The organism is Leptolyngbya sp. BC1307 (assembly GCF_002286735.1).
Lineage (GTDB): Bacteria > Cyanobacteriota > Cyanobacteriia > Phormidesmidales > Phormidesmidaceae > Phormidesmis.
Window position 1 is genome coordinate 1 of sequence record NZ_NRTA01000015.1, and the last position, 98,905, is coordinate 98,905.

Annotated in this window: 88 protein-coding genes; 42 read left to right on the forward strand and 46 right to left on the reverse strand. The window is 53.7% G+C overall.

Annotated features, from left to right (window positions below; translation table 11 throughout):
* Window positions 1–361 precede the first annotated feature (361 nt).
* Entirely contained in the window at window positions 362–715 is a 354-nt protein-coding gene (locus tag CKL79_RS10500) for a cupin domain-containing protein (protein WP_121969539.1), read from the forward strand.
* Window positions 716–760: 45 nt separating this feature from the next.
* Complete coding sequence (locus tag CKL79_RS10505; RefSeq protein ID WP_121969540.1) at window positions 761–1,933, forward strand: hypothetical protein; 1,173 nt, start codon at window positions 761–763, stop codon at window positions 1,931–1,933.
* 77 nt (window positions 1,934–2,010) lie between these two features.
* Here the strand turns inward: CKL79_RS10505 and CKL79_RS10510 are convergent, their stop codons facing one another.
* Complete coding sequence (locus CKL79_RS10510) at window positions 2,011–2,544, reverse strand: toll/interleukin-1 receptor domain-containing protein (protein WP_121969541.1); 534 nt, start codon at window positions 2,542–2,544, stop codon at window positions 2,011–2,013.
* A gap of 14 nt (window positions 2,545–2,558) precedes the next feature.
* Here CKL79_RS10510 and CKL79_RS10515 point away from each other — a divergent pair, with 14 nt between their 5' ends.
* The gene (locus tag CKL79_RS10515; protein WP_121969542.1) at window positions 2,559–3,341 is read left to right on the forward strand and encodes an N-formylglutamate amidohydrolase; all 783 of its coding nucleotides are present in this window, start codon (window positions 2,559–2,561) and stop codon (window positions 3,339–3,341) included.
* An 8-nt stretch (window positions 3,342–3,349) separates the two neighbouring features.
* Here CKL79_RS10515 and CKL79_RS10520 read toward each other — a convergent pair whose 3' ends face one another.
* The 4 genes from CKL79_RS10520 to CKL79_RS10535 form a co-directional block, all read right to left on the reverse strand.
* Entirely contained in the window at window positions 3,350–3,895 is a 546-nt protein-coding gene (locus tag CKL79_RS10520) for a hypothetical protein (protein ID WP_205879053.1), read from the reverse strand.
* Window positions 3,896–4,295: 400 nt separating this feature from the next.
* Entirely contained in the window at window positions 4,296–5,516 is a 1,221-nt protein-coding gene (locus CKL79_RS10525) for a type II secretion system F family protein (RefSeq protein ID WP_121969544.1), read from the reverse strand.
* A gap of 190 nt (window positions 5,517–5,706) precedes the next feature.
* A complete protein-coding gene (locus CKL79_RS10530; protein ID WP_121969545.1) occupies window positions 5,707–6,825 on the reverse strand; it encodes a type IV pilus twitching motility protein PilT in 1,119 nt (372 codons plus the stop codon).
* A gap of 129 nt (window positions 6,826–6,954) precedes the next feature.
* Complete coding sequence (locus CKL79_RS10535; RefSeq protein WP_121969546.1) at window positions 6,955–8,964, reverse strand: GspE/PulE family protein; 2,010 nt, start codon at window positions 8,962–8,964, stop codon at window positions 6,955–6,957.
* A 345-nt stretch (window positions 8,965–9,309) separates the two neighbouring features.
* Here CKL79_RS10535 and grpE point away from each other — a divergent pair, with 345 nt between their 5' ends.
* The 5 genes from grpE to rsgA all read left to right on the forward strand — a co-directional run bounded on the left by grpE (window position 9,310) and on the right by rsgA (window position 14,998).
* Window positions 9,310–10,017: a nucleotide exchange factor GrpE gene (gene grpE / locus CKL79_RS10540; protein ID WP_346427058.1), complete on the forward strand. Its 708-nt coding sequence runs from the start codon at window positions 9,310–9,312 to the stop codon at window positions 10,015–10,017.
* 187 nt (window positions 10,018–10,204) lie between these two features.
* Window positions 10,205–12,220, forward strand: a complete 2,016-nt coding sequence (gene dnaK, locus CKL79_RS10545) for a molecular chaperone DnaK (protein WP_121969547.1) — start codon at window positions 10,205–10,207, stop codon at window positions 12,218–12,220.
* Window positions 12,221–12,460: 240 nt separating this feature from the next.
* Window positions 12,461–13,591, forward strand: coding sequence for a molecular chaperone DnaJ (gene dnaJ, locus CKL79_RS10550; protein WP_121969548.1), 1,131 nt, complete (start codon window positions 12,461–12,463; stop codon window positions 13,589–13,591).
* Complete coding sequence (locus tag CKL79_RS10555; protein WP_121969549.1) at window positions 13,584–13,829, forward strand: sulfurtransferase TusA family protein; 246 nt, start codon at window positions 13,584–13,586, stop codon at window positions 13,827–13,829. The genes dnaJ and CKL79_RS10555 overlap by 8 nt, the downstream gene beginning before the upstream one ends.
* Window positions 13,826–14,998, forward strand: a complete 1,173-nt coding sequence (rsgA, locus tag CKL79_RS10560) for a small ribosomal subunit biogenesis GTPase RsgA (protein ID WP_121969550.1) — start codon at window positions 13,826–13,828, stop codon at window positions 14,996–14,998. The genes CKL79_RS10555 and rsgA overlap by 4 nt, the downstream gene beginning before the upstream one ends.
* A 3-nt stretch (window positions 14,999–15,001) precedes the next feature.
* Here the strand turns inward: rsgA and CKL79_RS10565 are convergent, their stop codons facing one another.
* Together CKL79_RS10565 and cysS are read right to left on the reverse strand one after the other, a co-directional pair.
* Window positions 15,002–15,391, reverse strand: a complete 390-nt coding sequence (locus tag CKL79_RS10565) for a RidA family protein (RefSeq protein ID WP_121969551.1) — start codon at window positions 15,389–15,391, stop codon at window positions 15,002–15,004.
* A 17-nt stretch (window positions 15,392–15,408) separates the two neighbouring features.
* Window positions 15,409–16,857 (reverse strand): cysteine--tRNA ligase, encoded by a 1,449-nt coding sequence (gene cysS, locus CKL79_RS10570; RefSeq protein ID WP_121969552.1) that lies wholly within the window; start codon window positions 16,855–16,857, stop codon window positions 15,409–15,411.
* A 218-nt stretch (window positions 16,858–17,075) separates the two neighbouring features.
* Between cysS and CKL79_RS10575 the strand changes: the two genes are divergently transcribed.
* Both CKL79_RS10575 and CKL79_RS10580 read left to right on the forward strand, forming a co-directional pair.
* On the forward strand, window positions 17,076–18,254 hold the full coding sequence (locus CKL79_RS10575) for a GTP-binding protein (protein WP_121969553.1): 1,179 nt from the start codon (window positions 17,076–17,078) through the stop codon (window positions 18,252–18,254).
* A 128-nt stretch (window positions 18,255–18,382) separates the two neighbouring features.
* Window positions 18,383–19,159, forward strand: coding sequence for an HAD family hydrolase (locus CKL79_RS10580; protein ID WP_121969554.1), 777 nt, complete (start codon window positions 18,383–18,385; stop codon window positions 19,157–19,159).
* Between the two features lie 15 nt (window positions 19,160–19,174).
* On the opposite strand, the gene mreD is transcribed toward CKL79_RS10580, so the two are convergent.
* From mreD to CKL79_RS10595, 3 genes are all read right to left on the reverse strand, one after another.
* Window positions 19,175–19,735, reverse strand: coding sequence for a rod shape-determining protein MreD (mreD, locus tag CKL79_RS10585; RefSeq protein WP_121969555.1), 561 nt, complete (start codon window positions 19,733–19,735; stop codon window positions 19,175–19,177).
* A gap of 81 nt (window positions 19,736–19,816) precedes the next feature.
* Window positions 19,817–20,611, reverse strand: a complete 795-nt coding sequence (gene mreC, locus CKL79_RS10590) for a rod shape-determining protein MreC (protein ID WP_121969556.1) — start codon at window positions 20,609–20,611, stop codon at window positions 19,817–19,819.
* A 172-nt stretch (window positions 20,612–20,783) separates the two neighbouring features.
* Window positions 20,784–21,791: a rod shape-determining protein gene (locus CKL79_RS10595; protein ID WP_121969557.1), complete on the reverse strand. Its 1,008-nt coding sequence runs from the start codon at window positions 21,789–21,791 to the stop codon at window positions 20,784–20,786.
* Window positions 21,792–22,121: 330 nt separating this feature from the next.
* Between CKL79_RS10595 and CKL79_RS10600 the strand changes: the two genes are divergently transcribed.
* Entirely contained in the window at window positions 22,122–22,481 is a 360-nt protein-coding gene (locus tag CKL79_RS10600) for a single-stranded DNA-binding protein (RefSeq protein WP_121969558.1), read from the forward strand.
* 40 nt (window positions 22,482–22,521) lie between these two features.
* Here CKL79_RS10600 and mfd read toward each other — a convergent pair whose 3' ends face one another.
* On the reverse strand, window positions 22,522–26,064 hold the full coding sequence (gene mfd / locus CKL79_RS10605) for a transcription-repair coupling factor (protein WP_121969559.1): 3,543 nt from the start codon (window positions 26,062–26,064) through the stop codon (window positions 22,522–22,524).
* Window positions 26,065–26,171: 107 nt separating this feature from the next.
* Complete coding sequence (locus CKL79_RS10610; protein ID WP_121969560.1) at window positions 26,172–27,758, reverse strand: glucose-6-phosphate isomerase; 1,587 nt, start codon at window positions 27,756–27,758, stop codon at window positions 26,172–26,174.
* Between the two features lie 243 nt (window positions 27,759–28,001).
* Here CKL79_RS10610 and ccsB point away from each other — a divergent pair, with 243 nt between their 5' ends.
* Entirely contained in the window at window positions 28,002–29,012 is a 1,011-nt protein-coding gene (gene ccsB, locus CKL79_RS10615) for a c-type cytochrome biogenesis protein CcsB (RefSeq protein ID WP_121969614.1), read from the forward strand.
* Window positions 29,013–29,032: 20 nt separating this feature from the next.
* On the opposite strand, the gene CKL79_RS10620 is transcribed toward ccsB, so the two are convergent.
* Window positions 29,033–29,692, reverse strand: a complete 660-nt coding sequence (locus CKL79_RS10620; protein WP_121969561.1) for an SDR family oxidoreductase — start codon at window positions 29,690–29,692, stop codon at window positions 29,033–29,035.
* Between the two features lie 375 nt (window positions 29,693–30,067).
* Between CKL79_RS10620 and CKL79_RS10625 the strand changes: the two genes are divergently transcribed.
* Window positions 30,068–30,775 (forward strand): DUF1997 domain-containing protein, encoded by a 708-nt coding sequence (locus tag CKL79_RS10625; protein WP_121969562.1) that lies wholly within the window; start codon window positions 30,068–30,070, stop codon window positions 30,773–30,775.
* 62 nt (window positions 30,776–30,837) lie between these two features.
* Here CKL79_RS10625 and pip read toward each other — a convergent pair whose 3' ends face one another.
* Window positions 30,838–31,785, reverse strand: a complete 948-nt coding sequence (pip, locus tag CKL79_RS10630; RefSeq protein ID WP_121969563.1) for a prolyl aminopeptidase — start codon at window positions 31,783–31,785, stop codon at window positions 30,838–30,840.
* 445 nt (window positions 31,786–32,230) lie between these two features.
* On the opposite strand from pip, the gene glgX reads away from it, so the two are divergent.
* Both glgX and CKL79_RS10640 read left to right on the forward strand, forming a co-directional pair.
* Window positions 32,231–34,414 (forward strand): glycogen debranching protein GlgX, encoded by a 2,184-nt coding sequence (glgX, locus tag CKL79_RS10635; protein WP_121969564.1) that lies wholly within the window; start codon window positions 32,231–32,233, stop codon window positions 34,412–34,414.
* A 71-nt stretch (window positions 34,415–34,485) separates the two neighbouring features.
* Window positions 34,486–34,848 (forward strand): MGMT family protein, encoded by a 363-nt coding sequence (locus CKL79_RS10640; RefSeq protein ID WP_121969565.1) that lies wholly within the window; start codon window positions 34,486–34,488, stop codon window positions 34,846–34,848.
* A 77-nt stretch (window positions 34,849–34,925) separates the two neighbouring features.
* Here CKL79_RS10640 and CKL79_RS10645 read toward each other — a convergent pair whose 3' ends face one another.
* The 5 genes from CKL79_RS10645 to carA form a co-directional block, all read right to left on the reverse strand.
* Window positions 34,926–35,192: a DUF1816 domain-containing protein gene (locus tag CKL79_RS10645; RefSeq protein ID WP_121969566.1), complete on the reverse strand. Its 267-nt coding sequence runs from the start codon at window positions 35,190–35,192 to the stop codon at window positions 34,926–34,928.
* Between the two features lie 336 nt (window positions 35,193–35,528).
* Window positions 35,529–36,635, reverse strand: coding sequence for a 23S rRNA (guanosine(2251)-2'-O)-methyltransferase RlmB (gene rlmB, locus CKL79_RS10650; protein ID WP_240518794.1), 1,107 nt, complete (start codon window positions 36,633–36,635; stop codon window positions 35,529–35,531).
* A 191-nt stretch (window positions 36,636–36,826) separates the two neighbouring features.
* Window positions 36,827–37,330 (reverse strand): ribonuclease III domain-containing protein, encoded by a 504-nt coding sequence (locus tag CKL79_RS10655; protein ID WP_240518795.1) that lies wholly within the window; start codon window positions 37,328–37,330, stop codon window positions 36,827–36,829.
* Between the two features lie 164 nt (window positions 37,331–37,494).
* Complete coding sequence (locus CKL79_RS10660; protein ID WP_121969567.1) at window positions 37,495–37,863, reverse strand: STAS domain-containing protein; 369 nt, start codon at window positions 37,861–37,863, stop codon at window positions 37,495–37,497.
* 162 nt (window positions 37,864–38,025) lie between these two features.
* Complete coding sequence (carA, locus tag CKL79_RS10665; protein ID WP_121969568.1) at window positions 38,026–39,240, reverse strand: glutamine-hydrolyzing carbamoyl-phosphate synthase small subunit; 1,215 nt, start codon at window positions 39,238–39,240, stop codon at window positions 38,026–38,028.
* 244 nt (window positions 39,241–39,484) lie between these two features.
* Between carA and CKL79_RS10670 the strand changes: the two genes are divergently transcribed.
* Window positions 39,485–40,288, forward strand: coding sequence for a retropepsin-like aspartic protease (locus CKL79_RS10670; RefSeq protein WP_170944030.1), 804 nt, complete (start codon window positions 39,485–39,487; stop codon window positions 40,286–40,288).
* A 54-nt stretch (window positions 40,289–40,342) separates the two neighbouring features.
* On the opposite strand, the gene CKL79_RS10675 is transcribed toward CKL79_RS10670, so the two are convergent.
* Together CKL79_RS10675 and argJ are read right to left on the reverse strand one after the other, a co-directional pair.
* Window positions 40,343–41,470 (reverse strand): hypothetical protein, encoded by a 1,128-nt coding sequence (locus tag CKL79_RS10675; RefSeq protein WP_121969570.1) that lies wholly within the window; start codon window positions 41,468–41,470, stop codon window positions 40,343–40,345.
* Window positions 41,471–41,588: 118 nt separating this feature from the next.
* Complete coding sequence (gene argJ, locus CKL79_RS10680) at window positions 41,589–42,923, reverse strand: bifunctional ornithine acetyltransferase/N-acetylglutamate synthase (protein ID WP_121969571.1); 1,335 nt, start codon at window positions 42,921–42,923, stop codon at window positions 41,589–41,591.
* 253 nt (window positions 42,924–43,176) lie between these two features.
* On the opposite strand from argJ, the gene lnt reads away from it, so the two are divergent.
* Window positions 43,177–44,700 (forward strand): apolipoprotein N-acyltransferase, encoded by a 1,524-nt coding sequence (gene lnt / locus CKL79_RS10685; protein WP_121969617.1) that lies wholly within the window; start codon window positions 43,177–43,179, stop codon window positions 44,698–44,700.
* Here the strand turns inward: lnt and CKL79_RS10690 are convergent.
* Both CKL79_RS10690 and CKL79_RS10695 read right to left on the reverse strand, forming a co-directional pair.
* Window positions 44,644–46,662, reverse strand: coding sequence for an EAL domain-containing protein (locus CKL79_RS10690; protein WP_121969572.1), 2,019 nt, complete (start codon window positions 46,660–46,662; stop codon window positions 44,644–44,646). The genes lnt and CKL79_RS10690 overlap by 57 nt on opposite strands.
* A 335-nt stretch (window positions 46,663–46,997) precedes the next feature.
* Window positions 46,998–48,101, reverse strand: a complete 1,104-nt coding sequence (locus CKL79_RS10695) for an alpha/beta fold hydrolase (protein ID WP_121969573.1) — start codon at window positions 48,099–48,101, stop codon at window positions 46,998–47,000.
* Window positions 48,102–48,340: 239 nt separating this feature from the next.
* Between CKL79_RS10695 and CKL79_RS10700 the strand changes: the two genes are divergently transcribed.
* Window positions 48,341–49,000, forward strand: coding sequence for a cyclase family protein (locus CKL79_RS10700; protein WP_121969574.1), 660 nt, complete (start codon window positions 48,341–48,343; stop codon window positions 48,998–49,000).
* A 74-nt stretch (window positions 49,001–49,074) separates the two neighbouring features.
* On the opposite strand, the gene CKL79_RS10705 is transcribed toward CKL79_RS10700, so the two are convergent.
* Together CKL79_RS10705 and CKL79_RS10710 are read right to left on the reverse strand one after the other, a co-directional pair.
* Window positions 49,075–50,535 (reverse strand): YdiU family protein, encoded by a 1,461-nt coding sequence (locus CKL79_RS10705; RefSeq protein ID WP_121969575.1) that lies wholly within the window; start codon window positions 50,533–50,535, stop codon window positions 49,075–49,077.
* Window positions 50,536–50,572: 37 nt separating this feature from the next.
* The gene (locus CKL79_RS10710; protein ID WP_121969576.1) at window positions 50,573–52,909 is read right to left on the reverse strand and encodes a bifunctional (p)ppGpp synthetase/guanosine-3',5'-bis(diphosphate) 3'-pyrophosphohydrolase; all 2,337 of its coding nucleotides are present in this window, start codon (window positions 52,907–52,909) and stop codon (window positions 50,573–50,575) included.
* A 346-nt stretch (window positions 52,910–53,255) separates the two neighbouring features.
* Here CKL79_RS10710 and patD point away from each other — a divergent pair, with 346 nt between their 5' ends.
* From patD to hetR, 9 genes are all read left to right on the forward strand, one after another.
* Complete coding sequence (patD, locus tag CKL79_RS10715) at window positions 53,256–53,717, forward strand: heterocyst frequency control protein PatD (RefSeq protein ID WP_121969577.1); 462 nt, start codon at window positions 53,256–53,258, stop codon at window positions 53,715–53,717.
* 84 nt (window positions 53,718–53,801) lie between these two features.
* A complete protein-coding gene (locus CKL79_RS10720; RefSeq protein ID WP_121969578.1) occupies window positions 53,802–54,401 on the forward strand; it encodes a zf-TFIIB domain-containing protein in 600 nt (199 codons plus the stop codon).
* A 47-nt stretch (window positions 54,402–54,448) separates the two neighbouring features.
* The gene (locus CKL79_RS10725; protein WP_121969579.1) at window positions 54,449–56,128 is read left to right on the forward strand and encodes an ABC transporter ATP-binding protein; all 1,680 of its coding nucleotides are present in this window, start codon (window positions 54,449–54,451) and stop codon (window positions 56,126–56,128) included.
* Window positions 56,129–56,275: 147 nt separating this feature from the next.
* Complete coding sequence (gene ftsH, locus CKL79_RS10730; RefSeq protein WP_121969580.1) at window positions 56,276–58,174, forward strand: ATP-dependent zinc metalloprotease FtsH; 1,899 nt, start codon at window positions 56,276–56,278, stop codon at window positions 58,172–58,174.
* Between the two features lie 275 nt (window positions 58,175–58,449).
* On the forward strand, window positions 58,450–59,157 hold the full coding sequence (locus CKL79_RS10735) for a YdcF family protein (RefSeq protein ID WP_121969618.1): 708 nt from the start codon (window positions 58,450–58,452) through the stop codon (window positions 59,155–59,157).
* Between the two features lie 31 nt (window positions 59,158–59,188).
* On the forward strand, window positions 59,189–59,923 hold the full coding sequence (locus CKL79_RS10740; protein WP_121969581.1) for a Mo-dependent nitrogenase C-terminal domain-containing protein: 735 nt from the start codon (window positions 59,189–59,191) through the stop codon (window positions 59,921–59,923).
* Window positions 59,924–59,993: 70 nt separating this feature from the next.
* Complete coding sequence (locus CKL79_RS10745) at window positions 59,994–61,859, forward strand: FAD-dependent oxidoreductase (protein ID WP_205879054.1); 1,866 nt, start codon at window positions 59,994–59,996, stop codon at window positions 61,857–61,859.
* 86 nt (window positions 61,860–61,945) lie between these two features.
* Window positions 61,946–62,212 carry a hypothetical protein gene (locus tag CKL79_RS10750; protein ID WP_121969583.1) on the forward strand — a complete coding sequence of 89 codons (267 nt, stop codon included), beginning with the start codon at window positions 61,946–61,948 and terminating at the stop codon, window positions 62,210–62,212.
* Between the two features lie 271 nt (window positions 62,213–62,483).
* Window positions 62,484–63,407: a heterocyst differentiation control protein gene (gene hetR, locus CKL79_RS10755; protein ID WP_121969584.1), complete on the forward strand. Its 924-nt coding sequence runs from the start codon at window positions 62,484–62,486 to the stop codon at window positions 63,405–63,407.
* A gap of 196 nt (window positions 63,408–63,603) precedes the next feature.
* On the opposite strand, the gene CKL79_RS10760 is transcribed toward hetR, so the two are convergent.
* Window positions 63,604–65,238, reverse strand: a complete 1,635-nt coding sequence (locus CKL79_RS10760; protein ID WP_121969585.1) for a hypothetical protein — start codon at window positions 65,236–65,238, stop codon at window positions 63,604–63,606.
* Window positions 65,239–65,531: 293 nt separating this feature from the next.
* Window positions 65,532–66,605: a polysaccharide pyruvyl transferase CsaB gene (gene csaB, locus CKL79_RS10765; protein ID WP_121969586.1), complete on the reverse strand. Its 1,074-nt coding sequence runs from the start codon at window positions 66,603–66,605 to the stop codon at window positions 65,532–65,534.
* A 115-nt stretch (window positions 66,606–66,720) separates the two neighbouring features.
* On the opposite strand from csaB, the gene CKL79_RS10770 reads away from it, so the two are divergent.
* Window positions 66,721–67,050, forward strand: a complete 330-nt coding sequence (locus CKL79_RS10770) for a DUF2499 domain-containing protein (RefSeq protein WP_121969587.1) — start codon at window positions 66,721–66,723, stop codon at window positions 67,048–67,050.
* Window positions 67,047–67,349, forward strand: a complete 303-nt coding sequence (locus tag CKL79_RS10775) for a DUF3593 domain-containing protein (RefSeq protein WP_121969588.1) — start codon at window positions 67,047–67,049, stop codon at window positions 67,347–67,349. Before CKL79_RS10770 ends, CKL79_RS10775 begins: the two co-directional genes overlap by 4 nt.
* A 5-nt stretch (window positions 67,350–67,354) precedes the next feature.
* Here CKL79_RS10775 and CKL79_RS10780 read toward each other — a convergent pair whose 3' ends face one another.
* Entirely contained in the window at window positions 67,355–67,744 is a 390-nt protein-coding gene (locus tag CKL79_RS10780) for a VOC family protein (protein ID WP_121969589.1), read from the reverse strand.
* Window positions 67,745–67,917: 173 nt separating this feature from the next.
* Between CKL79_RS10780 and CKL79_RS10785 the strand changes: the two genes are divergently transcribed.
* Window positions 67,918–69,009 carry a class I fructose-bisphosphate aldolase gene (locus CKL79_RS10785; RefSeq protein ID WP_121969590.1) on the forward strand — a complete coding sequence of 364 codons (1,092 nt, stop codon included), beginning with the start codon at window positions 67,918–67,920 and terminating at the stop codon, window positions 69,007–69,009.
* A gap of 69 nt (window positions 69,010–69,078) precedes the next feature.
* Here CKL79_RS10785 and CKL79_RS10790 read toward each other — a convergent pair whose 3' ends face one another.
* Entirely contained in the window at window positions 69,079–70,179 is a 1,101-nt protein-coding gene (locus CKL79_RS10790) for a calcium/sodium antiporter (RefSeq protein ID WP_121969591.1), read from the reverse strand.
* 114 nt (window positions 70,180–70,293) lie between these two features.
* On the opposite strand from CKL79_RS10790, the gene CKL79_RS10795 reads away from it, so the two are divergent.
* Complete coding sequence (locus tag CKL79_RS10795) at window positions 70,294–70,998, forward strand: Npun_F5749 family FMN-dependent PPOX-type flavoprotein (RefSeq protein WP_121969592.1); 705 nt, start codon at window positions 70,294–70,296, stop codon at window positions 70,996–70,998.
* A 103-nt stretch (window positions 70,999–71,101) separates the two neighbouring features.
* Here CKL79_RS10795 and cysE read toward each other — a convergent pair whose 3' ends face one another.
* The 3 genes from cysE to CKL79_RS10810 all read right to left on the reverse strand — a co-directional run bounded on the left by cysE (window position 71,102) and on the right by CKL79_RS10810 (window position 74,178).
* The gene (gene cysE, locus CKL79_RS10800; RefSeq protein WP_121969593.1) at window positions 71,102–71,905 is read right to left on the reverse strand and encodes a serine O-acetyltransferase; all 804 of its coding nucleotides are present in this window, start codon (window positions 71,903–71,905) and stop codon (window positions 71,102–71,104) included.
* A gap of 141 nt (window positions 71,906–72,046) precedes the next feature.
* The gene (locus CKL79_RS10805) at window positions 72,047–72,571 is read right to left on the reverse strand and encodes a hypothetical protein (RefSeq protein ID WP_121969594.1); all 525 of its coding nucleotides are present in this window, start codon (window positions 72,569–72,571) and stop codon (window positions 72,047–72,049) included.
* A 53-nt stretch (window positions 72,572–72,624) separates the two neighbouring features.
* The gene (locus CKL79_RS10810; RefSeq protein WP_121969595.1) at window positions 72,625–74,178 is read right to left on the reverse strand and encodes a site-2 protease family protein; all 1,554 of its coding nucleotides are present in this window, start codon (window positions 74,176–74,178) and stop codon (window positions 72,625–72,627) included.
* A 262-nt stretch (window positions 74,179–74,440) separates the two neighbouring features.
* On the opposite strand from CKL79_RS10810, the gene CKL79_RS10815 reads away from it, so the two are divergent.
* From CKL79_RS10815 to CKL79_RS10850, 8 genes are all read left to right on the forward strand, one after another.
* On the forward strand, window positions 74,441–75,889 hold the full coding sequence (locus tag CKL79_RS10815) for a pentapeptide repeat-containing protein (protein ID WP_121969596.1): 1,449 nt from the start codon (window positions 74,441–74,443) through the stop codon (window positions 75,887–75,889).
* Between the two features lie 259 nt (window positions 75,890–76,148).
* Window positions 76,149–77,924 (forward strand): hormogonium polysaccharide biosynthesis protein HpsL, encoded by a 1,776-nt coding sequence (hpsL, locus tag CKL79_RS10820; RefSeq protein WP_205879055.1) that lies wholly within the window; start codon window positions 76,149–76,151, stop codon window positions 77,922–77,924.
* 68 nt (window positions 77,925–77,992) lie between these two features.
* Window positions 77,993–78,976, forward strand: a complete 984-nt coding sequence (gene hpsN, locus CKL79_RS10825) for a hormogonium polysaccharide biosynthesis glycosyltransferase HpsN (protein WP_121969597.1) — start codon at window positions 77,993–77,995, stop codon at window positions 78,974–78,976.
* 39 nt (window positions 78,977–79,015) lie between these two features.
* On the forward strand, window positions 79,016–80,194 hold the full coding sequence (gene hpsO, locus CKL79_RS10830; protein WP_121969598.1) for a hormogonium polysaccharide biosynthesis glycosyltransferase HpsO: 1,179 nt from the start codon (window positions 79,016–79,018) through the stop codon (window positions 80,192–80,194).
* A 712-nt stretch (window positions 80,195–80,906) separates the two neighbouring features.
* Window positions 80,907–81,356: a reprolysin-like metallopeptidase gene (locus CKL79_RS23860; RefSeq protein WP_240518796.1), complete on the forward strand. Its 450-nt coding sequence runs from the start codon at window positions 80,907–80,909 to the stop codon at window positions 81,354–81,356.
* 48 nt (window positions 81,357–81,404) lie between these two features.
* Window positions 81,405–82,010, forward strand: coding sequence for a hypothetical protein (locus CKL79_RS10840; RefSeq protein WP_121969600.1), 606 nt, complete (start codon window positions 81,405–81,407; stop codon window positions 82,008–82,010).
* A gap of 33 nt (window positions 82,011–82,043) precedes the next feature.
* Window positions 82,044–83,249 (forward strand): hormogonium polysaccharide biosynthesis glycosyltransferase HpsP, encoded by a 1,206-nt coding sequence (hpsP, locus tag CKL79_RS10845; RefSeq protein ID WP_121969619.1) that lies wholly within the window; start codon window positions 82,044–82,046, stop codon window positions 83,247–83,249.
* A 102-nt stretch (window positions 83,250–83,351) separates the two neighbouring features.
* Window positions 83,352–84,053 carry a uracil-DNA glycosylase gene (locus tag CKL79_RS10850; protein ID WP_121969601.1) on the forward strand — a complete coding sequence of 234 codons (702 nt, stop codon included), beginning with the start codon at window positions 83,352–83,354 and terminating at the stop codon, window positions 84,051–84,053.
* A gap of 30 nt (window positions 84,054–84,083) precedes the next feature.
* Here CKL79_RS10850 and CKL79_RS23865 read toward each other — a convergent pair whose 3' ends face one another.
* From CKL79_RS23865 to tyrS, 6 genes are all read right to left on the reverse strand, one after another.
* Window positions 84,084–84,353, reverse strand: coding sequence for a nucleotidyltransferase domain-containing protein (locus CKL79_RS23865; RefSeq protein WP_346427059.1), 270 nt, complete (start codon window positions 84,351–84,353; stop codon window positions 84,084–84,086).
* 214 nt (window positions 84,354–84,567) lie between these two features.
* Entirely contained in the window at window positions 84,568–84,903 is a 336-nt protein-coding gene (locus tag CKL79_RS10860; protein WP_121969602.1) for a XisI protein, read from the reverse strand.
* Window positions 84,891–85,307 carry an element excision factor XisH family protein gene (locus CKL79_RS10865; RefSeq protein ID WP_121969603.1) on the reverse strand — a complete coding sequence of 139 codons (417 nt, stop codon included), beginning with the start codon at window positions 85,305–85,307 and terminating at the stop codon, window positions 84,891–84,893. The genes CKL79_RS10860 and CKL79_RS10865 overlap by 13 nt, the downstream gene beginning before the upstream one ends.
* 53 nt (window positions 85,308–85,360) lie before the next feature.
* Window positions 85,361–86,035, reverse strand: a complete 675-nt coding sequence (locus CKL79_RS10870) for a hypothetical protein (protein WP_205879056.1) — start codon at window positions 86,033–86,035, stop codon at window positions 85,361–85,363.
* Window positions 86,032–86,748, reverse strand: coding sequence for an orotidine-5'-phosphate decarboxylase (gene pyrF, locus CKL79_RS10875; RefSeq protein WP_121969604.1), 717 nt, complete (start codon window positions 86,746–86,748; stop codon window positions 86,032–86,034). The genes CKL79_RS10870 and pyrF overlap by 4 nt, the downstream gene beginning before the upstream one ends.
* Before the next feature lie 4 nt (window positions 86,749–86,752).
* Entirely contained in the window at window positions 86,753–87,961 is a 1,209-nt protein-coding gene (tyrS, locus tag CKL79_RS10880) for a tyrosine--tRNA ligase (RefSeq protein ID WP_170944034.1), read from the reverse strand.
* Window positions 87,962–88,585: 624 nt separating this feature from the next.
* On the opposite strand from tyrS, the gene CKL79_RS10885 reads away from it, so the two are divergent.
* Complete coding sequence (locus CKL79_RS10885) at window positions 88,586–90,463, forward strand: penicillin-binding protein 1A (protein WP_205879057.1); 1,878 nt, start codon at window positions 88,586–88,588, stop codon at window positions 90,461–90,463.
* A 22-nt stretch (window positions 90,464–90,485) separates the two neighbouring features.
* On the opposite strand, the gene CKL79_RS10890 is transcribed toward CKL79_RS10885, so the two are convergent.
* Together CKL79_RS10890 and CKL79_RS10895 are read right to left on the reverse strand one after the other, a co-directional pair.
* Window positions 90,486–90,806: a DUF1825 family protein gene (locus CKL79_RS10890; protein WP_121969623.1), complete on the reverse strand. Its 321-nt coding sequence runs from the start codon at window positions 90,804–90,806 to the stop codon at window positions 90,486–90,488.
* Window positions 90,807–90,993: 187 nt separating this feature from the next.
* The gene (locus CKL79_RS10895; protein WP_121969605.1) at window positions 90,994–91,911 is read right to left on the reverse strand and encodes a tetratricopeptide repeat protein; all 918 of its coding nucleotides are present in this window, start codon (window positions 91,909–91,911) and stop codon (window positions 90,994–90,996) included.
* Window positions 91,912–91,999: 88 nt separating this feature from the next.
* On the opposite strand from CKL79_RS10895, the gene CKL79_RS10900 reads away from it, so the two are divergent.
* Window positions 92,000–92,410 (forward strand): SHOCT domain-containing protein, encoded by a 411-nt coding sequence (locus tag CKL79_RS10900; protein ID WP_121969624.1) that lies wholly within the window; start codon window positions 92,000–92,002, stop codon window positions 92,408–92,410.
* Between the two features lie 26 nt (window positions 92,411–92,436).
* Window positions 92,437–92,958: a helix-hairpin-helix domain-containing protein gene (locus CKL79_RS10905; protein WP_121969606.1), complete on the forward strand. Its 522-nt coding sequence runs from the start codon at window positions 92,437–92,439 to the stop codon at window positions 92,956–92,958.
* A 32-nt stretch (window positions 92,959–92,990) separates the two neighbouring features.
* Here the strand turns inward: CKL79_RS10905 and lepB are convergent, their stop codons facing one another.
* The 6 genes from lepB to yidD form a co-directional block, all read right to left on the reverse strand.
* Complete coding sequence (gene lepB, locus CKL79_RS10910; RefSeq protein ID WP_121969607.1) at window positions 92,991–93,620, reverse strand: signal peptidase I; 630 nt, start codon at window positions 93,618–93,620, stop codon at window positions 92,991–92,993.
* Window positions 93,621–93,656: 36 nt separating this feature from the next.
* Window positions 93,657–94,697, reverse strand: coding sequence for a tRNA epoxyqueuosine(34) reductase QueG (gene queG, locus CKL79_RS10915; RefSeq protein ID WP_121969608.1), 1,041 nt, complete (start codon window positions 94,695–94,697; stop codon window positions 93,657–93,659).
* Between the two features lie 20 nt (window positions 94,698–94,717).
* A complete protein-coding gene (locus CKL79_RS10920) occupies window positions 94,718–95,257 on the reverse strand; it encodes a GNAT family N-acetyltransferase (protein WP_121969609.1) in 540 nt (179 codons plus the stop codon).
* Between the two features lie 75 nt (window positions 95,258–95,332).
* On the reverse strand, window positions 95,333–97,060 hold the full coding sequence (locus CKL79_RS10925; protein ID WP_121969610.1) for a dynamin family protein: 1,728 nt from the start codon (window positions 97,058–97,060) through the stop codon (window positions 95,333–95,335).
* A 30-nt stretch (window positions 97,061–97,090) separates the two neighbouring features.
* Window positions 97,091–98,431, reverse strand: coding sequence for a PhoH family protein (locus CKL79_RS10930; protein ID WP_121969611.1), 1,341 nt, complete (start codon window positions 98,429–98,431; stop codon window positions 97,091–97,093).
* A 37-nt stretch (window positions 98,432–98,468) separates the two neighbouring features.
* Window positions 98,469–98,702 carry a membrane protein insertion efficiency factor YidD gene (gene yidD / locus CKL79_RS10935; protein WP_121969612.1) on the reverse strand — a complete coding sequence of 78 codons (234 nt, stop codon included), beginning with the start codon at window positions 98,700–98,702 and terminating at the stop codon, window positions 98,469–98,471.
* Window positions 98,703–98,905 lie beyond the last annotated feature (203 nt).

Sequence of the window (98,905 nt, forward strand, 5' to 3'; positions counted from 1 at the left end):
AACTGCCTTGCGTCATCGAGGTAAGCCTCATGCCACAACTCCACAATAGCCTGCTGCCAGGCGATTGAATAGGCATTCCTCATAATGAGAATTGCTGTAGTTATTAAGACAGCAGACTGCACTATCTCCCTTCCGATTGAGAGAGTTATCTCCTGTGAAGGAAGAAGAGTGATAGGCGATCGCGGTAGTCTCATAGATGAATAGCGAAATAAATCAGCCAGCGTGATTCGGTAGCTTTGCCTACTAGCGCGGAGCCCTTTGAGGCTTTTCGTATGCGGTTGCTCTCATCCGCCAGGTGATAGGTATCAGGTCTGGAACGTTATTTGAGAGCCCCCTATAGACGACGATTAACCAGGAAACTATGAGTACACAGCCTATGCAAGCCGATAAAGTAACTGTCAACGCCAGCCAAGCCAATACTGGCAAGTTGGGTCAAAAGCTACTGATCAGCGGCGACCTGATCGCCCTGCGCCTCTGGGACGAGCAGCCTGGCGATGGTGAGGACAAGTCCGTTCATACCTGCGACTACGAAACCGTTGGCTACGTTATTGAAGGCCGCGCAGAGCTAACCCTAGCGAAAAAGACTATTGTTTTAGAGCCGGGTGTCTCCTGGGTAGTGCCACAAGGCGCTGAGCATTCTTATCGCATTCTAGAGCCCTTTCGCGCTGTAGAAGCGACCCATCCCCCCGCTAGAGGCTACCGCGACGGCAAGTAGACTCTTCTCTCGCCTACGGCCCCATTGTCTCTTCAGAGGAACCTTATGACACTGCTATCAAGAACAGAACTACAGTCGCTTTTAACTGGCCAAAAGCCGCCTTGTGTCTCTATTTACCTACCGACTCACAAAGCAGGCAGAGAGATTCGGCAAGACCCTATCCGTCTAAAAAATCAGCTGACTCGGGCTGAAGAACTTTTAGGCCAAGCGGGTATTAATTCGACAAAAAGCCAGCAATTGCTCAAATCTGCCGCTGCTCTGTTAGAAGACCAAGACTTTTGGCAGCACCAAGAAAATGGTCTGGCCCTGTTTATCACATCAGAACAGCTGCGCTATTACCGCGTGCCGTTGGAGCTAGAAACGATGACGGTAGTGAGTGACCAGTTTCAGGTGAAGCCGTTGCTACCGCTAGTTACCGATGATGGACAATTTTATGTGCTTGCGGCTAGTCAGAACAAGGTAGCGCTATATCACGCGACTCGCGACAGTGTGCAAGCCGTAGATTTGGGTGATACGCCTCTAAGTGAGGCGGTGGCTCTGCGTTATGACGACCCAGAAGAGTCTTTACAGGGGCACAGCAGCAATCGCGGCGGTGGTCAAAGAACGTTTCACGGACAGGGCGGCGGCAAGGATTCCGAGAATTCCGATATTCTCAGGTTCTTTCACCTCGTGAGTGACGGTGTTGAAGACGTACTGGCCGGGCAGAATGTGCCGCTAGTGTTTATGGGTGTAGACTTTCTATTCCCGATTTACAAAGAGGCCAATAAGTACCCTCATCTGTTGGATGAGGCGATCGCCTTTCAGCCCGACCAGCTCAGCCCCAAAGAAATCCGCGATCACGCGCTGAAAGCCGTAGAACCATATTTCACCGCCAGTCGCAAAGCCGTTGTCGAACAATACGGCAGCTTGAAAAACAATAGTCAGGCGACTGCTGACTTAGAGACTATCCTAACGGCTGCTCACGATGGTCAGGTAGACACACTTCTCATTGCCACAGACGCTCAGCGGTGGGGCAGTTTTGATGCCAAAGCACGCAAAGCAACTCTCTACGACGGGAAGACGGTTGAGAGTCAAGACCTAATTAATATGGCCACTGTTTTGGCCCTGTTTACTGACGCTAAGGTATACGTGATAGACCGCGATGAAGTGCCCGAAAAGGCTGACGCTGCTGCGACGTTGCGCTACCCCATTTTGGCCCCTGAGCTAGTCGGCGCGTAGGCCAAGGCAAGACGCTCTAAGCAAAGCAACTTAGACATACACGAGGACACTACTTCAAAAGCAGGTAGTGTCCTTTGTTATCGAGGATAGTGTTGATTGGTCTGAGTGGCGCTGTTACCATCACCAACGACAATCTGACTATTATGGGCACTGCCGCCGATAGAGATGTGGCGATCGCCCCTACCTGCCATCTGGCCCAGCTCTACAGACGACGGCTTGTCCGACCCGATCTGATGCAAATCTCGCACCAGCGACATCAGCCCCAGCGTATAGTCAGATTCGGCAGTGAGATCGTGATAGTGCAAACGGCTCAGCTCTTCTGGAATAGCGGACTCTGCTACCCGCAGCGGCAGTACTGGTTTCTCAACCATTTGAGCCATTTCCCACTCCCACGCCACGTACTGGGAATCGGCTGCACTTGGTGTAAGCAGCACTAGCACCGCGTCAACCTGTCTGATAGCTGCCCTTAGCTGTTCTTTCCAGGCTTGCCCGCCCTGCATATTTTCAATATCTTGCCAGACCGTAAATCCGCTACGGTTCAATTCGGTGCGCAGCCGGGCAGCGGCATTAGCACCGTCAGCGCGGGCGTAAGATAGAAATACCTGAGTCATGAGAACCCCTGCTTTTGCCAACCGACTTGTTTACCTTACTCACCCCGCCAGGGCAGGTGCTGCCAATTGTAGCCAATTTGCCTCACAGCGGCCTACAGCTACCCCCGGATATTGCCAGGCAGTTCATTCCTGAGCAGCTGCGCCGCCTGCCTAACTCTGACTGGCATCTACAGCAACTCTATAGTTTTTTACCCAGCTTGGGTATCACCGTTTTGCAGGCTAACTACAGCCGGTACGTCGTCGATCTAAACCGGGCACTAAAGCCACCTTTGTTCGGCTCTTTTTGGTCGGCGGTCGTGCCAGAGCAGACAGCGTTCAAGCAGCCTATCTACGTGCAGAAGCCTACTCCATCAGAAGTGCGATCGCGCATCGACCAGTTCTACCAGCCCTACCACCATCAGCTAACAGCCCTGCTCAACGAAAAAGTCGCCCAGTTCGGCAAAGTCTACCTGCTAGATCTACACAGCTTTATGGGGCTGATTACCGATGATGTTTGTCTAGGCAATGCCAATGGCGAAAGCTGCTCAGCCGCTCTGATTGACCAGGCCGCTGATAGCTTCGCTCAGCAGACGTATCAGGTCGTCAAAAACAAAGTCTTTACCGGTGGCTTTATTACCCGGCACTACGGTCAGCAGCCCAACGTCGAGGCGTTACAGATTGAGATTCGTTATCCCACCTATCTACCCGACGATCAGTTAGAGGTTGATAATATCCCGCAGTGGCAAGGGCCAAAGTTTGAACAGGCGCAGACTAAGCTCAAGCAGGTATTGGAGGCGATCGCTCTCATCTGCCGCTGAAACGCCTGCTAAGAAAAAATCTGCGAAAGCGATCGCCCCTCAATCCACCCCCCAATCAGTCCGCTCAGTCCCCAACCCGTCATCCACCCCAGCGGCAGAGCCTCAATCGCTCCCGAAAGCTCCGGGCCCAGCGGCAATACCGTATGAGTTACAACCACAGCCGTTATCAAGCTGACTACAATAGCGATCGCCCCCGTCCAAATCCACTGCTTATACGGCGCAGTGCGTCTAGTCAGCGTCAGACATTGAATGCTGCTACGAATCGCGCCTGCCAATAGAAACGCAGTAAGCAGTGTCGACAAGACAGTCACATCGTCCACCCAATTATTATTTGCCAGGTAGCTTGAGTCTAGATAGGCCCCTAGCAGCATCGCAAATAAGAACAAAACGGTAAATGCCAAGTAGCCGCCAACAACGGTTGCCAGTAGCCACTGCCAGGCCTTAGTCACATATCGCCGCAAGACTACCCACTGACCAATGCTTAGCCACAGCGGGCACAGAGCGGGCATAGCAACCGAGGCAGTCAGTAGCGCCACGCCGTCGCCGCTGCCCACTGAATGACGAACCTCTGACCCAAGGGCTGAGTCATGATCATAAGCATCAGGGGTGAGGCAAAAGTCTAACAAGCAATTGTCGCCAGATCTGGCAACTTAAAAAGCATAGAGCAAAAAACCGAATGTGCTTTTTAATGCAGCCACTTTTAGGCAATCACTCTGAGGCAAAAAACGTCAACCCTATGCACTGCTACTTTTTAGCATGATTGTGATAAATCCCTGAGAAACAATTGACACACTGAAGAAAATGGTTGGACGCCAATTTTCATTTTCAGCAGTCGCCGCTTACCCAAAAAAATGGCTGTTGCCGGTGTTGGGTGCGAACCCATGCCAGCAACAGCCCTTCCATCTGACTAGACCCGTTCAGCGTGAGTAAAACGCAGCCTTACGAGTACTGACGCTAGCCCAAGTGATCCATCACTGAGAACATCGGCAGGTACATCGCCACCAGAATTGAACCCACCATCCCGCCTAGCACCACGATCATAATCGGCTCCATAATGCTGGTGAGTGCCTTCACCGCCTGCTCTACTTCGTCCTCATAAAAATCTGCTACCTTCATCAGCATCTGGTCGAGTTCACCCGTTTCTTCACCGATGCTGATCATCTGAATCGCCATCACCGGAAACACGCCATGCTCTTGCAAGGCAATGCTGATCATCCCACCCGACTGAATCTCTGTTTGAGCCGAGTTGATAGCATTTGCAATCACCTGATTGCCCGACGTATCGCGAACAATTTCCAGCGCTGTCAAAATCGGCACCCCCGAACGCGACAGCGAACCAAAGGTACGGCAAAATCTGGCCGTTGCCGACTTCTGTGCTAAGTCACCAAATAGCGGCATTTTCAAGAAAAAGCCATCCATCGTCACCCGACCCACAGGCGTCTTGTAATACTGCTTATAGACAAATACCAGTACGGCGATAACAGCAACCAGTCCTAAGCTGAGATACCAGGTACGCAGCATCTTACTAATAGCCATGAGCGCCTGGGTAAACAGCGGCAGCGGTGCGCCCAAATCATCAAAAATATCAGCAAAAATCGGCAGCAAAAACACCGTCATGCCGATAAAAATGGTGGTTGCTAAAAAGCCTACCGTCACTGGGTAAGCCATTGCTGACTTGATCTGGTTCTGTAACCGGTTGAGGTCTTCGAGCAGCTTTGCCAGCCGGTTTAATACTTCATCTAGTACACCGCCTACTTCACCCGCTTGCACCATACTCACGTACAGATTGTCAAAGCACTTAGGATGCTTCCGCATAGAGTCAGATAGGCTAGTACCCTGCTGCACGTCGGCGTTGATGCCCATTAGGGCGGCCTTGAGCCGGGCGTTCGGGCACTGATCGGCCAAAATGCTAATGCCGCGTACCAGCGCCACCCCCGAGGAGACTAGCGCTGCAAACTGACGCGAAAAGACCGCTTTATCCTTGACGGTGACACTCGTCATTGAGGTTTTGATATCAGCCATACTGAAGCTGAAGCCCACACTCTCTTTAATATCTTGAATGTGCATCCCCTTCTGTGACATCAGGTTACGCGCATCAGAGGGTGAAGCTGCTTCTACTTTCTGGCGAATAGCTTTACCAGTATTATTCCGGCCAATGGCAACGTAGGTAGGCATGGGGTTTCTCTCTTTTTTAGTGGCTGAAGTGTGAGTGGCTGAAAGGTTCTAAAAGGCGCAAAGTAGTTACACGCCTCACAATCGAAAGGCTATAGCGTCTGCCAAAGCAGAAGTCCGATTGGTTGTGGCTTCGACTACGCTCAGCCAGAGAAAGATTCTGGTTGCCGGACTTATGCTAAACACTGCAAAATTACTGACGAGCGCCTGCTTTAGCCCCGGCCTTGGCAGCCCCTGGTTTATCGCCAATTAGCCGCTGTAGTTCTTCAGGGCGAGAAGTTTTAGCCATCGCCGAGTCGAAACTAATTACGTTCTTTCTATAGAGGTCAGCCAGCGCCATTTCCAAAGTTTGCATAGACAGCCTTCCTCCTGTTTGAATTGCGCCGTAAATCTGAGCGGTTTTACCCTCGCGGATCATATTCGAGATGCCCGGTGTCACCACCATAATTTCTTGCGCCATCACTCGGCCAAATTCACCGGGTTTAGGATTAGCTTTAGAGACTAGAGTTTGGCTCAATACTGCAACAAGTGAGTTAGAAAGCTGGACTCTAATCTGCTGATGTTGGTTGGGCGGGAAAACGTCTACAATTCTGTCTACGGTCTGCGCCGCTGAGCTGGTGTGCAAAGTGCCAAATACGAGGTGACCGGTCTCTGCTGCCGAAATTGCTAGCGAAATGGTTTCTAGGTCACGCATCTCACCAACTAGAATAACGTCCGGGTCTTCTCGCAGCGCGCCTCTCAACGCATTGGAGAAACTTTTGGTGTCTTCTCCTACCTGCCGCTGGTGAATCAGGCTTTTGATGGGCTCATACACAAATTCAATCGGATCTTCTACCGTCAAGATGTGCTCTGCCCGGGTCAAGTTGATGTTGTTGATCATCGAAGCCAGCGTGGTTGTCTTCCCCGATCCCGTAGGGCCAGTCACCAGCACTAGCCCTCTAGGTTTCTCTGAGAGTTCGGTGACAATTGGCGGTAAGCACAGCACATCCATGCTAGGAATTTTAGAGCTTAGCGCTCGCAAACAAGCCGCATAGGTGCCGCGATCTTTATACACGTTCACCCTAAATCGAGCTAATCCGCGTACCCCGTAAGAGCAATCTAGCTCCCAGGTTTGCTCTAAGATTTTTCGCTGCGAGTTGTTCAACATGCTAAAGATTAGCCGCTGGCACTGATCTGCCGACATCGCTGGGTGGTCGGTAGCCGTCAGATGACCGCTCACTCGAATATAAGGCGGGAGGCCGGTAGATAAGTGCAGGTCGGAGCCACCGCGCTCAATGACTTCTTCCATCAAGTCTTCGATCATTAATTCCATGAGATGTTTCCTCTAGTGAGTCGTTGTTGGGTTGTTGTTGAGTGAGCGTGTTGGCTGTTGCTGAAGGAAAAAGCTGGTGAAAGCTTTTGCAGTGTGAGATTAGCGACTTTGGGACACGGCGATCGCCCGCTAGTCCTTATAGCGCGGTGTCAAACAGTAAGGGCAATCCATCCATTCGTGATGTAGCTCAGCAGTGCACTGTGTGCAGGAGAGTACGCTTTTGCGCTTAGCCTTTAGCTCAGCTTCTAACCCTTTGTCGGTAAAGGTTACTCGCTCTACCTCTTCTAAGGTGGTATGGCCCTCCTTAACTAGATTTAAGCTGTAGGCCAGCAGCGTATGCATACCCTCTTCCACCGCTGCTTCTTTGATTTGCTCAGTGGGTGCACCCTCTGAAATCAGCTGCTGCAATCGCTCAGTCACGCGCATAACTTCATACACACCGACCCGTCCCTTGTAGCCGTTGCCCTGACACTTACCGCAAAGCTGACCTGACTCTCTCATTTGGGCAGTTTGGTCACTAGGTACCTGGTTGGCCTTATATAGCGTCATCTCAAAGTCGCCAGAGGCCGTCATGCCAAATCGAGCTAGCTCTTCTGAAGTCGGCTGGTACTCGACTCGACACTCAGGGCACACCCGGCGCACCAGACGCTGAGCTAGCACCCCAATCAAAGAGCTAGACACCTGAAAGGACTCAACGCCCATCTCTCCTAATCGAGAAACCGCACCGGCTGCGTCGTTAGTGTGCAGCGTCGTCAATACCAGGTGCCCTGTTAAAGCGGCCTCAATTGCTGTTTTTGCCGTCTCAGGGTCACGAGTTTCACCCACCAGGATCACATCTGGATCTTGTCGCAAAAAGGCCCTCAAGATAGAGGCAAAGTTCATCCCCTTCTCGCGAATTACCTGCACCTGAGTGATGCCCGGCAGCGCATATTCAATCGGGTCTTCAGCCGTACTGATGTTCACCCCCGGATCGTTACGCTCTGAGAGGACAGAGTACAGCGTGGTGGTTTTACCTGAGCCGGTCGGTCCGGTTACCAGGATCAAGCCAAACGGCTTTTTGGCCATCTCCTGAACGATGTGTAGCGTTTCACTATCGGTGATGAGTTTGTCTAGCCCTAGCTGAGTTGCTGAGTTATCCAAGATGCGCAGCACGACTTTCTCGCCGTAGCGACTGGGTAAAGTACTCACCCGGAAATCGACCTTGCGATTTTGAAAGACTCGGCGAATTCTGCCGTCTTGGGGCATACGGCGCTCGGCGATGTCTAATTCAGAGATGATTTTGAAGCGTGCCGTTACCGCTGGAATGATCTTCTTAGGCAGCGGCGGGAAAGCCTCCTGCAAGACGCCGTCTTTGCGAAAGCGAATGCGTAGCGACTCTTCTTGGGGCTCCACATGGATATCTGAGACATCTTCCTGCAGGGCTTTCACTAAGATCTTGTTGACCAGGGCGATCACTGGGGCCGCGTCCGCATCTTGTAAAGCTGCATCGAGGTCAGCGTCCTCTTCAGCGACAGCCTCTAGGCTGTTGCCATCGAGTTCTAGGTCGTTTAGGTCAGTTCTGACATCGACCGATTTTTCAAGGTCGCGCTTTTTTTCTCTGGCAACTTGTTCGTCCAGGTACTTGGCCATCAGGCGCTGATAGTCATCTACTGTGATCACCATGCGCCGCAGCTTGATGGCTTTTGGCCTGAGAATGCGGTTTAGATCATCTTGCGCCTCTAGATTTTCCGGATCGACCATCGCTACCAATACTGCCTGGTCTTCGGCTTCGCCCGTTTGTGAGAGGGGAATTAAGCGATGACGACGGCAGATATCTACCGGAATGAGATTGCCAATTAAATTGGTAACTTGAGCATCTGATATGTTTTCTATTTCGGGGTCGAGAGACTCAACACCGTAGATAATTTTGAGTTCAAAAAGCTGCTGCTTTTTATACTGACGCAGTAGCTCTGGCGATAGCTGCTGCCCGGCTATCGTCTCCAAAACATCGGTGAGCGCGCGGCCTGATTTACGGCTTTCAACCAGGGCTTGCTGCATCTGACTGCCGTCTACAAAGCCTGCTCGAATCAGCTGATTGCTAAAGGGCGAAAAGCTCTTTTGTAAGACGAGGGCCTTTCGCGTGGATGAGGAGTTTGTCATGGTCGATGCGAAAAAATCTCACACCAGTGTGCCCACAAAGCCCAAACCAATACCCGGCCTCATCCTCAATTCGTAACTGCGCAGCTAGCGTCTTCGGCTTGAGCTGTGGCTATGTAGCGTTGGCAGGCGATCGCGCTGGGAGGAAAACCCACTACGGAAAACCGCTCCTCAATTGCTGCTTCAGACCCTAATATAGACAGGGTAAATAGGCTCAGCTAGTATTTGTCTAGCCCACACCTGTCTGAAGTCTGATGCTTTAGTGCTTTAGATGGGAGGGGACGCATGCCAGTCACTGACGCTGAGCTGCTGGGAGCGAAGAGTTTGAGTGGAGAGTTTGACAAAATGATGGACGCAGATACAAACGATAACCAGCCGGGCACGAACCCAGACCCGGAGAATATTGAGGAGCTTCGCGCGGAGGATGCCTCAACTGAAATTGACTTTGATAAAGCCTTTGAGACAGATGCCCAAGGACAGACAGGTGAAGCCTCAGGGCAGCAGTCGGAGGATATTTCGGCAGAAGATGCGTTTGCGGCTGAAGCCAGTGCCCAAGAGGAGCTGCAGCGTCAGGTCAGCGAACTAAAAGCTCAGCTAGAAGATCGCACCGGGCAGTTTACCCGGCTGACTGCCGATTTTGATAACTTTCGCAAGCGCACCGCTAAAGAACGGGAAGAGCTAGAGGTCAAAGTCAAGTGCAATACCATTAGCGCCATGCTAGAGGTGGTGGACAATTTTGAGCGGGCCCGGTCGCAAATCAAGCCTCAAACTGAGGGCGAAATGGCCATTCATAAGAGCTATCAGGGGGTTTATAAGCAGCTAGTCGATGCCTTTAAGAAGCTAGGCGTATCGCCTATGCGCTCGGAGGGGCAAGAGTTTGACCCGAATTTGCATGAGGCGGTCATGCGTGAGCCGACCGATCAGCATCCGGAAGGCACTGTTATTGATGAGTTCGTCCGTGGGTATGTTTTAGGAGAGCGTGTCTTACGTCATGCCATGGTCAAAGTGGCCACGCCGCTAGATCCTTCTGCTGAACCCAGCGATCCTTCATCCTAGGTCTATGACTTGGCGATCGCAAATCCAGGTTCAGTGCTGACTAGAGTTAGTCATGAAGGCTGTCGCGGCGTAGCGCAATGACTTGAGGTGACGGCATTTTGCCTCTCTGCAGCGGCTCCAAGCGGCTGTCAGGAGACAGTTTGACGTGCTCGCAAGCGTCCTTCATTTAGCATCGTCCGAACGAACTATGGGAAAAGTGATCGGCATCGACCTGGGAACGACAAATAGTTGCGTAGCTGTGCTCGAAGGCGGCAAGCCGGTGGTGATTCCCAATACAGAGGGTGGCCGCACCACGCCTAGCATTGTCGGTTTTGCTAAAGGCGGCGAGCGGCTAGTGGGTCAGTTGGCTAAACGGCAGGCCGTCACCAACGCTGAGAACACGGTACACAGTATCAAGCGGTTTATCGGTCGGCGGTGGGACGATACTGCAACTGAGCAGTCGCGCGTTCCCTACAAATGCACTCGTGGGAAGGACGATACGGTCGATGTGGTCATCCGCACTAAAAGCTTCACACCTCAAGAAATTTCAGCCATGACGCTGCAAAAGCTGAAGCGTGACGCCGAGGCTTATTTAAGTGAACCGGTGTCTCAAGCTGTGATCACCGTCCCGGCTTATTTTACCGATGCGCAGCGGCAGGCGACTAAAGATGCGGGTGCAATTGCTGGCTTAGAAGTGCTCAGAATTATCAATGAGCCAACGGCAGCAGCGCTCTCTTACGGCATGGACAAGCAGGATCAAGACCAGACTATTCTGGTATTTGACCTCGGTGGCGGCACGTTTGACGTTTCGATTTTGCAGCTAGGAGACGGCGTCTTTGAAGTCAAGGCGACCTCTGGCAATAACCATCTGGGAGGAGATGATTTCGACAATTGCATTGTTGCCTGGATGACAGCAGCCTTTGAGCAGCAAGAAGGGGTAGATATTACCAGCGATCGGATGGCGCTTCAGCGGATTCGGGAGGCGGCTGAGAAGGCCAAAGTTGAGCTTTCGACGATGACTAAAACATCGATTAATCTGCCGTTTATTGCTGCTGATGAGACGGGACCTAAGCATTTGGAAATGGACCTGACGCGATCGCAGTTTGAAGAGCTAGCGGTTACCCTGATCCAAAACACCCTAGATCCGGTTAAGCAAGCGCTCAAAGACGCCGAACTCACGGTCACCGATATTGACCGCATTTTGCTAGTCGGCGGTTCGACCCGGATTCCTGCTGTGCAGACGGCCATCACGAATTTTTTTGAAGGCAAAACCCCAGATCGTTCGGTTAACCCAGACGAAGCTGTCGCCCTCGGAGCCTCTATTCAGGCAGGCGTGCTCGGCGGCGAAATCAAAGACTTGCTTTTGCTCGATGTGACGCCGCTCTCGCTAGGCATCGAAACGCTAGGTGAAGTCTTTACAAAGATTATTGAGCGCAATACGACGATCCCCACCAGCAAGAGTCAGACGTTCTCAACGGCAGCTGATGGCCAGACGGTTGTAGAAGTCCATGCGCTACAGGGCGAAAGAGCGATGGCTCGCGATAATAAAACCCTGGGGCGGTTTGAACTCACCGGCATTCCCCCCGCTGCTAGAGGCATTCCACAAATCGAAGTTTCTTTTGAAATTAACGCCGACGGCATTTTACAGGTATCGGCTAAAGATCGGGGAACCCATCGCGAACAAAGTATAGAAATCACCAATCGGGGCAGCTTGACCTCTGCTGAGATCGCTCAGATGCGGGAAGAAGCCGAAGCCTATGCTGGTGAAGATGAAAACCAAAAAGTTTTGGCGGAGCTACAAAACCAGGCTGATTCACTGTTTTACAGCTATGAGTCGGCGCTGCGAGATAGCGCCAGCAGTCTATCGGTAGAGCTAAAAGCCCAAGCTGAAGCTGAAGCCAAGGCACTTAGGAAAGCAGTTGCTGATAAGGCTATTCGGCCAACTGATCTGGCCCAGAAGTTAGAGGCTTTGCAGCAAACCGTCTTTAATATTGGCGCTGGCCTTTACCGTCACGCTAATGGCGAAGATAGCAACTCGCCTATGAGCAGCGAGCCTGCTCGTTCAGCGACTGTCGAATCTGACGAGGTAGCGGCAAACAATAGCCAGGCAGCCCCAGCCATACCTGTGCCGGTATCCCCTATGGCTACCAAGTCTCGTCGCGCCGCCGATGATGAGTTTGATATTGACAGCACGGTTGCGGCTGATTACGAAGCCATTGAATGAAGCCATTGAATGAAGCCATTGAATAAAGGTCGATAGACCATCAATGGTAAGACTGTAAGACTACTTATCGCCGTGCTGACGGCTATCGAAATGAGCCGTCAGCGACGCCGTGTCATGAAAGTAGGAAGTTGAAAGCATAAAGTGGTTGACAAGCCCCCCTATGCATCAGGAGGTTTGCTATACAATGGTCCAATGCGTGTTGATTTGTGACCTGCTAGTTCTCTTTCTGATTGACGTTTTATGGCCCGTGATTACTACGAGACCCTGGGTGTCTCGCGCAATGCCGAGCAAGATGAAATTAAGCGTGCTTACCGCAAGTTAGCCCGTAAGTATCACCCTGATGTCAATAAAGACGAAGGCGCTGAAGAGACCTTCAAGGGCGTCAGCCGGGCTTATGAAGTGCTCTCAGAGCCGGAAATGAGGGCCCGCTATGATCGGTTTGGCGAAGCTGGCGTAGGTGGCGCGGCGGCGGCGGCGGGCGGCGGCTTTCAAGATTTTCAGGATATGGGCGGCTTTGCCGATATCTTTGAGAGCTTTTTCAATGGGTTCTCGGGGCAGCCCGGGCAGCAGCGTCGCCAGGGGCCAATGCGCGGCGATGATCTAAGGCTTAACCTCAAACTCGACTTTAAAGAAGCTGTGTTTGGCGGCGAAAAAGAAATAAGAATCAGCCACTTAGAGACCTGTACGACCTGTTCTGGCTCTGGTGCGAAGCCAGGCACGCGGCCACGTACCTGCTCTACCTGTAATGGGGCCGGTCAGGTGAGACGGGCTACGCGGACGCCTTTTGGCATTTTTAACCAGGTTTCGGCCTGCCCGACCTGCAATGGCAGCGGCGAAGTCGTGGAAGATCGCTGTGAAACCTGCGGCGGCAGCGGTCAAAAGCAGACGGCGAAAAAGCTCAAAATCACGGTTCCTGCCGGGGTTGAAAACGGCACTCGGCTGAGGGTTTCTGGGGAAGGCGATGCCGGTAAGCGGAACGGCCCGGCTGGAGATCTTTACGTCTATTTAATGGTCAATGAGGATGCGAAGTTCAAACGGGACGGTATCAATATCCTTTCTGACCTGAATGTGAGCTATCTGCAGGCGATTTTGGGCTGTGAGCTAGATGTAGAAACGGTTGACGGTAAAGTCGCGATGCAGGTTCCGGCGGGAACTCAGCCCAATACGGTGCTGGCGCTAGAGGGTCGCGGGGTGCCTCGCCTGGGTAATCCAGTCAGCAGGGGCAAACACCTGATTACGGTGAAAGTAGAGATTCCGACTCGGCTAAAGGCAGATGAACGAGATCTGCTGAATAAGCTAGCAGAGGTTCGCGGGGACTCTGTGGGAAAGAATAGGAAAGAGGGGTTCCTGGGGGGACTGTTTAATGGATAGTGCGCTGTCTATTGAGCAGCTAGACCTGAGAGGAACGCCTTGTCCGCTAAATTTTGTGCGGACGAAGCTGAAGCTAGAGCAGATGGCCCCAGGTTCGCTGCTGGAAGTGTGGCTGGACCCAGGAGAGCCGATTGAGCAGGTGCCCGATAGCCTGAAGATGGACGGCTATGGGGTTGAGGCGATCAATGACTGCAGCGAATATTTTGCGGTGCGGGTACGCCGACCGGCAAACCCATGAGCCTGGCTGCTCGCGACCAGCTTTCTCAGCCGCTACCTACGGACGGGCTATGGATAGGAACGGTCACCGCTATTCAGGCTAATTACTATTCAGTGCAGCTAGATGATTCGCTGGCGCTGGCGGCTGTGGCTGAGCAGCGATCGCTCGATTTGCCTTGCCAGCCTGCTTTGCTGTGCATTCGTCGGGGCCTTTTAAAGAAGCTAAATCAGCAGATCATGGTGGGCGATCGCGTTGCCGTAGAAGAACCTGATTGGCAGGGCATGCGAGGGGCGATTACGACCGTCTATCCGCGCCAGACCGCTCTAGATCGACCACCGATTGCCAATGTGGATCAGATTTTGTTGGTATTTGCGATCGCAGAACCGGCCCTCGATGCGCATCAGCTCAGCCGGTTTTTGGTTAAGGCCGAATCGACCGGGCTTGCAATTACGCTGTGCCTGAATAAGCGAGACTTGGTCACAGATGACATCGCCGGCCACTGGCAGCAGCGACTAGTCGGTTGGGGCTATCAGCCGCTGATGGTGAGTATTCGCAAAGACACTGAGCTACAGGCTGATTTGATAGCCGAACTGCAAGACAAAATTACGGTGGTTGCCGGGCCGTCAGGCGTTGGTAAATCTAGCCTGACTAATCGCCTTGTGCCTCAGCAAGGGCTGCGGGTGAGCGCGGTCTCAGGTAGGCTAGGGCGAGGTCGTCACACTACGCGCCATGTGGAGCTATTTGAGCTGCCTATGGGCGGCTTTTTAGCAGATACGCCCGGGTTCAATCAGCCAGATATTGCCAGTACGCCCGAAGCGCTGGGCGATTACTTCCCAGAGATTCGGCAGCGGCGGGCAGTTGCGGCCTGTCAGTTTAGTAACTGTCTGCATCGCGATGAGCCAGGCTGTGTCGTGCGCGGCGATTGGGAGCGATACGAATACTACCTAACGCTGTTAGAGGAAGTAACGATGCAGCAGCATCAGGTTTTTCAGCAGCGGGATGCGGAAGCGACTGAAAAGACCAGAATGGGAGAAGATGGCAAAGCCGTACAAGAGCCCCGGCTAGCGGCAAAAAAATATCGGCGAACCTCTCGCAAAACTCGCAATCAGGCTTTTCAGGAGCTTTGTGTGGATCTATCGGCAGTCGAAGATCTAGAAGATTTGGAAGACCTGGAAGATATCGGTAGATAAGCGCTAACTGCCGCAGTAGACGATGAGATCGATCTCAACATCACCAAACCCAGCTAGCGCCGTGACGCCAACGGTCGTTCGCCCCGGGTGGCGGCCTGCTGTAAAGTAGCTGGCGTAGATCTGATTGACTGCTTCGTAGTAGCGAAAGTCGGTCACAAAAATTCGTGACATCACGACTTTTTCAAAGCTGGTATCTGCATGGGCTAAGACCATTTGTAAATTGGCCATGACGCGCTCAGTTTGCGCTTCAATGCTGCCTTTGACCACTTGCCCGCTGTCGGGGTCTTCGGCGAGCTGACCGGTTACAAACAGAAAATCGCCGGCACGAACGGCGTGAGAGTAAGGGGCAACCGGCGGCAGCTTGCCCTCAGGAAGGTTGATAAATTCCAGCATATGTCGGGTGTTGTGAACTAGCGATGCCAGGTGGTGACGCCGCCCGGCTTGTCGATCAGCGTAATGCCTTGGGCGCTGAGCTGATCTCGGATGCGGTCAGATTCGGCATAGTTTTTAGCTTTTTTGGCGGCGGCGCGCTCGTCTATTAGGGCTTGTATATCGCTGTCGCTAATACCGCCGCCGCTATCTGAGCTGTCTGTCCCAGCTGCTTGAGCTTCCAGCCCTAAGACTTGGGCTAGCTGCACCAAGGTATACCAGCGCTGCTGAAGCAGAGAAGATTCACTGTCGGGGCTGCCTTCGTGAACGATGAGATTGCCCTGACGCTGGAGTTCTTTAGCAAGACCAAATAAGACGGCGATCGCCCCTGGCGTATTAAAGTCATCGTCCATTGACGCTTGAAATTGCTGTAGCGCCTCTTGATCTAATGCTATCTCTGTGTCTGCCCAGTTGAGTGAGCTGCCATATGAAGGCCCAAAGTTGAGTGCCTCATTCAGGGTGGCCCAGCCGTTTTTGGCTGAGGCGATCGCCCCTGCCGTAAAATCTAGCGGCATCCGATACTGAGACTGCAAAACGAACATCCGAACGGCCATTGGATCAGGGCCATCGGGTGAATCAAGCAGGCTGCGGATGGTGGTGAAGTTGCCCAGCGACTTAGACATCTTGGTACCGCCTACATTCACCATGCCATTGTGCATCCAGTAGGTAGCTAGGGGCTGACCGGTGGCGGCTTCGGATTGGGCAATTTCATTTTCGTGATGGGGAAACTGCAGGTCGGCCCCGCCTACGTGGATGTCGATAGTTTCACCGAGGCGATCGCGCACCATCGCCGAGCACTCAATATGCCAGCCCGGACGCCCCGATCCCCAAGGCGACTCCCAGGCAGGCTCGTCCGGTTTCGCGGCTTTCCACAGCGCAAAGTCAAATGGGTCATGTTTGATCTGCTGATCTTCACTGACGCGGCCACTGGCCCCGGCCTGCATATCCTCTAACTTGCGGCCTGACAGCTTGCCATAGCCCTCAAACTTGCGTACCGAGTAATACACATCGCCCTGCGCTGAGTAGGCATAGCCTTTTTGCTCAAGCTCATAAATTAGCCGTTTGATGCCATCAATCGTGTGTGTGGCATAGGTGTACTCATCGGCCTCTAGAATATTCAGCCGCGCCATATCTTCAAAGTAAGCAGCTGTGTAGGCTTTGGCGACTGCCTCCATTGAGGATTTTTCCTGGCGAGCGCGATTGAGAATTTTGTCGTCAATATCGGTAAAATTTTGTACGTAGCGCACCTCATAGCCGCGCCAGGTAAGGTAGCGGCGCACCGTGTCCCACACGATATACGAGCGGGCATGACCCAAATGGCAGTAGTCATAAACCGTCACCCCACAGCAGTACATTTTCACCTGATTAGGCGACAGGGGAGCAAAAGCTTCCTTCTGGCGAGAAAGCGTGTTGTAAATGGCTACGCTCATGAGAATTCGGTAAAAATTTGGGTGCTCAAAGCAGCCGCCTTGAGCCTTCTCATAGTAAGTTGAAACCTGGCTGACCGGCTAACTTTTACGGCTGCTTTTTGAGTCCGCTGTGCTATGAATTCTTTTAATTGACGTAAACTTAAACCCGCAACTCCTAACAGATGCGAGATAATTGAACTCTAAAGTCATTCACACCTGCCCATCATCAGTAGATTTCTATGACTGCTACGACGCCCGCTCCTAATCAGTCAGCGCTTCAGGCAATGGACGCTTCTAAGCATGGCCTGCCTGTGACTATCATCACCGGCTTTTTGGGCAGTGGAAAAACCACCCTGCTCAATCATATTCTGACCAATCAGGAAGGGCTGAAGACAGCAGTGCTGGTGAACGAGTTTGGAGAAATAGGGATTGACAATGAGCTGCTAATCACCACTGGCGATGACAACATGGTGGAGCTGAGCAACGGCTGCATCTGCTGCACTATCAACAACGACCTGCTAGAGGCGGTATACAAGGTTTTAGAGCGTTCAGATAAAATTGACTATCTGGTTGTTGAGACCACCGGATTGGCCGATCCTCTGCCGGTAGCGCTAACTTTTCTAGGCACTGAGCTGCGTGATCTAACCCGCCTGGATTCGATTGTGACCGTAGTCGATGCTGAAAACTACAGCCTGGATTTGTTTAACTCTCAGGCGGCCTATAACCAGATTGCCTACGGCGACATCATTTTGCTGAACAAAATGGATGTGGTCGATGAGGCCGATGCTGACCTACTGGAAGTGAAGCTGCGCGACATCAAGCAAGATGCTCGGATCCTGCGGACCGATCACTCCCAAGTGCCACTGCCGCTGATTCTCAGTGTGGGCCTGTTTGAGTCAGATAAGTACTTTGGCGAAGCGGCAAATACCGTCGAAGGCCACGATCACGCTGCGCATGGGCACGAGGACCATCAGCACGAAGGTCACGATCACTCAGCCCATGAGCATGACAGTGACCACGACGAGCACGCTAACTGCGATCACGGTCATGGTCACTGCGAGCATGACCACGACCACAGCGCTCATTCTCACCTGGATATAGATGGCTTCACCTCAGTGTCTTTTGATCGGGTGCAGCCGCTAGCAATTCGTAAGTTTCAGAACTTTTTGGACAATCAGCTCCCGGCGTCAGTTTTTAGGGCAAAGGGTATCCTGTGGTTTGATGAAAGCCCGAAACGCCATGTCTTTCATCTGAGCGGTAAGCGGTTTTCGCTGGAAGATGAAGAGTGGAACGGTCGTCCTCAGAAGAATCAGCTTGTGCTCATTGGCCAAAATTTGGATGAAAAAGTCCTGCGCGAACAGATTGAAAGCTGCTTTTGTCTTGAATCGGCTGATCGGGGTAAGGGATTTGGCCGGTAAGCGCTGATATTCTCTGGCATTAGTTAATCTGATTGAATTGCAGAAAAACAATCCCCTATTTCAATGAATGGCCTGTTAAGGTAAAGAAGCGTTAAGCTTCTGCAGTAAAAGTTGCCGTTTGCACTACTATGTCTGCCTGTAATTCTTTCCTCTGTGCCGTTCCTTCCAACCTCAGGCATTCTATTGCTAGGCCAGTGGTGTTCTGCGATTTTGACGGTCCGATTGTCGATGTCTCAGAGCGCTACTACCAGACCTATCGCATGGGGCTGGTGGCTATTGAGCAGCAGCATCGGCTCGGCTCGGCTCTTCAGCCTTTGAGCAAGGCGCAGTTCTGGCAGATGAAGCAAAACCGGATCGCTGATATTGAGATTGCGATGAAGTCAGGGCTATCAGCTGCGCTGTTTGATCCTTTTATGCAGCAGGTAGAAAGGATTGTTAACCATCCTAGTCTGCTGCGGTGGGATCGGATACAGCCGACTGCTCAAGCTGCGCTCAAATACTTCAGGCAGTCTGGCGTACGCCTGGTTTTAGTCACGCTGCGTCATCCGAGACAGGTTCAGGAGTTCTTGCAGGCTCAGGGCTTGACGCACTTAGTCGATGAGGTCTATGGTGCTTGCGATGTGAGAGCCGCTCACGCTAACCGGGTGGCGCAAAAGTATGAGCTGCTGGCCGAGGCGATCGCTCAGCAGCAGACCCAGGGCCACCTCACTCAAAACAGCTGGATGGTGGGTGATACAGAAGCTGATGTTTTAGCCGGTCAGTCGGCTGGGCTATCGACAGCAGCGATCGCCTGCGGTGTGCGCAGCGCTAGCTATTTGCAGCAGCTGGAGCCCACAGAACTCTACAGCTGCTTACTCACTGCGGCCCGTGGCGTTGTCAAGGCAGCCATACCTCAGGCAGCATAAGATATAAGACCGCGCTCAATCTTTGAGTCTGTATTTTTCCCACCAGCGCTTGAGCGGGTAGTAGAGTGCAGGTGCCCAAAGGCTGCTGAGAATAGCAGAGCTGAGGGCGACGCGCTGATGGTATTGCCAGATGGAGCCGAGGCTGTTATGCGTCTGCTCGCCAAATAGATGCTGCGCAGTCAGCTGAAGCGCCATACAGGTCTCAGTGATGACAGCTAGACCAAAGACCACTAGCACGACTGAAATCAGATCTTCTGGCAAAAATCGACGCTGCTGCAGGCGAGCTGTTAAAACCCCAGCAATGGTGAGCCCTAGCGCGTGAGTTGGGAAAGGCGCAGTCAGGCCATCTTGCAAAAGGCCCAGAGTAATGCCAGCGATCGCCCCATCTAAAGGCGTGCGGCTAATGCTCCAAACCACGACCCAAATCAGCAGCCAGTTTGGCCCAACGCCCAAGATATCCATACCCGGCAAACGGGTCGGTAAGATCAGCAGACAGAAAAACACTGAGCCGATAGTGACTACCCAGTTCCACAGCTGCTTGCGAGGCCCTGAGCGCCGGGATCGATAGGAAGTCATAGCGTAGGGCCAACGGGGGTATGACCAGAAAAAATACTTAGAGAAGAGGTCTAGAGGAAAGCGATCTAGATAAAAAGATACTTAGGGATTGTCTTCAGTGACAATTTCAGCAGGGGCTGCGTCTACATCTAGTTTGGGTGTGTAGGGATGAATTGTCACCCATTCCAGATTGCTGACCGGTACCGAAAGCTGAATAACGGCCTCTGGCGCTGGACTGGTCCCTAGATCAATCGAAGCAATTCGCCCAATAGGAATACCCTGCGGATACAAGCGGCTAAAAGCGGAAGTGACAATCACATCGCCGGGCTTAACGTCTGGAATCTTCTCAAAAAACTGCATGGTTGCCTGGCTACCGGCTCCCCCCCGAACATAGCCAGTCGAGCGGCTGCGGCTCACCTTTGCCCCAATCTGACTGGTCGGGTCGCTCAGCAGCAGCACCCTGGAAGTGTGTAGGGTAACCGTTGTCACTCGCCCGACTAATCCGCCTGGGCCAGTGGCGATATCGCCAACTTTGACATCGTCTTGGGTGCCTTTATTCAGCGTAATCTGCTGCCACCAGTGGTCGGCGCTACGCCCAATAACGGCTGCTAGCGATGTCGTGTCTAGCTCGCTGCCCTTTTCGTAATCAATCAGCTCGCGCAGCTTTTGATTTTGGTTTTCTAGCTCTACAACGCGCTGCTGCAGGTCGAGCACATAGGCGTTTTCTAATTTTTTAGCGGTGGAAGGCCCACCTGGAAAAGGCCGCGCTATGAGCTGATAGGTTTCGTAGATAAACGTGCCGTTGGTTTGCCGAATACCCCAAGCAGTCCCCACAGCCAGGCAGATAAGTCCGGCTTTGAGGGCGTTTTTCTCCCACCATCGTCTTAAAGTAAACATTGAAGCCAATATATCAACTAATCTCTGAGCGCACTTAAGCGAGTATGCCAGTTAGCCCATCTCAAACAGCCAGGCTGAGCCGGTCGATTCGATGTCATACGAGCATTCTTGAGAGAGAAGGGGCGATACCACCCCGCCTATTTTCTACAGGCCCACCCTACTGAGCGCAATGCTACAGATCACGCGATCTGGCACTGAATACTCGCTCCATCTGGCTGAAGTTTTCGAGCACGCGCCCTGTCCCTAAGACCACACAGCTAAGCGGGTCAGCGGCCACATGCACGACGATTCCGGTCTCGTGTGAAATTAGGGTGTCAAGGCCCTTGAGCAAAGCGCCACCGCCCGCCAGCATAATTCCCCGATCAATAATATCAGCGGCGAGTTCAGGGGGCGTATTTTCTAACGTGCGCTTGACGGCTTCGACAATTACCGATAGCGGCTCGGCCATGCTTTCGCGGATTTCCGGGCTCTTGACGGTGACGGTTCTCGGCAGGCCAGAGAGCATATGGACGCCGCGCACTTCTAACGAAATTTCATCATCATCAGGGCTCGGGTAGGCAGAGCTGATTTTGACTTTGATTTCTTCAGCAGTGCGATCGCCAATCTCTAGATTGTTCACCTTTTTCATGTACTGCTTGATCGCGTCGGTGAGTTCATCGCCTGCTACCCGTACCGACTCGCTGATGACAGTCCCCTGCAAACTCAGCACGGCAACTTCGGTGGTCCCGCCGCCAATATCGACGATCATATTGCCAGTCGGCTCATCGACGGGCAGGCCCGCGCCGATTGCCGCTGCGACCGGTTCGTCAATCAGATAAACCATGCGGGCTCCGGCCTGTAGTGCCGCGTCCATGACTGCCCGGCGCTCGACGCCTGTGACCCCGCTGGGAATACCAATCACGACACGAGGCGACACTAGCGCTTTGTTTTCGTGTACCCGGCGGATGAAGTGTTTGAGCATCACTTCAGCGATGTCAAAGTCGGCAATTACCCCATCTCTCAGCGGGCGAATGGCTCGAATGTTGCCAGGGGTACGGCCTAGCATCCGCTTTGCCTCTTCTCCGACTGCCAAGGGCTTGCCATCGGTTTCATCTATGGCGACCACGGAGGGCTCTTGCAAAACAATTCCCCGACCGGAAACGTAGACCAGGGTATTGGCTGTGCCCAGGTCGATACCCATGTCACGGGAGAGGGATAAGCGATTGAAGAAAGCCACAGGCTAAGGGTTCCTAAGAGATATCGGTTAAAACTTATACGTTTGACGATTCGAATGAATTTTATTACGTTTCATATCAAGCCGTCTAGTTAATTTTGATCGGCGCTGCGCTCTCAGTCAGCGATCGCATTTAATAAACTGGCAGGAATAAACTGTCAAGAATAAACTGGCAGGATTCAGCTTTCTGCCCAGTGAGCGCCTATGAGGATTACGCTGCTCCCAATTGTACAGAGGTGGGGGACAATTAATATAGGTGAATCAGACACTAAGTTAAGTTTAGGAATTTGAATTGTTATGAGCGTGAATGTAGTCACTTTGGTCGGACGGGTTGGACGAGATCCTGAGGTTCGGTATTTTGAATCGGGCAATGTGCTGGCAAAGTGCGGTCTGGCGGTTAACCGGCGATCGCGCAACAACGATCAGCCGGACTGGTTCAACCTGGAAATTTGGGGCAAAACAGCAGAAATTGCCGCCAACTACGTGCGTAAAGGCAGCTTGATTGGCGTAACCGGCTCTCTCAAACTCGACAGCTGGCAGGACCGCAGCACGGGCGCACTGCGAACTAGCCCAGTAATTCGGGTGGCGCAGCTAGACCTACTGGGATCAAAGCGGGACAACGAATCGCCGATGGGGGACAACGACGACGAGTTTTAGAGGTGGCTTCGCGTGAGTTCTTAAATTAGAGGACACCGCATCAGAGAACACTGCCTGAGAGCGCTGGCTCTTTTAGGGCACTTTGCATCTGTCCGAGCCAGTCGATCAGATTTTCGACCTGTTTGTCTGGCTTAAGCACGCCTAATCCTCGGACGGTGACTTTGCCAGGGGCGTAGACGAAGCGCGATCGCAAATGATCAGGCAGCTTCTCTTGCAGCAGAGTCCAGGCCGGTTTTTCCATGGGCGTTTCCATGATGACGTGCTGTGCGCCTTCTGGTTTGATCCGGGAAAAGCCCAGTGGCTTGGCAATTTGCTTGAGTTCTAGCACCTTAACGAGCTGCCCGACCGCCGGGGGCAAAGAGCCGTAGCGGTCGTTGAGATCGGCGACGACTTCCATCAGCGATCGCTTCGTTTCAGCGGCAACCAGGTCGCGATAGGTACTCATTTTTTGGTCGAGATCAACGATATATTCAGCCGGGATGAAGGCGGTCACTTTGAGGTCTACCTGCGTTTCATCCACTTGAGGAATCTCCTGCCCGCGAATTTCGGCAATTGATTCTTCCAGCATGTCCATATAGAGATCAAAGCCAATGGTTTCCATTTGGCCAGACTGCTGCGCGCCGAGCAGATTGCCAATACCGCGAATCTCCATATCTCGCATCGCTAGCTGATAGCCCGATCCCAGCTGGGTAAATTCTTGGATGGCCCGCAGTCGTTTGCGGGCTTTGTCCGAAAGCTGGTTTTGCTTGGGGAAAAGCAGCCAGGCATGGGCCTGAATGCCCGACCTGCCAACTCGCCCGCGCAGCTGATAGAGCTGCGAAAGACCAAAGCGGTGAGCATCTTCAATAATGATGGTGTTGACTCTAGGAATATCCAACCCCGATTCAATAATGGTAGTGCAGACCATCAGGTCGGCGTTGCCGCTGCTAAACGTCAGCATGGTAGCTTCGAGTTCGCCTTCGGGCATTTGGCCATGGGCGATCGCCAGCCTGATCCCCGGCACCGCTTCCCGAATGCGCCCGGCTACTTCTTCAATGCCGTCAACCCGAGGCACCACGTAAAAAATTTGCCCGCCCCGGTCTAGCTCCTGGCGGATGGCTGCTCGCACTTTTTCAGGGTCATAGGGCGAGAGGTGAGTTTTGATTGGGCGGCGAGACGGCGGCGGTGTCGTGATCAGGCTCATCTCGCGAACGCCAGAAAGAGCCATGTATAAGGTTCGAGGAATGGGCGTGGCGCTGAGCGTGAGCACGTCTACCTGCGCTTTCATTGCTTTGATTTTTTCTTTTTGGTTGACGCCAAAGCGCTGCTCTTCATCTACCACGAGCAGCCCCAAGTCTTTGAACTTAACGGTTTTACCTAAGAGCTGATGCGTACCTACGACGACATCGAGTTCGCCGGAGATCAGCCGCAGCAAAATGTCTTTGCGTTCGCTGGCGCTGCGAAAGCGGTTGAGCAGTCCGATCTGAATTGGGTAGGGGGCAAAGCGTTCTTTAAGCGTGTGATAGTGCTGCTGAGTCAGGATGGTGGTGGGCGCGAGCAGTGCGACCTGCTTTCCGGCGATGACTGCTTTAAAAATGGCGCGCAGGGCCACTTCAGTTTTGCCAAAGCCGACATCGCCGCAGACCAGGCGATCCATTGGGCGATCGCTCTCCATATCTCGCTTCACGTCCTGCGTGGCCTTGAGCTGATCCGGCGTCGGGTTATAGGGAAAAGAGTCTTCTAGTTCCTGTTGCCAGGGCATATCTTCTGGATAGGTAAAGCCCTGCATCTGGGCGCGCTTGGCGTAGAGCTTGAGCAGATCGACCGCCACTTTTTGAATGGCTTTGCGAGCTTTGCCTTTGGTCTTCTCCCAGGTTTTGCCCGTCATTTTGTTGAGCTGAGGCCGCTGGTCTACCGCCGTGCGATAGCGAGAGAGCGCCGCCATCTGATCGACCGCCACCCTTAGCAAACCGTCGGCGTATTGAATCACCAAATATTCGCGGGTCTCGTTATCGACCGTCAGGCTGTCGAGCCGGAGAAACTGCCCGATGCCGTGATTGCGATGAACGACGTAGTCTTTGGGCCGTAGCTTATTAGGATCGACCTGCTTAGAGGCGGCGCGGCGGCGTTTGCGAACGTAGCTGGGTGTGGCTAACGTGTGCTGACCAAAAAATTCGCGGTCTGTAACCACGACGATGCGGAAGGTCGGTAGGATGAAGCCTTCGAGTTCGGCCAGGCCCGAATATTTCACCGCTACCGGAACCCGCTGATTCTGAAGCTTGTCAATCGCAGGATAGTCTTTGGGGTTGGGAATGAACTGGGCGGGGCAGTCGTGCTCTTGCAGCAGAGCAACCGAGCGGGAGGGCTGGGCAGAGATTAGCCAGGGGGAAAATTTGCGATCGCGCTCTGCCCGCAGCAAATTAGCCAGCTTGCCAAACTGATGAGGAATCGTCGGGATCGGTCGGCTCGCCAGGTTGAGGCCAACGCCCTCTTCGGCAATTTCTGAGAGTTCCACCCGCTGAAACAGGCTGAGTTCTTCGAGGGCGGCGGCAAACGGCCTATGAATTTTGGGCAGTCCGGCAGCAGGCAGCTTGATATCGTCACTCGCTCTGAGCGCAGCTTGGGTTTCTGCCCAGCGATCTTCGACGGTTTCTAGCCAGCGGTCGGCGTGAGCCTGGCACTGCTCGGGCTCATCGAGGGCAATTAGCGTATTTTCGGGCAGATAGTCAAGCAGCGAAGCAGGCTGGTCAAAGGCTAGGCCCATAAACCGCCGGATGCCTTCTACTTGGGCGTTGGTATCAAAGCTTTCTTGATCTTCGACAGGCAGCAGATCTTCTAATAGTCCTTTCTTTGCCAGGATTTCTGAAATAATCGGGCTGTAGTCAGTGGTCGTGAGCAGTAGGGTGTCGATGCGGTCGAGCGATCGCTGATTGGCCGGATCAAATTCTCTCAGGCGCTCTAGCTCATCGCCAAATAGCTCCAGTCTGACCGGCAGCTCTGCCGCCACCGGAAAAACGTCCACAATGTCGCCGCGTTGACTCCATTGCCCCTCGGTTTCCACCGTAGCTACCTTCTCATAGCCCAGCTTAGCCAGGCTCAGGGCCAACTCCTTTAGATTCAGATCCATGCCCTGATTAATTTCCAGGCAGTAGGGGCGAAAGATCTCTACCGGCGGCAGGTGCGGCTGCAGCGCCCGTTCAGTGGCGACAATGGCCATCGCCCCCAAATGCTTAGATCCCGGCGGCAAATGGTCAGCCTGAGCCTTGCCGTTAATCAGGTCAGATAAAACCTGAAGCTGTCCCCAAATCAGCTCTGACTCGGGATTAAAGGCATCGTATGGGGAGGATTCGGAAGTGGGGTAAAACGCCACCGTCGCCCAGCCCATTGCCTCTAGCTGAGCGGCCCAGCGACCGGCTTCTTCTAGCGTGGCAGCGATCGCCAGCAAAGGCCGCTGCTGAGACTGTGCTAAAGCGGAGGCGACCAGTCCCTTCGGCAATCTCGGTACGCCGCTGAGCTGCAAAACCTGCTGCTGCGCTAGCTTGGTGACCAGTTCTTTGCCCAGGGCTGTGCGTGCGATCGCACGAGTAATCGAAGAAAACGCCATGAAAGTTTTTTAAAGCGCGAAACGGCCCAAAACAATAGGCATCCATTGTAAAGTCATCCCCTCTAAAAGGCATCGCCCTTTTTGAATGGGCAATCCGCACTTCCCGCCTAGCGAGCCGAAACCTTCAACGACGCTGGTTGACTGGGATCGCCCTGAATCTTGACCATGCGACCGTTAGCGTCAAGATGACGCACAATTTTGTAGATATTTTCAGCTTTGCCTGAATCGCCAATCTTGTCGGCAATTTCAGCTAGAGACAGGGGCGCTTCGGCGCTGCTCAGTAAGTCTTTGACCTGATTTTGCAGGTCGAGCACGTCAGCCGCCGCTTTTTTGCCGGCTTCTACCCCCGGCTGATGGTAGGCGTTGATATTGACCAAAAAGGCATAGAGACCGACAGCTCGCTCATAGAGGGCAATTAGCGCACCTACCATGCGAGGGGTCACCTCAGGAACGGTGATCGTAATGGAGTCCCGGTGATTTTCATAAAGCGCCCGGCGGGTGCCTTGCAGCAGTCCAGAAAGATAGTCGCCTGAGGTTACATCAGGCTCTACCTCGACTGAAGTCCCCTCACGGTCTTGCAGCACCTCGATCAGCGTGGCAAAGAAGTTGGGCACGCCCTCTCTCAGCTGCTGAACGTAAGCGTGCTGGTCAGTAGAGCCTTTATTGCCATAGACAGCAATGCCCTGATAAACCGTATTGCCCTCCAGATCAGTTTCCTTGCCGAGTGACTCCATCACCAGCTGCTGCAAGTAGCGACTAAAGAGTAAAAGACTGTCTTTGTAAGGCAAAACAACCATGTCTTTTTCGCCTTTGCCTTTACCCGCAAAGTACCAAGAAAGGGCTAAGAGCGCCGCCGGATTTGTCTGCAGGTCAGCCATGCGGGTGGCGTCATCCATTTCTTTAGCGCCGTCTAGCATGGCCTGGATATCGATGCCCTGTAGTGCGGCGGGCAGCAGGCCCACTGCCGATAGCTCAGAAGTGCGTCCCCCGACCCAGTCATGCATTGGGAAGCTTGCCAGCCAGCCTTCTGAAGACGCGATTTTATCTAGCTTGCTGCCTTCACCCGTGACGGCCACTGCCTGCTTCGCAAAATCGAGCCCAGCTTTTTCAAAGGCTGCTTTACTCTCAACCATGCCGTTACGGGTTTCGGGGGTGCCGCCAGATTTAGAGATGATCAGGACGAGAGTGCTTTTGAGGCGATCGCCAATCTCAGCAAAAGTGTGATCGATCCCCACCGGATCGGTGTTGTCAATAAAGTGAATGTCAATGTCTGGTTGAGCATCGGTTAGCGCTTTAGAGACAAACTGAGGCCCAAGCGCTGAGCCGCCAATGCCCACCGAGAGAATGTCGGTAAAGCGGCTTTCTCCCGGTGGTGTAATTTCTCCAGTCCGTACTTTTTGGGCAAATTCTTTGACGGCACTGAGCGTTTCGGTGATGTCTTTTTTGAGCGCTTCAGAAGGAGCCAGATCAGGGTTGCGCAGCCAGTAGTGGCCGACCATACGGTTTTCGTCAGGGTTGGCGATCGCCCCCCCTTCCAATTCCGCCATCGCCTCAAACGCATGCTCAAACCGGGGGGTGAGCTGTTCGACAAACGCCTCGTCAAAGCTCATCCGACTGACATCGACATAGATGCCCAGTCCCTCGTGGTAGTAGAGCCAGTCTTGATAGCGCTGCCAGAGTGCCGCCTCGTCCATGATGATTCTCTCAGTGATGGGTTTCTGTGAATTTGTATATCTGTACTTATGTATATCTGTACTTATAGGTGCAATCCGACTTAGCAGCCGTTGTCTAAGCTACGGCCACTGATCGGTCAGGGGGAAATTAACATTCATTCAGTTCTATCACCCTTCGCATCTCCTATCGGTAAGATATAGAAAGGGATCAGTGCCTGAGATTAAGAAAGACTGAAATAATTGCCGCTTATGGATATCGCCAATCTGAATCTTGCAAATCTAGAAAGCTGGTTAGATAACACTGCTTTTGCCGTTCTGTTTGTCACTATGCTGGCCTACTGGGGCGGTCTGACATTCTCAGAAGTCAAGCTGCTGCCGGTAATTGGCGGAGCTGGCATGGCAATTGGCAACCTCTGTCTAGCGGCTTTGCTCACCGCCCGTTGGATAGAAGGCGGCTACTTTCCGCTCAGTAATCTGTACGAGTCTCTATTTTTTATTGCCTGGGGCATTACCGCGATGCACTTTGTCGCTGAGCGTATGAGCGGCAGCCGCTGGGTGGGAGCGGTGACTTCTCCGGTGGCCATGGGCATCACTGCCTTCGCCGCCCTGACCTTGCCCGCCACGATGCAGGTTTCTGAGCCGCTAGTGCCCGCGCTCAAATCTAACTGGCTGATGATGCATGTAAGTGTGATGCTGCTCAGCTATTCGGCGCTGATGGTGGGGGCGCTGATTGCGATCGCCTTCCTGATCATCACCCGAGGGCAGTCTGTCGAACTAAAAGGTAGCTCTATTGGAACAGGCGGCTTTCGGGATAGAAAGTACGCCTTAAAGCGAGCCGATTCTGTTTTGGTAGAGAAAGGGCTATCTACCGAGCCGTTGAGCCTCTCTAGTGGCGGTACCGCCGTGCTCGAAAGAACTCAGCCTGCTGTGACGACCGCCCTCTCTCCCCAGCGGTTGACCCTGGCCGACACGTTAGACAATATTAGCTATCGCATGATTGGCTTAGGTTTTCCACTATTGACTATCGGCATCATTGCAGGCGCGGTTTGGGCCAACGAAGCCTGGGGATCTTACTGGAGTTGGGATCCTAAAGAAACCTGGGCACTGATTACCTGGCTAGTGTTCGCCGCCTATCTGCATGCTCGTATTACCAAAGGATGGCAGGGGAGAAGACCCGCTATCTTAGCCGCCTCAGGATTTGTCGTGGTCTGGATTTGCTATCTGGGCGTCAATCTTTTGGGTAAAGGGCTTCACAGCTACGGCTGGTTCTTCTAGGCAGAAAATCGACCCATTCTCTAGCCGACGTTGGCAAATAGGGTGGCCAGCGGCTGTGAGGCTGCGCTCTCGCTTGTGACAATTTCTACCACTTTATTTTTGGCGGCGGGCTGACTTAAAGCCTCCACGCAGACCTGCGCTACCTTCTGCCGGGGAATGTTCCCTTCAAACAGCGTATCTGCTGACGACATGACAATGGCCTGGTCATTATCTTCCTCTCTCAGGCCGCCCGGACGGACAATGGTGTAAGGAATGCCGCTGTTCTTCAGGTAGTCTTCGGCCTGCTGTTTCCAATAGAGCACGCCCCAAAACAGATTGAGCGGGTGAAAGATCTTAGAGACACACAGCGAAGAAACCATGACAAACTGATCGATATCAGCAATCTTGGCCGCATCAATCAGGTTCTTAGTGCCTTCGTAGTCAACTTTATAAGGCCCAGTCGGATCCAGGCTAGGCGCAGCACCTGTCGCGCTGATCAAAAACTGAACATCCGTCAACGCACCGCCGAGGCTACCCGGCTCTAGCACGTCGCCCACAACAGTCTCTATATCCGCCGGTAGCTCGGCAGCGGCCTTAGCCGGATCCCGAACTAGCGCCCTGACTGTAATGCCCTGTTCAATTAGCTGCCTGACAATTTTTTGACCCGTCTTACCGGTTGCTCCTGCGACCAATGCTCTCATGTGCTATTTATCCTTTGCTGCAAAGCTGAGGGCAGTATAGAGGGTTCCTTGTCGTGATGAGCCCCTTCTCTGTGCGTATCCTTTAAGTATGTCCGCCAGGCATCTGTTTGGGCATATCCGTAAATCAGCGAATGTCGCGATCGCTCGGCAATAGATATTGTGAGTCTGAGGTATATTTTGTGCCTGTCAAGTCTGCTTTGTACGGACAAAATTAAAGCTTCTGTATGCCATAACGTTTCTATCACTAGGCTTTATTCCTAGCTAGAAAGACTGGCGATCTAGCTCAAGCGTGAACAGACAGGTTGAGCGTGGCCTGAGCTACAGTTTGTTGACCCGTCCCAAAAATAGACTGAAACCATCTTCTGACTTGCCCTTATGCAAATTCCTTCTAGCCCATCTTCCTCCCCGCTAGGCTCCCAATTTCTTAAGGCGGGTGCTAGTCTGATTGAAGGTCAAAAAACTTCACACGCAGAATTTTCTTCGAAAGAGACATTGCACTTTCAAGGCAACTATATCGGCCACATGGAGATGTATGCGGATGCGGCGAGCGTTGCCAAGTATCTAGATGCTCACCAGGAGTGGTTTCATCGCTGCGCTAAGCCAATGACCGTAGAGTCTATTGGAAACAATGGCTATGGTCTAACGGTGGGCAAGTTTAAGAGTTTGAACCACGAGGTAGAGCCCAAGATCGGTTTGCACCTGCTGCCTCAAGATGAAGGCGTCTATCGCATCGAGACCATTCCTGTCCCTGGCTACGATCCGGTCGGCTACGATGTCGACTTTCGCGCTTCGATGTCGCTGTGCGAAAGCGCTGCAGAAGACCTTGAGGATTTACCGCCGGATCTACAGATCGATAAGACCACTCATATCGAATGGGAGCTAAACCTCTCTACCTGGGTAGAACTGCCGCGATTTGTTCAGGTCCTGCCCGATAACCTGGTCAAAGCCTCAGGTGATAAGCTGCTCAACCAAATTGTTCGCCAGGTCTCTAAACGACTGACCAGAAAGGTGCAGCAAGAATTTCACGCGGCCCTGAGCTTGCCGGTTCCCTGTGAGAATAAGCGTCGCTTCTGGCAGCGCTAGGGTCACCGCTTTAGAAACACAGCTTTATAAGCACAGCTTTAGAAAGGCAGCTTTCAGCAAAGCTAGAGGTCTGCGAATCGATCAGTAGCGGCTAGAAGGGCACTGGTGATTTCGGGCTCGGTAGCTGAGTGACCTGCTGCAGCGACTATTGTTAATTCAGCTTCGGGCCAAGCGCGGTGCAGTTCCCAGGCTGAGGCCATCGGACAAACCACGTCATATCGCCCTTGCACGATGACGGCTGGAATTTGACGGATGCGGTCTATGTTTTTGAGCAGCTGATCTGCTTCTGTGAAAAAGCCGCCGTTAACAAAGTAGTGACATTCAATCCGAGCGAAGGCTTCGGCAAAGCGATCTCTGCCAAAGCGCTCAATCAGGTCAGTATCGGGGATTAATTTGCTGGTGCTCGCTTCCCAAATCGACCAGGCGCTGGCGGCGCTCTGACGAATCTGAGCATCGTCACTGGTCAGACGCTTGTAGTAAGCCGCGACCAGGTCATCGCGTTCAGCCGGGGGAATAGGGGCCAAATAGCCTTCCCACGCATCCGGAAAGATGTAGCTTGCGCCAGACTGGTAGAACCAGCGAATTTCCTTGGCACGCAGCATGAAAATGCCTCGCAGGATCAGCGCGTAGCAGCGATCTGGATGGGTTTGGGCGTAGGCCAAAGCCAGGGTGCTGCCCCAGCTGCCACCAAAGACGGTCCATTGGGGAATAGAGAGATGCGATCGCAGCCGTTCAATATCGGCAACCAGATCCCATGTTGTGTTTTCAGTCAGCTCTGCGTGGGGTGTGCTGCGCCCGCAGCCCCGCTGGTCAAACAAAATAATGCGCCACCGGGCCGGGTCAAAAAACTGGCGATAGAGAGAAATGATGCCGCCACCGGGGCCGCCGTGTAAGAAGACAACGGGCTTACCGGCTGGGTTGCCCGCTTCTTCGTAGTACAGCGTATGCAGGGTTGAAACCGATAGCGTACCTTGGCGATAGGGTTGAATGGGGGGATATAGCTGGGGCATGGTAAGAGACGATGACTGCTGCCATTGTGACAGGAGATCTGACCCTTTAGCCTCTCTTTAGCCTGTAGATAGGCTGCTGCCGAGCTTTTCGGATCTGACGAAATATATTTAGGGTACGATCACCCTATTCGAGCCGTTGCTCGGATTGCGCTTTTCGCAGACGTTGCTGGCGAGACCGCTTTAAGATCACCCTCCACTTGCCTGTTTTAGGGTCGCGCAGTGAGATAAAAGGGTTCGGTTTGAGCGGACGACGGCTGGCTTTGGGCATATCATGCACCCGGGAATACATTCTATTAGGGTACTCGGTATAGATTGACACCAGTGTGACGGCGGCGGTTAGCGGCTAGTGATAGGCATCACCATAGTCAATTGCGCTGAGGCTGGCTTTCAGCTCACTACAAATTTTGGTACGGTTGCACTAAGGATACGAACGGTTTTGGGGTCTATGACAGTAGAAGTTTGGCCAGGGCGATCGCACCCACTTGGCGCAACCTGGGAGCGAGAGGGGACTAATTTTGCGCTGTTTTCTGAAAACGCGACTGGGGTCATCCTATGTCTGTTTGATTCCACTGGCGGCGAGACCCAGGTGCGTTTACCCCAGGTAACCAACTACGTCTGGCATGGGTTTTTACCCGGCATCGGGCCAGGTCAGCACTATGGCTTCCGGGTAGAAGGGCCTTATCAGCCGGAGGCAGGTCATCGGTTTAACGCGAACAAGCTGCTGATCGATCCGTACGCTAAAGCGATTACGGGTGATATTCGCTTCGGGCCGGAGCTATTCAGCTTTCCGATGGATCACTTTGGCGATCGCGAACGGGATCTAGCCTTTTCGACTGCCGATAGCGCGGCCTCAATGCCTAAGTCAGTGGTCATTGATCCTAGCTTTGACTGGCAAGATGACGTTCATCCCGATATCCCCTGGGATCAAACCATCATCTATGAGGTTCACGTTCGCGGCTTTACTCAGCAGCAGCCGAAGATTCCGGTAGAACTGCGGGGTACATACGCAGGGATGGCGCATCCGGAGGCGATCGCCCATCTCAAAAAACTGGGGATTACGGCTGTAGAGCTGCTGCCGGTTCATCACTATGACGTTCATCCAGGGCATTTGGTGACCACCGGGCTGCACAACTATTGGGGGTACGATTCTCTAGGTTATTTTTCGCCCCATGCTGGCTATAGCTCAGATGGCTGCCACGGTCAGCAGGTGCGCGAGTTCAAAGAAATGGTGAAAGCGCTGCATCAGGCAGGCATTGAAGTCATTCTAGATGTGGTCTATAACCACACTGGCGAAGGCAATCACCTTGGCCCGACATTTTCCCTTAGAGGGACAGACAATGCCGCCTACTACCGCCTGGTCGAAACCGCGCCCCGCTATTATATGGACTTCACAGGCTGCGGCAATTCGCTCAATGTGCGTCACCCTCAGGTGCTCAAGCTGATTATGGATAGTCTGCGCTATTGGGTGCAGGAGATGCACGTAGACGGCTTCCGGTTTGACCTGGCTTCGGCGCTGGCCCGCGAGCTGTACGAAGTGGACCGGCTTTCGGCCTTTTTCGACATCATCCATCAAGATCCGGTGCTATCGACGACCAAACTCATCGCTGAACCTTGGGATCTCGGTGAGGGCGGCTATCAGGTCGGCAATTTCCCGCTGCTATGGTCTGAGTGGAATGGTAAATATCGAGATACTATTCGCGACTTTTGGCGAGGTGAGCACTATAGCTTGGGAGACTTTGCGTCTCGCTTCACCGGCAGCTCTGACCTCTACCAAAATGACGGTCGTCTGCCCCATGCCAGTATCAACTTCATTACCGCTCACGATGGCTTTACCATCAACGACTTGGTGAGCTACAACGAAAAGCACAACGAAGCCAACGGCGAGGGCAACCGCGATGGCGAGAGCTACAACCGCTCCTGGAACTGTGGCGCAGAAGGGCAGAGTGACGATCCCCAGATTTTGGCGCTGAGGGCCCAGCAGCGTCGCAATTTGCTGACTACTCTGATGCTCTCTCAAGGGGTACCTATGCTCTTAGGCGGCGATGAGATGGGCCGCACAACTCAGGGCAATAACAACACCTATTGTCAGGATAGTGAGCTGTCCTGGTTTCAGTGGAACCTTCAGCCCGACGACCAGGCGCTACTGACCTTTACTCGCCAGCTCATTGCTTTTCGCCGGGCTCACCCCGTCTTTAGCCGCCATCACTGGTTTTTTGGCCGTGAAATTCACGGGTCTGGCGTGGTCGATATTGGCTGGTTTCATATCGACGGGAGTGCCATTGACAATGACGAATGGCATAATAACGCTACCAAAGCCATCAGCATTTTTGTCAATGGGGCGGAGATCCCCAATGTAGACAGCCGGGGGCAGCGCATTTTTGACGATAGCTTCTTACTGTTTTTCAATCCTTCGGCTGAGCCATTGCCGTTTAGTGTGCCTACTTCGATTGAGAACCAGCAGTGGCAGACTTTGATAGATACTAAAGAGCCCAGTGGTTTTGTTGAAAAGGGAAAGATTTACTGCCGGGAGCATACGGTGACGGTAGCGGCGCGATCGCTGATGGTGCTAAGCTGCGCCCACTGCTTCAGCATGGCTGCTATCAACGATCCCACTTATCACGCTGAGTAAAAGCAGTCCGACTAAGCGCCGTTCAGCCGCGCCACACGATCACGCTTCATAATCAGCGCCCTACAAGAACAATGTCTTGCTATCCCAATATCTATCAAGTGGTCAAACAGATTCCTTATGGGAAAGTGGCTACCTATGGTCAGGTAGCCGACTTAGCAGGGCTGATGGGTAAGCCCAGAGTAGTTGGCTATGCCCTTTACCAGGTAACCGCCGACAGCGACATTCCCTGGCATAGAGTCATCAACGCCAAAGGAGAAGTTTCCCGCTCTTCACTAAGAGACGGTACTGACGATCTACAACAGCTATTGCTAGAAGCAGAAGGGATCGCGTTTAAGAAAGGAAAAGTAGACCTGAAGCAGTACAGATGGCAACCCGATTTCGCGCAAATCGACCAACTGATTGAGGGTCACGTAACTAAGTCAGCTCAAAACTGATAGCTGAAGACCGCAACTACCTGATCAAGAAGCCGCTTGTCTGCCGGTCTGTACAATCTGGAACTTAGCCTGGTCTCTTAGACGGGCATCATCACTGAAGACTGCATCGCTGTCTCTAGTTCGATAGTCAGCTCGTCGGGTTCTGAGCTGTGCTGCAGGCTAGTTTGAATTTGCTGCGCCCCTTCCTGCTGCAGGTCTTCAATATAGCCAGGCTGGGCTTGAATCGCTTCTGTCTCGCTATCAAATGGTCCGAAATAATAAATGCAATGGGGTTCTGCCGTAGTGATTTTGACCCACCAAGGCGTAGAGAACAGACCGAACAAGTTACCAAAAAAGTTTTTCATCACAGTAATAGGGGATGTCTTTACAGATGGACGGATGCGGCTAGCCAAACGAATATGACCTGCGGATGGCTAGAGGAAACCTTTTATATCTGACTGTCAGAGGAGCCTGTAGCCCCTCTATAGAAACTTTAGCTATGCCCTTAGCTGCACAAGGAAGAGGTGAAAATTTGGATGGCTGCTAGGCAAACCGCTGGGGAAGCAGTGATACAGCTTGGCGTGCAGCCACACTTCCTGGATAAACAGATTGTTCAAGAACTTTATCTTAGAGCAAATGCCTAGCTATGAATGTTTGAGCATAACAATTTTGAAGAGAAACCATATTCAGCACTTGCATCTTTATACTTCGTTACCTGAAGAACTAGCAATCGTTAAAGCCGGCAATTTTTTTACCCAGGCTTGGCGATAGATCTCGTAGAGAGCCATGCCAGTCGCCACAGATGCATTGAGGCTAGGCGTTTTGCCCCGTAGCTCAATCGCTACCAGCGAATCACAAAGATTTTGTACCGATAGGCTCAGACCGGCTCCCTCAGCCCCTACCACCAAGACAACAGGGGCGGAAAAGTCAGCGGTGTGAATCGGCTGCGCGGCTTCGGCAGCTAAGCCGTAAATCCAGAACTCACTCTTTTTCAGGTATTCTAACGATCGCCCTAGATTCACAACTCTAGCAATAGGAATATTCTCCAAAGCGCCAGCGGCCACTTTAGAAACAGTAGAGGTGACCCCCACTGCTCGCCGCTGCGGGATCACGATCCCCTGAGCGCCAATGGCCTCTGCTGAGCGAATAATCGCGCCTAAATTATGCGGATCGGTAATGCCATCAGCGGCAACAATCACCGGGCGGCGAGCCGCTGCTTTGGCCTGTTCCACCAGTATCTCTAGCTCGACATATTCGTAAGCTGCTACCTGAGCCACAATGCCTTGATGGCTGGCTCCCTGTGTCATCTGAGACAGGCGCAGGCTGTCAACTTCATCAATCACCGCCCCGTTAGCCTTGGCTTCTACAATCAAGGGGCGAAAGCGGGAATCGTAGCGGAGCTTGGCATTAATCCAGAGGCGATTGAGCGATCGCTTAGCGGCGATCGCCGCTTCTACTGAATGACGGCCATAGATCAGGTCTGGTTTAAGATCTTCTAGGGCAGTATCGCCATCTTCAATATCGTCGCGACGGCGGTCTCTAAAATTTTCGCCAGAGGCGCGGTCAGATCTGGGCTTGCCAAACGACTTACCGGGCTTAGCGGGAACTCTCCCTTTGGCTAGCTGCGGGCGGTCCGACTGCTTAGGTCTGCTGCTGCCAGTAGACTTTCCAGTAGACTTTGATTTAATTCTTGGCTTTGACCCAGCGTTAGAACTGGCGCTGGTACGAGGTTTAGGGCCTGATTTTCGGTGGCGAGAAGGTTTCGAAGATGGTGCTGAAAAATCGGATGGATGCTCTGGGCCGCTCACGCGCAATTCCTCTGATAGTTCCTGGTCTGACAATTCCTTTGGAGCTGAATACTCTTACAACCAGTGTAGGCGGACTGATACCTGATGGGTATGACGTTTAAGTCACAATAAAACATCTAATGTTGGGAGATCTATAACCTGCTGCAGAGATAAACTGGCAGACCTTAAGTACCTCCAGGTCAGAAAGGGGCCTATATTTCCAACCGATTCAGCAAATTGAGCAGGCGAGGCTGATCGTTGAGATAGAGAAAACCGACTAAAGCCTCAAAACCAGTGGCTTTTTGATACTCTTTGGCTCCTACTCGGCGATGGCGGCCAGAGGTCGCATTTCGCCCGCGCCGCAAAATTTCTTTCTCTGCGTCGCTTAAGTAGGGGATAAGGACATCTGCGTACTCTGCCTGCTGTTCGGCTTTAACCTCAGCGACGACCTGCTGGTGGTAGTGGCGGATGCGCTTAGCGGGAATCAGGAGGCGCGATCGCACATACAGCTCAAAAACGGCATCGCCTATGTAAGCCAGAGAGATGGGTGCAATCGAACCTGTCCGAGCAGCCGAAAGCTCATCCCCTAGCGGCGTGTTAATCAACTGAGTGAAACTGTCTTGCCCGCTCTCTTGAGCGGGATCAGCCGCTAACTCTTTGTCTGGTGGTGACGGCGGAACATTGGCTGATGAATGATTGGACGGCAGCTGTACCACAGTGGATTTTGCCAGAAACAGCAGACAGCCGCCTTGCCCATGGCCGCTGAGCCCCAACGCTAAAAGCGAGTGCCTGAGCGTTGACGACGATACTTACGGCAGTAGAGCAGCAGAGGGCCATGAAAAAGTCTTCAGGCAAAGGGATCTCTAATGTAGAGAAACCGCTAAAGCTTTTTCAAGTTTTCGATGGCGGCATCTACATTGGGCTGCAAAGATAAAAACTGCTCTAATCGAACCAGCTTAACCGTTTGCGTCACCCGAGGATTGCTGACCACTTGGAGGCTACCGCTCTCGCCTTTGGCCTTTTTAACCAAGCGAACCAGTGCGCCCAGGCCAGAACTGTCAACAAAGTCAATTGTGGACAAATCTAGGATGATATGAGCTGGGCCATCTTCAATGTACTTATTGATAACCTTCAGAAAAGTTGGCTCTGAAAAAGCATCTAAAAGCCCGGTGAGGCGAAAAATTTGACATTTTCCCCTAACTTCGCGGGTGCCTCTAAGACTAACTGTTAGGGTGAGCGACTCAGCGATGGGAGGACCTCCTGATGTGCCTAGCGTTGAACGACAATATGACGCTTAAGTATAGGTCAAGATACTATCGACTGCAAGATAGAATTTAGTCTTGCGGTATATCCCTCTCAAGACATGGCTATTATGCCCGCCACTGGGGCATTCTCTTGCAGACAAAATAAATCATTGCGTCGTTTTTGCGGATGCTTGCCGCTCGCGCATGGCCTTTACAAAGTTGGCAAACAGGTAGTCAGCATCGTGGGGGCCAGGACTCGCTTCGGGGTGATATTGCACAGAGAAGACGGGCAACTGACGGTGGCGGATGCCTGCGACCGTCCGATCATTGAGATTGAGATGGGTGATCTCGACCTGTGTTTCGTCAATAGAGTCGGCATCGAGCGCAAACCCATGATTTTGACTGGTAATTTCAATCTGCTCGGTGAGACCGCAGGGCTGGTTGAGTCCGCGATGGCCAAACTTAAGCTTGAAGGTTTCAGCGCCTAGAGATAGCCCCAAGATCTGATGACCCATACAGATGCCAAAGGTGGGTAGCTGACTTTCGACTAGCGCGCGGGTGAGCTGAGGCGCATTGGTGACAGCGGCTGGATCGCCTGGGCCATTGGATAGAAATATACCGTCGGGCCGGTAGCTCAATATCTCTTCTGCTGATGTGTCAGCGGGAACGACGGTCACATGACAACCATAGCTAGCCAGGCGTCTTAAGATGTTGCGCTTGATGCCAAAATCAACGGCAACGACCTTTAAAGGTCGCTCTTCAGTGCTAGTAGCGGGAGGCTCTAGGACTACGCCAGGACTGCCGGGATCGGCTATAGGCTGGCTCTCAGCGCTGAAAGCCCAGCCCTGACCTGTGGCCTCGCGCCATTCATAGATCTCCTGAGTGGTGACTTCTCTGACTAAGTTCAGCCCTTCCATCGAAGGGAGGGTTTGTAGCTGACGCAGCAGTTCTTCTGGGTCAAGCACTTCACTGGAGATAGCGCCATTCATTGCCCCGGCGCTGCGCAATTGGCGGGTGAGGGCGCGCGTATCGATGCCGTAGATGCCTGGGATAGAATGCGCTTTGAGATAATCGCTGAGCGATTGAGTTGATCGCCAGCTGCTGGGGCGATCGCAGATATTTTTGGCGATCGCTCCGCGTACAAAGGGCCGAGCTGATTCTTCGTCTTCAGGATTGACGCCGGTATTGCCCAGCTCTGGATAGGTGAACGTGACAATTTGACCGCAGTAACTAGGGTCTGTCAGCACTTCCTGGTAGCCGGTCATTCCTGTATTGAAGACAACCTCACCCATCGTGGTACCCGCCGCTCCAAATGACCAACCTCGATAGATAGAACCATCTTCTAAAATGAGCAAAGCAGGCTGAGCAGCGGGATTAAACATAAGTTAGCTAAAAGTGAACGCCAAGCTGAAAATACTGAGTCTGTCAGAGGTTTGACTAAAGATCTATCAGAGTCTGACCAAAAGATCCGTATTAAGACGAGAGTCAGACAGAAAATAGTCAGGGAAATTTAGAGATAGATCAGGTGAAACATCAATCATGGGCCCGTCTCAATCCGCCTATCGCTTCATATTATTGCCTAGTTTTGTCGGATTGGTATGCTGTTCTTGTGCTTCTGCTCCCAAGATGACCCGTATAGCAGAAGAATCGACCGATCCGTCCAGCAGCCTCTCGCCTGTAGCTTCTACCTCAGTGGCTGTGCCGCCATCTCCCTCGGCTGCTACGCCCGCACCGGCTTACAGAGAGGGGATCAACCTCGCCTCTAGTGCCTACCACTTGAGTCAGACGGCGATTTCGCCGGATGATTGGACCTTGATTGCTGGCCGATGGCAGCAGGCGGCTAATCAGATGAAGCAAGTGGGCGCAGGTGATGAAAATTATGAGGTAGCCCAGCAAAAAATAGCAGAATATGCTCGTAACGCTGCGCAAGCCAACGCGGTGGTAGCAAACCTGCAGGCATCGGTCTATGCGCCGCTAGCGCCGCTGCCGCCTGAGGCGATCGCTCCCACCAGGCCAAAAGTTGCCATTGCGGTCACTGGCGCGCCTCCTAGCGCTCAACGAGTGCGAGTGCCCATTGTTCGTCGGCTCTACGGCACGCCCGTTGTGCGAGTCACCTTCAATGGTGTAAAAACCTACGAAATGATCCTAGATACCGGCGCTAGCCGTACCCTAATTACTCGCCAGATGGCTAATGATCTAGGCATTGTGGCGACCGAGAGCATGATTGCCGCAACTGCCAGCGAATCGGCAGTGACCTTTGAAATAGGGCAAATGCGCTCAATATCGCTGGGCGCAATTACGCTTGCTGATGCGCGAGTCAGTATTGGCGACTCAGTGAGTATTGGCCTGCTGGGCAACGATTTTTTGAGTGGGTATGACGTGACGATTCGCGATCGCGAAAATACCGTCGAGCTAGTTGAGGCTAATTAAATGAGCCGCGCTTATCATCCAACGCTATAGCTGTCAAAACTGGTTTATACCGCTTTACTTAGCTATAGATGCCGACTCTACAGCAGGAAAATATATAGCAGGGCGGGGGGCAGCAGATGTTCTCAGCCCCGCTACCAAAGGAGAGTACAGATAGCCAGCACTATAGTACAGATTGGCTTTAGGCGTTGGCTTAGCTAAATTGCCATCAAACAGAACTGTCTCAGGCAACCCCTGCTGCAGCGTCTGTAGGCTTACGGCTGCTGGCGAAGGGTTTAGTGCAGCCTGAAGGTCAGCAAGCAACACAGACTCCTGAAGCGATAAAGACCGGGTTAGGTCAGCTAGAGCCCGGTCTGTAACGGTTTCGGCAGTCGTTAGACCAGCTGTTGTGCCAGTAGGGTCTGCTGCTGTTCCTGACAGCCGCTGTAAGTCGAGCAGAATAGCAGTGCCAATTGAGTCCTCTTCGGTCTCACTTGTCTCCATATCAAGGTCTGGCTGAGTCACCTTTGCTGGGGCTACGACTGGCAGAGGGTTTGGTGTCATCAGCGCTGGTGCAGAAGCCTCGGCTGATTCTTCTAGAGCAGCAGTAGAGAGAGGGGGCTGAGCGATTACTGCATCGGCTGTTTTAGGGGGCAGCATCGGTAGGCCATCGGCGGAGCGGGCTGGCGACTCTGCGGCGGTATTGCGCTCGGTCTGTGTGTCTGCCTGAGATGGGACCCTCAACGGTGGGGGGGCTGATGCCGCCAGTACAGTGCGAGCCGCCAATGAATCAACTAGTGGGGGCGAGGCTGGCACTGGGCTTCCTGTTGCCGGAATTGAGTTCGACGCGACCGAATTAGCAGTCTGCTTAACCTGGGACTGATCAAAAGGTGGCGAAGCGGGCAGGTAGACCTGTGAGCTGGTGGGGGCGTAGCGAGCAGGCGTGCGGGCGCTGGCAACATTGTTGAGGAGAACCGGGCGTTTGCTAACCGTCTCTGATGTTACAGTCTGCTCAAAATCTGGCTCTGTCGCGTCGCTAGTGGGTAAACTTGCCTCTGCTCTGGCCGAAACGTAAGCGCTTTCACCCGGCTCATCAGCAGGCGCTTCAAAACTCCACTCTGGAACGCGATCGCTCTGACCGCAGCCAGTCAGCCCAGCGAAAATAGCAGCCAGTGAAGTGACGAAGGCAGCGGTGACTTTACGCATTAGCTTTTGACTCTTCGATATATATAGGTAACAATGACGACTTTTTGCCTGCAAAAGTTTCGCGAGATTGCAAGGGTAATGGCCTCTCCTAATGGCCGCTCTGCTTTTGGCTAATTGGTCAGGTTGTGTATTCAGCGTTTATTTTTACGTAGTCATAGCTGAGATCGCAGCCCCAGGCTAGACCTTTACCAGGCCCAGCGCCCACGTTGACAGCGATTTGTACTGGATGAGCAAGGGCTTCTATGCTCTGAGTCTGGTGCATGAGGGACTCTTCGGCTGACAGAGGTGCGCTCTTATCTAGACGGGTAATCAGCACCTGGGACATGGCCTGAGTACTGCGCTCTGCTTGCTGTTTGAGATAGGCACTGGCAGCTGCTCGATCAAAAGGCTGAGGGGCTCCGTCAGTCATCAGCGTAAAGTCGCCTAGACTGATGTTGAGTTCGGCCTGGTCAAAGGGGATGCCCGCTCGTCCGGCAGCGCCCGCAATGCGGCCCCAGTTAGGATCGCGGCCAAAAATGGCGGATTTAACCAGGGAGGAGCCAGCCACGGTGCGGGCAATTTGACTGGCAGCGCGATCGCTCATCGCCCCCGTCACGGCTACTTCAATCAGGCAAGTGGCACCCTCCCCATCCCGGGTAATAGATTTGGCTAGATAGATACAAACCTCGGTCAGCATGGCTTCTAGCTTGTCAGCTTCGGGGCCAGGGGCGGTAATCGCTGGGGTGCGCGACTCACCGTTAGTCAGGGCGAGCAGACAGTCGTTAGTGCTGGTATCGCCATCGACAGTGATTTGATTAAAGCTTTTTGCGGTGGCGCGGCGCACCATATCTTGCCAGAGCTGTGAAGAGACGGCTGCATCGCAGGTGACAAAGCTCAGCATCGTTGCCATGTTGGGGTGAATCATGCCCGATCCTTTGGCAATGCCGCCAATGCGGACGGGGCGATCGCCGATCTGAGTTTCAAGCGCAATTGACTTGGTGATCAAATCGGTGGTGACAATGGCTCTAGCTGCTGCCGCCGATCCGGTGGGTGAGAGAGCCGCTACCGCATCTGGAATGCCAGCCTTTAGAATATCTAGCTTGAGGGGCTGACCAATTACACCGGTAGAGGCGAGCAATATTTGATCGGGAGAAATTTGCAGAGCGGCAGCGGCGGCGGCGGCGCTGGCTAAGGCGTCTTGCTTGCCCTGTTCGCCAGTACAGGCATTGGCTTGACCGGCATTGCAGAGAATGGCGCGAGCCGCCGGTTTGGCCTCTAATAGATCTTGGCAGTAATCGACGCAGGCGGCGCGTACCTGGCTCATAGTGAAGACTCCAGCAGCGATCGCCTCACAGTCTGACACGATCAGCGCGACATCAGGAGCCCCGGATGGCTTTAGTCCGGCGACAATACCAGCGGCGCGAAAGCCCTTAGGCGCAGTTACGCCTCCTTCAATTACCTGCCAGTCTGCCATGGGTTTCCTTGCTTTTTAAGATAAGGGGGAGTGAATTGGCAATGTGCGATCGCCATCACCTGGATCAAACTACCTTGTGAAGAGGGATTATATCAATAACTATGAAGGTGTTAAGTAGAGAGATGCTGACTTGAAGGGCTTACTGTCGAATTCGCGGTCAGATCTGCCGCTATCAAAAGCAGTTACTAAAGAAACTACGGGTTTGCTCAGTCAGCGCAGGTTAATCCTCAGTTTACTGGGCGGCGGCTTCCTTATGGGCGTAGCGCCGGTCAACGCTTGGCCGCTAGCCTGGGTCGCTATGGTGCCTTTATGGAGCGTGTTGCACAGGCCGCAGCAAACCGTTCGCAGTGTTTTAGTAGGCGCAGCGCTGTGGGGAGTGGCCTATCACGGGACAGCGCTCTCCTGGATCACTGGCCTGCATCCGCTGACCTGGATGGGAATGTCTTGGCTGGAAAGCATGGCGATCATGCTGTTTGCCTGGCTATTTATCACTCTCTGGGGCGCGGCTATCGGTATTACCTGGGTAGCGCTGATGCGCGGATTAATGCGATGGCAGGGGCTCAAAGGTGGCAATCGGGTCCTGGTCGGGACAGCGCTGTGGTGCGCAGTGGAATGGATCTGGAGTCAGGGGCCGCTGTACTGGACTTCTTTAAGCTACACTCAGAGCCCTTATAACCTAGTCGGATTGCAGCTAGGTCAGCTATCGGGGCCGATTACCGTCACAGCGGCCATCGTCGCTGTCAATGGCCTACTGGCTGAAGCTTGGTACGGGTGGCGCATTCGTTTACTGGCTCGCCAGTCTTTAGGCCAGTATTCGGGCCGGTATTTTGGTAGTGCGCTCGCCTTGTTCGTCGCCGTTCACTTACTAGGGCTCGGGCTCTACAGCAGACCTCTGGCAGACCGCCCCGCTGAGGCGCTAGTCGTTGGCTTAATTCAAGGGAATATTCCCACTGATCAAAAGCTAACGGCCAAAGGCATTCAGACCTCAAGGCAGGTTTACCTTGACGGGTATGAAGCGCTAGCCGCTGAGGGCGTCGATCTGGTCTTGACCCCTGAGGGAGCCATTCCTCAGGTGTGGAACCCGTTTCTGCAAAACCGTGATCTGCTACAGCGGGCAGTCGTGAAAAACGGGGTGCCGCTAGTTCTGGGCACCTTTGCTCGTCAGAACCCGGCGGAGAACCAGGGAGCGCTGACCCAAAGCCTACTGACTCTGACACCTGCAGGCGAAGTCGTTGGCCGCTATAACAAAGTCAAGCTAGTGCCGTTAGGGGAATACATTCCGCTAGAAAGCATCATCGGCATGCTGGTGAGCAGACTATCGCCTTATGGTGACAGCCTGGTTCCTGGCAAATTTGACCAGCTTCTAGAGACACCCTTTGGCCCGATAGCAGCGGGCATCTGCTACGAGTCGGCCTTTGCTGACCTGTTTCGTCAGCAGGTGCATAGAGGCGGTCAGGCCATTTTCACCGCTTCTAATAATGACCCCTATTCCCCCCGGCAGATGATTCAGCACCACGCGCAAGACGTGATGCGAGCTATTGAAACTGACCGCTGGGAAGCGCGAGTGACCAATACTGGCATCTCTGGCATCGTCGATCCGCGCGGGCGATCGCACTGGCTCTCAGCGCCCAATGAATATGTTACTCACCTGGATACCCTTTACCTCAGGCAAACCCAAACCCCCTACGTTCGCTGGGGCGACTGGCTGACGCCACTGCTGCTAGGAATCGCCTGCATCCGGTACGGACAGGAGATGGTCAATAGCGATCGCCGGTAGCGCTTCCGACAGCCACGGTCCCTGACCTAGACGACAGCCTAACGCTATCAGGGTCTGCATTTGCGTCTCTGTCTCGACCCCTTCAGCAATGACCGTCATGTTGGCACTGCGGCCCAAACAAACAATCGTTTTCACCATACTGCTGCTTTGACCGAGATCCAGCTCTTTGACAAACTCTCGGTCAATCTTGAGCGTATCAACCGCTAGCTGATGAAGCCGACTGAGGGAGGAATTTCCCCGCGCGAAATCATTCACGCAGAGACCAACGCTCAAGGCTTTTAGCTGCTGCAAAACCGCCGTAGTAATCGGGTCGCTGTTAACTAGAACCGATTCATTAAACTCTAGTTGGAAGGCCGAGGCCGATAGCTGAGCTGCCCTCAAACTGTCCTGCCAGTGAGAGACCATCTGGGGAGATGTCATCTCCAACACAGAAAGAGAAAGATGCACTCTCAAATTAGACCCGGCTGGTAGCTGTCGCCATTGTTTCAACTGCTGGCAAGCGGTGTGTATGACCTGCTCGCACAGCGGGCGGACGATGCCGATTTCTTCAGCTGCCGCCATAAACTCTTCGGCTTCTAAACAGCCTTGAGTGGGGTGATGCCAGCACAAGCGAACGGCAAGCCCCGATATCTGCCGGGTCCCCATATCAAAAATGGGCTGATAGTACAGATGGAACTGATGGCTCAGCAAAGCCTGCCGCAAATCATTCTCTAGTGTCACCCGATCTTTTGCTCGCCCTGGCATCGTCGGATTAAATAGGGCGTACGACTGGCCGCCGAGTGGCCCTTCATCTTGAATAATGATCGGTGAGCTGAGCGCGTCAGCGGGCTGCTGGTTTTGAAACGCCCGGCGGCTAAGCCGCTGTTTGGTTCGTTTTTTAGCCTGATACATAGCGGTATCGGCATCTCTAAGCGCTGCTTCGGGCTGATAGTAGCCACTGTGGCTAAAGGTAATGCCAATGCTAGCGCTGATAAAGACTTTTTGCCCTTCAATCAGGAAAGGCTGCTGGAGCTGCTCTTGCAATCGTTTTACAGCTGTGATGGCGTGCGCTTCATTCGGAATATCGTCTAGAAGTACCGCAAACTCATCGCCGCCCAGCCGAGCGACCAGATCTCTTCTACGCAGTATCTTCTTAATCTGAGCGGCGACCTGCTTCAGCAGCTGATCGCCGACGCCGTGTCCTAGAACGTCATTAACTGGCTTGAAGTTATCTAGATCAATAAACCAGACCGCATAGAGGTGATCAGGCTGGCGGTGGGCTAGCTGAATGGCTTGATAGAGCCGCTCAAGAAAATAACTGCGATTAGGGAGGCCAGTTAGCGGGTCGTGCAGAGAACTGTGGCGCAAGGCTGCCTCTCGCTTGAGCAGCTTTGTCTGATTCTTGAGCAGGAGATGCAGAGCCGAAGTGAGCACAGACGTACGCGCTTTGACTCGCTGCTCCAAGCGCTCGTTGGAGAGTTTGAGCTGATGGGCATGACGGGCAAGCTCCATCTGCGCCATGATCTGGCGGCTCAGCACCTGAAGCGTACTCAGCTGATGCACTGTGAGCTGGCGAGGCTGATAGTCAACGACGCACAGAGACCCAAGGTGATGGCCATCGGGCGTGGCTAGCGGGGCCCCGGCATAAAAGCGAATGTAGGGGGGGCCAGTCACCAGCGGATTTTGACAAAACCGAGGATCTTGCTGCGCGTCTTCTACAATCATTACCCCCATCTGCTGGATGGTATGAGCGCAAAAGGCTACACTGCGGGGCGTTTCATTAACGTCGGCCCCAACTTTCGCCTTAAACCACTGGCGATTAGCATCTATGAGACTGACAAAAGCGGCTGGCGTACCGCACACATGAGCCGCGAGCGCAGCAATGTCATCGTAGGCAGGCTCTGCCGACGTATCTAAAATATTGTAGTCTTGGAGCTTTGCAAGACGGAGGGTTTCTTTAGCCGGCCAAGAAGCTACTCTCATAGGTTAGCTATTGAAGCTGATCACATCATAGATGAACGGGTTAAAACTGTCTTGATTGACTAATAAAGGGCAGTCACCCTGGCGTGGTTGAGGTCTCAACGTGCTCCAAGGATAGTGGGCTTTGTGAATGACAAGTCATCAGGTTGCACTGGGTCAATACTTTCCTGATTTTATTTGTGCTTTTACTCTCAGTTGAAAGACTGATGCGGCTACCTATGCTGGTATCGCCAAGAATAAACCAGTCTTGCTTCTTTTTTGTATTAAAAGACACGGATGTAGGCAAAAGTTGAGCTTAAATCAAAAATGCTGCTGGCCACGGCTGTATGATACCTGAATCAGTCATGGGCTTGCTGAGATTCGATGTCTGGATTCACGAACTGATTAGCTGTGCTGGCGCGATCGCACCAATCAAGCACCCGGTTCCACGCCCACCAGCGGTCGGGATCTTGAATTTGCCGTTGGCAAGCGGCGCTGCTGACATAGCCTACGTGGCCACCCTGCTCGGTTAGTCTCAGATCGATCACTGGATTAGCGGCGCAGGTAGTCCGAATCTCTTTGACTAGGGCAGGGTCAAAGAGCGGGTCATCTGCGGCATAGAGAATTAAGGTTGGCTTATTAATCTGAGGTAGTAGGGAAAGCCCATTGGTGAGGGTATAGTACTCCTCCACAGAGCTAAGGCCCAACCGGGGAACCACTATCTCTTGGTCAAAACTGCGAATGCCATGGACGCGCTGAATAGCGTCTGGGTCAAAAGCATTGGGATGGTCTTGGTAGATCTGCTGTAGCAGGGCTTTGAGGTTGCGGGTGATGGCTTTTTCGAGGTATTTGCCGACGGGGGCATTGACTAGATAGTTGAGCGATCGCAGCGAATCCAGTGCTGGGCAAATCACCGCGCAGCCACCGATATCATCATCTTCTAAACCCAAATCAGCTCCCCATTCTTCAATCGTTTGAGCCGCCTTGATACCCCACAGCGCCAGCAGCCCGCCCAGCGAAAAGGCTGTGAACCAGATCGGAGCTGGACAGCCCATCTGCTTAGCAGCAGCGGCAATACGGACAAAGTCTTCGCCTTCATATAGCCCATCAGAGGTCAGGGTAGGCGAGAGTGTAGCCGTTTTACCGTGAGCCCGCCAGTCGAAAATGACCACTGCGTAGCCTCGGGCATAGGCTTTGCAGGCCATCAGCCTGAGAAACCACTGGTCTTCTAGACTGCCAGTGATGCCATAGGTGCCCACAATAGTGCCGATAGGATTTTCAGGAATGGCAACCAGCCCAAAGATGGGAACGCCCTGCGCGCCTGTAAAAATTTTCTCCTGGTAGACCGGCTCGGGTTCAGCGATGGTACGTTGCCAGTTGGCACCGGCGCGGAGCCCGGCATAGAGGGTCATTGCCAGGCCATTGCTCAGCAGCCAGGGGGCACGGTAGGGAGTTGAATTCATGCAGGCAGATTTCATTGTGAGTTGCAACGATCTTAGCCGGTAGCCAGAATTTCACAGTGCCCTTTTGCTCGAAAGCAACCTGCGAGAATTCGGCGCAGACGTTCTAAGGTCTGTTAATTTTGAAGCGTTTGCGGTAGCCGATGGCAATTTGATCATCGGTCAAAATCTGATATCTTCTGAGCTATTGGCTGAGAAGACGTTGAGCGCAATTTGCCCAAAACTTCACGCCTAAAGAATTTATGAAAAAGCTGATTGATCTGAGCCACACCATAGAAGATGGCATGATCACCTACAAGGGTGTTCCTGCGCCGCTGATCTGCGATTTTCTCACCCGAGAAGCCTCGAAAGCTTACTACGCTGAAGGTACGACCTTTCACATCGGCAAGATCGAGATGGCGGCAAATACCGGCACCTATATAGATTCGCCGTTTCATCGCTATGCGGATGGGAAGGATTTGTCTGAGCTAGGCTTAGAGGCGCTAGCAGATCTCGACGGTATTTTATTCCATGCCGAACCGGGCCAAACCAACATCGGCCCTCAGCTATTTGCCAACGCCGATGTTAAAGGTAAAGCTGTCTTAGTTCATACCGGTTGGGACAAGCATTGGCGAACCGATCAGTACTTTGAAGACCATCCGCACCTGAGCGAATCTGCCGCTGCTTGGCTAAAGGAAGCGGGCGCTACGTTAGTCGGCATTGATTCTTACAACATAGACGGGACGAAAACAGGCGATCGCCCTGCCCACTCTATCTTGCTAGGGGCTGACATCCCCATCGTTGAGCACATGTGTCGCTTGCAGGACGTGCCCGACAGCGGCTTCAAGTTCAACGCTGTGCCTGTGAAGGTAAAAAAGTTCGGTACGTTTCCCGTTCGAGCGTATGCCGTTGTCTCTACGTAGGCTGAAAACGACCTTCGATTCCTAATCAAGGATGGCTGAACCGTATTTTTGTAGGTACCTCGCAGGGGCATTGCCTACTGCGCCATCATAGGATTCTGAATCTTTTTCAGCAGGTCATAGCAAGGTTGCCAATTGTCTGTGGTGGTGATGGGTTCCCAGACGGCTTCAATTTGCGATCGCAAAAGCACCGTCATCGGGTTGGTAGCGCGCAGGCAGGTTTGGACATCGGCCATTTTTTCGGAGGGGAGCTGGCTGAGGCAGGTTTGGTAGAGCGATCGCCACCCCTTTAAAAGCTCAGCCGCCACCGGATCTGACTTTTCGACGGCAGAGGTGAGAATGCTATCAGGTTCGGTTTGCCACTGCGGGGTAAATTGCTGGGTGAGGGCGGTAAAAAAGTCGTGGTAGCCGACGTGGGTTTCTTCTAGCAGATGGATGGTCTGTAGAAGGAGATCGCGCTGCAGATCGGCAGGCAAGGTGGCGGCAAGTTCAGAAGGGATGCCGAGTTTTTTGAGAGTGCGATCGCAAAACACCTCGGCATACTTCGGCTGATACTGGGCTAGCCCTGCCTCCATGCCAGCGCTATCGACGATGCCTTTGAGCGCGATCGCCAGCTTTTCTAAATTCCAGTAGCAGGCGGCTGGCTGATTGCCATAGCTATAGAGACCCGAATAGTCAAAGTAGGCCGCTGTAAACTTTGGATCGTATTCGTCCATAAAGGCAAACGGGCCATAGTCAAAGCTTTCGCCGGTAATCGACATATTGTCGGTATTGAGTACCGCGTGGCAAAAGCCAACGCTCATCCACTGGGCAACCAGCGTTGCTAACCGCTCAGCAAGCTCGGCAAACCAGAGGGCATAGCGCTCTTGATCAGACTTTACCGACAGCAGATGAGGGTAATACACCTCAATCACATGGTTTAGCAGCTTGCGAATCAGATCGGGCTGCTTCAGGTATTGCAGCCGCTCAAAGGTGCCAAAGCGGATGTGAGAATGGCTAAAGCGCACCATCACTGCCGAGCGCGTGGGGGAGGGCTCATCGCCTCGATGGAGAGATTCTCCCGTTTCAATCAGGCTGAGCGTGCGTGAGGTGTTGACGCCTAATGCGTGTAAAGCCTCAGAAGCGAGCACTTCGCGCACACCGCCTTTTAAAGTCAGTCGCCCGTCGCCGCCGCGAGAATAGGGCGTGGGGCCAGAGCCCTTAGTGCCAAAGTCATAAAGTTTGCCATCATGACGACCTCGCACCTGGCCGTATAAAAAGCCACGTCCGTCGCCTAGAAAAGGATTGTAGCTGCGGAACTGGTAGCCGTGGTAGCGGAGAGCGAGGAAGGTATCGTGATCTTTGAACTGGCCAAAGGCTTCGATGAAGTCGCGATCGCTCACCTGCTCGGGCAATAAACCCAACTGCTGCAAAACATCGCCATTGCGAAACCGCAGAATGTGCTGAGGAAACGTCGCTGGCGTGACCGCATCAAAATAGTCATCCCCTAACGCTAATAAGGGCGACTCATAGGGCAAAGTTAAAAAAGGATTGGGCATTTTCTAGAAATATCTGGACAGGGACGGAAAGCAGCGTTTATCCAAATCGACTGTCCGCAGCAGTTATCCGCTTAAGATTTAAGACATCAGACATCTTACGAATTTGGGCAAAGGTCTTATTCAGGTGGTCATGGTCAAGAATATCAATACCCAAATCAATTTCAGCAATCTGATTGGGGTGAGTCTTGACGCCAGCATTATTCACGTTAATTTTGAGATCTGAGAGGCGAGTCAAAATATCTTTTAGCACCCCTACCCGGTCAATCACTTCTACTCTCAGCTGAACCGGATAGGTCTCTGCCTGACCCTTGGCCGTGTCAGGCTCATTCCACCGCAGCGGAATTAGCCGTTCTCCCGGAATGTTTTCTACATTGGTACATTCTTGCAAGTGCACAGCAATCCCTCTACCGCCCGTAGAAACAACGCCCAAAATTGATTCGCCTGGCAGCGGATGACAGCAGCCAGCAATGTAGTGCAATAGCCCCTCTAACCCAGCAATTGGCGCGTGATCGTACTTTTGCTTGCGGTTAGAGATCGCCTTGCTAGCAGGCAGCTCATCTTCTAGCGTGGCAGCTTCTGGCTGAATCGGCTGGGTTTCTTTGACCGCCTCTTGCAGCCGGTTAACCACGGCATTGAGCGTGACCTCGCCGTAGCCTAGCCCGGCTAGTAGGTCATTGACCGAAGCATAATTGCAGCGCTCAGCAGTCGCCTGAGCTGGGGCAGACTTGAGCAGCGCGTCAAGCCCGCCTTTACCCATGACTTTTTCAAGCATTTCGTGACCGCGCACCCTGTTTTCGTCGTGGTGAAAGTTTTTATACCACTGGCGAATGCGGTTGCGAGCGCCCGTACTGACGACAAAATTGAGCCAGTCAAGGCTGGGATGGCTGTTTTTCTGAGTGATGATTTCAACGATGTCGCCGTTGTGCAGCTCGGTATTTAGCGGTACGATTCGACCGCTAACCTTAGCGCCCGCGCAGCGGTTGCCCACCTCGGTATGGATACGATAGGCAAAGTCTACGGGCGTTGCGCTCCGGCTAAGCGGAATCACATCGCCTCGGGGAGTAAAAGCATAAACCTCTTCGTCAAAGAGATTGTTTTTGACGCCAGAGAGGTATTCTTGAGCGTCTTTGAGTTCGTTTTGCCAGTCTAAGAGCTGCCGTAGCCAGGTAAATTTTTCGTCGTTGCCGCTGATGGCGGTGTGGCTGTTGCCCACCTCCTTATATTTCCAGTGAGCGGCGATGCCATATTCAGCGATGTGATGCATCTCAACGGTACGAATCTGCACTTCGATGGGACGACCGTGGGGGCCCATGATCACGGTATGCAAAGACTGATAGCGGTTGGGTTTGGGCAAGCCGATGTAGTCTTTAAAGCGGCCAGGAATCGGGCGAAACAGATCGTGAACGACAGCTAAGGCGCGATAGCACTCATCTTTGGTATTGACAATCAACCGAATGGCGGCGATGTCATAAATGTCGCTAAATTCTTTTTGCTGCCGCTGCATTTTGCGATAAATGCTGTAGAGGTGCTTCGGGCGGCTGCTGACATCTTCACAGCGGATGCCTAATTCGCTGATGCCCGCCTGTAATGTGGAGCCTACTTGCTCTAGCCGGACCTCGCGGTCAGTACGCTTTTCGACGATTAGCTGCTTAAGTTGGCTGTAGGCTTCGGGTTCGAGGTGTTTGAAACAGAGATCTTCTAGCTCCCACTTAAACCGACCGATACCCAGACGGTTAGCCAAAGGTGCAAAAATCTCCAGAGTTTCGCGGGCAATGCGGATCTGTTTGTTGGCTGGTAAATGCTCTAATGTGCGCATGTTGTGCAGCCGGTCGGCGAGCTTAACGACAATCACGCGGATATCTTTAGCCATGGCCAAAAACATGCGACGAAAGTTTTCGGCCTGCTGCTCGGTTTTGCTATCAAAGTTAAATTTGGAAAGCTTGGTAACGCCTTCTACCAGATGGCGCACCTCCTGGCCAAAGACCGCTTCGATCTCATCGGCGGTAACTGCCGTATCTTCGACCACATCGTGCAAAAACCCAGCGGCGATCATGGCGCCATCTCCCCCCAGACTGCGCAGTAGGCCCGCAACTGCGACCGGATGGGCAATGTAGGGGTCGCCCGAAGCCCGCTTTTGGCCCTTATGGAGCTGATAGGCAAATTCAAAAGCCCGACAGACTAGCTGGTTGCCATCGATAGGTAGCTCTGCGGTAAGTGCGTCGTCGTCTGCTGTATCCGCTGGCGCTTCTGCTGTGTCCGCTGGCGCTTCTGCTGCCTCAGGTACATCAGCTCTTGTCTGCTGCTCTATCAGGCAGGAGGACAGCCAGTCGGGTAGCGAACAATCTTGAGGAAGGGCAAGGGCTGTTGCGGTCATGGCTGGCAATCTCTTATCAGGCGAAGGTGTACTCAGAAGGATAAAGAAAAACTATATAGGGATCAGATCAATCAAGGTTAGATAACATTAAATGAAGCAAAAATTAAAATACGCTCAGATAAAAATAAGACTGAAAATACAAAGCTGCTCTCCCGGTGTGGTCAGGAGAAGGATAAAGGTGACTATAGAGATCTGAACACCGAGTTTCGGTGGTAAGTGGCTGAGCCGTTAAAGCAACTGCTTAGACTCATCTGCAACCCATCGTTTTGCAGGTGCCCAAAGGCTTTAGTAGTACGCTTGAAGAAGCGGTGATATCCCTTGGGAGATATAAAAGTGCTATTGAGCAATGATAAACAAAACTGACCCTTTTCGAGAAGATGTTGAGGAGATTGGTCAGAAAATTGAGCTTTTGGGAGACTTCGAGTCGATGCCGTCAGCACCTTCAGTCAGCCATGTATGTGACCAGGTGAAAGCGCTGGTACGTTTGCTGAGTGAGCTATCGGTTAGCTTAGCCGCTGATCCACTGGATGCCCATGCCATTCAGCAGCAGCAGTTTCAGTTGCAAAGACAGTTTCAGGACATACTAGCGACCGTTGCCAGCGCTGACATCGACCCGGCGGTAGAGCAGCAGCTACGCCCCCATCAGACTGAGGCGCACAGGCGGTTGCGCCTGCTGGGGATCGAGGCGATGCGACTGCGCACAGCCAAACAGCCAGCTACTTTAGAACGGCAGCGATCGCAGCTCCAAATCCATCTGAGCGAGCTACAAAAATTCGTGCAGGCTATGGCTGATCAAGTTTGTACCTGACGCTCTGCACTTAAATCGGTGGCCAATAACGGCTGAGACGAGTTTATAGTAGGCTGCAAAAGATGCATTTGATTTTTTGAGTGCATGCTGTCAGCAATCCTGATTCGGGAGGCTTTTGTGCGCTGCCCCAAAGAAACGACATCTGAACTGGTCGCCGAGCAGTTGACTGCAGATCTACCCGTGAAGCGCTGTCCTAGCTGCAAAGGGAACTGGGTCGCCGCTCACGATTATCAGCACTGGCAGTCGCTCCATGCCGGTTTAGAAGTGATCCCCGATAAAGTTTTGCCGCTTACCTTAGAGAGCGATTTTGAACCGGCTCTTTTAGATAGTAAGGCTGGCCTCTGCCCGGAATGTGGCACTTACATGAAGCGATCGCGTCTGACGCTTAAACAGGCCGCTTTCTACATTGAGCGCTGCCCGCTGTGTGAGGGTTTCTGGTGCGACCAGGGCGAATGGCAGGTGCTCGAAGCGCTGGGCTTACATGTGCAAATTCCGATTGTGTTCAAGCCTGACTGGCAAGCGCAGGTGAGAGCGCTCGAACAAACAGAACGTCAGCGCCTGGTGATGATTGACAAACTTGGCCCCGAGCTAGCAGGTCGGGTATTTGAGCTAGCTGATGTACTCAAAGGCCATCCTCAAGGTGACATCGGCGTGGCCTATTTGATGCGAAAATTTGAGAAGTAAAGGCACCGCAGCGCCGCTATCCTGCTGACTCCGAGCGACTATTTAATATGGCCGATTTCCCCCTTCCCCCAGATAGCACGTCAGTTGCCTCATCTTCTCCGTCGCTCTTTGCGGTAGAAAATTTTCGGGTGTCTTATCCGGGTCACTCGGCCTGGGCGGTGGACGGCGTGTCTCTATCTCTGCAGCCGGGTGAAAGGCTGGGATTGGTAGGAGAGTCGGGCTGCGGCAAAAGCACCTTAGGAAGAGCGGCGATGCGACTGCTGCCCCCAACGACTCGGATTGAAGGGCAGGCTACCTTTGCGGGGCGCTCAATCTTGGAGTTTTCGCCTGCAGAGCTGCGGCACTTTCGCGGCGAGGCAGTTTCGCTGGTGTTTCAAGACCCGATGACCCGGCTAGATCCGCTGATGACGATTGGGGATCACTGTGTAGAGACGCTGCTAGCGCATCAGCCTGAGCTAAGTAAAAAGGCGGCTAAAGAAAGAGCGATCGCCACTTTGGCCTCCGTCCAGATCCCGGCCAGCCGCTGGCATCAATATCCGCACGAATTCAGCGGTGGTATGCGACAGCGAGTAGCGATCGCCTTAGCGCTAGTGCTTGACCCGAAGCTAATTGTCGCTGATGAACCGACAACGAGCCTGGATGTGACCGTCTCAGCGCAGATTTTAGAGCAGCTGACCGAGCTTTGCGCAGCGCGGAATATGGGCCTGATTTTGATCTCTCACGATCTGGCTTTGGTGGGGGAGTATTGCGATCGCATTGCCGTCATGTATCAGGGTCGCCTCGTTGAAGTTGGGCCGACTCAATCGGTGTTTTACAATCCGCAAGCTGACTACACGCGATCGCTGCTCCAGTCGGCTCATCAGCTCCAGTCAGCGGGCGCACAAAATTCGGCTACTTCGTTTAGCAATGAAGCCCCGCCCATTCTAAGCCTGCGAAATTTGACTAAGCACTACACCCTTGAGCAGGGCCTGCTCGGTCGCCTGCTGCGACAAGACCCGCCCGAGCCGATTAAGGCAGTAGATGGCATTTCGCTAGATCTTTACCCCGGTGAAATATTGGGCTTAGTGGGAGAGTCGGGCTGTGGTAAGAGCACGCTCTCACGGACGCTGCTGCGAATTGTCGAGCCGACCGCCGGGGAGATTACCTTTCAAGGCATTGACTTTACCCGTCTGTCACGAAAGGATCTGCAGGCCAGGCGGCGCGATGTTCAAATGATCTTTCAAGATCCTAACGCTTGCCTCAATCCGATGATGACGCTGGGCCGGGGCATTGCCGATCCGCTGCTGATCCACAAGCTGGCTACCCCTGCTGAGGCGGAAAAACAGGTTGTTGCCATGCTGGAACGGGTGGGGTTAACGCCTGTAGACGACTACTATCACCGATATCCGGGGGATATTTCGGGCGGACAGCAGCAGCGGGTGGCGATCGCCCGTGCCCTGATCACTCATCCGAAGCTAGTGATCTGCGATGAGCCGGTCAGTATGCTCGATGCCAGCGTGCAGGCCCAGGTTTTAGAGCTGATGCTTGATCTCAAAGATGAGCTGGACTTGACCTATCTATTCATTACGCATGACTTGTGGGTAGCGAAATATCTGTGCGATCGCATCGCGGTAATGAGCGACGGCAAGATTGTCGAGACTGGCCCCACTGAGCAAATTTTTAGAGCCCCGGCCCACCCTTACACCAAAACTCTCTTGCAGGCTGCGCCGTTGCTGGCTAAGGCTTAAACATTGACAACATTGACCGAGCGATCCCAGGCAAGCGCTCTTGTTACGGAAATCACCCCATCGGACAGATCATTCCTGCCGACTGCCCTTGTTACGATACGGGTAACGAAAACGTAACAATACCTATCAGTCAGATAGGGTAACGCTATGCCAATTAAGGACAAAAAGCCGCAGCAGCGCCGCATCGCCAACTGGGTGTTTCTGGCAATTAGTGCGGTTCTGGTTCTCAGCACTTTTCTGCCGCCTGCCTTCGGTCAAGAGACTGACAAAGTGCCTTACAGCACCTTTATTAGCCAGGTCAAAGACCAGCAGGTCACCAGCGCCACTGTTGGCGAAAAAAACATCCGCTATCAGCTAGAAGCTGGTGGCGCTGTCTATGAGACCGCGCCCGTCTTCGATCTAAATTTGCCAACGCTGCTGCAGGACAACGACGTAGAATTTTCAGCGACGCCAGCTTCTGGCAACGCCTGGTTTGGGAGTCTGCTGAGCTGGGTGATCCCACCGCTGATCTTTGTGGGTGTGTGGCGCTTGTTCCTCGCTAGAGGCCAGGGCGGTGGCCAGGGCGGCGTCTTTTCGATTGGGAAAAGCCGCGCCAAGGTGTATGTAGAAGACGAAGACACCAAGACGACCTTTACCGATGTTGCTGGCGTTGACGAAGCTAAGACCGAACTGGTCGAAATCGTTGACTTCTTGCAAAATTCCACGCGATTTACTGATCTGGGGGCGCGCATTCCTAAAGGGGTGCTGCTGGTTGGCCCACCGGGAACAGGTAAAACGCTGCTAGCTAAGGCCGTAGCCGGAGAGGCGGGCGTTCCCTTCTTTAGTATTTCAGGCTCCGAATTTATTGAGATGTTCGTCGGCGTGGGATCGTCTCGCGTGCGTGACCTGTTTGATCAGGCCAAAAAGCAAGCGCCCTGCATCATCTTTATTGACGAGCTAGATGCCATCGGTAAATCGCGTTCCTCAGGCGGCTTCTATGGTGGCAATGACGAGCGCGAGCAAACCCTTAACCAGCTGCTGGCTGAGATGGATGGCTTTAATGCCAGCGAATCGACCATCATTGTACTGGCCGCGACTAACCGCCCCGAAACGCTTGATCCCGCCCTGCTGCGCCCGGGTCGCTTTGACCGACAGGTGCTGGTAGACCGGCCCGATCTCAAAGGCCGGGAGGCGATTTTGAATATTCACGCGACTGAGGTGAAACTCTCAGACGGGGTGGACTTGAAGGCGATCGCCACGCGCACCCCTGGCTTTGCCGGCGCAGATCTAGCCAACCTGGTCAACGAAGCCGCGCTCTTAGCCGCTCGCAATCACCGCGAATCGGTCGAGCAACAAGACTTTGCCGAGGCGATTGAGCGGGTCGTGGCTGGTTTAGAAAAGCGCAGCCGCGTGCTCAATGATAAAGAAAAGGAAATCGTTGCCTATCACGAGGTTGGTCATGCGCTGGTGGGTTCGGCCATGCCCGGCACTGACCAGGTCGAGAAAATCTCCATCGTGCCTCGGGGGATGGCAGCGCTGGGCTACACTCTGCAGCTGCCGACAGAAGATCGCTTCTTGCGGGATCAAGCTGAGCTGAATGGGCAAATTGCTACCATGCTCGGCGGTCGCTCGGCTGAAGAAGTCGTGTTTGGATCGATTACCACAGGCGCTGCCAATGACTTGCAGCGCGCTACAGATGTTGCTGAGCAAATGGTCACCAGCTACGGCATGAGCGAAGTGCTCGGGCCGCTGGCTTACGACCGCAGCAAGCAAAACAACTTCCTGGACAACGGCTCGGCTCCGAACGCTCGTCGCATCGTCAGTGATGAGACGGCCAAGGCGATTGATGAAGAAGTGAAAAGCATCGTAGAATCGGCCCATCAGCGAGCGCTCACCATTTTGCGAGACAACCGCGATCTGCTAGAGGAGATTTCTCAGCTGCTGCTCGAAGAAGAGGTGATTGAAGGTCAGCGGCTGCGAGACATGCTCTCTAAAGTCGAGTTCAGTGAGCCCGATCAGTCTTCAGGGTCAGCAGACCACCTTAACCGGCAAGTCATAGAGGTTTAGGCAGCCTGTCAGCTCAGGTAGACAGTGAACATTAGTTTGAGCATCTAAAAGCAAACGAGCAGTGGGTACCCTTGAGCGGTTTCCGCTGCTTTTTTGCTGACGCCTTCTTCACTTAGCCTGTCCTCATTAATTTGATTAATCTAATCATTAATTTTCTGCCTCAGCGTAAAAACTGTTTTATCATTTGGGGTAACAGTCGTCGGGCTAACTTGGGAAAAATCTCCAGTCAGCTCATCCACTTTGCGCCGTCCTCCTGGCGTATTCATGCTTTATCTATGCCAAGCAAAAGAGCGATCGCTAAAGCGTTAACGGGTCGGGCTGTCCTTTGCCAGACCTCCTCTGACCGCCGCAGTTGCCTTAAAAGCCGCTCTCGGCGCAATGCTAAGTCTTCAAATGTTAAGTCTTCAAATGTTAAGTCTTCAAGCCTGAAGCTGTGGGCTGGGCTGCTCGTTTTAGCTTCCCCCTTTGCGGGCTTGGCCTATCTGCACTACCAGCAGCAGTTTCTACACCCCTCAGTAGCTTTAGTCCTGGGCGGTGCCCCTGAACGTGAGCAGTTTGCCGCTCAGTTTGCTAAGAGCCACCCTGATGTGGAGATTTGGGTGTCGTCGGGCAGCAATCCGGAATATGCGCAGTGGGTGTTTGACCAAGCGCGTATCCCAACTGAACAATGGCAGCTAGACTACCAGGCCGTTGACACGGTGACCAACTTTACTACGCTGGTAGATAAGCTCCAGGCCAGACAAATTGAGGAAGTTTATCTGATTACGTCTGACTATCACATGCGCCGCGCGAGCGTGGTGGCCCAAATCGTTTTAGGCAGTCGAGGGATTGGCTTTCAGCCCGTAGCCGTCACTACGGGGCATGGCCCTGAGCGGCCAGAAACCATACTTAAAGAAGTGCGAGATGGCGTGCGATCGCTGCTGTGGGTATTGACCGGCAAAACTGGCTCGGAGTGGAGACAGGCCCTCAGACATAAGCCTTGATACCACTAACTGAGAATTGCGACATTGAACCATGACATCAGCTATTCAAGATTCTCCCTACACGCAGTCACAAATTCAGGTATGGCTGCGCGGACTGCTAACCGTTGCCTGGGCCGACGGTCAGTTTGATGACGCCGAGAAATCAATCATCCACACGATGGTGGAATCTGAATTTGCCCCTGGCATTGACTTTGCTACCCTAGCGCCGATTGAACCGGCAGCCCTGGCTACCGAGCTGCGGCTAGACAGTGCAGCCGCTCAAAACTTCTTGCGCATGGCGGTAATGGTGGCTCTAGCCGACGGGGTTTACTCAGGCGCTGAGAGCGACCAGATTATGGCATTTGCCGCAGCTTTGAAGTTAGACCCGGCTGCTCTAGAGGCGCTGCAATCAACGCTCTATCAGCTAAAATCGTCTGCTTCTGAACTGACTGAGGCCAATGAGCAGTCTGCCTCTAACTCAGAAAGCGTGGCGACCAGTTCGCTGCATCCGCCCAAATCTGCGGCGGGCATCGATCCGCTCAAGCCCGCCCGCGCCTGGCTTGATCAGCTCAGTGTCGAAGATCCGCGTCTGGCTCGGTTTGTCTGTAAGCTGGTGCCTTCTCAGTGCCCATTTGAGCGGGATGTGACGCTGTTTAATCGCAAAGTCGTTCACATTCCCCCTATGTGCAAGATCAATCCGCTGTACGAACAGCTTGTAGGGCTGAGGTTTCGGGCCTTATCTTATCTGGCAGATGACTGTGGTGAAGATGTCACTGCCTACATGTAAGGTCTGAGAAGCAGGTGCCTGCGACGATAAAACCTTATGCTGCTCTAGCAGAGTTAAGAGAGCGCAACAGGTGAGTAGTGACGTGATCGCAGCCGATGTCTTAGTCGTAGGGGGCGGTACCGGCGGCACAGCCGCAGCGATTCAAGCGGCGCGGCGCGGCGTCAGTGTCGTGCTAGTGTCTGAGTTGCCCTGGTTGGGCGGCATGCTGACGGCGGCAGGTGTCTCTGCGCCCGATGGCAATGAACTAGCGGCGTTTCAAACCGGTATTTGGGGCGAGTTTTTAAAGGCGCTGCGTCGCCGACAGCCGGAGGGATTAGACCACGGCTGGGTCAGCTTCTTTACCTATCAGCCAGCGGTGGGGGCGCAGATTTTTGCTGACTGGGTGAATGCACTGCCTAACCTGCGGTGGATTGTCGGGCAGCGACCGCGTCAGGTATTGCGCCAGGGCGATCGCATCACGGGCGTCCGATTTGATCAGATAACCGTACAGGCTCAAATCACGCTGGATGGTACTGAGCTGGGTGACTTACTAGCACTTGGCGAAGTGTCCTACCGCTGGAGCTGGGAGCCGCGACAGTCCGCTGAGTTAGATTGTTGGGAACCGAGTGCGCCCGGCTCCTTAAGCGATCCCGCTGATCCCCTCTATGCGATTACCCAGCGCTATCCGGTGCAGTCACCTACCTGGGTCGTGGTCATGCAGGACTACGGAGAAGGCCAGCGTGCGCCCCTCATCGAAGCCCCGCCGCAGGTATCGCCAGACAGCGATTTTGAGGACGCTTGGGCTAGCTATGGCACCGCTGATACCCCAGCGGGTGAGCATTTTCTTAACTATGGTCGCTTGCCCGGTGACTGCTTCATGATCAACTGGCCCCATCGGGGCAATGATTACGGCGCTGGTTTACACCGCCTGATCGAGTCAGAATCAGCCCGGTTGCAGTACGGTCAGGAAGCGCAGTGGCACAGTCAGTCTTTTGCCCGATATATTCAGTCTCAGCTCGGCAGACGCTATGGTCTAGCATCAAGCGTATTTCCCCCAACCGACCACTCGCCGGGCGGCGCTTTTGCGCTCATGCCTTACTATCGCGAGAGCCGTCGGCTAAAGGGGCTGATGACGGTCTGTGAGGGCGATATTTTGCCTGTAGAGGGCGGACAAACGGCGGCGCTGCCGGTGAATCAGGCGGGTGAGATGAGTGCGATCGCCATTGGCAACTACCCGAACGATCATCACTATCCGGGCTTTGAGATGCCTTTAGCCCCTAAGTCTATTCACTGGGGCGGCAGGTGGACTGGGACGCCATTTGCCATTCCCTATGAGGCGCTAGTTCCTGAAACCGTCGATGGGCTGCTGGCGTGCGAGAAAAACATTTCGGTCTCTCATATTGCCAACGGTGCGACTCGTTTGCAGCCGGTGGTGTTGGGCATTGGTCAGGCGGCGGGCATGGCGGCGGCGCTCTGCGTAGAGCAAGGATGTCAGCCGAGGGATCTGATGAAAAAGGGCGGGGTGCGATCGCTCCAGACAGCCCTGATCACTGACCCGATCGCGCCAGCCGCCGTGATCCCTTTATTTAACCTGGTGCCCGAGCATCCTCAGTGGCGAGCCTGCCAGCAGCACTACATAGCGCGGCCAGAAGACTATCCGATCAGGGGCTACCATTCGCCAGACAGTCCTGATCGAAGATACAACCTAAGTTCACCTGCGGCTTCTCTCCAGTCTCTCCAGTCTCTTCAGGGTGAGTTCAGGCATACTCATGATGGTCGGTACGAGCTGCATCAAAATACATCAAAAACCCTGCCAGATCGCATCGTTTTGTTAACAGTTAGATCAGAAATTACCGAAGCTTTTTCAAATACATTAGAAGGCCAAAAAGTACGGCTTTTAGGTATATGGAATTCATCTGGGAAATGGCTGCTCTGCGAACAGATCCAGCCCCTGTAAGTATGTCAATTCTTCACATAGAATGTCCTGACTTTATAGAGAATTAGCGTAACAGTGAGTAACGACTTGGAAATCATCTAGCAACCATGCTGACTTCTTATCATTACTTACTCGGCGGCATTATGACCGTTTCGTGCGCCACTGGCTCTGTTGCTCATAGCGTAGCTGTCTCCCAAATGTCACCTATCTCTTTTGAGCAGAGACAGCGTGAGCTGATTCAAGTTTCTGATCGGGGCAGCGGTCGTCTAGGTGGCAACCCAGCCAATACCCAAGAACCAGGCGAGGAAGCTCTGACTACTGTGCCCTGGAGCATAGGCTCTTTCGCCTCTATTCTCAGTAGAGCGTCCATTTGACTGTCGCCAAAAGTGTGCTCAAGCAGACGGTAAGAGGGATTGACAGGCTGCTGCTAAAAAGTTAGTTAGCTGTCAGTTGGGAATGGCTTTTATTAACTAGCATCCGTATCCGGTGTAGAATATGGGCTAAGTAAAGGATTCTTAAGAAGCTGTTGTTATAGGCACAGCTGTTGCGATACAGGTTTTCTCCGCTAGCAATATGCCAGGCTGCTTCGCTAGTCCGTCTTTTGTGCATTCTATACATTAAGCATTTACGCTTGATCGAGTTTTGATGACCAGCAACACCGATTTAGTAAAGAAACTAGAACCCAGCGCGATTGACGAAATCATGATGTATTTGGCCTTTAGCGCCATGTGCACGGGCGGGCATCGTCACGGCGCTTTTTTAGATGCAGCGGCAACAGCAGCCAAGTGCGCTATCTATACAACCTATATAGAGCAGGGTAGAAACCTGCGCATGACCGGACATCTGCATCACATCGAGCCGAAGCGGGTGAAGGCAATTGTCGAGGAGATGCAGGCCGCGCTGACTGAAGGCAAACTGCTAAAAATGCTGGGGTCGCAGGAGCCGGGCTATCTGATTCAGCTACCGCACGCTTGGCTGCAGCGGCATCCGTGGCAGCTTGGAGAATTTCGGCTGCCGGGCACTAGCCTAAGCTCCGATGAAAAGCGGCAGGTAGAAGCCAAACTAGAAGCAGCTGGCCTGCCTGACCCGCTACCGGATGCTCAACTGCTGACCGGGTTTCAGTTTATGGAGCTGGTAGACTCTCTCCACACCCGCTCCCAATCGACGCTGCCAGAAGACCGCCGAATGCAGCTTAGCGACGCGCTCGCTGAGCATATCCGGCGGCGATTGATCTACGCAGGTACCGTTGCTCGAATTGACTCGCCAATGGGTGGAATGCCTTTCTACGCGCTCACTCGGGCTTCTTACTCGCCGGTGGGCGAAGAAGAACGCACCTACACCATGATGGACGACACCGCCCGCTACTTTCGCCTGATGCGAGAGTGGACCAACTGCCATCAGGGCACTCGCCGAATTCTGGAGGAACTCAATATTCCTAGTGAAAAGCGAGAAGCCGCCTTCGACGAACTCGACCAGCTGATTAGCCAGTGGGCCAACAAGTATCATGCTGACGGTGGCAAGCCGACGGTAATACAGATGGCGATGGGCGATAGCGACTCTCCCCACTAAGCATCCTCACCAGCCTTTTAAGTAACCGCTCGTAAGGCCAGCATCAGTTAGGGTGGTCCTCAGCAATGGATCACCTCAGCCATTTCGTGTGGAAATGTTTATAGCGTTGGCCACTTCGCTTAATACATACATAGGCGATCGCAAGAACCGCTGTAGATGGCAAGCAAAGTGGCAGATAAGCCTAAAATTTGGTTTCCTAACGCTTAAAGCTCCCTGCCTTGGCCCTCTCAAAGGTCGGTAGCTGAACAGCCGCCATAGAACTTACTTTTTTGGGCGATCGCTCAGGCTTAACCAGCGGCGAGACCGTAGAGCCAGCCTGGTTATTCATCAGGGGTGAATAGTCTGCAGGCTGATTGACAGTGGTCTTAACGGCAGCTCCAACTGCTGCTTCCTCAGTGGTTTCAGGCAGAGTGGTTTCAGGCAGAGTGGTTTCAGGCAGAGTGGTTTCAGGCAGCGGCTTACCCCAGGGTGAAGGCTCGGTAAAGCCGATTTCCTCAGCTGATGATTGACCCGTGGCGGCGGCGAACGACTCTTCTACTCGGGTAGCGATCGCCTCTGCTGGCTGCTGTTCAATAGCGGTAGACGGTTCCTTAGGCTTGATCTCAGGTTCGGTGTCAGGCTTGGTTTCAGTGGCTCTAGCCAGTTGAGCGGCGGCCTGCCAGTTGAGCTTGGTCGATTTGGGTGTTGGGGAAGTAGCGGCTTCATCCCGATTCTCCGTCGGCACCGCTGACGGACTAACCGTATCAGTCGCAGGCGCTGGGGTCTCATCTATCCTGCTCATAACCCGTTCTAAGTCTTGCCAGAGCTTATCTTCAGCTTCTGGATCAATTGCTGCCGCAGAGCTAGACGGTTTATTCAGCAAGACAGGTTCGCTAGCGGGAGTGCTGGCATTGCGAATGAGCGTTTCTAGATGCGGATCGATGCCGGTAAAGGAAGATGAACCAGCCGCTACCCAGGGCATGATCCGCTGGGCTCTGGGCATGGTGACTGAGGGCGCATTTGGATATGAGACTGGCTGGGCCTCAGCAACGCTGGCGGTATAGACTGGCCGGGCTTTGACAGTTAAAGATTTTTCTAGGGCAGCTTTGAATTGAAGGGTGTAGCGCTGCTGGCGCTGGAGGCGCGATCGCAAGTCCCGGCTAACGGTTTCTGCCTTGATGCGCGCTTGAGCGGCTTCGGCGTGCTGCTGAGAAATCATCGCCGATTCTTTCTCTAGCTGCGTGACCCGCTCTTGATGGTCGTTGAGCTCTGCCTGCAGCGTTTCATTGATCAGCTGCTGACGCTGAAGTGCTTGCTCGGTGGTGTCTAGTTCGCTGACGAGCTTGGCGATTTGCTGCTGAGCCGTCTGAGAAATCTGCTGAACTGAAGCTTGCTCCGCTGACATCTGTTCGATCATCTTTGCCTGCGCTGCCTTTGCCCTTTCTACTTCCATCTGGAGCGCCGACTGAGCATTTTCGAGCGCACCTTCTGTCTGCGAAATTCGAGCGAGTAAAGCGTCGTTACACTCATTGAGGTCGTGAATGAGGCTGAGCAGTTCGTTCTCGCGCTTGGCGGTAAAGCTGCCTTGGTCAGGGGCTGGCTCTGATTGGGCTGAGTCTACGGGGCTCGCTTCCGGGCCAGTCGCCGCTACCTTTACCGTGCCCGGCAAATCCACCGCTTCCCAGTCACTGGCTTCGCTTCCTAACTCAGGCGAAACAGGCTCAGGGGGAACGGGCGCTACTTGATCCTCCGGCAAGCGGCCTTCTATCGGGCTGCAGGTATCATCTACGTTGCCTGTAGAGTCTTGCGGGTGAGCATCGAACGAGGGTTTGGACGACTTCTTTTTACTCATATTTAATATAGGTGACAGGCAAAATAACAGCAGGCAGCGTTCAGCAAAAGAATGTCTCGAAAGCTTATCTCAGTGACTAGGCGAGACGGAACCCAAGCAATGGGCTTATTCTATCGGATCTCAGAAAGTCTTAAGAGAAATGACTTCCTAAAGTAGTATCACAGAAAGTCAATATAGCAATAGCTTTGCCTAAAAAATATTGCTAATTTTTGTGAAAACAGCAATATAAGCCTTTCTACGCTAGCTGTGCAGCATCTCCGCATAGCTGTAAAAAACTGTAATGCAGACTGTATTTAGTCGAGCAGTGCTTCTGCCAGCAAGTCTTTGTGCATAAAGGCCCGATCTACCTGCGACTGTATCTGGTCGGGGGTGAGGGCGCTACCGTTGATGTAGCAGTCTAGCCAGGCTTTGCAGAGAGTTTGCGGCTGATCGGGGAGAGGTGGCAGTACGCGCGGATTCGCAGCGAGATCCCAGCCGGGTAGCGATAGCGATTGGGCTAGGGCCTCTACTTTGGGGTCGTAGCTGATGGCAAAGCTGCGGCAGCCTTCAGCCGCTGACATAACTAAGGCGTGAAACCGCATGCCAATGGTCATTTCAACGCCGCGAAAGAGTCCTTTGAGCTGCTGAGGTTGGGTGAGGCAGTAAATAGGGTGAGGGCCGCTGTTTTGCTCAGTCAGGCGCTCGGCAATGAACTGGGCGATCGCCCGATCTTTAACCGGCTGAAAGGGCACCAGCACCAGACAGACGCCGGTAGCCTTTTGAAAATTAACTAGCGCCTGAGTGATGACTTCTAACCGCTGCTCGGTCAAATCGGGATGGGGCCGGAGGGCAACGGCCACGCGGGGAGCCGGTAAATCCCACAGCCCTTCTACCGGCGTAGAGTCCAGTCCCCAAACGGGGTCGGGCGCGAGTAGACAGGGCTGCTGCCACTGGCTGAGCAATGCTTCGGACTTGCGATCGCGCACGCTCACCCCCTGACAGTTCGCCAGGGCCGTGCGAGTGAGCCACCGGCTGAAGGGCTGATCTAAGGGGCCAACGCCCTGAGCCCAGGCCACTGTCTTGAGCCCCATTCTCTGAGCGAGCATCATCAGCCCGCCGTAGTACAGCGGATTGAGAGTGCTGCTGGCATCTTGCATGAGGCTGCCGCCGCCCCAGATAAAGGCATCTGAGCGCCGTAGGGCCGACAGTACTGCACTCGCCGATTTGCGGGGAATCGCTTCGACGCTGTAGCGATCGCTCGTCTGCTGAGGGTTGCCAGAGAGAACAACCGGCGTCACCTGAGCGGGCAACATTTGCAGCAGCGAGGCCAATAGCGCTTCATCGCCGCCGTTGCCCATGCCGTAGTAGCCACATAACACCGCTTGCATAGTTTTTTGCCGTTTTTGTTTTGCCGTTTTGTTTTGCCGTTTTCGTCAGCGTCTTGCCATAGATCTCTAGAATACAGAAGACAGAATACAGAAGATATGCGGACGGGTAGTCTCTATGCACGCTCTCTCAATTCCGACCTGGATGGTTCATGTCTCTAGCGTGCTGGAGTGGGTCTTGGCTATCTGGTTTGTTTGGCAATATGCCGAGGCCAGTGGCTATTTAGCTTGGCGTACCCTATCTTTTGGCATGTTGCCAGCGTTGGTGAGCGCGATGTGCGCCTGCACCTGGCATTTTTTTGATAATCCGGCGGCTCTGAACTGGCTGGTTACGCTACAGGCGGCGATGACGGTGGTGGGCAACTGTACGGTCTGTGCGGCGGCCTGGTGGATTTGGCGGCAGTCTAAAGTGCCGTCTGAGGGAGCAGAAGGGGAGATGAAAGGATGAGTAAGGAAACGCTGTTTGCGGTGTCGCTTTTTCCCTACTTGGGCTTTTTATGGTTTCTCACCCGGTCGAAGCAAACGCCTCGGCTGGCACTGATCGGGTTTTATGTGCTGCTGATTTTTGTGGCGGTGACGATTCCTGCTGGGATTTACGCCAAGCAGGTTTACGGTGAGCAACTGGCGAATGTCGATTGGCTCCACGGCAGCGCTGAATCTTTTTTGACGCTCTCTAATATTTTGGTGGTGCTGGGCTTTCGTCAGGCGGTGATGCGGCTGAGGGCTCAGCAGGGTGCTGAAAATTAGCGGGCTTAAGGCTTGCTATCAGACTGATGCACAATGAGCCGGTTGCCATCAGGGTCGTAGGCGTAAATTTCCTGGCCGTGAGAAGTGGTCATGATAGCGCTAGACGGTGGATAGCCGATTTTTTTGAGCCGGGCGATCGCCCCAACCAAATCGCCAACTTCTAAACACAAACTCATCGCTCCGCTAGTCGCCGCCGCAAACTCTGCAACATGATCTGCCTTAGGCGTAAAAATGGCCAATCGCAGCCCAGAGAGCTGAAATTCGGCGTAAGTGGCCGTGTGAAGAGCGGGGGAAGTCGCCAAAAAGTCGCTGTAAAAACTGACCAGCGGCGCTAGCTGGAGACTCGCTAGGGTAACGAATATTTGACTGTGGATTTGATGGGGAGGGGACGCCATTCGCTTAGTGGTAGGCAGGGCATTGTCCCTATTCTCCGATGTTTGGAGAATTACTGCTGGGCGGGAACTTGTCCATAAATGTCATGTCCATAGATGTCATGAAAACTGCCCTTAGGGGGGCGATCTGCTTCAGAGCTTGCGCTAATCTTTAGACATTTTGCGAGGTATTTACTGTGGTTGCAACTCCAACCAAATCTGGATCAAACAAATCTATTGCCGATTGGCTCGGTGACGAAGCCGACAGCCTGCTGAGCTACAAAGCCAAAGTGGATAAGAGCCAGCTGCACTTACCGGGGCCTGACTGGGTGAATCGGATTTTTGCGCAGAGCGATCGCTCCCCTCAGGTGCTGCGCAGCTTGCAGCAGCTCTACAGCACAGGACGCTTAGCCAATACCGGCTATCTCTCTATTCTGCCAGTCGATCAGGGTATAGAGCACTCCGCCGCCGCCTCTTTTGCCCCCAACCCGATTTACTTCGACCCGGAAAATATTATCAATCTGGCGATTTCTGGCGGCTGCAACGCAGTCGCGACGACGCTCGGCGTCTTGGGTATGACCTCCCGCAAATACGCCCACAAACTTCCCTTCATCGTCAAGCTCAACCACAATGAGCTGCTGAGCTACCCCAAAGAATATGATGAAACGATGTTTGCCTCGGTAGACCAGGCCTGGAACTTGGGTGCTGTGGCCGTTGGGGCGACCATTTACTTTGGCTCATCCGAATCTACCCGGCAGATTCAAGAAGTCAGCCAGGCGTTTGCTCGCGCCCACGAGCTGGGTCTGGCTACCATTTTGTGGTGCTACCTGCGTAACGATGTCTTCAAGCAGGACAAAGACTACCATCTAGCCGCTGACCTGACGGGGCAAGCCAATCATATCGGCGTGACCATTGAGGCCGACATCATCAAACAAAAGCTGCCCGAAAATAACGGCGGCTATAAAGCTGTGTCCGACGCTGTGGGCAAGTCCTACGGGAGAACCGATGATTTGGTCTACTCCGAGCTGACTAGCGATCACCCGATTGATCTGACTCGCTATCAGGTGCTGAACTGCTATGCAGGCCGGGCCGGGCTGATCAATTCAGGCGGCTCGTCGGGTGCAAATGACTTTGTGCAGGCGATTCGCACGGCAGTGATTAACAAGCGAGCTGGTGGCTGCGGTCTGATTTCAGGGCGGAAGACCTTTCAACGAGACTTCAAAGAAGGGGTGAAGCTGTTTCACCTGATTCAAGATGTGTATCTTTCTGATCAGGTGACGGTTGCTTAGCCTTTTACCCGCTAATTCTGTCGGGCGGCTGGGCTGAATACTGATACATAGCCCAGCCGCCTGACTTGGCTATTCAAGTTTCTCAGCTGATCGCCTACGCCGCACGGTCGCCCAGGTTCGCCAGCCCAGCAGCGCCAGCATCAGCAGCGTCAGCGGCACCACAATAATGCCAATCCACCCGGCCCAAACCGATTCGGGGCGCGTGGCATTGGCCACCAAGTAGCCGACATACAGCAGATAGTAGGCCAGGAGCAGCAGACCCTCTCGCCGCGAGACTTGGTTGTCCGTAAAAAAGATGGGCAGGCACATCACCGCAACTGCCAGCATAATTGGCAGATCGAATGAACGCACCGACTGAGACATGGTCATGCCCGTGGTCGAAACGGCGCTAGTCAGCCCGAGCACCACCAAAATATTAAAAATGTTGCTGCCGATGACGTTGCCGACCGCAATGTCGCGCTCACCGCGCAGGGTAGCTGTGATTGAGGTGGCCAGCTCTGGCAGAGATGTCCCTAGCGCAATCACGGTCAGCCCAATAATCAGCGGACTAGCGCCTAAGAAGGTGGCGATACTGACAGCGCTGTTGACCAACATCTGCGAGCCCGCCACCAGCATGACCACGCCTGCAACGAACAGCGCTACGTTCAAGCCGGTTTCTTTGAGGGAGAGCGATCGCTCTCCAAACTGAGCGTACTCATCCTGTACAGCCAGATCTTTTTCCTGACGGCTTTGGTACAGCAAAAACACGGTGTAGGCCAGCCCGCCTAAAAGTAAAACTACCCCATCAGAACGATTCAGGCGACCGTCCATACCAAAAAACATCAGTAGGGCTGACACCCCAATCATAATCGGCACATCCAGCCGCACCAGCTGCTGTGCCACGACCAGCGGGGCAATCATCGCCGATACGCCCAATATCAGCAAAACGTTGCAGATATTGCTGCCCACTACGTTGCCCAGCGCAATATCTGCCTGCCCGTTCAAACTCGCCTGCAAACTCACCGCTAGCTCAGGCGCGCTGGTGCCAAAAGCCACAACGGTCAGCCCAATCACCAGCGGCGATATGCCAATCGTCGCGGCCAGCTTAGAAGCGCCCTTAACTAAGATCTCCGCGCCGCCCACCAGCAAGACGAGCCCTACAACCAAAAAAACAATCGTCAAAATACTCATAGGGGCTTTGTCATGTCTCGTCTAATAGCGACTTTGGTAAACTTCGGAAAAACTGACGCCTTACAATAACGATAACTGCTCCTGGGGTGCAAGACCCCGCACCAATCTTCGTCTATGTCTTCTGCGTCTAGCACTGATTCTTCACAGCTCAATCTTCAACCTAACAACGACAGCGCTAATGCCGTAGCGAAAAAGCTTGATGCAGACGAAACTGCCGGTCAGGTTATAGCCCCTTGGCGATCGCCCCTCGCTAGAGCCATTCACCGCAATCGCGCCCAGCCCTTTTCTCGCTATTTCCAGCTAGCGACCGTCCGCCCGGACGGTACGCCCGCTAACCGTACGGTGGTGTTTCGCGGGTTTTGGGCCGACAGCAATCAGCTGATGATGATTGGCGATCGCCGCAGCGAAAAAATTGAGCAAATTGCAGAGAACCCGGCGGCTGAAGCCTGCTGGTACTTTGCCAAAACCCGCGAGCAGTTCCGGCTGTGCGGCCAGCTTACGGTGGTCACGGCTGACACCGCCCACACTGGCCTGGTCGATGCCCATCAGCGCCTCTGGCAGCAAATTTCAGACAGCGCCAGAGCACAGTTTTGCTGGCCTTACCCCAAAGCTCCCCGCGCTGACGATCAGGACTTTAGCCCGCCGTCGCCCGATGAACAAATGCCGCCTCCGCAGTTTTGCCTGCTGCTGCTAGCGGTTGACAGCGTCGATCACCTAGAGCTGCGAGGCGAGCCGCAAAACCGCCATCTTTATACCAAGACAGCATCATCTGCCCAAGGAAACAGTCAGCAGTGGCAAGTGACCGCCGTCAATCCCTAATTCATAAAGTAAAAGGGGTAAAAACAAGCAGGCTGGGAAAAGGCTAAAAAGTGAAACAGTCGTTTGTTGACCGGTTTATATCAGAGGTAACTAGACTGCGATCCTAAATACCTGCACCTCCCAAGAATTCCTGAATGGCTCTATCTTCTATACGACAGCACTGCTCAGGATCACAGTTTTCTGACTGGAGGGCTCGCAGGAGTAGCGCCGACTGATCTGATCGCCCCGTGCCCGCCGCGACCAACTGCCTGACATCTGCCACTTGCGCAGGAACGGCTGAGCGAAGCTGCGATAGCTCGTTTTCTAACGCATCGATCCGATCTACCAGCGCCCGAATGGCCATCGCCTCTGAGTCTGGCAGTCTGCCGTGCTCCAAAGGCTCTACTCGCTCGCCCGAACGATAGACAATCCGTCCGGGTACGCCCACCACGGTGCAGTCAGACGGCACTTCTCGCAGCACGACAGAGCCTGCTCCAATGCGCACATCATTACCAATTTGAATATTGCCTAATATTTTGGCCCCAGCCCCGACAATCACCCCTGTGCCTAGCGTCGGGTGACGTTTGCCGGTTTCTTTGCCGGTACCGCCGAGGGTGACCCCCTGATAGATTAGCGCCAGATCCCCAATGATGGCTGTCTCGCCAATCACAACGCCCATGCCATGGTCAATAAATACGCCGCAGCCAATGGTCGCCCCCGGGTGAATTTCGATGCCGGTTAGCGCCCGGGCCAGGTGAGAGAGCAGCCGGGGCACAAAAGGAATGCCCAGATGCCATAGCCAGTGCGCGACCCGGTGCAGCACCAGTGCCTGAAATCCCGGGTAGAGCAGCGCTACTTCTAGCCAGTTACGGGCAGCAGGATCCCGCTCAAAAATGATCCGAAAGTCTTTGGCAAGGGCTTTGAACACGGTGCAGTTTCCTATGGAGATGCAGTTTTAGAGATGCGTTAGCCAAAACTATCTTAGCGCCTGAGTAATTCGCTTCCAACCCCCTTTCTGCCCCCCGTAGAGGCTCAGAAGGGTGAGGCAAACCGATCCTCTAGGCGGATTTTATCGGCGGCTATTACCTGAGGGCGTGGGCTCAGAGATGCGCAGGGTGTAGTTGAGGCGATCGCCCCGGCTAAAGCTGCCCACCCAAATGCGATAGGTACCCTTCGGCCAGTCGCTGTAGTCCACAGCGGCATCAAGCTGATTGTGGCCAGGGTTATCATTGCAGTCAATGCCCTGTGGCCCCTGTATCAGTAGGGTGGTGTCGCCGCCGCTCTCAACGGCTACTTGCAAGCGCCGAGCAGGGTTGCTTAACACTAGTGTGTGATTGGGTTCTGCCGATCCGTATCCCAAGCACAGTCGGCGACGGCGATCGCGCCCGGCTAGCGCAGTCAGGCTGTAGTCTCCGGCAGTAACGCCCCGCACCTGAGCAGTACCCTCGCTCAACGTAATCGGTTCAGCATTTTCTTGAGCGATCGCTGGTAGAACGAATATCCACGCTGCGATGGGTATAGTGCTGAGTCTGACCAGTCTACGCAGCGGCAGCGATCGCCGGTTTGTCCAGGGAATTTTTTGGGTAAGGGGCATGGGTTGAGTGACTCCACATTCAGGTAACTTCTTCAGGTAACATTCGTTGCTTTTTAGCCGATTCCCAGCCGGATTGCCAGGCTCGGCGTCAGCGGCAGTAGTACCAGCAGCATCAGCAATAGCGCTAGCAGGGCTAGGGCCGCTCTCGCATCATCTGGTTCGGTGAGGTCGTCTTGGCAGGGGCGCTCGGGCTGACGCTGTAAAAAAACAATCAGCACCGCCCAATACAGTGCCAAAGGGTTAAATAACCCGATGACAGCGAGCAGCACCAGCGTCACCACCGTTGCCCGCACCAATGTTTTGCGACCGTAGATGGCCTGTACGACCCGTCCGCCGTCAAGCTGACCGGCAGGCATCACGTTAATAGCAGTAATGATTAGGCCAATCCACCCCATAATCATCAGCGGATGCACATCGACCAGAGTGGACTGAAGGGCGTCGCCTAAGACAGCTCGGGCCAGGGTGCCGACCAGAATAGAGCCCTGAAAAAACGTGGCCGGTAGCTGAAACAGACTGCCCGGATGGGAGAGCACCAAACCCAACAGTAAAAATATAAAGGACACGATTCCCCCCGCTGCTGGGCCAGCAAAGGCCACATCAAAAAGCACCGTGCGGTTGGGCAAAATAGATTCAAATCGCATCAAAGAGCCAAAGGCCCCCAGTTGCCAGGCTGGCAAGAAAAAGGGCGGGCTGATTTTTACATTCAGGCGGTTTGCTAGCAGCCGGTGACCCAGTTCGTGAGCGCCCAGCACCGCTGCTATCCCCAGCGCAATTGGCAGGGCTTCGGAAAGCCGCTCAGGGCTCTGGAAGATATCAAACCCCTGCAAGATACTGGCGGTCTCCAGGCTGGTGGCTAGCGTGGCGATCGCCAAGGCCACTGCCAAAATCCTCTGAGTGAGAGAGGTGGGTTTGGGATCATTCTGGCTGGGCAGCACAATCACAACGGGCTTATTGTCAGGGTCTGCTAGTAAAAAAGAACGGTAGCGATCGCCCAGCTTTTCTGTCAGCTTCTGACTCAGTACTTGCGCCGCCTGATCGGACTGTCCGCGCAAATTTCCTTTAAAGATAGCGCCCTCTTGATACGGCACCGTCTTGGTTCTAAAAAAGGTGTCAATACCAAAAATCCCTTCGATCACTGCCAGGTCTTCTGCGGGTATGGGCGTTAGCGCATCCTCATCTGCCTCATCAGTCTTGCCGCTAGCTTCAGGTGGAGCAGACTCGCTAGCCGGTTCACTGACGGACTCGCTAGACTCGCTGGCCTTTGTCGTCTCGTCGGTATCTGCGATCGCTGCTGAGGAGCCCGTCGGCTCACTCGCTTCGTTCATCAGCGTGGCGGCTCGCTTAGCTGCCAACGGATCTTTGGCCGTCGCCCGCAGCCGTCTACCCAGATAAATGTAAGCGCCCGCCGAAGCCACTACTAGCAGCAATATCCCGGCCAGATTGAGATAGATGCCCGCTGCCGAAAACCCAAAGAACAGCAGCCACGGCCCCATCAGCACGACCGTCTGCAACCAGGCTAAGATGCCGGGTTCACCGTAGGGCTTAGCCTGTAAAAAGCCCCAGGTTAGGATGCCGACAGCCGTGAGTAAAAGTAAAGTTGTGATCATAAAACGGTTGCTGTGGCAGTCCGGCCCGCCACCCGCGACGAGTCATGAGCCACAGTCTGAAGTAAACAGTCTGAAGGTAAGGCTGATATAAGCTATCTATCTATTTTAATGGAGGACGGAGAGGCTCTGTTGCCGCCCCATGTTTTTGGCTGCCAGGCTCCCTATAAAGTGAGCTTCTCAGCCAAGGATCTCAAACAGGGACAGAGAGCAACAGGGACAGAGAGCTTTCCGGTAAACTGGCTTCTAAGCAATACGAGCCCTTATGGTCAAACCTTCTGAGTCTGCTTCTGCCGCCGACGATTTCGAAAACGATCCGTCTATCAGCGAGTCCCCTATCACCGGCTTTGCTCAGAACCGGAATTCTGCTGACCGGCGGACAGTCAGCCAGACCTCCTCACCTGACGCCGGATCACCCATCAGCTATAACGAGTCTTTTACCGTCGATTACAATCCGGATCCTGAACTCCAGGCTGACAATGGTGATGGAGCCACCTACTTCTCGCCGGGCGATCAATCCTCCCGCCCCAACTACCTTCCAAAAACTGAAGAGAGTGGGCTACAGCAGCCCCAAGAGCGTTACCGACGCCAGCCAGCGATCAATCCTATTGAGGTCGCTAAAGCGCCTGTGAGTGTGGTGGCGATCGCCGGTGCCATTGTCGTCATCATCGGCTTCACCCTGGACAGCATTTGGCTCACCCTGGCGGGTTCTATCGTTGCCTTTGTCGTGTCTCTGCGGCTGCTAACACCTACCTGCCAAGAAGCGCTCAGCGATCTCACTCAGCAGCAGCGCGCGCTGTTTGTCGCCATTCCCAGTCTGCTATTAGGCATGATTGGGCTAGTGTATACCAGCGGTATTGGTCGCCTCATTGCTCGCTGGGGCAGCGGCTTGCGCTGGGATATTATCAGTGCGCTGGGTGATTTTTTGGGCGCGATCGGTCAGATATTTATCGCTATTATCGCCGTTTACGTGGCCTGGCGACAGTACATCATCTCCCGCGACCTCACCGTTCAGCAAAACCTGATCACCCAGCAGCAAACCATCGACTCTTACTTTCAAGGCATTTCAGAACTGGTACTAGATGATGAAGGACTGCTAGAAGACTGGCCGCAAGAGCGAGTCATCGCTGAAGCCAGAACCGCTGCCATTCTCAGCAGCGTTGACGCCGATGGCAAGGCCAAAGTGCTGCGCTTTCTCTCTCGTTCTAAACTGCTGACGCCTCTAGCCCGCGATCAGCGCCTGGGTCGCCCAATTCTCGATGGATTAGGCGGCTATGCTGAAGACCGTGCCCGCGGCACCCGCGTGATCGATCTAGGCGTAATGCTGGCCGCGAGTTGTCTGGCAGATACCGACCTGCGCTGGTTGGATTTGAGCGAATCCAACTTAATCCGCGCCGACCTGAAAGGTTGTGACCTGGTGCGAACCAACTTCTCCCGCGCCATCCTCTGCGATGCCAATCTCACCGATACCGACATTATGGGCGTGCGCTTCTTTTACGGCGACATTCAGACCGCTACGCCCCGCACCCGGCAAGATCAGCCCAACTACACGACTGGTGAATTCACTGGCACCGTGATTGAAGGCGCTGACTTTACCAACGTGCAGCGGCTCTCTGAAGTGCAGCGGTGCTACTGCTGCACATGGGGCGGCAGCAAAACCCGAGAGACCGTTCCTGGCGGCTGCGAAGACTTACCCAATCAGCTAGGGCGCTGATGCTCCCTCTTTAAAGATCCCGACAACTCAGCGTCGAAGAAAAAGAAGATTTGATACAGCGGCCCATGAAACGGCCTTTTAGGCACAGGTTTATCGCAACGATTGGGTAAATTTGATTAGACGATGCTCGCATAGCTTCAGCCATACCCTCTGAGCCATTTGCTCTCTCTGAGCCATTTGCCCTCTCTGAGCCAGTTGTCTGAACCAGCTGCCATCGTCGCTCTGTTCCTACCGCCCTAACACTCTCTGCTTTAGAACTATGGTTTCACGATCCTCCGGAAAGCGCTCTATCAAGCAGTCTCTCCGACAGTCTAAAAAGCGATCCAAGGGGAAAGAGCAGCGGGTTGGAAATCGAGCGCAGGCGGCTGCCAAAGGTCGCCAGCAGCCGGGTGCCGCTGCCAGTAGTGTCGCGATCGCTGCCACCGGCAATGAAAAATCCCTCAGTCCTCGGCAGAAGCTGATTTTAGAGCGTGAGGCAGCAGCGCGTCGTCAGCAGACGGTGACTTATGCCGCGCTGGTAACCTTCGGCTCTACCTTTATTGGTTTGCTGACTGGGCTGCTGGTCGATCCGATTCTGGGGGTCGCTGTAGGGAGCGCTCTGACCTGTTTGCTACTCTCATTTAAGTTTCAGCGGCTAGCACTGTACGCCTTTATCATCTATGTGCCTTTTGCTGGGACGGTAACCTACGCGCTGGGCGGCAATCCGATTTTACAAATTGCTAAAGATGTCTTTTATATCCCCGCGCTGATTGGCCTCTATCAGTTTTGTCGTAAAAATCGCCTGCCCATTATCTTGCCAAAGGCAATTAAACCACCGCTAGTCTTTCTCCTGATCGTGGTGTCTATGACTATAGTAGTGACCAACCTACCCGATCAGATTGGGCAGGTTGACGGTAGGTTCCCAATGCTGATGGCCCTTTGGGGAGCCAAGATTTTCTTTGGCTATGTTCCCCTAGTTGCCTGCATCTATTATCTAATCCGTAACAAGGAAGACCTGGTCTTTATTCTGCGGCTACAGATAATCTTAGTGCTAGTTGCCTGCGGTTTAGGACTCATTCAGTACCTGATGCTAAAAACGGGTGCCTGCCCAGGCACTACCGGTACAGGCGGGGAGCTGTTTCGCGCTTCGCTAGATGCTCGCTGCTTTGTTGGCGGCTCACTGCTCTATTCGCCGGATCAAGGGCAGATTCGACTACCTGGCACGTTTGTTGCCCCCTGGCAGTGGGGCTGGTTCCTGATATCAGCTGCTTTCTTTAGCTTTGGCACGACCTTTAGCGATAAGTCGGCTTTCTGGCGGCTGGTTGGTCTAATCTCACTGGTCGCGGTCATGGTGATGGCTGTGGTCTCCGGTCAACGAATTGCTTTAGTGGTGGTGCCTATTTCTATTGTGACCTTGACGGTGATGACGGGGCAGGTGGCTAACCTGAAGCGATTTATTCCTATTGGTGTGATCTTAGGCCTGAGCTTGTCTTATCTGGTGACTAATAACCCGGCAATGATTGCTACGCGAACAGCTAGTCTGCAGTCACGGTGGAACGCTTCTCCACCACAGGCGTTTATCGCAGGGCAGTTCGACGATGTTTGGCAAAAGCAAAAAGGCATCTTTGGCCATGGGGTCGGCCGGGCGACCAACTCTGCTCGTACATTTGGTGACACTGCGTTAATCGAGACCTACCATCCCAAGCTGATCTATGAGATTGGCCCCATTGGTCTGTTTGCTGTGCTGGCTGTCTACACCGCCTTGACAATCGCGACTTTTAAGATCTACCGCAGCACCCGTGATAAAAATCTTCGCAGCTACGCTGCTTCTATGTGGGTGTTTATCTTATTTATCAGCTACTTCCCGTATTACTACCCTTTAGATGTTGACCCGGTCGGTGTTTACTACTGGCTGGCGGCTGGCATCATTCTCAAAATTCCAGAGCTGGAGCGGCAGGAGCAAGAAAAACTGGCGCTCGAATCTCCGGAGACTGTCAACGAATTGCCTAAATCGGGTCGCCGCAAGCGTCTGAAGAAGCAGCCAACCTTCGTCTGAAGACCACCTGCTTACCTACATGCTCCCTTGTCTAATGCCATTTCTTTAGCCTGTATGACGGCTTTACTATGACTTCTTCTGCTGCTTGGCCCCTGATCTCGGTGGTAATTCCTACCTATGGGCGCGAGGGCGTGCTGTGTGACACGCTGAAGAGCGTGCTAGCGCAAACCTATGCGAACTACGAAGTGATTGTCGTTGACCAAACTCAGCGTCACGAACCGACCACCCAAGCTTTTTTAGACCAGCTGGTCGCGGACGAAAAAATTCAGCTGTATACCGTCACTTGGGCTAGCTTGCCTGCCGCTCGCAACTATGCCATTGAGCGGGCTAGTGGCAGCATTTTTCTATTTTTAGATGATGATGTAGAGCTGCCAGAGGGCTTTTTGGAGGCTCATGCTACAGGCTTTGAGGGCAGACCCGAGGTCGGCGCAGTCGCAGGCCGCGTCTTTGACCGGATGAAGCTATCGGAGGCTAAAGATCTGGCGATTGAGATGCTGCCGCCGGAGGCGATGGACCCAGGGATTGCCTGGTATCACATCGACCTGGTGCATACGGTCAAGCCGCAGCGAGTTCTGACGGCCCGGGGCTGCAATATGTCTTTTCGGCGCTCGGTATTTGAGCAGTATGGGCTGCGGTTTGATGAGCGCTTTCGCGGTAGCGCGGTGCGGGAGGAGTCGGATTTTTGCCTGAGGGTGCGTAAGACCGGCATGATCATTTGGTATGAGCCGGCGGCCCATCTGGTGCATTTGGGTGAGGAGACGGGGGGCTGCCACGATATCAGTACGCGATCGCTCGAATACCAGATGACCTTCTACCACAATCATTTCTTAATGGCGCTGAAAAATCTGACGCCGGGGCAGCTGCTGCGGCTATCGGCGAACCTGTTTGACTGTCACGTTTTGGGCAATCCGCCCTGCAATAAAAGCGGCTCGCCGATCAAGGTGCTCAGCCGCTTTGGGTTTTACCTGCTGGGCTTTCTCAAAGCCTGCTGGACCCTGCTCAAGCCGACGGGCCGCGATGGCCGACTCTTTAGCCAGCCGCCCTCGGCGTAGCGCCTGCCCCTATTTTGCACTACTGGTAAAGCTGCCCTAATGAAGATCCTTGTTGCCAGCCACACCTACATTGTCGATCTCAACTGTGAAAAGCTGCGATCGCTCACTCAAATCCGCCCAGATATAGAAGTGACGGTGGTCGTCCCCAAGCGCTGGAACCCGGGCGGCGTACAGAGTCGCAAAATTGAGACCCAGCCCCGGCAAGAGGGTCGTTTTCGGGTAGTGCCGATCTCCAACTTTAGCCAAAACAACCAGGGGCTGCTCAGCTTCGGGGCTGGTATCATCCCGCTGCTGCGGCAGTTTCGGCCCGATGTGATTCAGGTAGAGCAGGGGGCAAAAGCGCTCGGCTATGCCGAACTAATCACGCTTAACCGGGCCCTGGGGCTCAAAGCCAAAAACGTCTTTTTTACCTGGTGGAATTTGCCCTACGAGGTGAAGTTTCCGCTCTCCCTGTTAGAAAGCTACAACCTGCGCCATACCGATGGCCTGGTGGTGGGCAATCAGGATGGGGCTGACATCTTGTGTGAGCACGGCTACCATGGGCCTGCCTGTGTCATGCCGCAGCTCGGGGTTGATGAAAGGATTTTTTGCCCCGAGCCTCAGCCGGATCTGGCCGCTGAGCAGGGAATTGCCCCAGACGAATTTGTCATCGGCTTTGTCGGTCGCTTTGTAGAAGAGAAGGGATTGCTGACGCTGTTTCAGGCGCTGGGTAAACTGCAGGGCAGTCAGAACAATCGCCCGTGGAAGCTATTGCTACTGGGTCGGGGGCCGTTGAAAACCAGACTGCAAGCGTTAGCGGCTGAACTGGGTATAGGCGATCGCATTCTCTGGATAGAAAGTGTCCCCCATGCCGATGTGCCTCGCTACATCAATCTGATGGACTGCTTGATTTTGCCTTCAGAAACCACCTATCAGTTTAAAACGCTGTCGGCTGCAGGCTGGAAAGAGCAGTTTGGCCATGTGCTGATTGAGGCAATGGCTTGTAAGGTGCCTGTTGTCGGCTCAGACTCGGGCGAAATTCCCCATGTGATTAAGACCGACGGGCTGGTTTTTCCCGAAGGCGATGCGGCTGCCCTGTCTGAAAAAATCGCTACCCTGCTCAACCATCCTGACCAGCAGCAGACCCTGGCTGAACAAGGCTACTGCCGGGCAATGGCCGAATACACTAACCGCGCGCTGGCCAAACGAATGCTCAGTTTTTACGAAACCCTGTTCTGATACAGAGTTCTGATACAGACTTTTCTCGCCGTAGGGTTAAGCAAATTTCCTGAAAGTCCGCCACCCAGCAAAATCTACCGATCAAAAGCGGGAATTGTCCTCTCTAGATCAGTCATTTTTTGTCAACAAGCCGCTCCGCACTCACTACATTTTTCTACTACATCGGGTTTATATATTGGCGTTTATTTCTGTGAACCGGTTAGTCCGTCCGCTGCAACAGGGGCATCTGATCTCTGGTCGATTCCTCAAGCGGCCTCTCAAACCTTTGCTCTTAGGGATGGCGATCGTCCTGGGCGGCTGCTCGTCTGAAGGTGTTCAAGCGGTTCAAACCCTTGTCTTTGGCGAACCTGATGTGCTCTACATTCAACCTATTCAGGTCTGTGATGACAGCGGTAGTCGCTGCGCTCGTAGCAACTTCTTTGCAGACATTACCGCCAAAATTTTAGAACAGGCCAGACTGAAGGTGTCTTTTTTGCCGCCCAACCGCCTGAATGCCACCCGCTTTCTTAAAATTGACGACAGCAGCCGGCGCAGTTCGTCTGACTACGAATTTTACGAACTCACCCGAACCGGCGGCGCGGGTGCCTTTGGTCGTCACCCTGACTCTGGCCGCAATAGCGGTCCTATCAATGTTTGGTTTGTCGAAGAAATCGAAGCGATCAATGGCTTTACCCAGTTTGGCCTGGCCTGGATCGGCGCTAATGGCGTACTGGTGAGTGAAGCCGCGCTCGATTTTGGCAGCAGCGGTCGCACCGATACCCTCGCTCATGAGATTGGCCATAACCTGGGGCTGCGACACGCTACGCTGGGAGCCGGGAGCGCTAATAATTTGCTGACCGACGGCGATCGCCGCAATATTCCTAGTTCAGTCAGTGACATCAACCCTAATGGCGCTGGCCTCAGCGCGCTCACAGACGCTCAAATCAAGAAGATTCGCGAGAGCCCCTTTGTCACTCAGGGCGCACCAGGAATAGCCCCTGGCTTTGAAGTCTCTCTTGACAATCAGGCGGGCACCTCTGCAGCAGACGCTAGTCCTACTCGCCTATCTCCAGCGCCAACGTCGTCAAAAAGTGTGCCCGAGCCGACCGTCGGCTGGTTAGGATTGGCAGTGTTGGGCTTATCTATGTTGAAGGTGACTCGCCGAGCAGCGGCTAAGTCATAGCTCCAGAGACTCATGTAGCGCGTAGAGGGGGTAGAGAGACCCGTGATCATGCCAAAACTGTTGTTCCCTATCTTGGCGGTGGTGGCGATCGCCGGTCTGATCGTCCTCTGGCCCCCTCAAAAGCGAGCCTCGCTCCCCCCAGCTCAAACTATTGCGGCAGATATCGAACCGATGACAACCGCTGATCGCATCGCTCAGCCGCCCCTTCGCCAAACATTTACTAACGAACCGTACCGGCTGGTCATCAGCGCCGCAGATCAGTGGCAAACACCGCGCGCGCGCGGTCAGCTATACGAGGGCGACACCCTACGCTGGCAAAAAGATCTGCCCCACGAATACGGCCCCAGATTTGCACTGATTGGCCCTGCCGGACAAGTGCTCTTACTCGATGAATTTATCAACGTCGCGAGCCCCTACGCGCTAACTCTGATTGATCTAGATGGAGAAGTCGTTGTGCAGCGCAGCTTTGATGATGTTCAAAAAGCGCTCGATATTTCTCCGGCTATCCTGACTGAGCAAGCAACCAGCGGCTGGTGGATTTCGGCGCCACCTAGATTACATGTCAGGAGCAGTCGCGCCTTAGTAGAGACCGGGGGCACTACACTCGAAGTTGATTTGGCCACTGGCGAACTCAGCCGCCGCGCCGATCTGTAGATGAACCGTCATTCCCCCCATCCTCTGGCCGCCATGAAGCCGTTAAAAATTTTACAAATTGTCCCCTCGATCTCGCTGGTCTATGGTGGCCCGAGTCAGATGGTGCGCGGACTTTCGGCAGCGCTCGGGGCTCAGTCAGCGGTCGGCCAGGTAACAGTGATCACCACCGACTCCAATGGCGATGTCGATGAGCTGCCTTTAGACGTGCCACTCGGCCAGCCTGTGACCGAAGACGGCTATGAAGTCATCTACTTTCGCTGCTCTCCTTTTCGCCGCTACAAATTTTCTCTCGATCTGCTGAGCTGGCTCTGGGCTAACGCTGACCAGTACGACATTGCTCATATTCATGCTTTGTTTTCGCCGGTCAGCACCTCAGCTGCGACCGTTTGTCGCTGGAAAAATCTACCCTATCTCATGCGGCCCCTCGGCACACTAGATCCGGCTGACCTGCAAAAGAAAAAACAGACCAAACAGCTCTACGCCAGCTTGTTTGAGCGCCCTAACTTGGCCGGAGCCGCCGCGATTCACTTCACCAGCGAGCAGGAGGCCAAAGTCTCTGAGCGGTTTGGGGTAGAGACGCCCGATGTGGTCATCCCGCTGGGCGTGGCGCTACCCGACTTGCCCGAACGCATCGCTGCTCAAGCGTCTATTCGAGCGGCGTTTGATATTCCAGCTGAGCGAACAATTGTGCTGTTTATGTCGCGTGTTGATCCTAAAAAAGGTTTTGACTTGCTGCTGCCCGCGCTTGAAGACCTGTACGCGCATGATTGCCCCTTTCACTTTTTGCTTTGCGGCGCTAACCCTCAAGATAGAGCCTACGAAAACGATATCCGCCGCCAGATCCAGGCTGCGCCCTGGGCAGATCAGGCTACTCTCAACGGCTTTGTCTCCGGCGAACTCAAAGCTCAAATTCTCAGCGCTGCCGATGTGTTTGTGCTGCCGTCTTACTACGAAAACTTTGGCATTGCGGTGGCAGAAGCGATGGCGGCTAGCATTCCGGTTGTGATCTCTGACCAGGTGCATATTTGGCCAGAGATTCAGGCGAGTACGGCGGGTTGGGTAGTGCCTTGCGAGGTCAAGGCTTTGACTGAGGCGCTAGAGACAGCGATCGCTCAACCCGACGAGCGACTGCAAAGAGGCCAAAATGCCCGGCGCTGTGCCCAAGAAAAATATAGCTGGGAAGCGATCGCTCAGCGCATCACCATTACCTATCAGCAAATTCTAGACGCTAAGCCCTAACAGGCCGACGATTTACAATCAGCCTATCGCCATAAATCATCCGCTTGACTTAGTCCTTTCCCTTTAGACTGAGAGGGTAGTGATCCGGTATACCAAGAGTCCATGGCTGAGCAGATCGACCTCTTCAGCGCCAGCGGCGTAGAAGCCACCCCGCCCCCCGCAGACTTTGATATTGACAAAATTCCGACCAGCGCCAAAGTCCCCATCCCACCAGGCACCTATACGTCGCTAGATACGCTAGCGGGTCACTGCAAAGGCTGTCAGCGCTGCGAACTTGCCGAAACACGCACTAACGTCGTTGTCAGCCGAGGCAGCCGCACTGCGCCGATTATGATTATCGGTGAAGGCCCTGGCCAGCAGGAAGACGAGCAAGGTCTCCCCTTTGTCGGCAGATCAGGGCAACTATTAGAAAAAATTCTAGGGTCAGTGCGCATTGACAGCGAAAAAGACGTTTACATTTGCAACATCGTCAAATGTCGTCCGCCCGAAAACCGCAACCCCACCACTGCCGAAATCAACGCCTGTCGCCCCTACATACTCGAACAAATTCGTCTGGTTGACCCCAAGCTCATTTTGCTGACAGGGGCCACTTCCGTGAAGGGCATCATCCCTAGCGAAAAGCGCGGCATCACTAAAATTCGCGGCCAGTGGATTGAGTGGGAAGGTCGCCTGTGTATGCCCATTCTTCACCCGGCCTACTTGCTGCGCAACCCTTCTCGGGAGCCCGGCAAACCCAAGTGGCTCATGTGGCAAGACATTCAAGCTGTGAAGACCAAACTAGACGAAATTCGCGCTGAGTCTTAGCTCAGATTATTCTCTCGGCAATAATGGAGGTCAAGAAGATAGGACTGTTCGCGATTCATAAACTATCTGAGTATTGCTTAAGATTTCGCGTCGTCGTATCCAGTTGTGGTCAGATTCAACCGCCTCGCGCTCTACAAGGTCAACCTTTCGATGGAATAAGTCTTCAAACTGGTACTCAAGACCGACAACATCCATCAGGCTCATGCTGCCGTCTGGAACCAGCCTAACTAGAACATCAATATCACTATCGGCATCAAAGTCTTCCCGTCGGATAGAGCCGAAAAATGTCAGCTCCGTTATTCTTTACTACGATGGGTGATCGCTCATAAAAATCCTTTAGCGCTGCTGGTGACACGTCGAGCCTTTTATATAGCCGTGAATTGGATGGGGAAGACACAGAATGGCTCATTTACGCATCGCCTTACATCATAGCGGTCATTAGGAGAGCAGTAAGGCACGCCTCACGAGTCATCTGTGCTGACTCGTGAGGGCAGCAGAGGTCGGATTGGTTTCACTATCCAACCGCATAATCTGTGTACTCACGCATATAGCGCGGATGGAACCCAAGCACAATATCTTCTTTAGAAATGCCGTTTTCCACCATATCTGCGGCAACATCATGCTCAGTAGAATTCGCCAATAGCCATATTTTTCCATCTCTGATAACACAGTGAATCGGAGAATGATGTACCCACCGCTTGTGCAGCCAGCCCGTGTGCCAAATCAGGTAGTGATGACGTTCGGTATCAAAACTAACTTCGACATCTATTTCTCCGTATGCGGGTTTGTGTTTTGCGTATGCATGTAGCAGATCTTGAACAATCGTCTGATAGCGAGCTAACTTTTCCACGACACAATCTCCTGACTACTCACTTCGTAAATCAAAAGCTTTAACTGATTTTCCTCTACCATTGCTCTGGGAAAGTCCAGTTGGAAAAAGCCATTGTAAGTTCTTAAAGGAATTGCTAGGTATAGAACACGCTCCGGTTCGTTAATCCGAAGTGCTCCTCGATAGTTAATGAACTGCCCCAGCGCTCGATGAAATTCTGTAATTGTAGAACTGGAAGCCAAGAAGCTTTTGACTTCGATAGCAATCTTTTGGCCCTGCCGTTCAGCCGCCAAGAGACACTCAGCGCCCAAATCAATTTCCATCTCAACGCCGCCAACTTGTATGTCGAGCGGGTCGTGAGTGATTGTCCATCCGTCTTTGATCAAGGCGGTTTTTACAACATCGTGAAATCTATCTTTGGCCACGAATTACATACCGAGAAGCGGTAAAAGCTATAGCTGTCTAATATCCAAGGCATTCATTCTAAAGGATAAATCGCTCCGGCCCGGCAGTCTCGCAGCCATAGCTGTACGGCCTGACCGACGCTGCCATGACTGTTTTCACGGGGGGGTAGAGGCGATCGCACATTCCCCACATCATCTATTGCCGAAAACATCAGCGCCAGCCGCCAGCCGTCATCGGCCTGAGTCAAAAACAGCCAGTGATATTCCTGCACCTGTTTGTCGCGCAGCCCCGAATACTGTCGCGATAGCGTGGTAAAAAATATTTGAGTGATCGGGCCGCCCGCATCCGGCGAAGTCGTATACATATAGTCATTCAAGTCCAGCGGCTCTAGCTCAGACCTGCCCGCAATTAGCACATAAGAGGGGCGGTAGGGCGCGCGGCCATCGGCTTCGTTGCCAGGTAGGGCCGCTACGGTGCGCTGCAATACCCGATTGGTATAGTTGGGAATGTCTCGAAGCAATAGCGCTGTGAGCGGCTCAACTTCTGCGGGGCAGGTCGTCTGGGGTCGTAACGGCATATAGGGCCGAGGCGGATCGGGCTCGCTGCCGGTAGCGCCATCTTCACTAGCGGGCTTACGCTCCATCTGCGGGTCTATGACAGCCGCCTGCGGAATAGGCGAGAGTACGTTGCCCGCCTCGCCGTTCGGTAGCTTTAGACTCAAGGTTGCCGCGATCGCCCATCCGATCATCCGCCCATTTCCTCACAGATCTGCGCAAAGGCCGCTGCCGGATCGGCTGCTTGTGTAATCGGCCTGCCAATCACCAGGTAGTGAGCGCCCGCCTGCACCGCTTCGGCTGGGGTCATCGCCCGCTGCTGATCGCCTTTTTGCGCCCAAGTGGGCCTCACCCCCGGGCAGACCAGCCAAAAGTCATCGCCGCAGGTGCGTCTGAGCAGGCTGGCTTCTTGGGGAGAACAGACCGCCCCCCGCAGACCGCTCTCCTGAGCCAATAGCGCCATCTGCTGGATATAGTCTGTAAGGGCAACAGGTATTTTGAGATCGGTAGACAGCGATCGCTCGTCAATACTCGTGAGCAGCGTCACCGCAATTACCCTGGGCGGCTCGCAGCCGCTGGCCTGAGCGCCTTCAGCCGCCGCAGTCTGCGCTGCCATCAGAGCGGCTTTCCCAGATGCTGCATGGACCGTCAGCAAATCCACACCGTAGCGCCCCGCCGCCCGACAAGCCCCGGCCATTGTATTCGGAATGTCGTGAAACTTCAGATCTAAAAAGATGCGCTTATTACGAGATTTCAGCTCTTTTAGCAGGGTCGGGCCGCTGCTGACAAACAGCTCTAGGCCCACTTTCCAAAAGGTGACCTGCGGGAGAGCGTCGAGGAGAGCGATCGCTTCCCCTTCACCCGGCACATCCAGCGGCACAATAATTTGCTCAGACGCACTGCCCATTTTTTTAAGCGACCAACCGCACAAACTTCTTCTTCCCAACCTGTAGCACCTTTCCGGTCAGCTCATCAGCGCTTTCAAACGTGAGATTGGGATCGCTCATCTTTTCACCGTCGAGTTTTACCGCCCCCCCGTGAACATGACGGCGCGCTTCACTACTGCTGGCGCAAAGCGGCGTTGCTCCCAGCAAATAAAACAGCTTAGCCGGAAACCCAACCTCAGCGAGTGAAAATTCGGCGACCGCTTCAGCCGCTTGGGCCTGTCCTTGCACAAGCGTCAGCGCATCTTGCTGGGCCTGCGCTGCCGCCTGCTCTCCGTGAAATTGGCTGGTGACCGTTTTAGCCAGCAGCTTTTGCTGCTCTCGCGGGTTATCTGGCAGCTCATCTAAAGGCAGCTTGGTCAGATGCGTAAAGTAGTCCACAATTACCGCGTCAGCCGTTTTCTCCAGCTTGGAATACATCGAGAGCGGGTCTTCTTTCAGGCCGACGTAGTTACCCAAAGACTTAGACATTTTTTGGCTGCCGTCAGTGCCGATCAGCAGCGGTAGCAGCATACCAAACTGAGGCCGCTGGTTGAAATGACGCTGCAAATCGCGCCCGACCGCCACGTTAAACTTTTGGTCAGTGCCGCCTAGCTCCACGTCAGACTCCAATGCTACCGAGTCATAGCCCTGGAGCAGCGGATATAAAAACTCGTGCATGTAGACCGGCGTGCCTTTTTCGTAGCGATTGGCGAACCCTTCTTTTGCCAGCATTTGGCCCAGCGTCATCGTACTCAACAGCTCTAGCAGCTTGCTGAGATCTATACCAGCTAGCCACTCCGAGTTGTAGCGAATCTCTAGTCTCCCAGGCGTATCAAAGTCTAAAATGGGCCGCACTTGGTCGATATAGGTTTCGGCGTTAGCCTTGACCTCGGTTGGGCTCAGCTGTTTGCGGACTTCTGCTCGGTCGGTCGGGTCGCCAATCTGCGCGGTAAAGTCACCAATTAGCAGCACGGCTGTGTGACCTGCATCTTGAAAATCGCGCAGCTTGCGCACCACAATGCTGTGGCCCAAGTGAATCTCGGAGCCGGTTGGGTCAATGCCGAGCTTTACTCGCAGGGGCTGGTCACTCTGCTGTAGCCGCGAGATCAAATTATCATTGCCGTCAGTTGAACCGGGCTGATCGGGGAAAACTTCACTCACGCCCCGGTAGATATCGGTCAGCGCTGGCGGAATCGCAGAAGGTGAGGGTGAATTTGCAGCAGTGCTAGCAGTCATGAGCAGAGAGAGGGTTAACATTGCTATGCCAAGGCACTAAGCCGGGGCTCTGACAGTGTAGCTTTATGGGTGAACCTCTGGTGCTTTATCGCAGTACCCGGATGCATTCGGGTACTGCGAGTCACTTTGCCTGTTGCAACATAAGGCTTTTAGCCAGTGTGCTGTACCTCAGCAAAGTGACCAACGCTATAGATAGCCCAAGTCAAAAGTGGGTCGGTTTGAAAGCTGCTCGGCGGATCTCGGTGAAAATACGGCTTTGAACTGTCTGTATATGCGAACTCCATAAGAAAAATCATAAAAGCCTGGATATCTACGAGAGATCATCTATATTTATCCAGTAGCTAAACTTGAAGTCAGCGTAAGTCAGCCAGCCAGTCAAGTTTATTGCGCTAGGGTGTTAGTTATTTCAGTTGATTTGGTTATCCTTCTTTCATCGTATCGGTCATAACTGCCTGGCAATGCCGTAGCGCTTTTCGGCATCATCAGGTAAGCTCCCCTTAAATTAGGAACTATCGTCTCCCTGTGTCTTCTAATACTTATCGCAAAGTCAGACCGCGCAGAAGCTCGCCAGGTGGCTCATCGGTGCGATCGCACCAGGTGCTTCGCTACATTCAAGAAGTTGGCCAAATTGGAGCGACGACACTGCTAACGCTGACCATGCTGGGTAGCTCGGTAGCTGCAGGCGGCTTAGTAGGACTAGCGATTAGCTTCCGCAACCTGCCCGATGTGCGGATCTTGCGCAATTACATCCCTTCAGAAACTAGCTACGTCTACGATGTCAATGGTACCTTGCTCGACAGCGTACACGACGAAGCCAACCGCGATGTGGTAGACCTCAACGAAATTTCTCCCAACCTCAAACGCGCTGTCCTCGCCATTGAAGACAGCTATTACTACACCCACCAGGGCATCAACCCCAGCGGTATTGGCCGGGCCTTTTTAGCCAACTTCAGCGCCGGTAGCACCGTTCAAGGGGGCTCTACCGTCACTATGCAGCTGGTGAAAAACCTCTTTCTCTCACCCGAGCGCACCATCAGCCGCAAGCTCGTAGAAGTCGTCCTGGCGATGCGGATTGAGCAGATCTTTGAGAAGAATGAAATCTTTGAACTCTATCTCAATCAGGTGTACTGGGGACACAACACCTACGGCGCAGAAACCGCTGCCCAGAGCTACTTTGGCAAATCTGCTAAAGACCTGACCCTGGCCGAATCGGCGATGATGGCGGGTCTCATTCAAGCGCCGGAGAGCTACAGCCCTTTCGTTGACTACCAAACGGCTAAAGAACGCCAGCGGATTGTGCTCGGCCGGATGCGTGAACTCAACTGGATCACCGCAGAAGACGTAGAAGCGGCCAAAGCCCAACCGCTAAAGCTGGGAGAAATCACCTCATTTCGCTCTAGCCAGGCTCCCTATGTGACGGATGCGGTGCTGCAGGAGCTAACCGAGAAATTTGGCCAGGAGGCGATGGCCAGAGGCGGTATGCGCATTCAGACCTCTATCGATTTGAACCTCCAGCGGATTGCCGAAGAGACCGTTGCTGACAGCTACTACCGCTTTTTTGGCAACGGTGCTTATGCCGATGAGATGGCCCTAGTCGCCATCGATCCACGCACCCATTTTGTTAAAGCCCTAGTTGGTGGTGTCAACTACAAGACCAGCCAGTTTAACCGAGCCGTTCAATCCCGGCGTCAGCCCGGCTCTGCCTTTAAGCCTTTTGTCTACTACGCCGCGTTTGCCTCAGGCAAGTTCACCCCCGACAGCACCATCAACGACGCTTCTGTGACCTATCCGGACGGCTCCAACTACTACACCCCGCGCAACTACGACGGCTCATTTATGGGCAGTATTTCCCTGCGCAAAGCCCTAGAGACCTCTCGCAACGTGCCCGCCGTCAAGCTCGGTCAGGCCGTAGGTATCAATCGCATCGTCGAGATTGCGCGTACGCTGGGCATCGAGAGCCCGATGGACCCAGTAACTGCTCTGCCCTTGGGCGCGGTAGACCTGACGCCGATGGAGCTAGTAGGCGCTTATGCTACCTTTGCCAACTACGGCTGGCACTCCGAGCCGACGCTAATCGTGCATGTTACCGACAGCAATGGCAATATCGTGCTGGACAACACACCTAAGCCGCAGCTTGTGCTTGATCCGTGGGCAAGTGCTGCCCTCACCGATGTGCTGCGCGGAGTAATCGAGCAGGGAACGGCGACCAACGCTCAGATTGGCCGCCCGGCAGCTGGTAAGACGGGCACTACTGACTCTCAGAAAGATGTGTGGTTTGTTGGCTATGTGCCGCAGCTAGCCGCCGCTGTATGGGTCGGCAACGACGACAACCGGCCTCTGGGCAGGGGCGCTACGGGGGGAGGCTATGCCGCTCCGGTTTGGCGCAACTTTATGATTCAGGCGCTGCGTGACGAGCCGGTAGAAAACTTCCGCCAGCCCGGAGAATTTATTCGCCCGTAGTTTCGACTGCGCGCAGTCGAAATCACGAATCGCCAACTTCGGCCTTCATCCGCTCTAGCGTTTGATGCATTTGGTCGAACATCTGCTGGGGGTTGGTGCCAAACTGACTGAGCTGAGTTTTGAGCTGCTCCATAGTCATTTTGGCCATGAAGTCTTCAGAGAGTTCAAAGCGCTTCATAAAGATGCGATAGCGCTCCATGACGGACTCCATTTGTTCAATAAAGAGCTTTTTGCCTTTTTGATCAAACTTGCCGTAGCTGCTGCCGAGCTGCATCAGAGACTGATAATCCTGAAACAGCTGCATCGCTTCTTGCTGCACCAGGTCTGAATCAAACATTCCCATGACTATCACCACTGCGGTACACAGAGCCAGCCCAAGTTCCAGTAAGGGGGTAGGGGCCATTGTCTGTAAATCTACAATAACTAGCGTAAGAGCTGACCGACTGCCCGCCAAGGTGAGATTTCACTACTTCGGATAAAGTTTATTGTTGAGCGATGGCTGGCCTCTCTGGGCGGAGAACCGCCGATCGCTAGCGATGAAGCAGTCGGCCCAGCCAGGGCTTTTTAGGCGCTGTTTCGGCTGTCATGTCTAAAATACCCAGTAGCTGGCCGTATTTTTGGGCAACGTGATGGGTGGGATTGAGCTTGAGTGCCTGTCGGAAGTGGGTTTTCGCCATGCCGAGCAGCTGTTGCTTGTAGTAAGCCTGGCCGATGAGCGAGTGAATCTCGGCGCTGCGGGGCGTGATTTTGAGGGCTTCGCGCAGCTCTTGTACTGCCGCTGTATAGTTTTGTTGAGTGAGATAGGTTTTAGCTCGGGTGATGTGCTTTTCGGCGTAGTCAATGGGTGCGGCCTCGGCGACTGCGGCTGCCTTGCTCAGCGTAGCTTCTGCAGCAGTCGGGCTGGCCGCGACGGGCATTGACATCAGCCCGGTCCGTTTGGGGCAGGTAATGATGCCACTGACCTGACGCTGCAGAAAGACCAGATTGAGCTGGTCTATCTCTAAAAAATGTGCGTGCGAGCTGCTCAGTCGCTGAAACTGGTCTTGAGCCAGTTGGGTCAGCGCCATCTCATAAAAAACATTGACGGCTTTGCCGTCTACCTGGGCAAGCTGCTGAGCGCTTTCGAAGGTCGGTGTTAGTTCTTCGGTGCGAACTAGTCGCCTCATTCGCAGCCGAAGGTTGATAAGGGCTTCTTGACGGCCTTTTTCGTACTTGAGCTTTTGATAAGAGGGGTTGACGATGCGGGCGATCGCTTCGGCGGCTAGTGCCTGATCCGCTGTTTGAGCCGTTGCTATTTGAGCGATCGCATCTGGGTGTAACTGCTTGGCGATTTGCCGGTAGCGTTTGGCAATTTGTTTTTCGTCAGCACTGACAGAAACGCCTAACAGAGCAAACGGGTCGGTCTCGACTAGGGGAATCAATTCGGCAAACAGTTCGGTTTTTGACATGCCAGCGCGCAACAATTGCTATCCTATACAGTGCCCATTCTTTTTGCTAAATGGCTATCAGCTGGGGTTTTCCGCTGCTATAGAAACGATGACCACTCTTGCTAACCGTCGTCAGATTGCGATCGCCCTGGCCTTTGCCGGTGCGCTGCCAAGCCCCATTCCGCTGGCCTGGCTACATAAGTTTTATCTGGGGCAGTATCTATGGGGTATCACTTATCTGGTGTTGGCTCCAACGCTGCTGCCTCAGGTAGCCTGCTGTTTGGAGGGCGTTTGGTATCTAACTCAGAGCGATGAGGGCTTTGTCTCTCGTTTTCCTAAGGCGGGGGCTGTGCTTGCCAGCGTTGCCGCAGAGACCGGTGTTAGCTCAGTGAGTTCCGCGCAGGTCGCCAGTCAGGTGGCGATCGCCCTGCGCGATCTTGACCAGCTGCGACAAGAGGGGCTAATGACTGAATATGAGTTTGAGCAAAAGCGCCGCCAGCTGCTAGATCGGATAGCCTGAAGGGGAATGACTTAACTGCGACCGTCATGCTCAAGAAGTTTTTGGCCCAACCCTGGCACCCGCTGCGTCGCCGCCTGCAGCAGGAACCCTATTACCGATTTCGTTCATTCGACGAAGTAGAGCTGGCCGCTAGCTGGGGCGATCGCATTGATGCCAATACCGCATCTGTCGATGACTGGCTACGTCTGCCGGGCATCTCTATTCATCAGGCCCGGTCGCTGACTTGCCTTACCGAGCGGGGATTGGCTTTTAACTGCATAGAAGATGTAGCAGCGGCGCTAGGTCTGCCGGTACAACAAATTTGCCGCTGGCGGGCAATTCTACAGTTTTGCTACTACAGCGCGGATCGGCTTGAACCGGTGGCGATCGCCGTCAACACCGCTACTGCCGACCAGCTAACGACGATTCCGGCAGTCGATAAGTTCTTAGGTCGAGCAATTATTCACTACAGGCAGGCAGGTCCCTATAGAGACTTGGCCGACTTGCAGCAGAGGCTCCGGTTAACCCCGCAGCTCACTGCCGAACTACTGCACTATTTGAGGTTTTAGCTGGGGTTCTAGCTGGGGTTCTAGCTGGGGTTTTAGACGGCTTTACTGCCGATGCGCTCTATCTTATCTAGCGGCCAAAAGCGAAAGGCGGCGCGGCCAATCACATTTTGCGTGGGTAAAAAGCCCCAGACGTGAGAGTCATTGCTGTCGTTGCGGTTGTCACCCATGACAAACAGACTGCCAGCCGGTACCTGAACAGGCGGCATCTCATAGTCAGGCGATTCTAAAATGTAGCGCTCTACCGTGGGCTGGCCGTCGATCCAGACCTGCCCCTGACTTACCCGCACGGTTTGCCCAGGTAGGCCAATCACGCGCTTGATAAATGCCTGACTCGCCAGATAGCCATATTCTTGAAGCTGAGGCGGCGGCTCAAAGACAACGATGTCGCCGCGCTCGGGGCTGTGCAGGCGGTAAGAGACTTTTTCGACGAGCAGGCGATCGCCAACTGCTAAGGTCGGCACCATTGAAGGTGAGGGAATATAGCGCGGCTCGGCAATGAATATGCGGACAAAGGCGGAAATTATCAGGGCGATCACAACCAGTTTGGCATTGTCTATCACCCACTTTTGCCAGCCGCTTTTAGCCTTAGCCGCCTCCGAAAGATCGGCTGAGGGCTGTTCTAAATCGTCATCTGGACTCTGGATGCTATCTTTGACCGTCATCTTTTTAACACTGCGTGTTCTGGCCGTCTGGCGCTTCTATAGAAGGCTATCAGTGACCATATCATTGTTCGGGGTGGCGTTATTTCTAGCGTTGGGCTGGGGATTGGTTTGAGGATTAGTTTGAGGATTGGTTTGGGCGGCGATCGCCGCTCGCGCATTGCGTCTCATCATGGGCGGCTTAATTCGTCGGAGGGCCGAGGCCGGAAATCGTCGATTCCACTCGGCTTCTGTGAGGTTAGCCAGATCCGTCAGCGTCGGGGCCACATTGTCAGGATAGGGGTGAAAAGCGGCTTCGTCGGTCTCCTGAGCAAATCGCTGATTCCACGGGCATACGTCCTGACAGATATCGCAGCCTGCGACCCAGTTTTGCAGATGAGAGGCGACTTCTACAGGTAGCTGTTCATCCCGGTTTTCAATGGTGTGATAGGCAATGCAGCGGTTGGCATCGACCACCCCCGGTGCCCGAATCGCCTCAGTGGGGCAGGCTGTGATGCAGCGGGTGCAGGTGCCGCAGTGGGCAGCGTGAGGCTGATCGGCCACCAGCGCTAAGTTCGTAATAATCTCCCCTAAGAATACCCAAGAGCCGTAGCGCCGGGTGATCACATTACCGTTTTTAGCAATCCAGCCCAGTCCCGCCTGCTGCGCCCAAAACTTGTCCTGCACTGGGCCAGTATCGGCATACAGCCGCGCCTCTATCGCCTCATCTTGAGCCCGCAGCCACTCGCAGAGCTGCTTGAGCTTTTTGGTCAGCACGCGGTGATAGTCTCGGCCCCAGCCATAGCGTGAGATTTTGGCGTACTGCTCTCCGGTGGGTCTCTGGTGATCGGTATAGTAATTTAGCGCCACGCAGATGATAGATTTGGCCGCTGGCATGATCTGCCGAATATCCTGCCGTTTGCTGCTTTCCATCCAGCCCATGTCGGCCTGGAAGCCTTGCGCTAGCCATTGCTGGAGGGCGGCGGTAGCAGCCTGCTCTGATTGATCGGGCACAGGGAAAATAGTCGCAATGCCGACCTGATGAAAGCCAAGGGCGATCGCTTTTTGCTTAATTGCTTCACTATCGACCTCAGCTGCCATATTTCTACCCCCTAGCCGCCCTAGCGAATCGATAGCGCAGGCACAGACCGGCTCATCACCGCTCGTTTTTCAGCAGCAAAGCCATAGCGAGCCTCGTGCTGCACAATTGCCCTGATTTCTATAGACCAGCGCTCAGCGGGCAGCACCTCAAACCCCAAACGCCGATAAAAAGGAATATTCCAGGGAACTTGGCGAAACGTTGTCAGCGTGACTTGCCCAAACCCCCTAGCCTGCGCACCCAAACAGCAAGCCTCTACCAGCGCCGAGCCAATACCCTGACGAATGTAGTCAGGATGCACGTCTAGCTCCACTATAAAGCAGCTTTTTAGCAAGAATTTAACGACGATAAAGCCTACCGGTTGCCCTGCTACCACTGCCACCCACAGCCGCCGCTCAGTCTGCGCTTTCCGCAAAAACTTCGGCGTGGTCAGCTCTTTGAGCAGATCAGTCGAAATCTCCAGCCAGTCTACATAGGGGACAAACTGCTCAGCGGCAGCGCGCTCTATTTCAGGCAAAAAGGCGACATCATCGGCTTCGGCCAGGCGAATTCGGTAGTGCATTCCAGCGTTCTGTCAACAGCGCACCAGACAATACTATCGTCTTACGGCCTGCTTCTAGCGATGCTGAGCCACGGCCTAACGAGCGTTTTGATGAATATCGTTAGCCAGACGCTGCGTGGACTGCTGGATCTGCTGAAACTGTTCGCTCAGCGGGGCGATGCTGGCATGCTCCCGCTCCACGTATTCGTAGAGATCGGCAAAGCTGCGGTCAATTTCTTCGTAGATGACGCTGAGTTTGGCATTGAGCTGCTCTGAGACGGTGGCTTCAAAGCGATCCCGGTTGCGCTCTAGCTCATTGTCTAATTTTTCGGTGAGGCGACGCCGTTTAGCGACCAGCACACCGCCTGCAAACAGTACACCCACGCCCAAAAAGACGCTGCCCAAAATATCGAGAATGACGACTTCAGTAATCGCCGCAATGACCCCACCAATCACCGCTAACAGGCCGCCGCTGGCGACGCCTGGCCCAACGCTATCAGCCGTATCCGCCAGGCAGTTAATAAAGGTCTCATCGTCAAGCAGATTAGCGATCTTGCTTTTGACGCTTTCGATGACTTCGTAACGATATTCCACAATCGGTAGAGAGATCTCTGTATTTCTCAGACTGTCATTTTGGAGGGCACTCAGCTCTGCTAAAAGCTGTTTTATCAGCAGCTGAATGCTATCTAAAAAGCGTTTGGCTCCCTCTTTTGAGGTTTCATCCAGCGTAGACTCTAGCTCTGTCTGAGCGCGGGCTTTAAGCTCAGCAATCCAGGTTTCTATGCGCTGTCTGCGGTTAAACAAAGAGAGAAAAGAGCGCTTGGCCAAGACAAAGATAGACAGCCCCTCTCTAAACTCACCTTTGATTTGATAGATCACGCGCTCATATTGCGCCATCAGCCGGTCTACTAAAGAATCTATCTCATAGTGAGAGCGGTCTTTTCCCTGCCCGAGCCGCTGCTGGATTCGATTGACAACGGCTTCATCGGTTTTGAGCTGCTGTTGAATCAGCTGCATATCACGGCCTAGCCGCTCAACAATTTGCTCAGCGGCGCTGATATTAGAGGCGAGCTTGAGCTGGTAGCCTCTGCCGCCGGTAATGGTGTCGCGGACAAAGGCTTGCACCGCCTCAAAGCCGCCGTCTTCGCCATTAATAGACTGCCGGGCAGACGTAGCAAATACTTGGGGTGACAGAATCTGCCGCTGCTGCGCTTCTTGTTCTATATACTGGCGAGAGGCTTGTAGCTCAACCTCGTCAGCGAGATCGGCCTGTTGCAGAATGAAAATCACTGGCTTTTTCCACTCGCGGTGAGCAAAGTCAACCAGCGACCAGGCCGTGTTGGTGTAAGGGTTTTTAGAGAAGAAGACAAAGACAACTAGATCGCTGTTGGGAATAAATTCTTTGGTGATGTTTTCATGCTGCTGAAAAGGGCTGTTGGTGCCGGGCGTATCGACAATGGCAATTTGTTCAAGGATGGGGACCGGGCGGCCAATTTCGAGTAGTTCACCGGGTTTGATTTCGCGGCTGTAGGCATCGCCTGCTGCGTAGACAATCTTTGCGACTTTATTGGTACGGGGATCTGCGCCAACTTCGCAGATTTCGCCGCTTTCTAGTAGTGCGTTGATAAAGCTACTTTTACCCGCTTTTACTTCTCCAATCACCACGAATAGGAAGGGCTGATTAATATTTTCTTGGAGATTTTGGATGGTTTTGGCCAGCGGGCCGTTGTCGATTGATTGGGCGAAGTGCTTTAGCTGGGTGAGGGTTTGGGCGATCGCCGATTTATACCGCTGTAAGGTGGGGTCAACGATGGCGCTGTTCATGAGGTCACCTCTGGGGCAAGGGGCAAGGGGCTATAGCAGGTTGGCGGCGCGGGCGGCTAGATCGGAGCGTTCGCCCTGGTAGAGTGTGATGTGTCCGGCTAGGGGTTCATGGCGAAAGCGTTCGATGACGTAGGTGAGGCCGTTGCTGGCAGCATCGACATAGGGGTTGTCAATTTGAGCGGTGTCGCCCGTTAAGATGATTTTGGTGCCTTCTCCGGCTCTCGTCAAAATGGTTTTGACTTCGTGAGGGGTGAGGTTCTGAGCTTCGTCAATGACAAAAAACTGCTTGGGAATGGTGCGCCCGCGAATGTAGGTGAGCGCTTCAATTTGCAAGAGTCCCATTTCTAAGAGTTCTTCATGACCTCGCCGCCAGTGCTCGGGTTTATCGGTGCTGTCTTGCGTGTTGAAAATCAGGTCGAAATTATCGTAGAGGGGCTGCATCCAGGGTGTGAGCTTTTCGGCCATGTCGCCGGGTAGGTAGCCGATGTCTTTGCCCATGGGGACGACCGGGCGAGAAATTAGCAGGCGGGTGTAGCGTTTTTCTTCGGTGACTTTGTGCAGACCAGCAGCGATCGCCAGCAGTGTCTTCCCCGTACCGGCCTTACCCACCAGCGTCACTAGCGGTATCTCATCATTGAGCAGTAGAGAGAGGGCAAATCGCTGCTCTCGGTTGCGCGCGTGGATGCGAGAAATGCCGCTGTAGGGCAGTTTGGTCAGCGGCGTGAGCTGGCCATCGGCCTGCAAAATGGCCAGCGCCGTATGTGACGGATTGTTGATATCAATCAGGGTCAGCGCCTGATTGGGAAAGATTTTTTCCTTAACGAGAGGAAAGTCAGCTAGCGGCGCGCCCCCAGACTGAAACAGCACATTCATCTGCTCAGCGCTCACCAGCATTTCGCCCATGCCAGTATAGAGATCGTCAACGTCTATTTTGTCGGTTTCGTAGTCTTCAGCCGTCAGACCCAGCGTATCGGCCTTGATCCGCATGTTGGTGTCTTTGCTCACCATCACTACAGGGCAGGCGCACCGCTGCTTAACCTCCAGCGCCACCGCTAAGATGGCGTGATCGCCACCATCGCCGTTCAGCTCTGCAGGCAGGTTGTCGAGCGTCTCCCGGTGGCACAGCGTCACCCGAACTCGCCCGCCGCTCTCTAGCTGAATACCCTCCGTTAAGCTGCCTTTTCGCCTGAGTCCGTCTAGCATACGAGACGTTTGCCGGGCGTTGCGGCCCATCTCTTCTGGTCGCTTTTTAAACCGATCTAGCTCTTCTATTACCGTCATCGGCAAGATGACATCGTTATCCTCAAACCTCAGCAGCGCATTCGGGTCATGCAGCAGAACGTTGGTGTCGAGGACGTAGCATTTTTTCATAGGGTGAATCGGCTGTGGTAATGAGCGATGTGGCTAGCTAGAGGCGATGGGTGGCATCTCGCTCGGGCACAGGATCATAGCCACCGGGGTGAAGCGGATGGCAGCGGGTAATGCGGCGAACTGCCAGCCAGCTGCCCTGAAGCGGTCCAAACCGTTCAATAGCTTCCATAGCATAACAGGAGCAAGTCGGCTGAAACCGACAGGCCGGGGGAAACAGCGGCGATATCAGCTGACGATAGCCTTTAATCAGCAGCAAGAGGGCGACTTTCATGGCGGGTGCTAGCAGGCGATTTCTATCTAATCTAACAGGCTAATCTATGGGCTGCTTTGGGCGTTTGGCAGCGGGTTAGACTGGATAGCTACACTGGTTATAAAGCGCTACCAAAAAGTCGGCTAGTGCTCCGCCTATAGCGCAGCTTAGGGGGTGGTGAAAGCCAGGTGCGTGACAGCGAACAATCTTTACAATGACTTCGT

Coding starts and splice junctions, on each gene's coding strand:
- CKL79_RS10500 (WP_121969539.1), top strand. CDS start 362: ATGAGTACACAGCCTATGCAAGCCGATAAAGTAACTGTCAACGCCAGC.
- CKL79_RS10505 (WP_121969540.1), top strand. CDS start 761: ATGACACTGCTATCAAGAACAGAACTACAGTCGCTTTTAACTGGCCAA.
- CKL79_RS10510 (WP_121969541.1), bottom strand. CDS start 2,544: ATGACTCAGGTATTTCTATCTTACGCCCGCGCTGACGGTGCTAATGCC.
- CKL79_RS10525 (WP_121969544.1), bottom strand. CDS start 5,516: ATGCCTACCTACGTTGCCATTGGCCGGAATAATACTGGTAAAGCTATT.
- CKL79_RS10530 (WP_121969545.1), bottom strand. CDS start 6,825: ATGGAATTAATGATCGAAGACTTGATGGAAGAAGTCATTGAGCGCGGT.
- CKL79_RS10535 (WP_121969546.1), bottom strand. CDS start 8,964: ATGACAAACTCCTCATCCACGCGAAAGGCCCTCGTCTTACAAAAGAGC.
- grpE (WP_346427058.1), top strand. CDS start 9,310: ATGGACGCAGATACAAACGATAACCAGCCGGGCACGAACCCAGACCCG.
- dnaK (WP_121969547.1), top strand. CDS start 10,205: ATGGGAAAAGTGATCGGCATCGACCTGGGAACGACAAATAGTTGCGTA.
- dnaJ (WP_121969548.1), top strand. CDS start 12,461: ATGGCCCGTGATTACTACGAGACCCTGGGTGTCTCGCGCAATGCCGAG.
- CKL79_RS10555 (WP_121969549.1), top strand. CDS start 13,584: ATGGATAGTGCGCTGTCTATTGAGCAGCTAGACCTGAGAGGAACGCCT.
- rsgA (WP_121969550.1), top strand. CDS start 13,826: ATGAGCCTGGCTGCTCGCGACCAGCTTTCTCAGCCGCTACCTACGGAC.
- CKL79_RS10565 (WP_121969551.1), bottom strand. CDS start 15,391: ATGCTGGAATTTATCAACCTTCCTGAGGGCAAGCTGCCGCCGGTTGCC.
- cysS (WP_121969552.1), bottom strand. CDS start 16,857: ATGAGCGTAGCCATTTACAACACGCTTTCTCGCCAGAAGGAAGCTTTT.
- CKL79_RS10575 (WP_121969553.1), top strand. CDS start 17,076: ATGACTGCTACGACGCCCGCTCCTAATCAGTCAGCGCTTCAGGCAATG.
- CKL79_RS10580 (WP_121969554.1), top strand. CDS start 18,383: ATGTCTGCCTGTAATTCTTTCCTCTGTGCCGTTCCTTCCAACCTCAGG.
- mreD (WP_121969555.1), bottom strand. CDS start 19,735: ATGACTTCCTATCGATCCCGGCGCTCAGGGCCTCGCAAGCAGCTGTGG.
- mreC (WP_121969556.1), bottom strand. CDS start 20,611: ATGTTTACTTTAAGACGATGGTGGGAGAAAAACGCCCTCAAAGCCGGA.
- CKL79_RS10595 (WP_121969557.1), bottom strand. CDS start 21,791: ATGGGTATCGACCTGGGCACAGCCAATACCCTGGTCTACGTTTCCGGT.
- CKL79_RS10600 (WP_121969558.1), top strand. CDS start 22,122: ATGAGCGTGAATGTAGTCACTTTGGTCGGACGGGTTGGACGAGATCCT.
- mfd (WP_121969559.1), bottom strand. CDS start 26,064: ATGGCGTTTTCTTCGATTACTCGTGCGATCGCACGCACAGCCCTGGGC.
- CKL79_RS10610 (WP_121969560.1), bottom strand. CDS start 27,758: ATGGACGAGGCGGCACTCTGGCAGCGCTATCAAGACTGGCTCTACTAC.
- CKL79_RS10620 (WP_121969561.1), bottom strand. CDS start 29,692: ATGAGAGCATTGGTCGCAGGAGCAACCGGTAAGACGGGTCAAAAAATT.
- CKL79_RS10625 (WP_121969562.1), top strand. CDS start 30,068: ATGCAAATTCCTTCTAGCCCATCTTCCTCCCCGCTAGGCTCCCAATTT.
- pip (WP_121969563.1), bottom strand. CDS start 31,785: ATGCCCCAGCTATATCCCCCCATTCAACCCTATCGCCAAGGTACGCTA.
- glgX (WP_121969564.1), top strand. CDS start 32,231: ATGACAGTAGAAGTTTGGCCAGGGCGATCGCACCCACTTGGCGCAACC.
- CKL79_RS10640 (WP_121969565.1), top strand. CDS start 34,486: ATGTCTTGCTATCCCAATATCTATCAAGTGGTCAAACAGATTCCTTAT.
- CKL79_RS10645 (WP_121969566.1), bottom strand. CDS start 35,192: ATGAAAAACTTTTTTGGTAACTTGTTCGGTCTGTTCTCTACGCCTTGG.
- carA (WP_121969568.1), bottom strand. CDS start 39,240: ATGTTTAATCCCGCTGCTCAGCCTGCTTTGCTCATTTTAGAAGATGGT.
- CKL79_RS10670 (WP_170944030.1), top strand. CDS start 39,485: ATGACCCGTATAGCAGAAGAATCGACCGATCCGTCCAGCAGCCTCTCG.
- CKL79_RS10675 (WP_121969570.1), bottom strand. CDS start 41,470: ATGCGTAAAGTCACCGCTGCCTTCGTCACTTCACTGGCTGCTATTTTC.
- argJ (WP_121969571.1), bottom strand. CDS start 42,923: ATGGCAGACTGGCAGGTAATTGAAGGAGGCGTAACTGCGCCTAAGGGC.
- lnt (WP_121969617.1), top strand. CDS start 43,177: ATGGGCGTAGCGCCGGTCAACGCTTGGCCGCTAGCCTGGGTCGCTATG.
- CKL79_RS10690 (WP_121969572.1), bottom strand. CDS start 46,662: ATGAGAGTAGCTTCTTGGCCGGCTAAAGAAACCCTCCGTCTTGCAAAG.
- CKL79_RS10695 (WP_121969573.1), bottom strand. CDS start 48,101: ATGAATTCAACTCCCTACCGTGCCCCCTGGCTGCTGAGCAATGGCCTG.
- CKL79_RS10700 (WP_121969574.1), top strand. CDS start 48,341: ATGAAAAAGCTGATTGATCTGAGCCACACCATAGAAGATGGCATGATC.
- CKL79_RS10705 (WP_121969575.1), bottom strand. CDS start 50,535: ATGCCCAATCCTTTTTTAACTTTGCCCTATGAGTCGCCCTTATTAGCG.
- CKL79_RS10710 (WP_121969576.1), bottom strand. CDS start 52,909: ATGACCGCAACAGCCCTTGCCCTTCCTCAAGATTGTTCGCTACCCGAC.
- patD (WP_121969577.1), top strand. CDS start 53,256: ATGATAAACAAAACTGACCCTTTTCGAGAAGATGTTGAGGAGATTGGT.
- CKL79_RS10720 (WP_121969578.1), top strand. CDS start 53,802: ATGCTGTCAGCAATCCTGATTCGGGAGGCTTTTGTGCGCTGCCCCAAA.
- CKL79_RS10725 (WP_121969579.1), top strand. CDS start 54,449: ATGGCCGATTTCCCCCTTCCCCCAGATAGCACGTCAGTTGCCTCATCT.
- ftsH (WP_121969580.1), top strand. CDS start 56,276: ATGCCAATTAAGGACAAAAAGCCGCAGCAGCGCCGCATCGCCAACTGG.
- CKL79_RS10735 (WP_121969618.1), top strand. CDS start 58,450: ATGCCAAGCAAAAGAGCGATCGCTAAAGCGTTAACGGGTCGGGCTGTC.
- CKL79_RS10740 (WP_121969581.1), top strand. CDS start 59,189: ATGACATCAGCTATTCAAGATTCTCCCTACACGCAGTCACAAATTCAG.
- CKL79_RS10750 (WP_121969583.1), top strand. CDS start 61,946: ATGCTGACTTCTTATCATTACTTACTCGGCGGCATTATGACCGTTTCG.
- hetR (WP_121969584.1), top strand. CDS start 62,484: ATGACCAGCAACACCGATTTAGTAAAGAAACTAGAACCCAGCGCGATT.
- CKL79_RS10760 (WP_121969585.1), bottom strand. CDS start 65,238: ATGAGTAAAAAGAAGTCGTCCAAACCCTCGTTCGATGCTCACCCGCAA.
- csaB (WP_121969586.1), bottom strand. CDS start 66,605: ATGCAAGCGGTGTTATGTGGCTACTACGGCATGGGCAACGGCGGCGAT.
- CKL79_RS10770 (WP_121969587.1), top strand. CDS start 66,721: ATGCACGCTCTCTCAATTCCGACCTGGATGGTTCATGTCTCTAGCGTG.
- CKL79_RS10775 (WP_121969588.1), top strand. CDS start 67,047: ATGAGTAAGGAAACGCTGTTTGCGGTGTCGCTTTTTCCCTACTTGGGC.
- CKL79_RS10780 (WP_121969589.1), bottom strand. CDS start 67,744: ATGGCGTCCCCTCCCCATCAAATCCACAGTCAAATATTCGTTACCCTA.
- CKL79_RS10790 (WP_121969591.1), bottom strand. CDS start 70,179: ATGAGTATTTTGACGATTGTTTTTTTGGTTGTAGGGCTCGTCTTGCTG.
- CKL79_RS10795 (WP_121969592.1), top strand. CDS start 70,294: ATGTCTTCTGCGTCTAGCACTGATTCTTCACAGCTCAATCTTCAACCT.
- CKL79_RS10805 (WP_121969594.1), bottom strand. CDS start 72,571: ATGCCCCTTACCCAAAAAATTCCCTGGACAAACCGGCGATCGCTGCCG.
- CKL79_RS10810 (WP_121969595.1), bottom strand. CDS start 74,178: ATGATCACAACTTTACTTTTACTCACGGCTGTCGGCATCCTAACCTGG.
- CKL79_RS10815 (WP_121969596.1), top strand. CDS start 74,441: ATGGTCAAACCTTCTGAGTCTGCTTCTGCCGCCGACGATTTCGAAAAC.
- hpsL (WP_205879055.1), top strand. CDS start 76,149: ATGGTTTCACGATCCTCCGGAAAGCGCTCTATCAAGCAGTCTCTCCGA.
- hpsN (WP_121969597.1), top strand. CDS start 77,993: ATGACTTCTTCTGCTGCTTGGCCCCTGATCTCGGTGGTAATTCCTACC.
- hpsO (WP_121969598.1), top strand. CDS start 79,016: ATGAAGATCCTTGTTGCCAGCCACACCTACATTGTCGATCTCAACTGT.
- CKL79_RS10840 (WP_121969600.1), top strand. CDS start 81,405: ATGCCAAAACTGTTGTTCCCTATCTTGGCGGTGGTGGCGATCGCCGGT.
- hpsP (WP_121969619.1), top strand. CDS start 82,044: ATGAAGCCGTTAAAAATTTTACAAATTGTCCCCTCGATCTCGCTGGTC.
- CKL79_RS10850 (WP_121969601.1), top strand. CDS start 83,352: ATGGCTGAGCAGATCGACCTCTTCAGCGCCAGCGGCGTAGAAGCCACC.
- CKL79_RS10870 (WP_205879056.1), bottom strand. CDS start 86,035: ATGATCGGATGGGCGATCGCGGCAACCTTGAGTCTAAAGCTACCGAAC.
- pyrF (WP_121969604.1), bottom strand. CDS start 86,748: ATGGGCAGTGCGTCTGAGCAAATTATTGTGCCGCTGGATGTGCCGGGT.
- CKL79_RS10890 (WP_121969623.1), bottom strand. CDS start 90,806: ATGGGAATGTTTGATTCAGACCTGGTGCAGCAAGAAGCGATGCAGCTG.
- CKL79_RS10895 (WP_121969605.1), bottom strand. CDS start 91,911: ATGTCAAAAACCGAACTGTTTGCCGAATTGATTCCCCTAGTCGAGACC.
- CKL79_RS10900 (WP_121969624.1), top strand. CDS start 92,000: ATGACCACTCTTGCTAACCGTCGTCAGATTGCGATCGCCCTGGCCTTT.
- CKL79_RS10905 (WP_121969606.1), top strand. CDS start 92,437: ATGCTCAAGAAGTTTTTGGCCCAACCCTGGCACCCGCTGCGTCGCCGC.
- lepB (WP_121969607.1), bottom strand. CDS start 93,620: ATGACGGTCAAAGATAGCATCCAGAGTCCAGATGACGATTTAGAACAG.
- queG (WP_121969608.1), bottom strand. CDS start 94,697: ATGGCAGCTGAGGTCGATAGTGAAGCAATTAAGCAAAAAGCGATCGCC.
- CKL79_RS10920 (WP_121969609.1), bottom strand. CDS start 95,257: ATGCACTACCGAATTCGCCTGGCCGAAGCCGATGATGTCGCCTTTTTG.
- CKL79_RS10925 (WP_121969610.1), bottom strand. CDS start 97,060: ATGAACAGCGCCATCGTTGACCCCACCTTACAGCGGTATAAATCGGCG.
- CKL79_RS10930 (WP_121969611.1), bottom strand. CDS start 98,431: ATGAAAAAATGCTACGTCCTCGACACCAACGTTCTGCTGCATGACCCG.
- yidD (WP_121969612.1), bottom strand. CDS start 98,702: ATGAAAGTCGCCCTCTTGCTGCTGATTAAAGGCTATCGTCAGCTGATA.